87 protein-coding genes, 3 rRNA genes, 2 riboswitches and 1 other annotated feature (2 of these 93 running past the window's edge) are annotated in these 115343 nt (G+C 47.4%); of the genes, 19 read left to right on the top strand and 71 right to left on the bottom strand.

Annotated features, from left to right (window positions below; translation table 11 throughout):
• Both AC1VYS_RS03915 and AC1VYS_RS03910 read right to left on the bottom strand, forming a co-directional pair.
• On the bottom strand, positions 1-388 hold the beginning of the coding sequence (locus AC1VYS_RS03915; RefSeq protein ID WP_482913080.1) for an alpha/beta hydrolase. It extends 443 nt beyond the left edge of the window; only the first 388 of its 831 coding nucleotides appear in the window; its start codon is at positions 386-388; its stop codon lies beyond the left edge, outside the window.
• Positions 389-996: 608 nt separating this feature from the next.
• A complete protein-coding gene (locus AC1VYS_RS03910; RefSeq protein WP_482913079.1) occupies positions 997-1230 on the bottom strand; it encodes a hypothetical protein in 234 nt (77 codons plus the stop codon).
• 411 nt (positions 1231-1641) lie between these two features.
• Here AC1VYS_RS03910 and AC1VYS_RS03905 point away from each other — a divergent pair, with 411 nt between their 5' ends.
• Positions 1642-2388, top strand: a complete 747-nt coding sequence (locus AC1VYS_RS03905; protein ID WP_482913078.1) for a DUF1129 family protein — start codon at positions 1642-1644, stop codon at positions 2386-2388.
• 142 nt (positions 2389-2530) lie between these two features.
• Here the strand turns inward: AC1VYS_RS03905 and AC1VYS_RS03900 are convergent, their stop codons facing one another.
• Positions 2531-3496: an AraC family transcriptional regulator gene (locus AC1VYS_RS03900; RefSeq protein ID WP_482913077.1), complete on the bottom strand. Its 966-nt coding sequence runs from the start codon at positions 3494-3496 to the stop codon at positions 2531-2533.
• A 271-nt stretch (positions 3497-3767) separates the two neighbouring features.
• Complete coding sequence (locus tag AC1VYS_RS03895; protein WP_482913076.1) at positions 3768-6968, bottom strand: copper amine oxidase N-terminal domain-containing protein; 3201 nt, start codon at positions 6966-6968, stop codon at positions 3768-3770.
• A 377-nt stretch (positions 6969-7345) separates the two neighbouring features.
• On the opposite strand from AC1VYS_RS03895, the gene AC1VYS_RS03890 reads away from it, so the two are divergent.
• The gene (locus AC1VYS_RS03890; protein ID WP_482913075.1) at positions 7346-8314 is read left to right on the top strand and encodes a hypothetical protein; all 969 of its coding nucleotides are present in this window, start codon (positions 7346-7348) and stop codon (positions 8312-8314) included.
• A 1697-nt stretch (positions 8315-10011) separates the two neighbouring features.
• On the opposite strand, the gene AC1VYS_RS03885 is transcribed toward AC1VYS_RS03890, so the two are convergent.
• The 26 genes from AC1VYS_RS03885 to AC1VYS_RS03760 form a co-directional block, all read right to left on the bottom strand.
• Positions 10012-10614, bottom strand: coding sequence for a GNAT family N-acetyltransferase (locus tag AC1VYS_RS03885; protein ID WP_482913074.1), 603 nt, complete (start codon positions 10612-10614; stop codon positions 10012-10014).
• A 119-nt stretch (positions 10615-10733) separates the two neighbouring features.
• Positions 10734-11966 (bottom strand): threonine ammonia-lyase IlvA, encoded by a 1233-nt coding sequence (gene ilvA / locus AC1VYS_RS03880; RefSeq protein WP_482914901.1) that lies wholly within the window; start codon positions 11964-11966, stop codon positions 10734-10736.
• A gap of 126 nt (positions 11967-12092) precedes the next feature.
• Positions 12093-13001 carry an alpha/beta fold hydrolase gene (locus tag AC1VYS_RS03875; protein ID WP_482913073.1) on the bottom strand — a complete coding sequence of 303 codons (909 nt, stop codon included), beginning with the start codon at positions 12999-13001 and terminating at the stop codon, positions 12093-12095.
• A 315-nt stretch (positions 13002-13316) separates the two neighbouring features.
• Positions 13317-15617 carry a beta-glucosidase family protein gene (locus tag AC1VYS_RS03870; RefSeq protein ID WP_482913072.1) on the bottom strand — a complete coding sequence of 767 codons (2301 nt, stop codon included), beginning with the start codon at positions 15615-15617 and terminating at the stop codon, positions 13317-13319.
• Positions 15618-15950: 333 nt separating this feature from the next.
• Positions 15951-16556, bottom strand: a complete 606-nt coding sequence (locus AC1VYS_RS03865) for an alpha/beta hydrolase (protein WP_482914900.1) — start codon at positions 16554-16556, stop codon at positions 15951-15953.
• 11 nt (positions 16557-16567) lie between these two features.
• The gene (locus tag AC1VYS_RS03860; protein ID WP_482913071.1) at positions 16568-17518 is read right to left on the bottom strand and encodes a ring-cleaving dioxygenase; all 951 of its coding nucleotides are present in this window, start codon (positions 17516-17518) and stop codon (positions 16568-16570) included.
• Between the two features lie 421 nt (positions 17519-17939).
• Entirely contained in the window at positions 17940-19022 is a 1083-nt protein-coding gene (locus AC1VYS_RS03855) for a hemolysin family protein (protein WP_441930120.1), read from the bottom strand.
• A 48-nt stretch (positions 19023-19070) separates the two neighbouring features.
• Entirely contained in the window at positions 19071-20408 is a 1338-nt protein-coding gene (locus tag AC1VYS_RS03850; protein WP_482913070.1) for a hemolysin family protein, read from the bottom strand.
• 824 nt (positions 20409-21232) lie between these two features.
• Positions 21233-22498 carry a phosphoribosylamine--glycine ligase gene (purD, locus tag AC1VYS_RS03845; protein WP_482913069.1) on the bottom strand — a complete coding sequence of 422 codons (1266 nt, stop codon included), beginning with the start codon at positions 22496-22498 and terminating at the stop codon, positions 21233-21235.
• Positions 22499-22704: 206 nt separating this feature from the next.
• On the bottom strand, positions 22705-24252 hold the full coding sequence (purH, locus tag AC1VYS_RS03840; protein ID WP_434748065.1) for a bifunctional phosphoribosylaminoimidazolecarboxamide formyltransferase/IMP cyclohydrolase: 1548 nt from the start codon (positions 24250-24252) through the stop codon (positions 22705-22707).
• Between the two features lie 296 nt (positions 24253-24548).
• On the bottom strand, positions 24549-25166 hold the full coding sequence (gene purN / locus AC1VYS_RS03835) for a phosphoribosylglycinamide formyltransferase (RefSeq protein WP_482913068.1): 618 nt from the start codon (positions 25164-25166) through the stop codon (positions 24549-24551).
• On the bottom strand, positions 25166-26206 hold the full coding sequence (purM, locus tag AC1VYS_RS03830) for a phosphoribosylformylglycinamidine cyclo-ligase (protein ID WP_482913067.1): 1041 nt from the start codon (positions 26204-26206) through the stop codon (positions 25166-25168). Before purM ends, purN begins: the two co-directional genes overlap by 1 nt.
• Before the next feature lie 91 nt (positions 26207-26297).
• Positions 26298-26741, bottom strand: a complete 444-nt coding sequence (locus AC1VYS_RS03825) for an immunity 26/phosphotriesterase HocA family protein (protein WP_482913066.1) — start codon at positions 26739-26741, stop codon at positions 26298-26300.
• A 12-nt stretch (positions 26742-26753) separates the two neighbouring features.
• The gene (gene purF, locus AC1VYS_RS03820) at positions 26754-28232 is read right to left on the bottom strand and encodes an amidophosphoribosyltransferase (RefSeq protein WP_482913065.1); all 1479 of its coding nucleotides are present in this window, start codon (positions 28230-28232) and stop codon (positions 26754-26756) included.
• Complete coding sequence (gene purL, locus AC1VYS_RS03815) at positions 28217-30460, bottom strand: phosphoribosylformylglycinamidine synthase subunit PurL (RefSeq protein ID WP_090923360.1); 2244 nt, start codon at positions 30458-30460, stop codon at positions 28217-28219. Before purL ends, purF begins: the two co-directional genes overlap by 16 nt.
• Positions 30438-31127, bottom strand: a complete 690-nt coding sequence (gene purQ, locus AC1VYS_RS03810) for a phosphoribosylformylglycinamidine synthase subunit PurQ (RefSeq protein ID WP_342554181.1) — start codon at positions 31125-31127, stop codon at positions 30438-30440. Before purQ ends, purL begins: the two co-directional genes overlap by 23 nt.
• Before the next feature lie 4 nt (positions 31128-31131).
• Complete coding sequence (purS, locus tag AC1VYS_RS03805; protein ID WP_090923368.1) at positions 31132-31377, bottom strand: phosphoribosylformylglycinamidine synthase subunit PurS; 246 nt, start codon at positions 31375-31377, stop codon at positions 31132-31134.
• A gap of 451 nt (positions 31378-31828) precedes the next feature.
• Positions 31829-32182 carry a hypothetical protein gene (locus AC1VYS_RS03800; RefSeq protein ID WP_482913064.1) on the bottom strand — a complete coding sequence of 118 codons (354 nt, stop codon included), beginning with the start codon at positions 32180-32182 and terminating at the stop codon, positions 31829-31831.
• A 36-nt stretch (positions 32183-32218) separates the two neighbouring features.
• Entirely contained in the window at positions 32219-33091 is an 873-nt protein-coding gene (locus AC1VYS_RS03795) for a phosphoribosylaminoimidazolesuccinocarboxamide synthase (RefSeq protein WP_482913063.1), read from the bottom strand.
• A 302-nt stretch (positions 33092-33393) separates the two neighbouring features.
• Positions 33394-34692 carry an adenylosuccinate lyase gene (purB, locus tag AC1VYS_RS03790; RefSeq protein ID WP_154960735.1) on the bottom strand — a complete coding sequence of 433 codons (1299 nt, stop codon included), beginning with the start codon at positions 34690-34692 and terminating at the stop codon, positions 33394-33396.
• Complete coding sequence (gene purK, locus AC1VYS_RS03785) at positions 34689-35879, bottom strand: 5-(carboxyamino)imidazole ribonucleotide synthase (RefSeq protein WP_482914899.1); 1191 nt, start codon at positions 35877-35879, stop codon at positions 34689-34691. The genes purB and purK overlap by 4 nt, the downstream gene beginning before the upstream one ends.
• An 11-nt stretch (positions 35880-35890) precedes the next feature.
• Entirely contained in the window at positions 35891-36376 is a 486-nt protein-coding gene (purE, locus tag AC1VYS_RS03780; RefSeq protein WP_482913062.1) for a 5-(carboxyamino)imidazole ribonucleotide mutase, read from the bottom strand.
• A gap of 221 nt (positions 36377-36597) precedes the next feature.
• A riboswitch (purine riboswitch) is annotated at positions 36598-36699 on the bottom strand.
• 320 nt (positions 36700-37019) lie between these two features.
• Positions 37020-37454: a universal stress protein gene (locus AC1VYS_RS03775; RefSeq protein WP_482913061.1), complete on the bottom strand. Its 435-nt coding sequence runs from the start codon at positions 37452-37454 to the stop codon at positions 37020-37022.
• A 168-nt stretch (positions 37455-37622) separates the two neighbouring features.
• Positions 37623-37886, bottom strand: coding sequence for a DUF1294 domain-containing protein (locus AC1VYS_RS03770; protein ID WP_482913060.1), 264 nt, complete (start codon positions 37884-37886; stop codon positions 37623-37625).
• Positions 37887-38001: 115 nt separating this feature from the next.
• Entirely contained in the window at positions 38002-38139 is a 138-nt protein-coding gene (locus AC1VYS_RS03765) for a hypothetical protein (protein WP_441930133.1), read from the bottom strand.
• 88 nt (positions 38140-38227) lie between these two features.
• Positions 38228-39124 carry an ROK family protein gene (locus AC1VYS_RS03760; RefSeq protein ID WP_482913059.1) on the bottom strand — a complete coding sequence of 299 codons (897 nt, stop codon included), beginning with the start codon at positions 39122-39124 and terminating at the stop codon, positions 38228-38230.
• 139 nt (positions 39125-39263) lie between these two features.
• Here AC1VYS_RS03760 and AC1VYS_RS03755 point away from each other — a divergent pair, with 139 nt between their 5' ends.
• Positions 39264-40457: an AraC family transcriptional regulator gene (locus AC1VYS_RS03755; RefSeq protein WP_482913058.1), complete on the top strand. Its 1194-nt coding sequence runs from the start codon at positions 39264-39266 to the stop codon at positions 40455-40457.
• Between the two features lie 138 nt (positions 40458-40595).
• Here AC1VYS_RS03755 and AC1VYS_RS03750 read toward each other — a convergent pair whose 3' ends face one another.
• Entirely contained in the window at positions 40596-42725 is a 2130-nt protein-coding gene (locus tag AC1VYS_RS03750) for a DNA topoisomerase III (protein WP_482913057.1), read from the bottom strand.
• 425 nt (positions 42726-43150) lie between these two features.
• Between AC1VYS_RS03750 and AC1VYS_RS03745 the strand changes: the two genes are divergently transcribed.
• On the top strand, positions 43151-45088 hold the full coding sequence (locus AC1VYS_RS03745; protein WP_482913056.1) for an amidase family protein: 1938 nt from the start codon (positions 43151-43153) through the stop codon (positions 45086-45088).
• 348 nt (positions 45089-45436) lie between these two features.
• Here AC1VYS_RS03745 and AC1VYS_RS03740 read toward each other — a convergent pair whose 3' ends face one another.
• The 14 genes from AC1VYS_RS03740 to AC1VYS_RS03675 form a co-directional block, all read right to left on the bottom strand.
• Complete coding sequence (locus AC1VYS_RS03740; RefSeq protein ID WP_482913055.1) at positions 45437-46435, bottom strand: beta-ketoacyl-ACP synthase 3; 999 nt, start codon at positions 46433-46435, stop codon at positions 45437-45439.
• A 217-nt stretch (positions 46436-46652) separates the two neighbouring features.
• Positions 46653-46769: ribosomal RNA gene (rrf, locus tag AC1VYS_RS03735) — 5S ribosomal RNA — on the bottom strand.
• A gap of 150 nt (positions 46770-46919) precedes the next feature.
• A 23S ribosomal RNA gene (locus AC1VYS_RS03730) occupies positions 46920-49967 on the bottom strand.
• A gap of 337 nt (positions 49968-50304) precedes the next feature.
• Positions 50305-51860, bottom strand: a 16S ribosomal RNA gene (locus tag AC1VYS_RS03725).
• The 16S, 23S and 5S rRNA genes sit together here, the layout of an rRNA operon.
• Before the next feature lie 618 nt (positions 51861-52478).
• Positions 52479-52868, bottom strand: a complete 390-nt coding sequence (locus AC1VYS_RS03720; RefSeq protein ID WP_482913054.1) for a hypothetical protein — start codon at positions 52866-52868, stop codon at positions 52479-52481.
• Between the two features lie 224 nt (positions 52869-53092).
• Positions 53093-54469, bottom strand: coding sequence for an NCS2 family permease (locus AC1VYS_RS03715; RefSeq protein ID WP_482913053.1), 1377 nt, complete (start codon positions 54467-54469; stop codon positions 53093-53095).
• Positions 54470-54648: 179 nt separating this feature from the next.
• Positions 54649-54748, bottom strand: a riboswitch (purine riboswitch).
• 498 nt (positions 54749-55246) lie between these two features.
• Positions 55247-55765: a GNAT family N-acetyltransferase gene (locus AC1VYS_RS03710; RefSeq protein WP_482913052.1), complete on the bottom strand. Its 519-nt coding sequence runs from the start codon at positions 55763-55765 to the stop codon at positions 55247-55249.
• Positions 55766-55943: 178 nt separating this feature from the next.
• Positions 55944-57026 carry a nucleotidyltransferase domain-containing protein gene (locus AC1VYS_RS03705; RefSeq protein WP_482913051.1) on the bottom strand — a complete coding sequence of 361 codons (1083 nt, stop codon included), beginning with the start codon at positions 57024-57026 and terminating at the stop codon, positions 55944-55946.
• A gap of 318 nt (positions 57027-57344) precedes the next feature.
• Positions 57345-57611 (bottom strand): CD3324 family protein, encoded by a 267-nt coding sequence (locus AC1VYS_RS03700; protein WP_482913050.1) that lies wholly within the window; start codon positions 57609-57611, stop codon positions 57345-57347.
• A gap of 600 nt (positions 57612-58211) precedes the next feature.
• Positions 58212-59750 carry a glutamine-hydrolyzing GMP synthase gene (guaA, locus tag AC1VYS_RS03695; RefSeq protein WP_482913049.1) on the bottom strand — a complete coding sequence of 513 codons (1539 nt, stop codon included), beginning with the start codon at positions 59748-59750 and terminating at the stop codon, positions 58212-58214.
• A gap of 886 nt (positions 59751-60636) precedes the next feature.
• A complete protein-coding gene (locus AC1VYS_RS03690) occupies positions 60637-63243 on the bottom strand; it encodes a transglutaminase TgpA family protein (RefSeq protein WP_482913048.1) in 2607 nt (868 codons plus the stop codon).
• Position 63244: 1 nt separating this feature from the next.
• Positions 63245-64726, bottom strand: coding sequence for a DUF58 domain-containing protein (locus AC1VYS_RS03685; RefSeq protein ID WP_482913047.1), 1482 nt, complete (start codon positions 64724-64726; stop codon positions 63245-63247).
• The gene (locus AC1VYS_RS03680; RefSeq protein ID WP_482913046.1) at positions 64723-65715 is read right to left on the bottom strand and encodes an AAA family ATPase; all 993 of its coding nucleotides are present in this window, start codon (positions 65713-65715) and stop codon (positions 64723-64725) included. The genes AC1VYS_RS03685 and AC1VYS_RS03680 overlap by 4 nt, the downstream gene beginning before the upstream one ends.
• A gap of 103 nt (positions 65716-65818) precedes the next feature.
• Positions 65819-67123: a polysaccharide deacetylase family protein gene (locus AC1VYS_RS03675; RefSeq protein WP_482913045.1), complete on the bottom strand. Its 1305-nt coding sequence runs from the start codon at positions 67121-67123 to the stop codon at positions 65819-65821.
• A 251-nt stretch (positions 67124-67374) separates the two neighbouring features.
• On the opposite strand from AC1VYS_RS03675, the gene AC1VYS_RS03670 reads away from it, so the two are divergent.
• The 6 genes from AC1VYS_RS03670 (at position 67375) to AC1VYS_RS03645 (ending at position 73468) form a co-directional block, all read left to right on the top strand.
• Positions 67375-68031 (top strand): DedA family protein, encoded by a 657-nt coding sequence (locus AC1VYS_RS03670; RefSeq protein ID WP_482913044.1) that lies wholly within the window; start codon positions 67375-67377, stop codon positions 68029-68031.
• A 174-nt stretch (positions 68032-68205) separates the two neighbouring features.
• On the top strand, positions 68206-69726 hold the full coding sequence (locus AC1VYS_RS03665) for a spore germination protein (RefSeq protein WP_482913043.1): 1521 nt from the start codon (positions 68206-68208) through the stop codon (positions 69724-69726).
• 20 nt (positions 69727-69746) lie between these two features.
• The gene (locus tag AC1VYS_RS03660; protein ID WP_482913042.1) at positions 69747-70946 is read left to right on the top strand and encodes a Ger(x)C family spore germination protein; all 1200 of its coding nucleotides are present in this window, start codon (positions 69747-69749) and stop codon (positions 70944-70946) included.
• A 6-nt stretch (positions 70947-70952) separates the two neighbouring features.
• A complete protein-coding gene (locus tag AC1VYS_RS03655; protein WP_482913041.1) occupies positions 70953-71189 on the top strand; it encodes a hypothetical protein in 237 nt (78 codons plus the stop codon).
• Between the two features lie 19 nt (positions 71190-71208).
• Complete coding sequence (locus AC1VYS_RS03650; RefSeq protein WP_482913040.1) at positions 71209-72318, top strand: GerAB/ArcD/ProY family transporter; 1110 nt, start codon at positions 71209-71211, stop codon at positions 72316-72318.
• Between the two features lie 25 nt (positions 72319-72343).
• Complete coding sequence (locus AC1VYS_RS03645) at positions 72344-73468, top strand: GerAB/ArcD/ProY family transporter (RefSeq protein ID WP_482913039.1); 1125 nt, start codon at positions 72344-72346, stop codon at positions 73466-73468.
• 109 nt (positions 73469-73577) lie between these two features.
• On the opposite strand, the gene bcp is transcribed toward AC1VYS_RS03645, so the two are convergent.
• The 4 genes from bcp to AC1VYS_RS03625 all read right to left on the bottom strand — a co-directional run bounded on the left by bcp (position 73578) and on the right by AC1VYS_RS03625 (position 76796).
• Positions 73578-74048: a thioredoxin-dependent thiol peroxidase gene (gene bcp / locus AC1VYS_RS03640; RefSeq protein WP_482913038.1), complete on the bottom strand. Its 471-nt coding sequence runs from the start codon at positions 74046-74048 to the stop codon at positions 73578-73580.
• Between the two features lie 115 nt (positions 74049-74163).
• On the bottom strand, positions 74164-74949 hold the full coding sequence (locus AC1VYS_RS03635) for an ABC transporter permease (protein ID WP_482913037.1): 786 nt from the start codon (positions 74947-74949) through the stop codon (positions 74164-74166).
• A gap of 4 nt (positions 74950-74953) precedes the next feature.
• Positions 74954-75748 carry an ABC transporter permease gene (locus AC1VYS_RS03630; protein WP_090924537.1) on the bottom strand — a complete coding sequence of 265 codons (795 nt, stop codon included), beginning with the start codon at positions 75746-75748 and terminating at the stop codon, positions 74954-74956.
• 1 nt (position 75749) lies between these two features.
• Positions 75750-76796, bottom strand: a complete 1047-nt coding sequence (locus AC1VYS_RS03625; protein ID WP_482913036.1) for an ABC transporter ATP-binding protein — start codon at positions 76794-76796, stop codon at positions 75750-75752.
• A gap of 227 nt (positions 76797-77023) precedes the next feature.
• Between AC1VYS_RS03625 and AC1VYS_RS03620 the strand changes: the two genes are divergently transcribed.
• Positions 77024-78064: an LCP family protein gene (locus AC1VYS_RS03620; protein WP_482913035.1), complete on the top strand. Its 1041-nt coding sequence runs from the start codon at positions 77024-77026 to the stop codon at positions 78062-78064.
• A gap of 318 nt (positions 78065-78382) precedes the next feature.
• Positions 78383-79699 carry a glutamate-1-semialdehyde 2,1-aminomutase gene (locus tag AC1VYS_RS03615; RefSeq protein WP_482913034.1) on the top strand — a complete coding sequence of 439 codons (1317 nt, stop codon included), beginning with the start codon at positions 78383-78385 and terminating at the stop codon, positions 79697-79699.
• Positions 79700-80579: 880 nt separating this feature from the next.
• On the opposite strand, the gene AC1VYS_RS03610 is transcribed toward AC1VYS_RS03615, so the two are convergent.
• The gene (locus AC1VYS_RS03610; protein ID WP_482913033.1) at positions 80580-81971 is read right to left on the bottom strand and encodes an aminotransferase-like domain-containing protein; all 1392 of its coding nucleotides are present in this window, start codon (positions 81969-81971) and stop codon (positions 80580-80582) included.
• 233 nt (positions 81972-82204) lie between these two features.
• Between AC1VYS_RS03610 and AC1VYS_RS03605 the strand changes: the two genes are divergently transcribed.
• From AC1VYS_RS03605 to AC1VYS_RS03585, 5 genes are all read left to right on the top strand, one after another.
• Positions 82205-83140 (top strand): DMT family transporter, encoded by a 936-nt coding sequence (locus AC1VYS_RS03605; protein ID WP_482913032.1) that lies wholly within the window; start codon positions 82205-82207, stop codon positions 83138-83140.
• 27 nt (positions 83141-83167) lie between these two features.
• Positions 83168-83511 (top strand) — a binding site (T-box leader).
• 172 nt (positions 83512-83683) lie between these two features.
• Positions 83684-84679: a tryptophan--tRNA ligase gene (gene trpS / locus AC1VYS_RS03600; protein ID WP_482913031.1), complete on the top strand. Its 996-nt coding sequence runs from the start codon at positions 83684-83686 to the stop codon at positions 84677-84679.
• Positions 84680-84835: 156 nt separating this feature from the next.
• Positions 84836-85945, top strand: a complete 1110-nt coding sequence (locus AC1VYS_RS03595) for a GerAB/ArcD/ProY family transporter (RefSeq protein ID WP_482913030.1) — start codon at positions 84836-84838, stop codon at positions 85943-85945.
• Complete coding sequence (locus AC1VYS_RS03590; protein ID WP_482913029.1) at positions 85926-87395, top strand: spore germination protein; 1470 nt, start codon at positions 85926-85928, stop codon at positions 87393-87395. The genes AC1VYS_RS03595 and AC1VYS_RS03590 overlap by 20 nt, the downstream gene beginning before the upstream one ends.
• Positions 87395-88549 carry a Ger(x)C family spore germination protein gene (locus AC1VYS_RS03585; protein WP_482913028.1) on the top strand — a complete coding sequence of 385 codons (1155 nt, stop codon included), beginning with the start codon at positions 87395-87397 and terminating at the stop codon, positions 88547-88549. The genes AC1VYS_RS03590 and AC1VYS_RS03585 overlap by 1 nt, the downstream gene beginning before the upstream one ends.
• Positions 88550-88694: 145 nt before the next feature.
• Here AC1VYS_RS03585 and AC1VYS_RS03580 read toward each other — a convergent pair whose 3' ends face one another.
• The 14 genes from AC1VYS_RS03580 to AC1VYS_RS03515 all read right to left on the bottom strand — a co-directional run bounded on the left by AC1VYS_RS03580 (position 88695) and on the right by AC1VYS_RS03515 (position 105281).
• A complete protein-coding gene (locus AC1VYS_RS03580; RefSeq protein WP_482913027.1) occupies positions 88695-89090 on the bottom strand; it encodes a sensory rhodopsin transducer in 396 nt (131 codons plus the stop codon).
• Between the two features lie 416 nt (positions 89091-89506).
• A complete protein-coding gene (locus AC1VYS_RS03575; protein WP_482914898.1) occupies positions 89507-90784 on the bottom strand; it encodes a rhamnogalacturonan acetylesterase in 1278 nt (425 codons plus the stop codon).
• 138 nt (positions 90785-90922) lie between these two features.
• Complete coding sequence (locus AC1VYS_RS03570; protein WP_090924547.1) at positions 90923-91762, bottom strand: carbohydrate ABC transporter permease; 840 nt, start codon at positions 91760-91762, stop codon at positions 90923-90925.
• 2 nt (positions 91763-91764) lie between these two features.
• On the bottom strand, positions 91765-92667 hold the full coding sequence (locus tag AC1VYS_RS03565; protein WP_482914897.1) for a carbohydrate ABC transporter permease: 903 nt from the start codon (positions 92665-92667) through the stop codon (positions 91765-91767).
• A 139-nt stretch (positions 92668-92806) separates the two neighbouring features.
• Positions 92807-94096, bottom strand: a complete 1290-nt coding sequence (locus AC1VYS_RS03560; protein ID WP_482913026.1) for an ABC transporter substrate-binding protein — start codon at positions 94094-94096, stop codon at positions 92807-92809.
• A 256-nt stretch (positions 94097-94352) separates the two neighbouring features.
• Positions 94353-95906, bottom strand: coding sequence for a response regulator transcription factor (locus tag AC1VYS_RS03555; protein WP_482913025.1), 1554 nt, complete (start codon positions 95904-95906; stop codon positions 94353-94355).
• On the bottom strand, positions 95881-97668 hold the full coding sequence (locus tag AC1VYS_RS03550; protein ID WP_482913024.1) for a sensor histidine kinase: 1788 nt from the start codon (positions 97666-97668) through the stop codon (positions 95881-95883). Before AC1VYS_RS03550 ends, AC1VYS_RS03555 begins: the two co-directional genes overlap by 26 nt.
• 843 nt (positions 97669-98511) lie before the next feature.
• Positions 98512-99837: an SGNH/GDSL hydrolase family protein gene (locus tag AC1VYS_RS03545; protein WP_482913023.1), complete on the bottom strand. Its 1326-nt coding sequence runs from the start codon at positions 99835-99837 to the stop codon at positions 98512-98514.
• A 271-nt stretch (positions 99838-100108) separates the two neighbouring features.
• Positions 100109-100438, bottom strand: a complete 330-nt coding sequence (locus AC1VYS_RS03540) for a hypothetical protein (RefSeq protein WP_482913022.1) — start codon at positions 100436-100438, stop codon at positions 100109-100111.
• Positions 100439-100470: 32 nt separating this feature from the next.
• Positions 100471-101334, bottom strand: coding sequence for an inositol monophosphatase family protein (locus AC1VYS_RS03535; RefSeq protein WP_482913021.1), 864 nt, complete (start codon positions 101332-101334; stop codon positions 100471-100473).
• A gap of 109 nt (positions 101335-101443) precedes the next feature.
• A complete protein-coding gene (gene uvsE / locus AC1VYS_RS03530) occupies positions 101444-102445 on the bottom strand; it encodes a UV DNA damage repair endonuclease UvsE (RefSeq protein ID WP_482913020.1) in 1002 nt (333 codons plus the stop codon).
• Between the two features lie 194 nt (positions 102446-102639).
• Entirely contained in the window at positions 102640-102963 is a 324-nt protein-coding gene (locus AC1VYS_RS03525; RefSeq protein WP_110899160.1) for a hypothetical protein, read from the bottom strand.
• Positions 102964-103022: 59 nt separating this feature from the next.
• Positions 103023-104123, bottom strand: coding sequence for a D-alanine--D-alanine ligase (locus AC1VYS_RS03520; RefSeq protein WP_482913019.1), 1101 nt, complete (start codon positions 104121-104123; stop codon positions 103023-103025).
• Between the two features lie 138 nt (positions 104124-104261).
• On the bottom strand, positions 104262-105281 hold the full coding sequence (locus AC1VYS_RS03515) for an amidase domain-containing protein (RefSeq protein ID WP_482913018.1): 1020 nt from the start codon (positions 105279-105281) through the stop codon (positions 104262-104264).
• Between the two features lie 566 nt (positions 105282-105847).
• On the opposite strand from AC1VYS_RS03515, the gene acnA reads away from it, so the two are divergent.
• A complete protein-coding gene (acnA, locus tag AC1VYS_RS03510; protein WP_482913017.1) occupies positions 105848-108562 on the top strand; it encodes an aconitate hydratase AcnA in 2715 nt (904 codons plus the stop codon).
• Between the two features lie 192 nt (positions 108563-108754).
• On the opposite strand, the gene AC1VYS_RS03505 is transcribed toward acnA, so the two are convergent.
• The 7 genes from AC1VYS_RS03505 to AC1VYS_RS03475 all read right to left on the bottom strand — a co-directional run bounded on the left by AC1VYS_RS03505 (position 108755) and on the right by AC1VYS_RS03475 (position 114167).
• Positions 108755-109069: a hypothetical protein gene (locus AC1VYS_RS03505; RefSeq protein ID WP_482913016.1), complete on the bottom strand. Its 315-nt coding sequence runs from the start codon at positions 109067-109069 to the stop codon at positions 108755-108757.
• 89 nt (positions 109070-109158) lie between these two features.
• Positions 109159-109566, bottom strand: a complete 408-nt coding sequence (locus tag AC1VYS_RS03500; protein ID WP_482913015.1) for a hypothetical protein — start codon at positions 109564-109566, stop codon at positions 109159-109161.
• A gap of 703 nt (positions 109567-110269) precedes the next feature.
• Positions 110270-110476: a hypothetical protein gene (locus AC1VYS_RS03495; protein ID WP_482913014.1), complete on the bottom strand. Its 207-nt coding sequence runs from the start codon at positions 110474-110476 to the stop codon at positions 110270-110272.
• 132 nt (positions 110477-110608) lie between these two features.
• On the bottom strand, positions 110609-111262 hold the full coding sequence (locus AC1VYS_RS03490) for a VanZ family protein (RefSeq protein WP_482913013.1): 654 nt from the start codon (positions 111260-111262) through the stop codon (positions 110609-110611).
• A gap of 161 nt (positions 111263-111423) precedes the next feature.
• Positions 111424-112290 carry a M15 family metallopeptidase gene (locus AC1VYS_RS03485; RefSeq protein ID WP_482913012.1) on the bottom strand — a complete coding sequence of 289 codons (867 nt, stop codon included), beginning with the start codon at positions 112288-112290 and terminating at the stop codon, positions 111424-111426.
• A gap of 79 nt (positions 112291-112369) precedes the next feature.
• Positions 112370-113476 (bottom strand): sensor histidine kinase, encoded by a 1107-nt coding sequence (locus AC1VYS_RS03480; RefSeq protein ID WP_482913011.1) that lies wholly within the window; start codon positions 113474-113476, stop codon positions 112370-112372.
• Positions 113469-114167 carry a response regulator transcription factor gene (locus tag AC1VYS_RS03475; RefSeq protein ID WP_482913010.1) on the bottom strand — a complete coding sequence of 233 codons (699 nt, stop codon included), beginning with the start codon at positions 114165-114167 and terminating at the stop codon, positions 113469-113471. The genes AC1VYS_RS03480 and AC1VYS_RS03475 overlap by 8 nt, the downstream gene beginning before the upstream one ends.
• A 306-nt stretch (positions 114168-114473) precedes the next feature.
• Here AC1VYS_RS03475 and AC1VYS_RS03470 point away from each other — a divergent pair, with 306 nt between their 5' ends.
• On the top strand, positions 114474-115343 hold the 5' portion of the coding sequence (locus tag AC1VYS_RS03470; RefSeq protein WP_482913009.1) for a helix-turn-helix transcriptional regulator. Its footprint extends 81 nt past the window's final position; the window shows 870 of its 951 coding nt (coding positions 1-870); it begins with the start codon at positions 114474-114476; its stop codon lies off the right edge, out of view.

The following is a 115343-nucleotide window of genomic DNA, read 5'->3' as shown; positions in this document are numbered from 1 at the left end:
CCGTTAACAGCGCAACAGCTCCGCCCAAGCTATGTCCGATCAAAGTCACACGTGTAGGGTCGACATCGGTGCAGTTCACAGCATAATCAAGCACAGAACGGGTTTGCAGTACCATGGACTCCAGCCCTTCCGCTCCATATTCACCGCTACTCTCTCCGCAGCCGATGTAATCAAAACGCAGCACCAGATATCCGTCTTCCGCGAGTTCACGAGCTGTTTTCACAAACAATCGATCCACTCCGATTCGGCTTCCTACAAAGCCGTGACAGATGACAGCCAGAGGCACACGTTGCTGAAGTGTCTCCTCTTTGATATCTTTTACAACCGGATAGTGAATGGTCGCGGTTAACTCCTCTTCTCCGTGACGGATACTGATCTGACGTTCCATACCGATTTTCCCCTTTCATGGTGACCTTGCTATATAAGTTGAACTAAAGTTTTTACACAGCCACTCCGATGACAGAATAACCTTACAATCGCTGTTATCCCCAGATTTTTTGTTTCCCTTTTCCAAAGGGGAAAATCCGGTGATCAGCGTATGCTTCCGATGTAGCTTTCTTGCAGAAAGCTTTTAGGCGAACGCTTCGCTTTTTCAGGTTTTTTCTGTCCTCTCCGTTAGAGTGTAAAAGAAGAGTTCAAATTATATAGCAGTTCCTTGTTATATATTGAACGTATTTTGATTAATTATGTTTAATCCGATAAGTTTAGTAAGTATTAAGAAGATACTAGTATATTATCATCCCCACACCTGCAAGTCAACGCGAGAAATGATACAACTATTACAAGCACAACTGTTCTCTTTTGCACCCATTATCCCGCAAAAAAAAAGAGACCGAGCTATATTCAGCCAGGCCTCGCATTATTTCTGTTCAGTTCCAATACTCATACCATGTGTTTCTTTGATCCGTGTATTCATGTATTGTATCTAACCTATCGAAGGATCACCCGATCTGCCTTTCCTTATGATCGCCAATGGCTATGATGTTTCTTACGATCTTACTCATAGCTCCTGCGGAACATCGCATGAGTCTCGATTCGTCCATTCCACTCATGCTGCTGACCTGCACCCTCATTGTCCCAGAAGCTTCTACCTTGCCAATTTTCATCGTTCAGCTCTTCGCCAAACTCCGTATCCTCCACAGCCTCATCCATCGGCACCACCTCATCCGCCACACCGCGGGAATTGCTGTTGAGTAGCATCTTGCGTGTCAGATCTGATTGTTTATCCATGCTAACCACACTCCTATCCATCATTTCGGTTTGGAAATGCTACTATTGTGATGGATTAGACAGCTCTTTATTCATGGTTCACAGAATCGTTGCTTCTTCCAACCAAGCTATGTATATTCACATCTCCGCAGGGGAAAATAAAACCAAAACAACAGGCTCGCCAGTCCCGGAAGCCTGTACCCGAAAGGAATGAACTCATGGCACATCTACTCGGATGGATTCAGCATCATGGAAAACTCGTGCTCTTATGCACCTGTATTGTGCTAGCCTGTATCGGGCTATGGGTGAATCATAAGCAGTTATTTTATAAGGAATGACTTTGCGAAACGAGAGCCCTTCCCGTATACTAAAATATCGTCAGGGTCTTCATGGAATGGGAGATCAGAACGTGTGAGACAGGGGGAGCAATCAGTGGGAATTTCCTATAAAAAGCTGAAAGAAATACAAAATCGGCAAATCACAGAGATGAGCCGCATGACACCAGATAACGTACAACTCTATAACCAGATCAGCAGCATCGCAAGGCAAGCTCCGGCAGACCAGAGAACCCAGGAAGAATGGATTCTCGCTGCGGGAAGGGCCATCGTACAAGCACAGAAGGATAACAAATCAGCCCGTGATCTGTACGGCTCTGATCTGGAACAGGATATTTACGCTCAACTCGGAAAAGGTTCTACAGAAACAGATGGAGACAACACCAGTACAACACAGGCTGCTGACTCCACTGAAACAACGCCTGTGAAACGAACACCTAAATGGTACGTAATGATTGCCTGGGCGGCAATATCGGTTGTACTATTCATCCAAGGTTGCACAGGACTATTCTTCGGCTTCACAGACGGCGATACCGAAGCTTTCGAACATATCAGCCTATTCTCTCTCATCATTGCTGCTGTTGGCGGGATCGCACTCGTAGAGATGCTGCGCCGATTAGCAGAACGCCCGGACGACCAGGGAACAGACAAACATGTCATGCCCAAAGTTAACATTCGTGGCATCATCATTTACATCGTCATCGTCGTGCTTGTTCTCTTTGTTGGTTACCCACTTCGGGATAAACTTCCTGTCTTCTACATGGCTCCATGGGTTAGCGCCGTGATCGGTATAGCTGGACTTGCTTTAATCCGACCTCTCTTTGGGCAGAAAAAGCAGGCATAGCTGAAGCGGACATTTTCGAAAGTATTTGTTGCCTTCTATTTGGGAGTAGAACAACACATCCAGAAAGTAGTGCAATAGAAGCAGTTACTCATTAAATTTAAATTTTAAGGAATTCTACTTAAGAGACCGTAAGGTCTCTTTTTTATTGAGGCGTTCCAATTTCCTTGTTATACAGGTGGAGGTTCTGCTCCAGTTTGGGCTGATTGCGTAGTTTAAGACCTTTACCAGGTGTTTCTCCAAATTCACGCTTAAACATGCGAATGAAATAATTCACTTCCATGCCTACATTCTCTGCCGCTTCCTTCACACTGGCTTGAGGATGTTCGTTCATCCACTCCAGTCCCTTTTGCAAACGCCAAGACTGCATATACTGATGCCCGGTCACACCATAATGCTGATGAAATAATCGATTCAGATGCTGTACAGAGTAACCTACAGCTTCGGCCACATGTTTCAATAAGAGGTCATCTTGATAGTGAACCTGTATTAAGGTTATCGCCCGGTTGAGCCCTGCCGATCCAGCATATGAATTTCCTTGTAGCTGTGAACCTGTGACATCGCTCTCTTGCTTAGCACTTTTCGCCCTTATAGACGGTTGCCCCGTGTTCCACTCCCCTTCAGAAGAAAGAGGATCGACTGGTGCTAATGCCTGAGCCATGTCCAGAATAAGCTGGTAGAGCAAGGCAGACGTTTTCCACATCGACATCTCTCCCTGATCCAACGCCTTCCACAGTTCTATCATCTGTGACCAGATCAGATCAAACCTGGCTAATGTGCAAGGTTCTCCGCGGGCGATGCCAGTTGTGCGGAGCACTGATGCCGCTAGTTCACCACCGATGCCAATGAACCCTAGCTCTCCGTCCGTTTTTGAATGGGGAATGTACTCATGAGCAACACCGGGTTCCAATGCAAATAATTGCTCTGCACCCATAACAAATGTTCCCTTGCCAGAAATGTTGAACCGCCCTCCGCTACCTCGTGCCAAAAATAACTGATATACCGGAAAGCCCTCCGGGCGATGTAGCCCTTTTTCTTCCTGTGTACCTAAACCGTACAAATATAGTGGCATGCGGGCATCCGGTTGCCCCGTCAAACGAAACGCTAACATTCCATCCTTCCTTTCGGCTGATCTGCTCCCACGTTCTTTGACTTCTATTATCCATCCTTTGATCCAAACCCGGCAATGACCTTAGGAACCCTTTTGAGAATTTCATTTATTGGAAAAATAAGGTCATTGGTCGTAGCCCCAGCAGAATGCTGCCAATGTGCCGTTTACGGTGGGACAGAAAAACTCCCTTTCCGAAGGTGGAAAGGGAGTTGGACATAAAGTTCATGCGGTTTGGGACAGTGAACTTCATACAAAGAAATACCTATTAGACTTATGAACTTTGTGTACCAGAAGATGATGACTCACTGCCAGTAGAAGCCGGATTGTTACTTCGACCGGAAGCAGGTGCTCCGGTATCCCCACCAGACGTCCCACCACCTGAACTACCCGCTGCTGGTGCAGGAGTGGCTGCTGGAATCATCAGATCAACTGTAGCAGAAGAAACAGAATTATACTTCTTGGAATCATTTGACACGGAAAGCACAACAACTTGGTACTCTCCATCTCCAAAAACCAACCCATCTGAATCCTTGGTATCATTTCCAATCATTACTTTTTTACCTGTTTCGCCAAGACTTAAACTTGTTACGGGGCTTCCGCTAATACCTGATTTACTCGATTTTTTAACAATATAAACATCGTAATTTTTAATGCCTGCTTCACTAGTTGGCTTGGTAAAATCGATACTAATTTCACTAGATGTTGCCGTCGATTTAAGATCGGTTACCTTCCCAGCATCTATTGGTGTTGGTGCTTGTTTTTTTGCATTAATCGTAAAATTAGTAGATGTCGCTATATTTGATTCTCTTTTGCTATCAGACTCGGACAAGATGACTATTTTATATGAGACTCCATCTTTAATTTGGTTGCCATTGCTGTCTTTCAAAGTGGAGGGCAGCTCTGTAGGGCTTGAATCTACCTCAACGGCATTATTTTCTCTAACCGTCGCTTTAGCTGCATTAAGATCAAATGAAGTTGCAGCCGGTACAACCATTAACATGTAACGCTTGATACCTTGCGCCGGATTTGGTTTGCTAAAGTTTACAGTTATATCTGTTACATTACCTGCCGCTTGATCTGCATTTTTGACATCAATATTGCCAAACTTAACTGCTGACACAGCAGACGTTACAGATAAACTGATATCTGCGAAGGCTGAAGACAGTACATTCGGAGTGCTGTTACCGTTACTGAAGGCAAGAACAAATATACGATAACTCTGATCATTTGTAATATCTGCGCCATCTGTAGTTTTAACATTTTCCAGGTTAAATGTATAATCTCCACTGCCACCAGCTTTATTCACAACCTTGTAGTAAGGATTCCGATTGGCTTCCTCCAGGTTGAACCTTCCTGTATTGGCGGCTTTAACCGCAAAGACACGATAATGATTTATATTAGCCTCATTCGAAGGTCTATTAAATGTCACTTGCAGATCTCTACCATTGCCATTATCGGCAACATCGGAAGCAGTCACTCTGGTTGGTGCTGTAATCGCAAAATTCTGAGTCAGTGTAATTTGAGCCGAAGACGAGGACAATGCGTTTTGGCTCCAGTTCCCGTTGTTATTTACGGACAATACGAACACCCGGTAAGCAAGACCATTTACAATGAAATTCCCGTTGGTATCCCGGGTATCACGCTGTAGTGTCACTGTCAGGTTACCACCCGTTTTATTCACCTGTGTATAATAGTTCGAAGAATTTGCAGCATTCAGATTAAAGCTTCCTACGTTATTGGCAGGTACAACGAACACACGGTAGTGGGAAACATTGGATTCATTCGTTGCTTTGTTAAACGACACGCGCAGATCTGATCCATTCCCGTTGTCCGCAACATCTGTAACAGACAGATTCGTTGCCACACCTGCAATACTATTCGATGTCAGTCTCAAAACGCTTGAAGAAGAAGACAGAGCATGAGTGTAGTTGTTCTGCTGATTGCCTGCTGCCATGACATAGATGCGATAATCCTGCAGGTTCGTGATGTTATATCCACTGGTATCCCGCATATTGGATGGCAGTGTAACCGTAAGGTTGTTACCTGTTTTATTGACAGTATAGTACAAGCTGGAAGACAAATTGCTTGCTGTAGTTAGGTTAAAGCTGCTGGATACCGTGTTGCGAACAACAAACACACGATAGTTCGCTACCTTTGACTCATCCGATACACGGTTAAAGCTCACCTGAATATCCCGTCCATCTCCATAATCCGCAATGTCTCTCACTTGTGTAATAACCGGAGCTGGAGTTGTGTTCGCGGACAATGTCAGGGAAGATGAAGCCGCAGACAGCTTGCTATCTGTTGCTGTATTGGCACTTACAGACATGATGTAAACAACATACGCAGTCCCGTTTTTGATCAACTCGCCTGACGTATCTCGCGATGATGAGGACAATTGGCTTTTGATTGTACTCGAATTCCCTTTATTAATGAACGTGGAATTCGTGCTGGATACCTTGTTCGCAGCAGCCAGGTTAAATGTCGATGCATCCTTCGCCTTTACAACAAATGCACGGTAATTCGTAATATTCGAATTCGTGCTTGGCTGTGTGAAGTTGATCTCCATGTCTCTTCCATCGCCATAATCACTAATATCGGCAATCCGCAGCCCTGTCACAGCCTGAACAGAAGGTTTCACTTGGTTCAGCTTCAGAACTTGTGAGGACCAGCCTAAATAGTTTTTGTTGTTATTGTTGCTGTTACCTACAGTGAGTACATAAAGACGGTATGTTTCATTGCTATTCAGCAGATCACCGTTCACGTCACGTGTCTGCGCATTAAGTGTCAGCTTCGGATTGGTGCCGTTTGGTGTAATCAAAGTATAGTTTCCCGGAGATACAGCCGAAGCAACCGATTCTTTAAAGCTGTTGGTATCCCTGCTTTTCACCAACATCACCCGGTATGCCGATACGGTTCTTTCTGAAATAGCACGGGTGAAGCTTACAGTGAGGTCACGGCCATCTCCGTTACTGCCAGATACCGATCCGTAGATATTCCAAGCAGAAAATTGTGTATCATCAATTGGCGTTTCAGGTGTAGACGTTGTTGTTTTAATATCCACGCGTTGATTACGTGAGTTCCAGAATACTTTTTCCCCAAAAGCTTCACTCACAAAACGAATTGGCACCATGGTGCTGCCCTTAATCGTACTCGCAGGAACATCCATCACATTCAGTTGACCATTGATATATGCAGCCTTGGAACCAAGTGTCAATGAAACCTCCCGATCGTCACGGGTCGCTGTAATGGTTTTCGTTCTATTGTTGTACTTCACCTCCGCATCAATCCCTTCAAAGATCGACCGAAGCGGAACAAGGACACGTCCTGCCTTCATTACAGGGGCTTGAACTGATTGCACCTCTGTACCGTTAATATATATGCTGATCCTTGCTGCAGCGTCCATCACAGATGTTGGTAATGCAGATACAAGCATGGCTGATACAGCCAGTGCTGACATCACCTTTTTCACTTGATTGCCTCCCGCTTTCCTCATATACCTATCCCCATTCTCCCATGATTAGTTCACTCTTATAAATTAGCTATGCAATTCAATAATTCCTGTATTTTCCTATGCACAACTAAGACGTTCCAATTTGTAAAAAAGTTTCCGGTTTCCCAAAATTATTTTCGCAGAAACGTTGGTCTTGCATCTACCTTGTAAAGGTTAAAATTAACAGAATAATTTGTCACTATTCCGCAACCACTTTCTGTGCCAATTGCTTTAATCTATGGGTAAACGCTCACATAATGTATAATTAATGTTTCATAGGATGTAAATTCATTTTGAACAGGCCAACTTTAATTCGGCTTCAATTACTAAACCATAATTACAGGAGGTTTATATCCATGACATTATTTTCTTTTCAAAATAAAGGCGTGCGCACGCTGCTTACCGCAACGGCTATAGCGATGTTGCTACAAACAGCGGTTTCACCAGCTGCAGGCATTGCTTCCGCTGCCCCTGCTGCGAATACCAAAGTAACATCAGCCAATTCGACCGCAATCTACAAATCCTTTCAGAACATGCTCTACAAAAAAAATGGCCTGCCCGCGGCAGACCGTTATCTGGAGTCTAAGATCAGCCAAATCACTCCTTATCATGCAACCCTGATGGTGCTTCAACTCGAGAATGCCCGCTTCAAGGCACTCGACGCCATAACGGATCGCATGCTTGTGCCTAATGTTCAGGATCAGATGCAGAAAATATATAAGTGGAATGACAGCTTTACCCAGCTGATGTCCCGCACCAAGGACAAGAATCTTCGCTCGCTGCTGCAACAGGCCAGAGACAGTGGTTATCGTCTTACGATGATCGAAGGTTATCTCTATCCAATCATGAATTATGCCGCATTCGATAAATACACTTCTTATGTAAATCAAGATATCAAACAGTACATCCGAATCATGGCAGTGGAAACGAGTAATATCTCCTCTGAAGATGGGGGCCTCATGATCGGATATCAGGATATGCTGAACCGTGTGCTGAATCAGGAGCGGTTCCTGAATGATTTCCCTAAGTCTAACCGGAAAAACCAGGTACAGATGTTGATGAATCAATACACCTTGTACACCTTTTACGGGCTCGATAATACCCCTCTGTTCGATTACGATACCAACGTAATGGTGCCAAATGCTCAAAAAGGGTACAAAGCTGTCATACAGCGGAATACTTCCGAGGATAGTGATTTTGTAAAAAAACTGGATGCATTCATGAAAGTCGTCGCTGAATCCAAGTTTGAAAGAACAGAGGCTGTCGACAAATGGCTGGAGCAGAACGTACCTAGGGATGAATATCTGCCGGAGTATGGTATATAAAAGCTTTAGATCAATGAAGGAACATGTGGGTAAGTGGATAAGTATAGCTATTACTAGCAAACTAATTACCTAGATAAGCTTAATAGTGAGTAATGTAAGTTGGTTGCGATAGATATAGTAGCTTAACCAAGCGATCAGGCGTATGCATGTCGTGGAAAGTTGTTGATTAGGCAACATTTTTCCTACACAGCGCTTTGCGCTGGTCGCTTATAAGGTTGCACGGTTGCACGGTTGCACGGTTGCACGGTTGCAAAAATATTCTAACGATCTCCACGAACCTTATTTGGCCGATTTAGAGCTGTTCAGTAATCTAACGATCACCAGAGACGCTATTTCGTCTAAAATGAGCAAAAACCAATGATTTTTCGCCCTAAATGGCGAAATAACGCTTCTCCTGATCGTTAGAATTTATAAAGGACTGAAATCGACCAAATAGCGTTATCTGAGATCGTTAGCCGATCCGTGACTAGAAACATCAGTGTGATCGAGGTTACTTCAGGGCTCGGGGCGACACTTTGCTACATGACCGAGATTACTTCGAGGCTCGGGGTGGCGCTTTCTGCTGCATGAGTGAGGTTACTTGAGGTTCGGGACGACACTTTCTGCTACATGACCGAAGTTACTTCGGGGCTCAGGGCGACACTTTCTGCTGCGTGATCGAGGTTACTTCGGGACTCGGGGTGACACTTTCTGCCGTATGACCGAAGTTACTTCAGGGCTCGGGGCGACACTTTCTGCTGCGTGATCGAGGTTACTTCGGGGCTCGGGGCGACACTTCTGCTACATGACCGAGATTACTTCGAGGCTCGGGGTGGCGATTTCTGCTGCATGAGTGAGGTTACTTGAGGTTCGGGACGACACTTTCTGCTACATGACCGAAGTTACTTCGAGGCTCGGGGTGACACTTTCTGCCGTATGACCGAAGTTACTTCGGGGCTCGGGGCGACACTTTCTGCCGTATGACCGAAGTTACTCCGAGGCTCGGGGCGACACTTTGCTACATGACCGAGATTACTTCGAGGCTCGGGGTGACACTTTCTGCTGCATGATCAAGGTTACTCCGAGACTCGGGGTGACACTTTCTGCCGTATGACCGAAGTTACTTCAGGGCTCGGGGCGACACTTTGCTACATGACCGAGATTACTTCGAGGCTCGGGGTGACACTTTCTGCTGCATGATCAAGGTTACTCCGAGGCTCAGGGCGACACTTTCTGCTGCATGATCGAGATTACTTCGGGGCTCAGGGCGACACTTTCTGCTGCTGATCGAGGTTACTTTGGGGCTCCGAGCGACACTTTCCGCTGCATGATTGAGGTTACTTCAAGGCTCGGAGTGACACTTTCTGCTGCGTGATCGAGGTTACTTCAGGGCTCGGGGTGACACTTTCTGCTGCATGAGTAAGGTTACTTGAGGTTCGTTGTAAAACTTGATGCGGTGACTCGTTGCTCCTTATAACACCACAGGATGCTTGATTACGTTTAGTATGTACTTCATATAGATTCTTTTAATATATGAGCGGGGGCAGCCCAGAGGATATTGAGCTCCCTATAGGAATTTGCTGTTTCCTAGCACGGTGATCCACGACATAACACCAAAAAGACGAAGTCAGCTGCCCTCTTGGGCATTTACTTGGTCTTTTTCATGCTTCTGACACAGTATCCGTGGCTAACTACGCCCCTGCCCCTTCGAATCTCCACTACGATTCAATTCGTTTGACCATATGGTAATACTTATGTCCACCGATAAGAATCACTTCATCTTGAACATAGCCTTGCCGTTCATAGAGCTGCATGGCGCGGCCATTGTCCTGCTCTACGATCAGGGCAACCTGCGTGTGCCCGAGTTCTCTTCCCTGCTGCTCAAAAGCAGCCATCAGTGCACGGCCGATGCCCTGCCCCTGAAATTGCTCACTTACCGAAAGAGTATCGAGATAATACTCTCCTGGACGGGTTTCTTTTACCAGAGCATATTTCTCATCCCCATCACGTCCGGGACGATTCAGCAGCGGCTGATCCAAACGATCCACATCATCACCGGCATACGCTACCAACATGCCCGCAATCTGACCATCCTGCTCCATCACAGTGATATTCTGATAACTGATCCGGTTATTCTCCTGCGTAACAAACTCACGTAAGATTCCCATTGCCTGCTCGTGGTCTGCCTCTCCCGCAAGGGCATAGGCAATATCTCCAATCGCCTGCACCAGCAGCGGAATGATCTGATCCACATCTTCCTTCCGTGCAGGCCGGATCTGAGGCACTGACTTATGTTGCTCTGACCCTACAGTAGGTTTCACTTGTAAAAAGACACCTCTCTCTACATCTCTATCTTCGTTTCTATCTCTGTGTCATACCTGTACCTGTATATCTTTGGGACTCTTGATTTACTTTACTCGAATTAAATCCTTCACCCGATTTAGATTAGCATGTTGAACAGATTCAGGTTTTTGTTCAGCTCCGTATAGGTGATACCTTTGCGGTTCATGCGTTCGATGAGCGGCTGGTAGTCTTCTTTGTACATAAGCTCAATGCCAACCAGGGCGGGGCCGTTTTCCTTGTCATGTTTTTTCGTATATTCGAATCTGGCGATATCGTCATTCGGGCCGAGTACTTCCTCCAGGAATTCACGCAAAGCCCCAGCACGTTGCGGAAAATTCACCATGAAATAATATTTCAGACCTTCATAGATCAAGGAACGCTCTTTGATCTCCTGCATTCGGTCAATATCATTGTTACCACCGCTGATGACACAGACCACCGTCTTGCCCGCGATCTGTTCCCGGTATTGCTCCAGTGCAGCTACAGCCAGCGAGCCCGCAGGCTCAACAACAATGGCATTTTCGTTGTATAACTCCAAGATCGTTGTGCAGGCTTTGCCTTCCGGTACTTTCACGATATCATCCAGAATGTTGCTACAGATGTCATAAGTCAGATCACCAACCCGTTTTACGGCTGCGCCATCTACAAATTTATCGATATCATCTAACGTGACCACTTGTTTACGGAACATCGCTTCACTCATGGAAGCTGCCCCAAGCGGCTCAACACCAACAATGCGCGTCTCCGGGCTTACCGTTTTCATATACGTTCCTACCCCGGCTGCTAAACCGCCACCGCCAATGGTGACAAATACATAATCTGCATTCTCATCAAGGCTTTCCATGATCTCCATCGCAACTGTACCGTTGCCCGCAATAATCTTCGGCGAATCAAATGGATGGATGAAGGTCATACCCTGCTCGTCGCACGCCCGCATGGCTTCAGCATACGCATCATCATACGTATCGCCGATTAGTACAACTTCTACATTATCACCGCCAAAACGACGCACTTGCTTCACCTTTTGGTTCGGTGTTGTGCTTGGCATAAAGATTTTGCCGTGAATGCCAAGAGCATTACAGCTAAAAGCTACACCCTGGGCGTGGTTGCCTGCGCTGGCACAGACGATGCCTTTCTCCATTTCGGCAGGAGTCAGATTGCGTATCATGTTGTAGGCCCCGCGAATTTTAAATGAACGCACCACTTGAAGGTCTTCCCGTTTCAGATACACGTTACAGTTATATTTGGCCGACAATACAGCATCACGCTGTAACGGCGTTCTCACAATCACTTCACGCAGTACATGATGCGCGCGCACGATGTCTTCCATGCCCACACTGGCATGTCTGGAAACTTCATTTCCGGCTCCCGTTCCTGCTACTTCTTGATTCTCTGGTTTCATCTGTCTCCACACTCCGCTTATAAGGTCTAACAATGTCGTACATTGCTTTTCTTTTTATTGTATCACTTTTGCTCTATCCTTGCGCCTTGATGAAGGGTATGGTTCATCTCTTAGCATTCGCAAAATCTCACCTGTGATCACTTCAGGGTCTGTAAACATCACCATATGCCCCGAATGTGCTGCCTCCACCCACCTTGCATTGGACAGCTGGTTTACCGTCTGACGATGAGCCGCAACAACTGCAGGTCTGATCTTACGTTCTCCCTTACCCGGCAATGTGCCCGAAATAATGCTCACTTCCAGATCCTCCAGCTCGGGGGGCTGTTCTTGTAACAGCTTCATATCTTGCAAAAAATTCTTCCCCTCTGCAGCCACCGTACGAGCGGCTTGTACCGTAAAGTCCTCATGGCGGTGATCTGCTACAACGTCAGCAGGCTGACTAAGAAAATCCTTTATGCCAAGGAAACGATACAGCCCCACGCGAGCCAGTGCCGGAATAAGTGTGCCATTCAACGCAAAACCAACCTTTGCCATGCGAGAAAAATATAACTCACAATGCTCATCCGATGGATCAACGAGAATGATCCCCCGCAGACGTAACAGATTAGTAGCAGCTGTGGCCCGCACAATGGGCCCTCCCCAGCTATGCCCCACCAGAATAAACGGCCCTTCCCCGAGCGCCACCAGCAGCTCATTCAGGTCTTCCGCAATTCGGTTCAGGGTACGTGGAGCAGAATCGACATCACTTCGCCCTGCTCCTGCCCTGTCGTACACAACGGTACGCGTATGCTCTGCAATCGCCGGTACAACCAGCCCCCATGTAGATCTGGAGACACCCATGCCCGACTCAAAAACGACAGTCACTTCCCCCATGCCCTTTGACATGTAATGCAGCTTGCGGCCATCCCGGGTCTGAATATATGCACTTGAACCTAATGTATGTAATCCAGCGTCCTGACTCATGCTTCACCTTTCCTCTCCACCGATCCCGCTATCCGTCTGTCATCACTGATCCTAAATGAAAATGATTATCAATTACTAATTATACCTTTTTTCTTATAAAAAAAGAACACCCGATCCATCATCAGATCGGGTATCCTTCCCAGCCTTGCAGCGGCTGAACGTACAATAACAAACACTCTCGGCCTCGCCCCAAACTGGGGCATAGCCTAATCACTTCTTCACAGATCGCAGGTCACAGATCATGGAGCAGAATCGGGATGAAATTCCCTTACTCTTTAGGACAATTATGTCTTTCCAGCGCCGACTTCCGCCCTCTTATCCACGAATGCCGTGATCCTTATTATTCATCTGATCCAGCAACTGATTCATCGCTTCCTCGGTCATCGCACCACCGCTAAAGGCCACAAGAGCACGCAGCGGCATATATTTCATCATCGCGGTCATCATATCCGCATGATCATTGTCACCAGAATCATCTCCGCCGCCGAAACCGCTCGCTTCCTGGAATTGCTGCAAAGCCTGCTCAATCAGTTTTTTATTCTCCGGGTCGCGCTGAATATCGCCAAGCGTACTGTTACGTGTGTACGTAGGAATAAACGTGGCAGTAGACTCTACGCTTACCCGAGTCTGCAAACGAATATCACGCGAAGAACTGCCCACCTGAATCTCGAAGTCGCCAGTCTCAACGTGCCAGTCTTTCATATCCACGTTGTAATACGCGAACGAGCGCTTATTCAAGGTGAAATGGATCGTTTTTGACTCACCAGCTTCAAGTGCCACTTTCGCAAAACCTTTCAGCTCCCGATCCGGACGAATCACCGCACTCTCCACATCACTAACATACAGCTGCACGATCTCTTTCCCTGCACGCTCCCCGGTATTGGTGACACGTACTTGTACCTGCACCTCGTCTAGATCCGTTAGCGCCGTGCGATCTACTTGTAGATCGCTATACTCAAACGTGGTATAACTGAGGCCGTATCCAAACGGGAACAGCGGCTCCAGCTCTTTTTTATCATAATAGCGGTAACCGACGAAGATCCCCTCGCAGTAATCCACTCGATCCGCTTCTCCAGGGAAGTTCAGATAGGATGGATTATGACTAAGCTTAGCCGGGAAGGTCTCTGCCAGTTTACCGGACGGGTTCACCTCACCGTAGAGCAGATCGGCGATTGCGCCTCCCACAGCCTGTCCGCCAAGATAGGCTTCAAGCACAGCTTGAACCTGCGGTAACCAAGGCATCTCCACTGGAGAACCGTTGCTTAGCACAACCACGACACGAGACTGCACCTTGGCAACCTCTTCAATCAGACGAATGTGGTTGTCCGGCAGACGCAGATGGGCACGGTCATACCCTTCGGATTCATAACGATCCGGCAACCCCACAAATACGACCGCGGTATCTGCCGCTTTTGCAGCCTGAACAGCCTCCTGCAACAGTGTCTCATCCACATCGTCCTCTTCAATCCGGTACCCTGGTGCATAAGAGATCGTTACTCCATCGCCTGCCACCTGAGTCATCTCGTCCACAATATCATCGACCTTGGTCGGATTAATGTGGGAGCTTCCCCCTCCCTGAAAGCGAGGTTTACGCGCAAAAGCACCTATGATGGCTACGCTACCTTCGCGCTTTAGCGGAAGAAGCCCGGCTTCATTTTTCAACAAAACCATACTCTCGGATGCCACTTTACGTGCAAGCTGATGATGTTCGTCTTTATCGTACGAAGCGCCTTCTTTCTTATGATCCACCGCTTTGAAAATTAAGGTTAGCAAACGCTCCACCGCAAGATCCAGCTTGTCCATGGACAGCTTTCCGCTCTTTACCGCATCGATCACCTTGCGTTCTCCAATACCGCCGCTTGCCGGCATCTCCAGCTCCAGTCCAGCTGCTAGCGCATCTGCCCGCTCATTTACAGCGCCCCAGTCCGAGACAACCAGACCTTCATGGCCCCATTCATCCTTCAAAATGTCCGTTAATAGCCACTCATTTTCACCTGCATACGTGCCGTTCACTTTATTGTAAGAACACATCACCGTCCACGGCTGTGCATCCTTCACCGCACCTTCGAAGCTGGCCAGATAAATCTCGCGTAACGTCCGTTCGTCCACCACTGCATCAATCGACATACGGCGCTCTTCCTGATTATTCACCGCAAAGTGTTTGAGAGATGTTCCCACGCCCTGGCTCTGCACGCCCTTAATATGAGCGGTAGCCATCTGAGTCGATAACAGCGGATCTTCGGAAAAATATTCAAAGTTCCGTCCACCCAATGGGGAACGTTTAATATTCACCCCCGGCCCAAGCAGTACCGCCACATCTTCGGCCTGACATTCTTCACCCAAAGCCACGCCCACCTGACGCGCCAACTCCGTATCCCACGAACTCGCCAGCCCTGCCGCAGACGGAAAACAGGTTGCAGGCACACTTGCGGTTAGACCCAAGTGATCTGCACTGCTGTCCTGTTTGCGTAATCCGTGAGGACCATCTGTTACCATAATAGATGGAATGCCGAGACGCTCCACCCCTTTCAGATGCCAAAAGTCGAGCCCTGAGCACATTCCTGCTTTTTCTTCCAGTGTCATCTGCTGTACCAAATCTTTGATGTTACGTTCCACATTAACCCCTCCAGTTCATGATCTCAGTGTAGTGTCGAAGCAATATAACAAGCATACCGCGTGAACTCTCACTATTTCAAATCCTTACCCGGTTCGTCACGTTTACATAACAGATGCATTCTATTTTTCCTGCAATATAGTAAGTTGAATTTAAGATTTTACATGGTGTACTCCGATGACAGAATATTCTGGAGAGTAGCTGTTATCCTATATGGATATAAAAAACATAAAAAATAGCCCGATCTCAACGATCAGGCTGCCTGCGAACTTCTTATATGTGTCGATATGTGCTAGATCTTGTAATGTAATACATCCACAAGTACTGTACCTGTATTACACCTGTGATTTATACCACGCTGCCGCGGCTTCTGCCTCGGTACGTGTCAGTTGATGTCCCTGGCGTTCCCAATGCATATGCACATCGGCACCCGCCCCGCTCAGTAGCGAAGCCAGTTCCTCTGTTTCACGTCTTGGCACAATTGGATCATTCTCTCCAGCACCGATAAAGACGGGCAGTCCTTTCAGATCAGGCAATGTCAGTCCGCGTAGCGGCACCATCGGATGGTGCAGGATTGCTCCCTTGAATACATCTGCCTGATGGAACATCAGACTTGCGGCAATGTTGGCACCATTGGAATAGCCCAGCGCATACACGTTCGATCGATCGAATCCATATTCCACCGCAGCAGCATCGATAAAGTCTCCCAGCTCCGCCGTCCGTGCAATCAGATCCTCTTCGTCAAATACCCCTTCCGCAAGGCGGCGGAAGAAACGGGGCATCCCATTCTCGGACACGTTCCCCCGTACCCCAAGGATCGCTGAACCCGGTGCAATCATCTCTGCCAGTCCAATCAGATCATTCTCCGTGCCCCCAGTACCGTGGAGCAACAATAATGTCGGCGCATCTGGCTGCGCACCTGCTTTATAGATATGTTTCATTGTGGCTGTACTCATGATTTAGACTCCCCTTTCCATTCACGTACTTGAATTGGTGGCAGCAATTGTTCGATCTGCTCACGCTGTGGTTCATACCATTCAGGCAACATTAATTTCTCACCCATTGTCTCTTGTGGCTCATCCCGTGCAAAGCCCGGAGGATCTGTCGCAATCTCGAACAAAATACCGCCTGGTTCACGGAAATATACCGCGTTGAAGTATTGACGGTCGATGACCGGAGTTGGATGGTACCCCGTTTGATCCAGATCCTGTTGAATCTGTTCATGCTCGGTGTAATCTTTGGCACGCCATGCGATGTGGTGTACCGTTCCCGCACCACCGATACCGCGCTGAATTCCAGTCGATTGAATATCGATGATCTGTCCCAGATCACCGCTCGCACGCAGACGGATCAGGCCATTCTCTTCGCGAACCTGTTCCAGACCAAGTTTGCTGACAAGCACATCCATCGTTTTCTCAGGCACATGACTGTAGAGCACCGCACCGCCAAAACCTTTGATGGCATGCTCCGGTGTTACCCCGTTAAATGCCCACTGGCTTGGCTGACCGCCTTCGCGCTCAACCAGTTCAAGGAGCAGTCCCCCTTTGTCGAAGAAACGAATATAGTGTTCACCGAATCTGGTTTTATTTTCATATGGAATATCGAAGGATGCAAGACGTTCTTTCCAGAACGACAGGCTGCCCACCGGTACCGCATAGACGGTAACTCCAGTCTGACCTGAGCCGATCACACCTCTTCTTGAATTTTGCTGCGGGAAAAACGTAATGATTGTACCTGGCGCGCCTTGCTCATTGCCGTAGTACAAGTGATACACATCCGGTGCATCAAAGTTGATCGTTTTTTTCACCAGTCTAAGTCCTAGCACCCCTGCGTAGAAGTCTACATTTTTCTGTGCATCGTCAACAAAAGCGGTAATATGATGAATTCCTGAAGTTCTGAACATAATCTCCACTCCCTTAGTTTTCGTTTATTATTCATTATCTTGGTTGTTGTACGGTTCTTTTATTAATTGTACTTGAAGTCTAACTTGCCTTCGTGTTTTGTTATTTATCTTTAATTTAAGATTCTTTAAATTCATATTAATCCATCCGAAGGCATTATGCAAGCATTTATTTTAAAATTAAGATATTATTTCGGTGAACTTTACATACCTATTTGATGTTCAAGTTTAGAACTGCCCCGCTGAACGACTTGTCACATAAAAAACAGGTCTCCGCACCAAAGCACGGAAACCTGTCTTAATTTAAATACTAATGAACGATCATTTGAGCTAGACACATTAATCTATAGCCATTTTCAAGACCATAACGATACCAGAGCACTCGTGCGTCTATCTCACCTAAATGAGGTCTATGCTCTCATTATTACACTAATTTTAGTTTCTTTGGTGGATTGACCAGATCTTTATGCTCGTATTCATCCTTGATATCCCCGACAATCTCTTCGAGAATATCCTCCATGGTCACCATTCCGATCGTTGCGCCTGCTTCGTCTTTGACAGAAGCGATATGCACACGACTATGCTGCATCTGAACGAGTACATCCTTGATCGGTGAACGCTCCGAGAAGCTCGGCATGGGATGCACAAAGGTGTTCATGCTAAACGTTTTGCCCGCAGCCACACTCGTTAACGTTTGTTTGGTATTAATAAACCCGACAAAATGGTTCGTATCCCCGTTTGCAATGACAGGGTATCTCGTATACTCATGCTGGTTCAACACTTCAATAATCTGATCCAATGGCATTTCTTTATTCAGCGTAACGATTTTATTTCGGGGAATCATGATCTCCTGAAGCAAACGCTCATCAAAGGCAAAAATGTTTTTGAGATAGTCCAGCTCCGTCTGATTAATCTCGCCACTCTCATAACTTTGCGCCATGATCAGCTTTAATTCCTCTTCGGAGTGAACCGTATCATGCCCGGCCGGTTTGATACCGAAAATGCTAAGCAATAAACGTGCTGCACCATTCAGCGCATAAATGAACGGGTTCATGATTTTACCGAACCAGTAGAGCGGTGGTGCAAGCAACAACGTCATCTTTTCAGCAAACTGAATGGCAAGTGTCTTCGGTGCAAGCTCGCCGATTACGACATGAAGGAAGGTGATAAATGCCAATGCAATCGCGTATGAGAGTACGGTGGACAATGCAGCAGGCACTTCCAGACTCTGAAATAACGGATGCAACATCTTCTCGACGGTCGGTTCACCCAAAGCACCCAGTACGAGCGCTGTAATCGTAATACCCAGTTGACAGGCAGACAGATAATAATCCAGATTATGTGCCACTTTTTTGGCGACCACTGCTTTTTTGTTGCCTTCCGAGATCAATTGATCAATACGGGACATCCGCACTTTCAGAATAGCGAACTCGGCTCCTACGAAAAACGCGGTCAAACCGATAAATACAGCTACTAAAAATAAGTTTAAGGCTATTATTCCGTCCAATGATTTCCCTCAAAATGAGGGATTCACCTCCATTAAGTTTTGAAATGTTTAAGCCAGATCGCTTGCGGCTTCTTGGGCCTCAATACCGTTTACACGCTCAAGCAGCACCTGCTTGATGTGATAGTTCTCGGCATCCACAACCGTCCAGACATAGTCGCCGTGTTCAACCGTATCCCCTTTTTCCACGCCTACACCCTTCTGGTACTGAATCCATCCGGCAACGGTATCCATCTCTTCATTACCCTCGAATACAATCCCGAATTGACGCTCCAGTTCATCCAGAAGTACACGGCCGCTAATCAGATACTGGTTTTCCCCGGTTTCCTGAATGTCCGCTACTTCATCAGCATCGAACTCATCCCTGATCTCGCCGACCAGCTCTTCGAGGATGTCCTCCATCGTAATGATTCCCGAAGTACCGCCATACTCATCCACGACGACAGCCATATGCACACGTTCCTGCTGCATTTTGATCATCGCATCCTGAATGGAAGTCACTTCCGACACGAATGGGATCTCACGCACAAATTCACTTAATTGATGTGCACGGGTCGCAACCATGTCCGGCAAAATCTTCTTCACATTCACGACACCGATAATGCGGTCTTTGTCTCCATCCTCGATGACGGGATATCTGGAGTAGTTATGCTCATCCAATATAGGAATAATATCGTCATAGGTCATATCCTGATTTAGTGTAACCAGTTCTGTACGCGGAACCATGATATCTTTGGCATCACGTTCATCGAACACAAAAACATTTTCCAGATACGAAAGTTTGGTCTTGTTGCTCTCATCGCCTTCATAGCTCTGGTTCATGATAATCTTAATCTCATCCTCGGAATAAGCCTGATCATGTCCGGCAGGTTTCACACCGAATCCACGCAGGATTACACGCGATGCACCATTGAGTGCCCAGATGAATGGATACATAACTTTACCAAACCAGTACAGCGGCGGAGAGAGTAACAAAGTCAACTTTTCGGAAAATTGAATCGCCAACGTTTTGGGTGCCATCTCACCAACAACGACATGCAAAAACGTAACGAGTATAAAAGCTATCGCATAAGAAGCAATCGCCGAGGCCGAGGCAGGTACGTCAAAATAACTAAACACCGGATATAATAATCTCTCCACAGTCGGTTTTCCCAAGGCCCCGAGTCCGAGGGCTGTAACGGTGATACCTAGCTGACAGGCGGACAAATAATAATCCAGGTCCGAGACGACCTTTTTGGCAAGCACTGCCTGTTTATTGCCTTCGGCAACCAGTTGATCCACCCTTGATGTACGAATTTTCACAACAGCAAACTCCGACGCAACGAAAAATGCAGTCAGTACAATCAAGATGATAAGTAATGCGATATTTAATATGGTAATTATGTCCAAAGACTTCCCCGATAGTCAGGGATTCACCTCCAAGATCGTTACAGCGTGATACATTAACGTTCATGCCGTTAACTGTTCATACGCTGTTGAATGTGTGATGCCAAGAGCCCGTGACGAATAAAAAATATATAAAAATCAGTTCATGATCACTTCTGTATAAGTCGCATAATGACCTTGTAAATCTAAAACAGGAATCCAAGATGAAGTCAATAACGCCCATGACGTGTAGAAACGACTTCAATCAAAACGGGTTACCCCTCATGCTGTCCATTGTTCCTTGATCAACTTCACCTAGATTCGCCATTTGGACAATTTACAATATCGCCTACCCAATAGATATCCACCTCCCAACGTATCGATTCCTGTTTCCGAAAAGTATATCATGTTTTGATCCAAACCATCCAGTTGCACGTTATGGTTTGGCACAAGCTTACAGTCTATTGTTCACAGAATAGTCTATATGTATGTTATCCTCTGGCATTTTAGCCAGCGTGACCCTGCACTTACGAGATAGATTTCTTATCTTCTATGTTTCTTTTATGTTTCTTCAGTTTTCTATATTTCTCCGTTTTCACGTGAACGGTTCTTCCGACTTTCTACAGTCCTCTTGTTATAGAATAGTACAATTTATTGAAATACTACCCGTTCCCTTCAGGCATTAAACAGATTCAGAGGCTCACTGGCATAGTGGATAAGTGTTGTACTCAAAGCAGGTATGTAAAGGATTGTAACTGTCCTTTTTACACATGATATATATAATACGCGTTAAAAGCCCGCAGGATGCAAATACCTTTGGGTACCCCTCCTACGGGCTGGCTTAATTGTTACACCAAAGCTTTGGCTGCAATGTCGGTGCGCTGATGTTTGCCTTCAAATCGAATGAGCTCTGCTTGTGCATAGGCTTTGGTTCTTGCTTCTGCAATGTCAGCGCCCAGGCCTACAACACCGAGAATACGTCCGCCATTTGTCACCCAGTCTCCCGCTTCATTACGCGCGGTTCCTGCGTGGAACACAACAGCCTCTCGGGCTTGATCCAGTCCTTCAATGACAACCCCTTTGGCATAAGGGCCAGGATATCCGCCTGAAGCAAGCACGACACATACCGCGGCCTCATCGCTCCACTCAATCTCCAGATCAGCCAGCTTTCCGTGAACGGTTGCCCAGAAAATGTCGAGCAGGTCCGTTTTCAGGCGTGGCAGCACCACTTGAGTCTCCGGGTCTCCAAAGCGTGCATTAAACTCAATCGTTTTGGGCTTGCCATCCGGGGAGATCATTAAACCAGCGAACAATACCCCACGGAATGGACGGCCCTCCGATACCATTGCTTTCGCTGTTGGTTTGATGATGGTTTCAATCGCTTCTTCAATGATAGAAGTTGGAATATGTGGCAGCGGCGAGTATGTACCCATGCCGCCCGTATTAGGTCCCTGATCATTGTCGAACACAGGTTTATGATCCTGCGCAGCAGCCATTGGACGAACCGTCTCACCGTCAACAAAGGCCAGAATCGACATTTCCTGTCCAGCGAGGAATTCCTCAATGATCACTTTAGCTCCAGCTTCACCAAATACTTTATCAACCATAATGCTGCGAAGGGCCTGATTCGCCTCCTCACGGGAGTATGCCACCGTAACCCCTTTACCTGCAGCAAGTCCGTCCGCTTTAATGACAACAGGGATCGCTTGCTCGTCCAGATAGCTCTGAGCCTGCTCATAGTTGTCGAATTTCTCATATGCAGCGGTAGGGATGTTGTATTTGTGTAGCAGGTCTTTCATGAACGTTTTACTACCTTCGATCTCAGCTGCATTACGGCGTGGACCGAAGACCGGAAGACCTGTCGAGTCAAACGCATCTACAATACCGTCTGCCAGTGGATCATCCGGTCCAATAACGACGAGGTCTACTTTTAGCTCAACAGCCAGTGCTTTGAGTTTATCGAATTCATGCACCGCAATCGGGTGACACTCTGCCAGCTGTGCAATGCCCGCATTCCCGGGTGCACAATGGATCTTGCCTGCCTTTGGACTCTTCGCCAGTGCCCAGATAATTGCATGTTCGCGGCCGCCGCCGCCGACTACCAAAATATCCATTCTTCTGTCCCCTCCACACTTTACTAGATTGTAATGTTCCCACACTTCAAAAATATTAAGTGACCTATTTCCTGAAAAAAAGGAGTGCCCCATACGTCATCAGCATGACAGGTGACACTCCTTTATAACACTTGCCACTTTTTGATGAGAGCATATTTTAATGCTCTCGTTCAGACCTTAACTCTTCAACCTGCTTATTACTTGTCCTAGTGTTTAAAATGACGTACGCCTGTGAATACCATTGCGATGCCGTATTCATTGGCGACCTTGATGGATTCTTCGTCTTTGATCGAGCCGCCTGGCTGAATAACTGCTGTAATTCCAGCTTTTGCTGCCAGCTCAAGAGTATCGCCCATCGGGAAGAATGCATCCGAAGCGAGTACAGCACCTTTCGCCTGTTCGCCAGCTTGCTCAATTGCAATTTTGGCAGCACCGACACGGTTCATTTGCCCTGCACCTACACCTACCGTCATGTCGTTCGCAGCAAGTACAATCGCGTTGGACTTCACGTGCTTCACGACTTTCCAACCAAACAACAGCTGCTTCATCTCTTCTTCGGAAGGTGCACGATCTGTAACCACGTTAAGCTCGCTCGCTTCAATGGAATGTACGTCCGATTGTTGAACGATCATGCCGCCGTCAATCGATGTCACCACGAACTGGCTTTCACGGTTGCGAGCTGCGTTCAGCTCACCCGTTTTCAGCAAACGAATGTTTTTCTTTTTCGTCAGGATATCCAGTGCTTCTTGGGTAAAATCAGGAGCGAGTACAATTTCCAGGAAAATCTCGCTCAGCTTGTTCGCCGTATCGCTGTCGATAATGCGGTTTGCCGCCACGATACCACCGAAAATCGATGTTGGGTCAGCTGCATAGGCTTTGCTGTAGGCTTCATAGATGCTTTCGCCAATACCCACACCGCAAGGATTCATATGTTTCACGGCAACCACTGCTGGCTCTTCAAATTCTTTGACGATCTGCAGAGCTGCGTTGGCGTCATTGATGTTGTTGTAGGACAACTCTTTACCGTGCAGTTGCTCGGCAGTAGTCAATGTATCCTGCGCAGCCAGCGGTTTGCGGTAGAATGCCGCTTGTTGGTGCGGATTTTCGCCATATCGTAGATCTTGGAGCTTTTCGTAAGTAACGGTCAGACGCTCTGGTAGTGGATCGCCATTAACGTTGGACAGGTAATCGGAGATGAGTGCATCGTAAGCCGCCGTATGGCGGAACACTTTTGCCGCAAGCCGTTTGCGTGTTTCCAGCGTGGTATCCCCACCGCTGCGAACTTCCTCCAGCACTTGGCTGTAGTCGGCAGCATCCACAACAACGCTAACAAAAGCATGGTTTTTAGCCGCAGAACGAAGCATTGTTGGGCCACCGATATCGATGTTCTCAATCGCATCTTCATAGGCTACATCCGGTTTAGCGATGGTTTCCTGAAAAGGATACAGGTTTACAACGACCAGATCGATATAACCCAAACCAAGCTCTTGCATTTGGCGTGTATGCTCTTCGTTATCACGAACAGCGAGCAAACCGCTGTGAACTGCCGGATGCAATGTTTTGACACGTCCGTCCATAATTTCCGGGAATCCGGTTACGTCCGAAATTCCGATGACAGGTACGCCTTCCTTCGACAGCAGGCTGCTTGTACCTCCTGTCGAAATAATCTCCACACCCATTTGCGACAGCTCGCGGCAAAAGTCCACGATGCCTGTTTTATCCGATACGCTGACCAGCGCTCTTTTGATACTCACAATATGCTCCTCCTTTATTATCCCATAAGCTTCGCGTTTCCTGACGAAACACAGCTGATTTATTTCCCGAGAAATATCACAAAATGCGTACCAATTTTCGACTTCTGTTATATAAGTTGATAAACGATTCCCACACTGAGCCACTGCGAGAACAGAATAATCTTTTGATCGCTGTTATTCCTGGATTTTTTGAACAATTTTATAATGGTAAAAATCAAGTAATAAAGGCGAACGCTCCGCTTCTCCAGCTTATTTCTGTTCTCTCCGTTCATGTGCGGAAAAAATTTCAACTTATATCAAACCGGTTTGGTAACGGTGACGTGACGTCCGTTTAGTTGAACCAAACCTTGCGCGAACCAGGATACCACTTCAGGGTATAACTGCTGTTCGGCTGCATGAATGGCTTTGCTGATCGTTTCCGCCGTATCCCCTGGTTGGACAGGCACAGGATGCTGGGCTATAATCGGCCCCGTATCCATGCCGCCGTCCACAAAATGAACGGTTACCCCTGTCACTTTCACACCATAATCAAGTGCTTGTCCAATGGCGTCTTTACCAGCAAAAGCCGGCAGGAGCGATGGGTGAATGTTAATCAGTCGACCCGCGTAACGCTCCACCATAACGGAGGTCAGCAGTCTCATATAACCCGCCAGCACAACCAGATCAATCTGTTTCGCTTCCAGCACCTCAATAATCTCTGCCTCGTATGCTTCACGCGAATCATACGCTTTGGGCGTAAACAGATGGCAGTCTACCCCTGCATCCTGTGCTCGCTGCACAACACGTGCGGCAGGTTTATCACAGACGAGCAGTTCCACCGAGGCACCCAACGCGCCATTCCGTGCTGCATCCACCAGAGACTGAAAGTTGCTTCCTGTCCCTGAGGCAAATACAGCAATGCGGTAGTTCGTCATTAAACATCCGCTCCCGTGAAGGTCACTCGCGCATCTCCTTCAGTTACACGGCCAATGATGTACGCTTCTTCACCAGATGCTTTTAATTGCTCCAGTGCTTTTGCTGCATCCGCTTCGTTCACAACCAAGACAAGTCCGATACCCATGTTAAACGTCGTGAACATATCACGGTTGGATACATCGCCTTTTTGCTGTAAAAGATTAAAGATTGGCAGGATCGGCCATGAACCATAATTGATATCTACGTTCACGTTGCTTGGTAGCATACGTGGGATATTTTCAATAAATCCACCGCCCGTGATGTGCGCCATGCCTTTAACATTTACGTTTTCCAGCAGAGACAACAGCGGTTTTACATAGATTTTCGTCGGCTCCAGCAGGGAATCGCCCAGTTTGCCACCAAGCTCCGCCACCTCAGAGTGCAGATCCAAACCGGCTTCTTCAAGCAACAGTCTGCGAACTAGAGAGAATCCGTTACTATGCACACCGCTGGAAGCGAGGCCGATGACCGTATCTCCAGATGCGATGGTTGTGCCATTAATGATTTTTGCTTTGTCCACGATACCCACGGTGAAACCTGCGATATCATACTCACCTTCACTGTACATGCCTGGCATCTCAGCCGTTTCACCGCCGATGAGCGCACAGCCGGACTGATGACAGCCTTCCGCGATACCCGCAACGATCGCTTCAATCTTCTCCGGGATGACCTTGTCGCAAGCGAGGTAGTCCAAGAAAAAGAGTGGCTCTGCTCCTTGTACAACGATATCATTGACACACATCGCTACTGCATCGATGCCAATCGTGTCGTGACGATCCATGGCAAATGCTATTTTCAACTTGGTTCCAACACCATCTGTACCGGAAACCAGAACCGGCTCATCGTATTTGTCCTTGTTCAATCCGAATAAGGCACCGAATCCACCCAGGTCTGTCATCACTTCCGGACGGAAGGTACGCTTTACGTGTTTTTTCATCCGTTCAACCGCTTCGTTTCCTGCCGCGATATCGACGCCGGCCTTTTTATATGCTTCGGACACAACCCTCACACCCTTCGTATCTTGTATAAATCGAGCTCAACATATTTACACCGTACACTCCGATGACGGAATAACCTATGAAAAGTCTAACTCATTTATTGTTACTCATCTCCAAAAGATGAATCTGTACCAATTCAAATCCCGCTACACCCATTGTAATGTACTGACCGTACTCTTCTGGTGGAACCATTCGAATGTATTCGTCACCGTTGTATACCGCACCGGCGCACTGGAATACTTGCAGCTCTTTTTTCGCCGGAGTCAGCGGGATGTTACCAACAATGCTCCATGTGCCATTTTTCAGTAACTTGGGTGACGTGAAGATCACGCTGCTCTTACGTTTACCATAAGAATAGTCAAGGAATTCGCGGTCTTCCAAACTTACAGTTTCGTCACGCTGAATGCTCATCACGCCGAATGAAAATGCCTTTTTGAAGCGGTCTCTCAGTGCGCATATCACCTGACAAACGGCGAACCGCTCATCATGCATTGGAATCAGAAAAACATCGCCCTCATTATAGCTTTTTCTTCCCATAAGCCTCGCCTCCTAACAACTACAGCCAAATTTCTCCTCGCCGTCAAAGTCGAGGCGGGTCGGATAGTCATTATCGAAGCAAGCCAGACATAGTCCGCCCTTATAGTCTTCCTGATTATCTCCCTGAATGGATGCAATCAGTCCATCCGGGCTGAGGAACGCCAGAGAATCTGCATTGATCTCACGGCAAATCTCTTCAACAGACAGAGAGGATGCAATCAATTCACGGCTATCCGGTGTATCAATACCATAGAAGCACGGGTTCTTAAATGGCGGTGAAGTAATCCGCACATGCACTTCCGTTGCCCCTGCGTCACGCAGCATATTCACAATCCGGCGGGATGTTGTCCCACGTACGATCGAGTCATCGATCATCACTACACGTTTACCTTCCACGACACGGCGCACGGCGCTAAGCTTCATCTTCACGCCCTGCTCACGCAATTCTTGACTTGGCTGGATAAATGTACGTCCGGTGTATTTATTTTTGATCATGCCCATCTCATATGGAATACCTGTCTGTTCAGCGTATCCAATCGCCGCCGAGATGCTGGAATCTGGTACCCCCGTAACCAAGTCCGCATCCACAAACGCCTCAATGGCCATCCGACTACCCATGCGTTTACGAGCAGCATGCTGATTAGCACCGTTCATATCACTATCAGGTCGGGCAAAATAAATATATTCCATCGCACAGAGTGCCTTGCGGTGTTTATGATCATCGAAACGATCTTCATGTAATCCGTCTGCATCCAGCACGAGCAGTTCCCCTGGCTCTATGTCACGGATCAACTCTGCGCCGATCGTTTCAAGTGCACAAGTTTCAGACGCAAACAGATAAGCATCCCCAAGCTTACCCATCGTCAGTGGACGAAGTCCATGCGGGTCAGAAGCAACCAGTAACTTATCATTCGTCATGATCAGAAACGCATATCCGCCGACGATACGCTGGAATGCATCTTTTGCCGCCTCTACAAGACCTTTCGAAGAACGTGCGATCAAGTGAGCAATAACTTCAGTGTCGCTCGTCGTCTGAAAAATAGAACCGCTCTGCTCCAGCTCACGCCGGATCGTTGGTGCATTCACGATGTTGCCGTTCGTTGCAACGGCTAGGTCGCCATCGCGATACTTAAATACGAGCGGCTGTGCATTGGTCAGTTTGCTATCTCCACTTGTCGAATAACGTACATGACCAATCGAAATATCACCGGTGAGTGTCTGCATCAGATCTTTGGTGAACACTTCTTTCACGAGTCCCATACCGCGGTGATAGTTAAACTGTGTGCCGTCACTTACACACATACCTGCACTTTCTTCCCCGCGATGCTGCAACGCATGCAGACCGTAATAGGAAAGGGAAGCCGCATCAGGGTGCCGATACACCCCGAATACGCCGCATTCTTCCTTTAATTTGTCGAGGCCTTCCTTGCCGGACCCTTCGTTATAATAATCACCTGTCCACAACGGTTCCGTCATCAGTTCATGAGACATGGAATCGCATCCTCCCAGACCTTAGCCAAACCTCCTACAGGTTCGTTCACGGCTGATGTTCCGTTCAATTCAATCGTCAGGTTACTTCCTTCAACACGTCCGATCACAGCTGCTGGCACTCCGCGTTCACGTACGAAAGCTTCCAGCTTACTCGCTTGCTCCGGTGAAGCCGACAACAGAATACGGGATTGGCTCTCACTGAACAGCGCATGATCTGCACGGAGTGCAGTCTCTACATTCACTTGCGCGCCTACGTTACCGCTGATGCAGGACTCTGCAAGTGCAACGGCCAGACCCCCTTCGGACAAGTCATGCGCGGAGCGAACAAGTCCGGATTGGATGGCTTCCAGCACGGTGCTGAGCAACGCCTTCTCCGTGTTCAGGTCAAGCTCCGGCGGACGGCCTTCGGTCACGCCGTGTACGGCGTATTGCAACTCGCTGCCGCCGAGTTCTGCTTTGGTTTCACCGAGGAGGATGATGACATCTCCTTCGGATTTGAAAGCTTGTGTCGTGATATGATCCGTATCATGAACGAGACCTACCATACCGACCACTGGCGTTGGATAGATGGAGCCTTTGGCGTTTTCATTGTACAAACTCACGTTACCGCCGATAACCGGTGTATCCAGCACACGGCAAGCTTCCGCCATACCGTCCACGGCTTTTTCCATTTGCCAGAAAATATCCGGTTTCTCCGGGTTACCGAAGTTCAGGTTATCCGTAATTGCCAGCGGCTCCGCACCGGAACATACGATATTACGCGCTGCTTCACTCACGGCAATACGTCCACCTACCTCAGGATCAAGGTAAACGTAGCGACCGTTACAGTCCGTCGTCATCGCAAGACCTTTGCGCGTGCCACGAATCGTCACCACTGCTGCATCCGAACCTGGACGAACGGCTGTACTTGTACGCACCATGTAATCGTATTGATCATAAACCCATTTTTTACTCGCCACCGTTGGGGAAGCCAGCACTTGTTTCAATGCACCGCCGAGATCCGACACTTCGTCATAACGAAGCGTGTCGATGGAAGCACTCGCTTCATAATACGCAGGTACGGAAGATGGCTTGTCATATACCGGGCACTCGTCAACCAAAGCCGTTACAGGCATATCGCCAACCACTTCGCCGTGGTGGATCAGTTTCAGACGACCATCGTCTGTAACTTTACCAACTTTGGCACAGATGACACCCCAACGTTCAAAAATTTCCATCGCCTGCGCCTCATCCTTCGGCTCAACGACAAACAGCATCCGCTCCTGAGACTCCGAAAGCATCATCTCGTAAGGTGTCATACCTTCTTCACGCTGTGGCACCTGATCCAGATACAGCTCCAGACCATTACCTGCTTTACTTGCCATCTCCGCACTGGAGCATGTCAGACCTGCTGCACCCATATCTTGAATACCGAGCACGATACCCGTATCGATCAATTCCAGACAGGATTCCATAACCAGCTTCTCCATGAACGGGTCACCGACTTGAACAGCAGTACGCTGGGACTCGGATTCTTCGGTCAGCTCAACAGAAGCAAACGTTGCACCGTGGATACCGTCACGACCTGTTGGTGGGCCAACGTAATACACCGGGTTACCTACACCTTTGGCTACACCTCGCTGGATTTTGTCATGATCAATCAGACCCACACACATCGCATTCACGAGCGGATTGCCTTCATAACTCTCATCGAACATCACTTCACCTGCAACGGTCGGAATCCCAATACAGTTACCGTATCCCGCAATACCCGCTACCACATGCTCGAACAGATATTTTACGCGATCGCTCTCCAGCTTACCGAAACGAAGAGAGTTCAAAAGCGCTACCGGTCTTGCACCCATGGAGAAAATATCACGGATAATGCCGCCCACACCTGTTGCTGCCCCTTGATAAGGTTCTACCGCGGAAGGGTGGTTATGGCTTTCAATTTTGAAAACAACGGCCTGATTGTCACCGATATCTACGATCCCGGCACCTTCACCCGGTCCCATCAGGACACGTGGACCACTTGTCGGGAAACGACGCAAGAGTGGCTTGGAGTTTTTGTATGCGCAGTGCTCAGACCACATTACGCTGAATACACCAATTTCCGTGTAGTTTGGCTTGCGGCCCATGAACTCACAGATCAGCTCATACTCGCTGTCAGACACGCCCATCTGTGCGTATAGTTTATGTTCTGCGACCTGTTCTGCTGTTGGCTCCTTAGCGGATAGCTGCTGCGTCATGCCGATCCCTCCATGCTTTCAAAATTGATGTAAACATCCGTTTGCCGTCTTCCGAGCCAAACAGTGAATCCACTGCACGCTCTGGATGCGGCATCATGCCCACTACGTTGCCCGCCTCGTTGCAAACCCCTGCGATATCACCCAGGGAACCATTCGGGTTGCTGCCATATGTGAATACAATCTGATTGTTTGCTTGCAAACTTGCGAGTGTTTCTTCGTCACAGTAATAGTTGCCCTCACCGTGTGCAATCGGAATGACAATCTCTTCGCCTGGTGCGTAGTCGCGTGTGAAAGGTGTGTCTGCGTTAGCCACTTTCAGCACCGTGTCATGACAACGGAATTTCAGGGACGTGTTGCGGATCAATGCTCCCGGGAGCAGACCTGCTTCCGTCAGGATCTGGAATCCGTTACAGATGCCCAGTACATATTTGCCTTGCTCGGCAGCTTTAGCCACTTCGTTCATTACGGGTGCGAAACGGGAAATTGCTCCGCAACGCAGGTAGTCCCCGTATGAGAAACCACCAGGAACCAGGATACAATCATACGCGGACAGATCTGTCGCTGTATGCCATACATAATCAACTTCTTGTCCAATCGCATCTTCGACCGCTTTGTAACAGTCGATGTCGCAGTTGGAGCCAGGGAACACAAGAACTGCAAATTTCATGAGATTAACCCTCCAATTCGTAGCGGTAATCTTCAACAACGGTGTTGGCGAGCAACTTCTCACACATCACTTTCAATCGTTTTTCCGCTTCCACACGATCTGTTGTATCCAGATTCAGTTCCATGACTTTACCGATCCGTACACTTTCCACTTCGTTGAATCCCATGGAATGCAGGGCTCCTTGAACAGCTACACCTTGCGGGTCGAGTACGCTTTGTTTAATAGTGACATATACGGTTGCTTTGATCATGATCTGTATGTTCCTCCTCAGTAATGAACGGGATAAATGCTTTATGCTGTTAAAAAAGTTGCTGTAGCCTTGGGACGGGCGCTTCGGTGTGGATGGTTCCTCCGGCCGCTTGTTGTTCCCCGGTTTTTCTGAATCGTTTTGGCCCGCACTGCGGTCAAAACCCGGGAACAAAGGCGGACGCTTCGCTCCTTCGTGAACCATTCCACCCCTACGCTCGATCCTGCGGCGCTAATTTTTAAAGGCCTAAACCCTTTGCGTTGCTCGGCGGGTAGTAAAAACGGTGGCCTTGGGACGCTCGCTCCGGTGTGGATGGTTCCTCCGGCCGCTGGTTGTTCCCAGGTTTTTCTGATTCGTTTTGGCCCGCGCTGCGGTCAAAACCCGGTAACAAAGGCGGACGCTTCGCTCTTCGTGAACCATTCCACCCCTACGTCCCATCCTGCGGCGCTAATTTTTAAAGGCCTAAACCCTTTGCGTTGCTCAGTGGCAACTGTAAGAGCGGTAAACCTAAACCAATCCATAGCTTTCCGCATGCGTGGGACAGGTTTTCAAGTCTTTGAGTAACATTGATTTTAATTCTTGTAATCTTTCCAGGCTTCATACTTGGTGAAGCCTTCGCTTTAATTACCTCATCCACCAGTTTGAACACTGGCGGAGGGAAAGATTTGAGCTGGAGAAGCGGAGCGTTCGCCTTTGCAACCGGAATGTGTCCTTTTGAAAAAAGGATTAAAATCCAAACATTCCGGGGGCAACAGCGATGGAAAGCCAAACTTTCCCGCAGCCACACGCTCAAACGTCTCTTACTCAAACTTTCCCGGAGCACACGCTCAAACGTTACCTTTTATTATTTCGTTAAACGTTTATAAATATCGACGTATCTTGCCGTTGTCGCTTCTACAACCTCTTGTGGAAGTGGATCGGGCTTGCTGTTCTTGTCCCAATCGGTGCCTGCAAGATAGGTACGGACAGGTTCTTTATCCATGCTGTCGATCTCAATGTCGAGAGCATAGTTTTCTTTTGCCCAGAAGCGGGAAGCATCCGGGGTGAAGATTTCATCGATCAGGATCACCTTACCGTCCACGATGCCAAACTCGAATTTGCAGTCTGCGAGAATGATACCGCGCTGATCGCAGTAATCACGAGCAAACTCATAGAGTCGCAAGCTTTTCTCTTGAAGCTCGATAGCAAGTGCGTCTCCGACAAGCTCTTTCATACGCTCCATCGAGATGTCCTCGTCATGACCAACGTCATTTTTGGCAGCCGGTGTGAAGATAGGCACTTCAAGCTTGGCATTTTTGCGCAGGCCTTCCGGCAGTTTGATTCCATTCACTTCTCCGGTTGTCTCATACTGTCTCCAGCCACCACCAGTGATGTATCCGCGCACCACACATTCGATATCGATGCGCTCTGCTTTACGTGTAACCATGATGCGGTTTTTGAGCAATTCAGGTTCGGTGACCAGATCATCCAGCTGATTCACATCGGTATGAACCACATGGTTTTCCATCATGTTGCCCGTCAGTTCAAACCAGAAGCTACTGAGTTGATTCAGCACATTACCTTTCTCTGGAACCGCCGGGTCGAGCACGTAATCAAATGCCGAGATGCGATCCGTCACCACAATAAGAAAGTGCTCACCCAGATCGTATAGCTCGCGTACTTTTCCTTTGTATAACAGAGGTGCTTTAACAAGATCTGCCGCCGTGGACAGTGCCATGGGGTCACCTTCTTTCAGGAGATGTAAAATATACGTCCAATTCCCCTCATCACGCGGGGCCACTCCAAATGCAGAAGAACCTTCCGATCGCTGTTATCCCCGAATTTTTCTGATCCAATTGTATAAGGGGAAAATTCGGTGATAAAGGCGAACGCTTCGCTTCTACAGGTTTTTTCTGCATTCTTCGTTCCAGCGTGAACACATAATCAACCTATACTTTTAGTGGGGTATTTCTGTCTTCTGCGTTCCCTTGTAGCCCATCATTCGTTTCTCTAGCCTTATTAAGGGCATATATTAATCGATTAGTCGTTCAAGCCGAGTTTTTTGAAGATTGTGTCCACGTGTTTCAGGTGCCAGGACGGGTTAAATGCATCTGCAATTTCCTCATCGTTCAGCACGGCTGTAATTTCAGGTGTGGACTTCACGATGTCCTGGAATTGACGTTGTTCTTCCCACGCTTGCATGGCACGCGGCTGCACGGTATCGTACGCCTGCTCACGGCTGAAGCCTTTGTCGATCAGCTTCGTCATAACGCGGCCGGAGAATGGTACGCCAAAGGTACGTTCCATGTTGCGTTTCATGTTTTCCGGGAACACAGTCAGGTTCTTCACAATGTTACCGAAACGGTTCAACATGTAGTTCAGCAACATCGTTGCATCTGGCAGAATGACACGTTCTACGGAAGAGTGCGAGATGTCGCGCTCATGCCACAGCGTTACGTTCTCGTATGCAGATACCATGTGTCCGCGGATAACACGGGACAGACCAGAGATGTTTTCACTGCCGATCGGATTGCGCTTGTGCGGCATTGCGGAAGATCCTTTTTGACCTTTGGCAAACGCTTCTTCCACTTCACGGAACTCGCTCTTCTGCAGTGCACGTACTTCTGTAGCGAACTTGTCCAGTGAAGTTGCGATCAGTGCCAGCGTAGCCATGTACTCCGCATGACGGTCACGTTGCAACGTTTGCGTGGAGATTGGTGCAGGCTTGGTACCCAGCTTCTCACAGACAAACTCTTCAACAAATGGATCGATGTTCGCATATGTTCCTACCGCACCGGAGATTTTACCAAACTGTACGCCATCCGCTGCATGGCGAAAACGATCCAGGTTACGCTTCATCTCTTCATGCCACAATGCCATTTTCAACCCGAATGTCGTTGGCTCTGCATGTACACCATGTGTACGTCCCATCATTGGCGTGTGCTGGTAAGTCAGTGCTTTTTCGCGCAAAATTTCGATGAAATTAATGATGTCTTTTTCCAAAATTTCGTTCGCTTGACGCAGTACATAACCAAGTGCCGTATCCACCACGTCCGTGGAAGTCAGGCCGTAGTGTACCCACTTCCGCTCTGCACCCAGGCTCTCGGATACCGTACGTGTGAACGCGATAACGTCATGGCGTGTTTCCTTTTCAATCTCATAGATACGATCAATGTCAAAAGAAGCGTTCTGACGAAGCAAAGCTGCTTCTTCCTTCGGGATAACTCCAAGCTCAGCCCATGCCTCGCATGCGCAAATTTCAACTTCCAGCCACGATTGGAATTTGTTTTCTTCCGTCCAGATGGCTCTCATTTCGGGTCTGCTATAACGTTCAATCATGAATTTGTATGCCTCCATAGATTAGTTTGTTCGATCCATTGCAATCCTTCTTGGACATCCTGACAGAGCAGGTTCACATGCCCCATTTTCCGTCCTGTCTTCGCTTCGCTCTTGCCATATATATGAAGCTTAGGGATGACACCCAGTTCCATCGCCTCTTCATCAGGTTGCCCTGTTCTTGCGATGATTCCTTCCAGATGCTCACCAAGCACATTGACCATAACGACGGGACTTAACAGTGTTGTATCCCCCAGCGGTAATCCGCAGATGGCACGAATATGCTGCTCAAACTGTGATGTGGCGCAAGCCTCCATCGTGTAGTGTCCGGAATTATGCGGCCTTGGAGCCAGCTCGTTCACATACAGTCTACCGTCAGCGGCTACAAACAGTTCCACCGCCAGCAGTCCTACAGCTTCCATCGATTCAGCAACCGCCGCTGCCAGTTTCTGTGCTTCAAGCTGAATGTTCGTAGCCACTCGCGCAGGTACGATCGACGCATGCAAAATGTTGTTCACATGAATGTTCTCCGCAGGCGGGAACGTTTTGATCTCTCCATTCGTGCTACGGGCAACAATAACCGAAATCTCGCATTCAAACTTGATAAATTGCTCCAGCACCAGCTCTGCTCCTGTCGATGCAAGCTCTTGGTACGCCTCTTCTGCTTCCGCTGCGACCCGGATCACCCGCTGACCTTTGCCGTCATATCCACCAGTCACTGTTTTCAACACACATGGAACTCCTAATTCACTCACCGCAGCATTCATCGTATCCAAACTGGTAATTTCGCGGTATGGAGCAACCCTTACACCAGCGGCCTCAATCGCACGTTTCTCACGCAGGCGATGCTGTGTTGTATATAAAAGAGTGCTGCCTTGCGGTACAAAGGACTCGCGCTCAAGTAATGCGGCCACCTCTGCATCCACATTTTCGAACTCATACGTAATGACATCGCATTGCCGTGCGAGTTCTCTTGCTGCCTGTACATCATCGTATCCTGCCTGAATCTGCTTTGCAATTTGACCACAAGGTGAGTCTGGCGTTGGATCAAGGGTAACAAACCGATATCCCATTGCTGCTCCAGCGAGTGTCATCATCCGTCCAAGCTGGCCACCGCCGAGAATACCGATTGTAGTCCGTCCGGGCAACAGCGCAGACTGCCCTTCGCTTGCTCCACTAACCTGTTTCATTGCTTCGCTACTCATAGCTCATCACTGCTTTCCAGTACTTCTTGTTTAATCCGTTCTCTGCGAGCTTCGGAGCGGCGCTGCACTTCCGGGTCAAATGCGCCAATGATCTGTGCAGCGAGCAAGCCTGCATTGGTCGCACCCGCTTTGCCAATCGCAACCGTCGCTACCGGGATGCCGCCAGGCATCTGCACAATGGACAGCAAGGAATCGAGACCGTTCAATGCTTTGGATTGAACCGGAACACCGATGACTGGAAGCATCGTCTTGGATGCCACCATACCTGGAAGATGAGCCGCTCCGCCTGCACCAGCGATAATGACCTTAAATCCTCGGTCAATCGCCTGTTCTGCATATTCAAACATCAAATCCGGTGTACGATGTGCGGAGACGACTTTTTTTTCATAACCAATCTCAAGCTCGTCCAGCACCTCGCACGCATGTTTCATCGTTTCCCAATCGGACTTACTGCCCATAATTACAGCAACTCGCACTGACATGAATACATCCCACTCCCATCTGAGCATTTTAGAACCCATTTGTCGTATAAGCTGAACTAAAGGTAATTTACACGGTCACTTCAATGCCCTTTTGCAAATGAAAACAAAAAGTCCGCTACCCGCGAAAATATACATTTTCTCCGGACACCGGACTCCAAGAAATACGTATCCCTCATTTGGGCATGCCAAAAGGGGCTTGCTGTCCGCAATCAACCATGCGACTCTCAGCCGTATCTCCTCGTAGTCCGGAAATTTACGGTTTCCGGGTAGATACTTCCGGGCCCTATTCCCGGCGTTATACGAGCAAATATCTATTCGTTACATCTTTGTTTACCATGTTCCATAATCATACAACTTTCGTTCCTACTCGACCTTATTTTAACCTGATCGACACATCTAACATTCTAACAATCCCCTACAGCGTATGTCAACTTAAAGACGAACATTTAACATATTGACAAATCTAATGTTCGGGAATTAGTGCAGTGTTATACAATTAACTCCAAATTAGCTTGAAATACCCCATCCTGTTGCAGCAAAATAAAATAAAAAAAGAAAGCCGGCCCCTCTTCAATTTCTCGAAGACAGCCGGCTTGTTCACAAGGGACTGGAGTATAATTACACCCTCCCTCTTATTTCAAAATCATTTCACGATCAATACAGGAATTTGAGCATGCTGTACTACATTGTGGCTGACACTGCCGAGCACGAATTCACGGATTCCGCCTAATCCGCGGGAACCAATGATAATGATATCCGAACCGTTTTCTTTGGCATAGTCCAGCAGCACTTCAGCAGCAGCCCCTTGAATCAGATCCACGTTGGCTGTAACACCAGCAGCTTGAATCCGTTCTTTGGCTTCATCGGTCGTTTGCACGGCCAGATTGTAGTAATCATTGTTGAGTGAAGGCGGCAGCGGTGCCAGACCTTCCCCAATAAATACACGAGGGAAATCAAATGCATGAATGACATCGAGCACAGCCCCTTGCGATGCCTTGGCAAGCTCAATTGCACGATCTAGCGCTTTATTTGAAGCTTTTGACCCGTCATAAGCTACTAATATTTTGGAAAATAACATGTTAATCCCGTCCCTTCCTTATATATGTAGAACCCGAAGCAAGCCTCGGTCTGACATCTAAATCCCTTACAGAGCCTGGAACCATGTAACTTCTTAAACCTTCACAGGTTAAGATGAACCACTTGATAAGAAACATTTTACATAACGAATTCATTCATCCCTATACAATTACTGAAAAAAGTAACCATACATTACTGCATTCAGAAATACGAGCAATGGAATGCCAATCGTAAAGCTGGGATGTTTCGTTTTATGCCTTTTCCGATACATCGCAATCCAGACGCCTAGTGCACCACCGATAAAAGCTAGTAAAAATAACGTTCTCTCAGGCGTGCGGTCTCGCCGCTGCTGTGCACGTCTCTTGTCATCTGACATGACCAGATATGCGACAACATTAATAAAGATAAACCATACGATAAGTCCTGTCTGCATATGCGTTTAGCGGTCCCCCTGTCCCGGGACATCTCCCTGCCTCCATTATAATCCCAAGGCGGGCAGATGATCAACGCGGACAGAGAACCGCTCTATTTTTACATAAAGGCTGAATCTACGATTCCTGTTTTGGAATACCGTTTAGGCTTGGTACCCGTTTGGCTGCTTTCTCTGGGCTCACTGCAATATTCTCTTCCCGAATACTGTCCTTGTTCTGCTGATTATTGCGTTTCTCCGGTTTATTATGTGGCATCTCAGGCTCACCTCCTCCGCTTACGTTGCCTGAAAACGAAGCATCTTATACGAAGGAGTCACCTATACTTTAGGCTTTAGGGGCACGTCTAGTTGTTCCGGTGGCTGTTTAGAAAATGATATAACGCTCCGTACAGGTTGGCATCATTTCCAAACGTACAGGCTGTAATCTGTGGGCTCGCCTTATGCAATGGGTTAATTCGCTTCAGTTCATCTATTGCCCATTGGATTCGCTCCAGCACAACAGGCTGTGCACTGATGCCTCCTCCAATGGCAAACACTTCAGGGTCGAGAATGTATTGCAGATTCATGATCTGAACTGCAATCTGTGTGCAAAAGGTATCAAATACACCACACGCCTCCGCATCTCGCTGATTAATAAATTCAAACACGGCCTCACCATCGGCAGGGTCATCCAGCCCTTTTAACTCACCAATCTGTCTAACCATCTCTACAGCCGAGCTCTCCAGTCCAAAATAGGCCGCTTCCTTCGTTACCGGGTTAATCCGGCTCATCACATAACTAACCTCTCCGGCTGACAAGTTTTTGCCACGTTGCAGTTTACCGTCCATGATGATTCCTCCCGCGATGCCGCTGCCCAGCACCATCACGACGGAATCCTTGGTATCTTTGACACTGCCGAGCCACAGTTCAGCAAGCGCTGCACACTTCCCATCATTTTCAATGGATACATGGATCGCATATCTGTCTTCAAGAAGCTTGGCTAAATTGACCTCATGCAAAAATGGAAAAGAACCGCCGTGGTACACTATTCCTGTTTCTACATCGATTGTTCCTGGACAGCTTAGAGCAATGCCCTGAATTTGTGACATGTCTTGTGCGTCCACGATGGCAAAGAGTCCATCCTGCAGTTCCTGAAGGCCGCTTCGCCCAATACCGCGTTTCCCTTTGGATAAAAGTTCCCCACTTTCGCTCATTACACCGTACTTGATAAACGTTCCACCAATATCAATAACCAGATACATTCTGTCTGCCTCCTGCTCTATACATCAGTGATCAAATCAAACCTCTTTATTGAAATATAAAGCGTTCCCAATTATATTTATGGTACTTATTTGTGATTATTGGTATTTAATTATGATCATTAAGGAGATGGAATCCGCAATGTCAACGATAACTGGGGACAAGCTTCAATGGATCATACAAACGTTATATGATGCTACTCGTATTCCTGTGTTCTACCTTATTCGAGGTTCCAGCAGTCATAGTTCTTTAAGCCAAGAGCTGTTGAGTCAGCTTCTATCCATCCCTGTACAGCGGAAAGTTCAAATTGTCTATTACCATCACCATGAACAGAACCTTAAGCAAGCCGATAAAATGATCCTACTCCCCGTTTCCACTGGTGAGGAAACAGGTTTGCTCGTTCTCTGGCCCAACGCACATCAGTATCTGGAGAGCAGTCCGTTTGCTGTTTGGGATCAATCTCCCGACCAATCAACCTTCTCTGAACCAGATGATCTGCATCCGTTGCTAAGTGCGGCGATTATGGCTCATTATCTTTTACATCATGAAGTTCTGAATCGGGATGAAGTGCTGGAGGACAACCAAACAACAGCAAAAAGCTATACGGAAGGTATACTCGAACTGTCTCTTCTGGAACAGAGGGAACGAAGCTTGTTTCACAAATCCTATCTTTCAGAGAAACAGGTGTTTGATCAGGTCCGTCTAGGGAACAAACCTAAAATGCTGCTGTACCTGAAACAGCATATGGATCTGAAAGGTGTCTACGGTACCTTATCCGAACATGACAGTTTACGGAGCAAAAAAAATCTGATCATCGCAGCCATCACACTGGGAACTCGTGCTGCCATTGATGGTGGATTGTATTCGGAGTCGGCCCTTACGCTTAGCGACACTTATATCCAACAAATTGAAAAGCTGTCCAGAATTGATTCGATTCACCCGATTCTGCAGAATATACTTGGTGATTTTACCGAACGTGTAGTCAAAGTCCAGAGAGCTCATTTCTCCAAGGATATTCTGTTATGTCAGGAATATATATTCAATCACCTGTACGATGATTTAAGTCTATTGGTACTATCCTCACATCTGCAAATAAACCCCTCCTATCTTTCCCGCAAATTCAAGGAAGAGACTGGAGAGGCGCTTCGCATTTTTATCCAAAGGCAACGGATTGAAGAGGCCAAAAATCTTATCGTTTTCTCAGACTATCGACTGAGTGAGATTTATACACTGCTAAACTTTCACGATCAAAGCTATTTCATTAAGGTATTTCGAAAGCATACAGGCTTCACACCTAGGGAGTATCGTAATCGCTTTGTCGTCAAGCCGTCTTGAAAAACAAGCACGAGCACAGATTGCTAGAAAAAACAGCAATTTATACGTGACTGTAACTTTTCGCGCCCACTAACAGCTGACGCATGTATATACGAAAAAATTTGAAATTTCACAGTCTACGATATACATGCTGTAATCTTATTTCCCCTGCTTCTCCATGGCTGCCTTCAGCAAGTCTCCCAAGTTGGAACCGATGGATTCCTGCTTCGCATATTGCTTCACCAGCTTTTGTTGCTCGCGTTTGTTTACATGCTGCTTGTCCTTGTCCAGTGTTTCGGTAATTCCGCATGGCAGACACTGAACATACAGTCCAGCTTTGCCTTCCTTAATCTCCATCTTTTTATGGCACTGCGCGCAGCGGCGGTTCGACAAGCGCTTCTCATTGGAGCGGCGATAACCACAGTCCTCTGTAGGACATACAAGGAACTTGCCGCGTTTCCCCTTTTTCTCTAGCAACTTGGCATTACAGTCCGGACAGTGGCTGTTGGTTACATTATGCGGCTTGTACTCCGCTTTACTGCTTTTCACCGTGGATACAAGTTCCTTCGCCATAGAACGAATGCCATCCAGAAACGGACCAGGCTTCCCCTGTCCACGTGCAATCCGCTCCAGTTCAGCCTCCCAGCGAGCTGTCAGTTCCGGTGTACGCAGCTGCGGTGCAGCAAGCTCGATCAATTGTTTGCCTTTGCCGGTTGGATGCAGACTGTTGCCTTGTCGATCGATCGTATCCGAACTGACCAGTTTCTCAATAATATCCGCGCGTGTCGCGGGTGTGCCGAGTCCATGCTTTTCCATCTGGGAGAGTAGTGCAGCTTCCGTATACCGCTTCGGCGGCATTGTACGCCCACTCTTGATATGGCAGCGCTGGAGAGTTAAGGATTGCCCTTGCTGTATATCCGGCAGAAGTACACGATCTTGACCGCTTCCGTCATCCTCACGCTCATCTTCATCATCCGTGTAATCACCGCCGTAGACTTCACGCCAGCCACTATCTTTCACCGTCGTGCCCTTCACGTGGAAGGAATCCTTCCCTACCTGTACCGTAATAGCAACAGAATCGTACCTCGCCGCCGGATAGAACAGACTGATAAAACGGCGAACAATGAGATCGTATAACTTACGTTCCTCAGGGCTGAGTTGATTTAAGAGCACCGTCTGCTCGGTTGGAATGATGGCATGGTGATCCGTAACTTTGCTGTCATCCACGATTCGTTTGGTAATGTTCAGATTTTTACGGAGCAAAGGGCGTGCAAGAGACGCATAAGGGCCGACAGCTACACTCTCTAACCGCTCCTTCAATGTCCCTGTCATGTCGGAAGTCAGATAACGGCTATCTGTCCGCGGATAGGTAACAAGCTTATGCTGCTCGTATAGGCGCTGTAATACGTTAGAGGTCTGTTTGGCGGAAAAACCGTGTTTACGGTTCGCATCCCGTTGAAGTTCCGTAAGGTCATAGGCCAGTGGATGCGGCTCGACTTTTTCACTTTTTTTCACTTGGGCAATCGAGCCTTTACGTCCTTCCACCCGTGCTTTCAGTTGTTGCATATCCTGTTTATCGAACACTCTTGAATCCCCGCCACCTGCACGCCATACCGCCTGAAAATCTCCAAAGTCCGCGGTTAACGTCTCGTATTCCTGCGAACGGAAGCCGTTAATTTCATTTTCCCGATCCATGATCATGCCTAGAGTTGGGGTCTGTACACGCCCTGCGGATAATTGAGCATTAAACCGCACGGTTAGCGCACGTGTCACATTAAGGCCAATCATCCAGTCTGCTTCTGCACGGCAGCGTGCAGATTCATAGAGGCGATCAAACTGACTGCCCGGCTTCAGCGAAGCAAATCCATCCTTGATCGCTTTATCGGTCTGAGATGAAATCCACAATCGTTTGAACGGCTTTTTCCACTGTGCCATCTGCATAATCCATCTTGCCAGCAGTTCTCCTTCACGTGCTGCATCGGTTGCAACAATAAGCTCGCCTACATCTTGACGTTTCATTAGTTGCTGCACCGCTTTGTACTGGTGGTTAGTCTCCCGGAGCACTTTCAGCTTGGTCCGCTCTGGCAAAATCGGCAGATCCTCCAGATTCCAAGTAGCATATTTTTTGTCATAATCCTCTGGTTCAGCGAGCCCCACCAAATGCCCAAGGGCCCACGTTACAATATACTTCGGACCTTCCATGTAACTTTTATGTTTATCACGTGCTCCCATCACCCGGGCAATCTCCCGAGCTACAGAGGGCTTCTCTGCGAGTACTAATGTCTTCACTTCGTATCTCTTCCTTTCTTTCGAAACGCTAATAATCTGAGACAACGATTTGTCTGCCTATCTTTCCATCTTTCCATTATATCATCTCAACCGGGATCATGTTTTTCGCAAGTTTATATTCGAAGAGGGTTTCAACGGTCCCTTTTTTTTGCAAATACATTCAACTTATTCCCCAATTATATTGCGTTAGATTCATGTTAGGTAATATCGATATTTTAAAATCTACAATAAAAAATTTGCTCTACACTTCCATGACTCATAGAGGAAACATGAGATATGTTCACATAAAACCAATATGTATGCGTTTTTTTGAATAAATACTAAGTTTGTAAGATTACCTGACATAAATATAAGATGTGCAAAAGCATATACAACAGAATGCTAACAAACACATCATTTTAGACATCGGAAGGGAGCGTGGATGCATGACTTATCATGGATCTGTATTAAAAAAAGGCGGAGCCTTATTACTCGCGGGAACCGTAGTTGCCGCAACGTGGGGAGGAACTGCTGTACCTTCGGCTTTCGCCGCCGCAGCAACTCCTTCAAGCCAAACCTCGACCGCCGCCGCCCTTGCAGGGAAAGCGCCGGTCAGTGCCGCAACCTTCGTTCAGGCCATGGAAGAAGCCGCTACACTTGCAGGTGTACCCTTTACCATGGACAAGCTCTCCGGTGCGACAATGTCACGCAAAGATGCTGCACTTGCCTTGCAGCAATGGCTCAAGCTGGACGCCGCTCCGGCATCCTTCAAGGATGTGCCGGAGCAGTCCGAGTATGCTAGTGCCGTCGGTGCTTTGAATACCGCCGGACTGATGAAAGGCTATACAGACTCTCTTTTCCTGCCGAACGCTGTACTGACAGCAAGCGACGTCTCTATTTTGAAAGATCGCATTTATACCTACATAAAACCGTTTGTGCTCGAAGAAGCCACCATCATGGATATGCAAACCGCTATGGAGCAAGGTAAACTGACATCCAAAGAGCTGGTGCAGCAATATCTCGCTCGTATTGCCAAATACGATGACCAAGGTGTTAGCATCAATGCTGTCCTCAATTTGAACCCGGATGCGCTTAAAATTGCTGAACAACTCGATGAAGAGCGCGCAGCTCAGGGACCTCGTGGCCCACTTCATGGTATTCCGATTCTGGTGAAGGATAACTTTGATACCAAAGACATGCCCACCACGGCTGGCTGTATCTGCCTGAAGGACTCCATTCCGGCTCATGATGCAGAGCAAGTAAAGAAACTGAAAGCAGCGGGGGCCATTATTTTGGGAAAAACAAACCTGCATGAGTTTGCTTTTGGCATCACAACTTCCAGCTCACTGGGAGGACAAACGTTGAATCCGTATGCCCTTGATCATTATCCAGGTGGCTCTAGTGGCGGAACAGGTGCAGCCATCGCTGCAAACTTTGCAGCTGCAGGCATGGGCACCGATACAGGTGGTTCCATCCGTATACCGTCCAGCTTTAACAGCCTTGTAGGCATTCGCCCGACCATCGGACTGTCCAGTCGTGAAGGCATCATTCCTCTCGCACTTACGCAAGATGTTGGTGGACCGATGGCACGTACCGTAAGTGACGCGGCGATTATGCTGGATGCTACCGTTGGCTATGACAAAAAAGATGTTGCTACTGCTTACGCGGTAGGGAAAATCCCTTCCAGTTACACAGACTTCCTGGATGTAAATGGACTAAAGGGTGCTCGAATCGGTGTAGCTCCTGAACTCATCCCAAGCACCAAAGCAGAGGAACAAGCAGTTGCTGACGTCATCAACGCCGCCGTTGAAGAACTGAAATCCCTCGGCGCTACTGCGGTACCGATCTCCATTCCAAACTTTGCCGAGATCAATAAATATCCTAGCCTCAGCGGCTATGAATTCAAGTTTCAATTGAATAACTATCTGGATTTCCTGGGTGAAAAAGCACCCTATCATAGCTTATCCGAGATCATCGCATCAGGTCAGTTTGATAAAACCCAAGAACAAGCCATGAAAACACGGGATGCACGGGACACGTTGGAAACATCTGAGTACAAAGATATCGTTCTGAAGCGTACTCAAATTACTCGTGATTCCTTACTGAAAGTAATGGCGGATAACCATTTGGATGCAATCATCTATCCAACATCAACACAAGCTGCTGGCGTGATCGGCAAAGGGCAAACCTCTGGCGCCAACAATCGTCTAAGCCCATTCTCCGGTTTCCCATCTATTACCGTACCGGCCGGTTTCACAACAGATGGCTTGCCTGTCGGCATGGAATTCCTGGGCCGCGCCTTTGACGAAGGCACGCTGATCAAGCTGGCTTACAGCTACGAACAAGGTACACACCATCGCCAAGCACCAGAATTAACCCCTTAACGTTTTGAGTATATCGGCACAAGCACTCATGCTTCTGAACGTCATTGTAAATGTTGAAAGTATAGTCTACCCTTATGAAGGTTTAAAAGTACTCTATTTTCATTAGGATAATAGATTTTGCAATTGCAAATTATGCAGGGGATATACCGATTCTACGTAGGACAGTAGATCAGAGGGACGTTACAGGATCTGATTTTTTGAAAACTAGATTAAAATCCTATGTGTCAGGTACTGGGATTAATTTTATTATTGAAGATTAATAAAGGAGGTAGAGCTCAGATGACTTGACTCTACCTCCTTTATTAGTTATGTGCCTGAAGTGTATTTCACCCTAACAAATTTGAACATTTACTCCTTATCCGGTACACCCCATCGAACAATTAGACCTGAATAAGTTAGTCCACCTCCAAAACCAAATAGCGCAACGTTCTGCCCGTGTTTTAGCTTTCCTTCATCCACCGCAATCTGCAAAGCGAGAGGAATAGAGGCCGCAGAGGTATTCCCCCGATATTCCACACTTGTTAGCGTACGTTCCTGCGGAATAGGGCCTCGCTCACACATTGCTTCAATCATGCGCATGTTGGCACTATGCGGAACAAACCAATCGATCTGCTCAGGTGACATCTCAGCTTTTGTAATAAGCTCCGTTAATTGCTCCGGAACCATGCGGACAGCCCACTTGTAGACCTCTCTACCGTTCTGTACCAGATGTCCATCGGCGTTCAATGGCTGGCCATTCATTTCTGTAGAAAGTCCACTTTTGTATAAATGCATGCCACCTTCTCCTTGTGTCCCGGAAACGATAGACATAAAATCCCCCTGACCGGAAGCACCTTCTACTAAAAAAGCACCCGCTCCATCTCCAAACAACACACATGTTGTACGGTCCGTATAATCCGTTATTTTAGATAACGTCTCAGCTCCGATGACAAGCACCTTTCGATACATCCCACTGGTTACGAGACTATCTGCCAGTTGCATACCGTATGTGAATCCAGCACAAGCCGCGTTCAGATCAAGTACTCCAGTATGCGGAATACCCAAGTTTGACTGTACACGTGAAGCGGAACTTGGGAAAGTATACTCAGGCGTACTTGTTGCAAAAAGAATCATATCCACATCGGTGATATTCACCTCATAACGACGTATCATATCCTCCACTGCTTTTGTGGCCAGATCAGATACAAATTCATGCTCCGCAGCAATCCGGCGTTCTCTCATCCCTGTTCGTTGTACAATCCACTCATCGCTTGTGTCGACCAATTTTTCCAAATCTGCATTGCTTAGTATTCGATCCGGTACATACGTACCCATGGCTGTTATTGTTGATTTAGATTGATGATTCATAGCTGAGATCACCTCGTTTGATTTTTTACCTATTATAGCACTAAGTCTTAGTACTTGGTACTAATTTATTTGATAAGTTCGTACTATTTTTTAACAAGAGGAACTCTTCACGAAAAAACAGCCCAATTTCTTGGGCTGCTACATGATTTATATACGTTAAACTCGTAAATATAAAAAAATAAAAACCACCACCGAATTACATCGGCAGTGGTTCTTTGCTTGGCGGCGTCCTACTCTCCCAGGACCCTGCGGTCCAAGTACCATCGGCGCTAGAGGGCTTAACGGTCGTGTTCGGGATGGGTACGTGTGGAACCCCTCCGCCATCGCCACCAAACGCGATTGGATCGAAGCAATGCTTCTTCCATTCATTCAGAACTGAAAATCATACACACACTCGGTGATGTACCCATTTTCACTTCATTCAGAGTTGTTGTTCTCTGAAAACTAGATTCGAAACGAAACATACGCGATTTAAAACTTGCTATTGGATAAGCCCTCGACCGATTAGTACTGGTCAGCTCCATGCATTGCTGCACTTCCACCCCCAGCCTATCTACCTCGTCGTCTTCAAGGGGTCTTACATACTGGGAAATCTCATCTTGAGGGGGGCTTCACGCTTAGATGCTTTCAGCGCTTATCCCGTCCGTACATAGCTACCCAGCGGTGCTCCTGGCGGAACAACTGGTACACCAGCGGTACGTCCATCCCGGTCCTCTCGTACTAAGGACAGCTCCTCTCAAATTTCCTACGCCCACGACAGATAGGGACCGAACTGTCTCACGACGTTCTGAACCCAGCTCGCGTACCGCTTTAATGGGCGAACAGCCCAACCCTTGGGACCTACTTCAGCCCCAGGATGCGATGAGCCGACATCGAGGTGCCAAACCTCCCCGTCGATGTGGACTCTTGGGGGAGATAAGCCTGTTATCCCCAGGGTAGCTTTTATCCGTTGAGCGATGGCCCTTCCATGCGGTACCACCGGATCACTAAGCCCGACTTTCGTCCCTGCTCGACTTGTAGGTCTCGCAGTCAAGCTCCCTTATGCCTTTGCACTCTTCGAATGATTTCCAACCATTCTGAGGGAACCTTTGGGCGCCTCCGTTACTCTTTAGGAGGCGACCGCCCCAGTCAAACTGCCCACCTGACACTGTCCCCGCACCGGTTTACGGTACCAGGTTAGAACCTAGATACGATCAGGGTGGTATCCCAACGGTGCCTCCACGCAAGCTGGCGCTCACGCTTCAAAGGCTCCCACCTATCCTGTACAGATCGTACCCAAATTCAATATCAAGCTGCAGTAAAGCTCCATGGGGTCTTTCCGTCTTGTCGCGGGTAACCTGCATCTTCACAGGTATTAAAATTTCACCGGATCTCTCGTTGAGACAGCGCCCAAGTCGTTACGCCATTCGTGCGGGTCAGAATTTACCTGACAAGGAATTTCGCTACCTTAGGACCGTTATAGTTACGGCCGCCGTTTACTGGGGCTTCGGTTCACAGCTTCGGATTGCTCCTAACCACTCCCCTTAACCTTCCAGCACCGGGCAGGCGTCAGCCCGTATACTTCGCCTTACGGCTTCGCACAGACCTGTGTTTTTGCTAAACAGTCGCTTGGGCCTTTTCACTGCGGCCCCCTCGTGCTATTCACACTACCGGGGCACCCCTTCTCCCGAAGTTACGGGGTCATTTTGCCGAGTTCCTTAACGAGAGTTCTTCCGCGCGCCTTAGAATTCTCTTCTCGCCTACCTGTGTCGGTTTGCGGTACGGGCACCTTCATCTGGCTAGAGGCTTTTCTTGGCAGTGTGAGATCATGACCTTCGCTACTGTAATTTTCACTCCCCATCACAGCTCAGCCTTACGATGTGCGGATTTGCCTACACATCAGCCTTACTGCTTGGACAGGCATCCATCAGCCTGCGTCACTACCCTACTGCGTCCCCCCATCGCTCGTAACGATTTACGGTGGTACAGGAATTTCGACCTGTTGTCCTTCGACTACGCCTTTCGGCCTCGCCTTAGGTCCCGACTTACCCTGAGCGGACGAGCCTTCCTCAGGAACCCTTAGGCTTTCGGCGGATCAGATTCTCACTGATCTTTTCGTTACTCATACCGGCATTCTCACTTGTATGCTCTCCAGCGCTCCTTACGGTACACCTTCAACGTACATACAACGCTCCCCTACCCCTGGATCGACTTCACTCCAGCTTCGAAGCCCTGTGTTTATCCCCTGAGAAACATTTGGTCTTCCAAGATTTCACACCTTGTCAGACAAAAATGTCCTTGTGGTAAACACCGCCTCAAAGAAGCAGTGAAGTCGATCCAAGCCATAGCTTCGGTGGTGTGTTTAGCCCCGTTACATTTTCGGCGCAGAGTCACTCGACCAGTGAGCTATTACGCACTCTTTCAATGGTGGCTGCTTCTAAGCCAACATCCTGGTTGTCTGTGCAACTCCACATCCTTTCCCACTTAACACACACTTGGGGACCTTAGCTGATGGTCTGGGCTGTTTCCCTTTTGACAATGGATCTTAGCACTCACTGTCTGACTCCCGGAAGTAAGTCTATGGCATTCGGAGTTTGACTGAGCTTGGTAACCCTTGCGGGCCCCGCACCCAATCAGTGCTCTACCTCCACGACTCTGTTTTCCGAGGCTAGCCCTAAAGCTATTTCGGGGAGAACCAGCTATCTCCGAGTTCGATTGGAATTTCTCCGCTACCCCCACCTCATCCCCGCATTTTTCAACATGCGTGGGTTCGGGCCTCCAGTGCGTGTTACCGCACCTTCACCCTGGACAGGGGTAGATCACCCGGTTTCGGGTCTACGTCCACGTACTCACTCGCCCTATTCAGACTCGCTTTCGCTGCGGCTCCGGCTCTTCACCTTAACCTTGCACGGGAACGTAACTCGCCGGTTCATTCTACAAAAGGCACGCCATCACCCCTAAAACGGGCTCTGACTTTTTGTAAGCACACGGTTTCAGGTTCTATTTCACTCCCCTTCCGGGGTGCTTTTCACCTTTCCCTCACGGTACTGCTTCACTATCGGTCGCTAGGAAGTATTTAGCCTTGGCAGATGGTCCTGCCGGATTCATACGGGGTTTCACGTGCCCCGCACTACTCGGGATCCGTCTCGGAGGGAACAGACTTTCAATTACAGGGCTTTTACCTTCTTTGGCGGGCCTTTCCAGACCTCTTCGCTTAATCGGTTCCTTTGTAACTCCATGTGAGACGTCCCACAACCCCAAAGAGCAAGCTCTCTGGTTTGGGCTTCTCCGCGTTCGCTCGCCGCTACTGACGGAATCACTATTGTTTTCTCTTCCTCAGGGTACTTAGATGTTTCAGTTCCCCTGGTATGCCTCACACTAACCTATGTATTCAGTTAGGTGTAACTGGAAATTACCCCAGCTGGGTTTCCCCATTCGGACATCCCCGGATCAAAGCTTGCTTACAGCTCCCCGAGGCAGTTTCGTTGTTCGCCACGTCCTTCATCGGCTCCTAGCGCCTAGGCATCCTCCGTGTGCTCTTAGTAGCTTAACCAGGTCGCTCGTGTTCGAGCTGTCACTTCCCTTGTTTTGGACTACGTCCAAAGCCAAAAGTCGCTCCATTTCGATCACTCGCTCCAGCAATCTACCTTATAAAACACTTCACTTGTTTACACAAGATCAGCTTAAAGGAATGTTCTAATTCGCGTTTGTTTCGTTTCGATATCTAGTTTTCAAAGAACAAATCGTTTCATTCGGGCCGTTCACGGATGTGTCGGTCGAATAAACGAGAAGTTTTGAGAGTTTGAGCTCTCAAAACTGAGCAACGAGTGAGTCGTTTGCAGCTGAGCTGCATATTTGAATGTTTCCACTCGGGAAACGATTCTCCATAGAAAGGAGGTGATCCAGCCGCACCTTCCGATACGGCTACCTTGTTACGACTTCACCCCAATCATCTATCCCACCTTCGGCGGCTGGCTCCTTGCGGTTACCCCACCGACTTCGGGTGTTATAAACTCTCGTGGTGTGACGGGCGGTGTGTACAAGACCCGGGAACGTATTCACCGCGGCATGCTGATCCGCGATTACTAGCAATTCCGACTTCATGCAGGCGAGTTGCAGCCTGCAATCCGAACTGAGACCGGCTTTGCTGGGATTGGCTCCATCTCGCGATTTCGCTGCCCGTTGTACCGGCCATTGTAGTACGTGTGTAGCCCAGGTCATAAGGGGCATGATGATTTGACGTCATCCCCACCTTCCTCCGGTTTGTCACCGGCAGTCTATCTAGAGTGCCCACCCGAAGTGCTGGCAACTAAATATAAGGGTTGCGCTCGTTGCGGGACTTAACCCAACATCTCACGACACGAGCTGACGACAACCATGCACCACCTGTCTCAACTTTCCCCGAAGGGCACCTGATGCATCTCTGCTTCGTTAGTTGGATGTCAAGACCTGGTAAGGTTCTTCGCGTTGCTTCGAATTAAACCACATACTCCACTGCTTGTGCGGGTCCCCGTCAATTCCTTTGAGTTTCAGTCTTGCGACCGTACTCCCCAGGCGGAGTGCTTAATGTGTTAACTTCGGCACCAAGGGTATCGAAACCCCTAACACCTAGCACTCATCGTTTACGGCGTGGACTACCAGGGTATCTAATCCTGTTTGCTCCCCACGCTTTCGCGCCTCAGCGTCAGTTACAGCCCAGAGAGTCGCCTTCGCCACTGGTGTTCCTCCACATCTCTACGCATTTCACCGCTACACGTGGAATTCCACTCTCCTCTTCTGCACTCAAGTCACGCAGTTTCCAGTGCGATCCGGGGTTGAGCCCCGGGATTAAACACCAGACTTACATGACCGCCTGCGCGCGCTTTACGCCCAATAATTCCGGACAACGCTTGCCCCCTACGTATTACCGCGGCTGCTGGCACGTAGTTAGCCGGGGCTTTCTTCTCAGGTACCGTCACCTTGAGAGCAGTTACTCTCTCAAGCGTTCTTCCCTGGCAACAGAGCTTTACGATCCGAAAACCTTCATCACTCACGCGGCATTGCTCCGTCAGGCTTTCGCCCATTGCGGAAGATTCCCTACTGCTGCCTCCCGTAGGAGTCTGGGCCGTGTCTCAGTCCCAGTGTGGCCGATCACCCTCTCAGGTCGGCTACGCATCGTCGCCTTGGTGAGCCGTTACCTCACCAACTAGCTAATGCGCCGCAGGCCCATCCCCAAGTGACAGATTGCTCCGTCTTTCCAGTTCTCTTCAGGCGAAGAAAACAAGTATTCGGTATTAGCTACCGTTTCCGGTAGTTGTCCCAAGCTTGAGGGCAGGTTGCCTACGTGTTACTCACCCGTCCGCCGCTAAGTATCAGGAAAGCAAGCTTTCCATCAACTCCGCTCGACTTGCATGTATTAGGCATGCCGCCAGCGTTCGTCCTGAGCCAGGATCAAACTCTCCAATAAAGTTGAATTTCGCAGCGTCGTTAAACGCTGTGTAACTCATCGGGGTATTGAAAAGAGCGATAAGCTCATTTTGAATCTGACGAGATTAAAAATCTCATTGTTGTTCCAGTTTTCATACAGCCGAATGGCATGTATCAAAACCTTCACGTTCATTCTGCAAGCAGAATGTTTTACTCACTCGTTGTTCAGTTTTCAAAGATCAAACTTGTTCCCGTTACCGAAACCAGTTCGTTTCAGCAACTCTTATATAATACCATGTCCGAACCAATTTTGCAAGCTTTTTTTAAGTTTCTTTCGAAGCTTATTTCATTTACTTGCCGCACCGTGTAACCCGTGTTTTCTTGGCCGGAATTAGAATATACCATGTACAATTTCAGATTGCAAGCATTTTTTTATAACCTATTGTAACCTTATAACCTGCCTGTCCGCTACAAGAAAACAATGTACATTAAATGCATGGCCTCCATATTCTACGCACTATTCAGAAGTTATATACAATTAGCATTAAAAGCACGTATCCAAAACCCAGGCCCTTTTATCTTCATCTAATTTATTCACTTGAAATAAGTTGTTCATTTTATTTCTCTGTTCCTGACTGCTGATCATCCATATGAAGTATTAAGGCCAGATCACTTCTCCATCCGGATCACTCACATCAAAAAAGCCAACCTTGTGTCTCTTAGCCAACATACGCATTACGTTAAACGCCTCTTCAGCAACAGACCATGCAAAAGACGCATAGATTACTTCTTTTCCAATAGAATATTCGGTTATCCGGTTTTCTGTATCTGCTCCTTCAATAGCTTCGAAAATTGCATCTTCCAGGTCTATAGAAGGGAAAGTCAGCGCCAACTCTTTATAAAAACGTTGAATCGGCTCCGAACTCACTTGGATATCCGAATAGGAATAATCCTCAGTCCATTTGATTTGCTCACCATACCATTTCATAAACGACTCGTTATCTCTTGGAGCATGAAGCGGCTCAAACACCATTAAATCATAACTCATATCGCTTCCTCCATTATATGTTGGATGATAATCCATTTGCATAATCCATCTATACAAAGAAGCTTACACCTAAGAAGTTTTTGATACAGGTTCCCGAAGAATGAAATCTTCAAATCAGAATCAATAATTATTACCTTAATTTTAACCTCTATATATAGAAGAAACAAAAAAAGCGAAGCTCGATGTGATATCGTAGCTCCGCTTTCTTCATATACAAACCAGACTTATTCTCCGCCGATAAATACGTATCGACACACAACGATAATCGCGAGTACCCACATCAGCCAGTGTATTTTCACTTTACGCTCAGTAACCAAATTACTGAACACAGCTAAAATAACGTAGGATACGATACCTGCAGAAATCCCGTTTGCGATACCACCTGTAAATGGCATCAGCACAATCGTCAGGAATGCAGGGAAAGCTTGCAGGAAATCATCCCACTCAATGCTGCGAACTTGGCTCATCATAAGTACCCCTACGATAATCAAAGCTGGAGCCGTTGCAGCAGAAGGAACAACTAAAGCAAGTGGAGCGATAAACAAAGCAAGAATGAACAGCAAACCTGTCGTAACCGAGGTTAAGCCTGTACGTCCACCAGCTTCAACACCTGAAGCACTCTCAACGTATGCCGTGATCGTACTTGTACCCAGTGCCGCACCTGCGCTGACACCGACTGCATCGACGAGCATCGCTTTGCCAATCGTTTTCTCACCTTTAGCTTTATCCTTCATAATCCCCATACGTGTTGCCGTTCCAACCATCGTACCGAAGGTATCAAACAGCTCAACAAATGTGAAAATAAAGATGATTTCAAACAATCCAAGGCTAATGGCACCTTTCAGATCAAGCTGTCCGACAGCTAGGTCACTGAAGTTAGGAAGCCAGCTCGCGCTGGACAGACCACTCAAATTGGTTACCCCCATCGGAATACCAATCAGCGTTGTCACTACGATACCAATCAACAAAGCACCTTTAACACGCATTACCATAAGGATCGCAATCAACAGTAAACCAATTAACGCGAGCAGCGCATCATGGTGAGTTACAAAGTTCCCCAGAGACAAGTTAAAACTGCTGCCTGGAATCGGCTGGCTCAAATCTGCATCCGGTGCAACATTCACGGTCACTGCTACCAGATTGGCTAGTTTGAAACCGATGATTGTAATGAATAAACCGATACCTACGGTAATTGCCATTTTAATGGATTGCGGAACCGCAACGAGCAACATTTGCCGAACCCGAGTCACAGTCAGAATAATAAATACGATACCCGAGAGGAATACAGCACCGAGTGCCGCCTGCCAGCTAATCCCACCATTCGAACTCAGAACTACGGTCATAAAGTATGCATTCAATCCCATACCCGGAGCGAGTGCGATCGGAACGTTTACGAACAACCCCATAATAATTGTCATTAATCCAGCACCAACGGCTGTCGCAAAAAATACTGCATTATCGGACATTCCTGCCCCATTTTGACCCAAGAACAATGTGTTTACAAAAAGGATGTACGCCATTGTCATAAAGGTGGTGAGACCCGCAACAATCTCCGTTCTAACATTTGTTCCGTTTTCTTTGAGTTTAAAGAAACGATCCATAATTCACTAACTCCTCCTTAGAGATGTTGAAGCTATATTGAAAAACGACAAATTACCCTGAGAAGTAAATTCCCCAGAGTTCAGCTTGACCAGAAGCAGGCACACGGCCCGTTGACCAAGAACAAAAAAATTCTAATGTGCGCGGGTGATGTCCCACCGCAGTCATGTAGAATTCATGTGCTTAGCCTGCTCCTCTTCGTAGCCAGATCATTAGGGTGATCTCGTAGAGACTCCCGGGCCAATCCCCAGGATTATACGAATTAGTATGCGCTTTTTGTTTGTTTCCCATCACCCATTTTAGGAGGGGGCATCTATTTTGTCAACGATAAAAACGAATGTTATATCTATATCACCTAATTAACGTTCGTATTATTTAACAAATCAAACCAGTTCAGCGATTTACAACCCAGTTCCAAGCATATTTAATAGCAAAATACAACGAGAATATGTCCATATTTTCATCATTTTTATTGAACAAGTGGTTATGCAGCAAAAGTAATTGCTACACTGATTTAACACTAATTTAATACTAATTCATTACATTAAGCTTTCATGAATTCTGAATTCTGACAATATGAAAAATAAAATATAGATAGTTAATGCTTTAGAAAATTTAATTATTAAATTTATGTTGATTCCCAATGTTGATTTTCTGCCAAAAATATAACCGCCCTCTAGGGGCGGTTAATTAAGCTATCGTTTCCCATTAGTTGTAGGGTTTTAACGGTCGTTAAAAAACAATGCAACAGTCGGCTTCATCCAAAGACTCTTTTGAAATCAGTTGCATATAGATTCGCAGGATACCGTGAATTTCATACCGCAAGTCTGCAATACATTTCCTCCAATTTCAACGAAACCATCTTCTACGGAGACCGGAATTTCGAATGTTGATATCAGCTTTGTCCAGAACTTAACAGCTTTTAAATTCGATTTGAACATCCCCACCTCGTACCGACCCGAATACAGTTTGAAGATTTGCATGACAGCATCTTTGGCTATACTTGTGCCTCTATATTTGGGCAATACAAATAGCTCCTGCACCGAATAGTCCACTGCCTCTGCAACATAAGGAGGGGATGTAACCAGAATAAATCCAACGATTTTTTCATTAATCGTGATGAAGTAAGGATACAACCGTTCATCCCTATAATAGGGCGAGATATCTTCCATTTCGAATGTACCTTCTGTTCCAATATCCTCCTGTGAGTACGCAGAAAGCTCATAGAGATAATAATTAAATAAGTTTTCAAATTGTTCTTTGTTTGTATGTGTTATTTGTTGAATTGTTGCCTTCATATCATAATCCCCCATATATTAAACGCTTTTCAGTGCTCTCTTTTTGCCGCCTTTAAGATAAAACACAGGTTTTCTCTCTGGTAAAACTAAACTTCTACGAACGCGATAGACTCATTTCATAAAAGTTTTTGCTATTGCTGAAGGTATCGGATAGAATGTTTCACTCCAAGATGAAGGACTACTGATCCATGTAGTGGGTATATAATTGCTCGAAGGTTGAAAACCGTTTGACTTCTCTGTCGACCTTATCGTACTCATCTAAATATCCATCCATCACTTTAAGGAAATTATCATGCACAACTTGTAAATCACTTGCATCAAAGTACTGCATAAGATCAAATTTCTTGGTTCCCTTCTCCACAGCCATATAATCAAGGTACTCTTGTGCCCCAAAGGCCGAAAGAAAGGCGTAAGGTGCATCATTATTCGTAACACTGTTCAAGACTTTATTGCGATAGTTGCTCCACAACTCTTCATATGTGCCCTTCAGATTCTCAAAGGTCGGTGTAGGCTTAACAATGAAATGATCACACATTGTGCTATGTAACCTCGCAACACTTTTCAACATATTAAAAGATGCTATTCGGATCTCTTCAATGCTACGAGCTTCGATGATTGACATATATAAGGAATCGAGATCATCCGGTACATAGCGAAACGAACGTAACTCTTGCAAATATCGCTTGATCCCTCTTTTGATGCATGTATTATTCATACTGGCTAAAGCATTAACCAGATTGCAGAGAACGTCGGCAGATGCCTGTCGTACTGCACCAATATCCTCACCCAGCATCGCATCGCTATATGCTTGCTTAGCCAGATCGATCCATTTAATCGCCCTGTTAAGACACGCTTCTCCTATCGGATTCGCAAGTGCATCCAAAGCTTTTCGCCGGAAGTCATTGAATTTTTCCAAATCCTCAGGGGTTGCATAGTAGAGTATTTTGAGCTCGGTTAGACTGGATACGTGTGGACTCTCCAAAGAGGACTGCTCATGAATTTTTGTATTCCATGGCGTGCAATAGATATCATAACCAACGTCGTCCAGGATAAAGCAATCGGATATTCCCCAGCCCTTTTCAGTATTATTAATGATGACTAGATCAAGATCGCTCTTCTCGTGAAAGTCACCGGTATTAAATGAACCTGTAAGCCCGATAATTGCGATATCGTCAAGAAAGTCTCTTTTTACGCGTTCGATTACCATATTAATGAGCAGTTCATTTTTGTCCATTAACTTCCTCTTAATGATTTCGTTCATTCGTTACACCCCTTCCTTAAAACCGGACCGTCATTCATCATAACTGCCTTAACTTGAGTCTATCGATTTCGAACTGCAGTTACTATGTATAAGTTGATTTAACTCATCTTTGCACAAAATCCGCTGAACCGTCGAAACGACGATTTAGCGGATTTTCATTAGGCGTGTCTGAAAACGCTGAAGAAAGCAGATTTTGCTGAATTTCCGTTCCAAGCAAGGAAGTCTTCTGCAGGCGTTCCAGGGCAGTCAAGGGAAACTGACACAGCAAGGGACGAAAAGACGGTAAAGGGTACACTTCAGTAGATTTCAAGACACAGCCTAGTTCTTTTTATAGACGATTTTCTTTATGCTTTCGCAGGACAAGTAATATCGTTCCGCCAACTCATCTAAACTGACTCCATTGAGGAACAATGATTTAATCTCCGCGTTTCGAGCAGAAACTCTGCTCTTACTGTGTGTTTTCTCGCCCCATTTGAGATGTGCCTCTTTGGGTTTAGGGATATAAACCAATTCACCTTGAACGTATTCTTGAATGATACGTAGCAACTCTTCAGGAAAAATGGACTCGGCTTTTGAATATTTCATAGGCTCACTCCTTATTTAATCATTCAATAAGGGGCAAAGCCAGTAAGCAGAATATTACGATTCGTCGTTGGCAATGTGATTGTTTCTAAACTCTATGCAAAGCATTGCCATATCCTTCACTGGCTTTGCATAGAGCCATGCATGTAAGAAACCTACCCCGATTTTTTTCATAGTCTCACCTCCACAGAAAACAGGATAGCTAATTTATTCCATTATACCAGAGCTTATTATCCAAGTGTTTAGCATTGTTATTTAAGGATACAAAGCTAAAATTTGTAAACCACTTCCCCTCCTAACACCTATACAGTCAAAACAAGCACGAAATATTGTCGAGCTGAAGCCGAATCCGCAAACTTCGATGTATACGATCACCTTATGTCTTTACTCTCACAAAAATCTCTTGATCCATTTTAAAGCCCTCAATTAATTCTTCATTCTATACATAAGAGAAACTCCCTTCGCTTTGCGATAACGCAAAGAAAAGGGAGTTTCTTTTACATGTTATTGTTGCAGATGTGTCCGCACTGCCAACGCAGTTATTTCCACAAACCTTATTGTATCAAGGCTATAGATCGATTAACGATGTGAATAGTTAACGACCTATTCCCACTCGATCGTTGCAGGCGGTTTGGAAGTTACGTCATAGACAATACGGTTTACGTTGTCCACTTCGTTCACGATCCGTACGGAGATTTTCTCCAGCACATCCCAAGGGATACGTGCCCAGTCTGCTGTCATACCGTCAATGGATGTTACGGCACGGATACCTACCGTGTAGGAATACGTACGTGCGTCACCCATAACGCCAACACTCTTCATGTTAGGCAGGGCGGTGAAGTATTGCCAGATTTCACGGTCAAGACCGGCTTTGGCGATTTCTTCACGCAGGATGTAGTCGGAATCACGAACAATTTTCAGTTTCTCTTCCGTCACTTCACCAAGCACACGGATCGCAAGACCCGGACCAGGGAAAGGCTGACGATGTACGATTTCGTCTGGCAAGCCACACTCCGTACCTACTTTACGTACTTCATCCTTAAACAGGGTGTTCAGTGGTTCGATCAGTTTGAAGTTCATGTCTTCTGGCAGACCGCCCACGTTGTGGTGGGATTTGATGGTTTGAGCTGTAGCTGTACCACTTTCCACGATGTCCGTGTACAGTGTACCTTGTGCCAGGAATTCGAAGTCATCGAACTGCTTGGACTCTTCATCAAATACGTAAATAAACTCGTTACCGATAATTTTACGTTTTTGCTCCGGATCATCCACGCCAGCCAGCTTGGACATGAAGCGTTCTTGTGCATCGATTTTGACAACTTTCATATCGAACTTGCCAACAAACGTCTCCATAACACTCTCTGCTTCACCTTTACGCAGAAGACCGTGGTCGATAAACATACATGTCAGCTGATCTCCAATCGCTTTGTGCAGCAAGGCTGCAACAACGGAAGAATCCACCCCGCCGCTGAGTGCACACAACACTTTGCCGTCTCCCACTTTTTCACGAATATCTCTAATCGTATCATCGATGAATGTTTCCATCGTCCAGTTGCCATCACAACCACAGATTTCGAACAGGAAGTTACGAATCATGTCATTACCACGAACGGAGTGGCGTACTTCCGGGTGGAACTGAACTGCATACAATTTACGCTCGTCGTTGCTCATCGCAGCGATTGGCGCACTTTCCGTGCCTGCATCCAGTTTGAAGCCCGGAGGCAATGTAACAACATGGTCACCATGACTCATCCATACGGTATGTTCTCCCTCAATGCCTTGAGCCAGCGCTGAACCTGCAGCAAACTCAAGGTCTGCTTTACCGTACTCACGCTTCTCGGAACGTTCTACTTTACCGTCAAGCTGCTGAGCCATCAGCTGCATTCCATAACAAATACCGAAGATTGGCAAGCCTAGGTCATAGACACCCGGATCAACGTGTGGTGCATTTTCAGCATAAACGCTGGATGGGCCACCGGAGAATACAATTCCTTTTGGCGCAAGTTCCGCAATTTTCTCCGCTGGTGTGTTATACGGCAAAAGCTCGCTGTATACGCCAAGATCCCGGATTCTTCTGGCGATTAACTGGTTGTATTGGCCCCCGAAGTCAAGGACAACCACAATTTCATTCTGCTTATTCATTACCGTGCCTCCCTCAATTCAATGAAACTAATTATACGCAACGACAAAACCTACCGTCAAGGAAAGACGGAACTCCATTTTTCAGGCAAGTAACGGGAAGATGCGACATAAAGCGACAGTCGATGCCATTCCCTACAGGCGAGTCTACAGGATGAAATTTTGTTCAATATTGCATGCACATATGCTCCACCTCACGTGTACTCTTATAATTGGATAAAAGAACCGATCTCATCCGCCAGATGCGCAGAATAAAAGCTATCGCAAAATTATCCTTATCAATGGAAGTGTTGATTGGGTATCAAAGTTGCAAAGCAAATGTGCCAAGAGGCAGCGCTAAAAACATCTCTACACGCTAACGATCACAGCGGACCTTATTTCACATGTTAAGCGGTGTTTGAAAATCTAACGATCCTCAGGAGCGCTATTTGAACTAAAACTCCCAAAATCCAGCGAAAACCACGTCATTTCAAGCAAATAAGGTTTCTGGTGATCGTTAGAATTTTAAAATGGCAAAAAAGGAGTAAATAACGTCACTGGTGATCGTTAGAGATCGTGAGTTTAATCCGGGCCCCTCGAAGTTGGAAATTGAAATATCGTTTGCTCGTGAGAAAAATATAAGAAGCAGGAGTAGACCATCCTCATATGCTGACTGCAAACGAATTTAGCTGGAGGGTAATAGGCGAATTACTACTATAGAGTGAGTAGGGAGTGAGTAGGATCTGTTGTAGTTAATACACATTTCAAGCTACATACACCTTACAGAGGAGTTAGCTTAGATTGACAAACATCCTCTCCCTGAAAGTCGCTCCGTTGCATCTCGATAGAGCGTGGTGGTGTAAATTAAAAAGTCTCGTTCACCCTTGGGTAAACGAGACGAGTCAGGAACTTAGCGCTGGCGTCTTGGGGTACGCCTTGCAAGGCGAAGCGCCCGGCGCAAGAAATCGAGACTGTCCGCACGCAGCGGACGGTCTGGCCCGTACAGCAGCCGCTCCCAGTCGGCTGCAAAACGCGCGATGTCCGCGCCGTCCGTGCCCGCGGCCACGGCGAGTGACGCTGCGTATTCCCGCAGCGTCATGCCCGGCGGCCGCGGGCCGTACCGGCGCGCAAGCGCGTGCCAGACCGGATCGGCAGCCTGCAGCAGCCGCTCACGGTCCGGGAAGCTGCTGCGCGGCCACGCCAGCAGCAGCCCAAGCCGCAGCGCGGGGCGAAGCCGCCGCGCGCAGGCCCATGCGGCGGCGCACAGCAGCGCCGCTGCCGCAAGTGCTGTCGCGGCCGGCAACGGCGCCGCGACAAGGGCACGGGCGTGCGCGGTCAGCCACGCGCCCGCACGATCCAGCCCGCTGCCCGCATCCGGCAGCGGAGCTCCGTCGCCTGGCTGCGCCGCGGCGATCCCGGCGGCGCTGGCATCAACGGCCTGCGCCGAATCAAACCCCGGCGTAGCTTCAAATGGTATCCAGCCCACGCCGGGAAAATAGACCTCCACCCAGGAATGAGCATCGCCCTGGGTGACAACAACACGCCCTGGGACTTGCGAGTCCACCTGTCCCGGGGCGTAACCTTTCACCCAGCGTGCCGGTATACCCTCGGCACGCAGCAGCACAACCATGGCGGTAGAAAAATGATTACAGTACCCCGCCCGGGTCACAAATAGAAAATCATCCACAAAATCTGTACTGCGCGGTGGCATACGGGTATCCAGCGAGTACCGGGCATTGGCTTTCAGATAACTGCTTACAGCCTGTACAGCATCGTACCGCGTTGCACTGGGGCCGATGATCTCGTCAGCAAGATCTCTTACCCGCTGCGGGAGTGTATCTGGAAGCTGCAAATCCTTTCTACGAATAGAGGCCGGATCGGCTGGATTGTTTCCGCCAGCATGCTTCTGATCACCCACGCCAAAGTTCTTCCCGCTCCCCTCACTACTAACGTTCTTCCGATCCATACCCACACTCTGCCGAAGCTGCTCTGGTGTCACATCCGGCACCATCACATCGACAGTATAATGCTGGACAAAATCATTCTTGTCCCTTCCCCCCGCAAGCCATAATGTGCCTGTTTCTTCACTGGATAACAGTCGCTTCTCATGTTTTTGATTGAATGAGTTTCCGTCCTGAAAAGACAGGCTTACCGGCAAACCTCCGGTAAACAGTGGATTGGGCCCTCGCCACTCCCGTTCCATCGTAATGATCTGACGGACACGCTGCCAGTACGGATTCTCTCCCCATCCATCGGAACGCAGCAAATCGGATGGATTCGCATAACGGAAGCGCTGCTCCATATCACTCCAGGTACTGCCGTTGTAATAAGAACGGGTTTCCCCGCGCCAATACGTGGAGACAGGAGTATTTGCCACGAATACAGGTTCATTCCCCTGAACCAGAGGCGCTCCCATAGGCGCATCTACCGTACTGTATCCCGTCACACTCAGGGAAGCTGGCACACTGCCTGAAGGCGTATATCCTGCCCATTTAGCCAAACGTTCGACCGTATCCATGACAGAGAATTGTCCGGCAGGTGACACAGAACTTAACCGGGCAGGAAGTGTTGAAATTAACACCAAACCTACTGCTGTGCCTATGGATGCGACCATCCAAAGCCAATAAACCTTACTCCGTATCCGATGAAAACCACTCTTTTCGCGTCGTGTCGCCTTTTGGTTTCCCCCTGAACCTACTCCTTGGTTTGTTCCTTGATTTATACTTGGATTTGCACCTTCGTCTATGCCATGAATCTTACTTTGATCTACATTTTGGTTCTTCCCCTGAATTATACTTCGGTCTGGACCTTCGTAATGTGTCCTCCCTCGATCCTGCTCGTTGCTCTCATGACCTGTTCCTTCAGAAAGGCGAAGAAGGTGCAGCATGCCCTGAATGCACAGAAGCCAGCATACCGAACGCACCACCGAGCCATAGGCATCATATCCCACCAGACTCTCTAGCAAAATCAGATATACTAATGTTCCCGTACCAAACAGAGAGATACTGCGGCGAAGCAACACTAAATATTGCACCGAAGCCAGCAGCATGCTCCAGCCGCATAGCATGAACAAACCTCTCGTTTCCCTGCTCATCACGCGAAAGTGTCCTTTGTCGATCCATTCTCCCAGATCTACATTAAGCATGCCTGGGTAGGATATGCCCCATTCAACAGGATGACTGGCTCCGTACATCACACATAACGCAGCATAGATCATAGGGATACGTAGCATGATGCCTGTAACCAAGCTGGTACGCAATAAACCAGTGAACAGAAGCACGGCTGAATACCCCGTCATAACAGCAGCAAATCGCTCACTGCCAACTTGGCCATCCGAAGTCACTGGATAGATCCATTCCATGCACAATACCAGTAGCCCCGCCGTGATAAGCCATAGATACAGCGCAGGAGCAGGTAGATGACTGGACATAGACAATGACAGCTTCACTTCTGATCCGAATCCATGTGTTTCCGCCACCTGTCCAGCGGGGACTGCAGATTCGGGCTGCTGTTTCATTTTATGCCCCCACATCAACAACCCCCGCCTTTCCGCCAGGCATCTCTCCAACGCTTGCAATATAGTCCTGACGGACAACCTGTACACCCTTGGATACGAGACGCTCAGTCCACTCTTGCGAACGCTTGGCCTGCACCGCTGAAGAATGCGATCCAGCCGATGTTCCAGCACTTCCTTTTCTGCTCGTTGCACCCTTCAGCTGAACGTTCCTTTTGTCTGCCAGATGATCATCTTTCTTCCCACGAACCTGATCATCCTTCCACGATTGGGAGGACAAGTATCCTCCATTTCCGGCCTTTCCATTCGATGTTACAATAGTCTCCGTTAGATGTACGATGGCCTGGAAACCAAGTCCGGACGCGTATTCGAGCCATATAACTAAACGCTCATCCAGCTGCCCGGTGAAGACCAATATACTTGATCCATAAGGGAGATGCTCCAGTCTGCCAACATCCAGCGATTCTTCATCTGATATCCGCTCTTGATTTAACTGGGTATAGGCCAGCCGTTTTAATGCATAGGCCAAACCTTCATCAGGGTTACCCTGTATTCTCTGACTTTCACCAGCACCATCCCTGCGTTTCGTCCGCACTTCATTGCATAACACTCCATCGAAAGGCTTATCTGTTTTACTTGCCAGCCCATCTCCGCTCAACCAAAGCTGACAAGGCATTTGTGCGCCTGCTGCCTCACGAACCCAGTTAGCCGCACCATGCACTGCGCGTTCAAACGATCCCTGAGTCTGATTTTTAGTACCATTACTCGTATATCCTGAATGTTCTTCGTATACCATAATTGCCAGTGAGGAATGCTGTTGCATTTCAGGAATCAGGGTGTGTAGCTTCCCGGTTCGAGCTGTACTTTTCCAATGAATCCGGTTAATCGAATCCCCCTGCTGGTATTCACGGACTTCTATACCGGGCATTCCCTGCAACTGATACTGTGCCCCATGGCCTTCGCCATGGTTTGTCCAAGCTTCTGGCCGGATTGATATGTCCGCGTCGTCGGCAGCAGGCACCACTACAACGGGCTCCTCACCTTTGATCTGTGTGTAGGCTTTATTCCAGCCAAAAACATCTCCCCAGTATACTCGGCCATCCTCCCATGCATGTACTCCTCGCGCAAGACCTGTTATCTCATACTGATAAGACCATCGTCTTTTTAAGCCTGGAAAAAGCAATTTGCGATGTACACCGCCCGGAGTGTTGTCACATACCACAAGCCACAATAGCGGAAGCGGGCACCTGATCTGTAGTTCAATCCGAACACGCAACCTTTCTCCGGCCTCAATCTGACCTTGCCGTATATGCCTGTGTATATGAATTTGAGATGGACCAAGCACGCGCAGAAGTATTCCGTGTATTACGATTAGCACGGATACCACTGCCAGAAACAAAGCTGATTTTCCGCCATGCAAGACATAGAAGCAACCCAGAAGAACAGCCATCAACACTTGAGCTATGCTCCGGCCAAACCCTCTCATGCGCGTCGTCCCCTTCCCTGCCCACTCATCTGCACGGGTACAGGCACAGACGACAACACTTCACGGATGACTTGCTCTTGCACTGCGCTTCCGTCCGCTCTGTTCATTGATTTCAACTGAATTCGGTGAGAGAGCACGGGTACAGCTAGTGATTGCACATCATCCGGCACAACATAGCTACGCCCTTGTAAATAGGCATACGCTTGCACGGCTGTCATCCAAGCCAACGTTCCTCGGGGACTGATACCCAGTCTTACGGCTTCATGGGTTCTCGTTGCCACAGCGACAGCCACAAGATATTGCTTGATCACGGCATCCACATGCACCTGTCTTACTTCTCGCTGCATGGCGACAACTTCCTCAGCCAGAATGATAGGACGCATATCCTCCAGCATATCCTTGCTACGTTCCCGGGAAAGCAATTCTACTTCCTGTTCCGGCTCAGGATACCCGAGCGTAATACGCATCATAAAGCGATCCAACTGTGCTTCCGGCAAACGATAGGTTCCTTCAAATTGCAAAGGGTTCTGCGTTGCAAGCAGCAGAAACGGTTTGGGCAACTTGTGGGTTGTTCCATCCACAGTCACACTGCGTTCCTCCATCGCTTCTAATAACGAGGACTGTGTCCGGGGAGAAGCCCGGTTAATTTCGTCCGCAAGCACGATATGGTTCATCAGCGGCCCCGGTCTGAATCTGAACTCCCCTGTATCCGTGTGATAAATCGATACACCAGTCACATCGGCCGGCATCACATCCGGTGTACATTGAATGCGTCCCATCGTACAACTTAACGAGCAAGCTACCGTGCGGATCAGCATCGTCTTCCCCGTACCCGGTACATCCTCCAGCAGAATATGTCCTTCACTGAGCATTGCAGCAATAATATATTGAATTTCCTGTTTTTTGCCGATGATCACATCGGCAATTCGATGGCTAAGTCTTTTGAGCAGTTCGGTAGCATGATCATGCTCTATTCTCACGCTGGTCATTGGACTACACTCTCCTTCCTTACCTATGAATCCTGATTATCGTAATCTATGATTCATTGTTGCCCGGAAGTAGAGAGAATAGTCAGATGATCCGCCGTTTCTTTCAAATCATGCTATAAAAATGTCTATGCTCCATAGACGTCCAAGGCGGTTCTACGGTAAGTACCCACTCACTTTCTTTGGATTGAACCGTATATTTTTTCGCTCCGAGTTGCTGCATCAAATCGCCCACAGACACCCAAATTGTTCCCTCTCGGCTCTCTACAGTCGCTTGCACCGTTCTCCCCTCCTGATCATGTAATCGTTTGGACGTTAATGCACCTGTGGCCGGGTTGATCTGAACAATCCGATCCTTCCACCAGGTGGTTGCCGTTCCCGAGGATTGATCCCAGCTTATGCTGCCTCCTAACTTGTTCATATAACTACGTAGTGGAACGAGCAATGTCTGGTCTTTGAACCGATATTCGTCCGGGTTGAGCTCAAGTGTCATATATCCTAGCTCAATTTTGAGCGGTTTGGCCGCAACCCATTGCTCCGCGTTTTGGTTCACATGTTTAGCAACCCAGCTCGAGGCCGGGGACTGACGATTTTTATATTTCAACGCAGGTTTGACCTGGAATTGCACCGGTTTGTCTGTTGCCTGCATCACTTCAAACCGGTACCCTTCTTGTTTATAGTACCGAATGATATCAGGCAGTGCTTTGACTGTCTCCGCATGTGCACCTCCATCATGCATCAGCACGATGGCAGAAGACTTTCCGGCAGGCACATCAGTTGCATGGGCGACAATTTCGCTCGCGGGCACATTTCTTCGTTTGGAGTCACCGCTATCTACGTTCCAGTCCATGACGACGTATCCTGCCTTTTTTAACAAGTCAAAATAAGTATGGTCAAAATGTCCGTACGTTCCACCAGGCGCTCTGACAAGCGCAGGACGAATGCCTACAATGTTATGAATGATCTCTTCCGTGCGTTTAATCTGCTGCCAGAATGTTTCAAAATCCCGGTATAACTCTTTATAATCATGGTTATATGTATGATTGCCGATGGCATGTCCTTCACTAGCAATTCGTTTGATCAAGCCTGGCATACGTTCCGCATGTTCTCCCAGCACAAAAAAAGTAGCCGGAACCTTCGCATCACGTAAAATATCCAATACTTCGGGCGTATGTTTGCCTGGCCCATCGTCAAAGCTCAAGTAGACAACTTTGTCTGTTTTTTTGCTTTGCACTGCTGCTTCAGCAGACGGAGCACCTGCTCCAAGCACACCTGTAAGCAGTAGCACAGTAAGCAAAAACCATATCGACAGACGTTGCCAAAACCGTATTCTCCCACAGGAATGAGATAAAGTTTGCTGCGCCGCAAGCTGCCCATTTCGTTGCATCATTTCGTGTGATCCCTGCGTCATTTGTAAATCGACCTCCAGCACTCTATTGAATTTGCTGATAGACTTCAGCAGATTTGTTAGAATTATATGGAGGCAGATCACAAAAAAGACGTCATTTCACCTATTATTTTGCAACATTTATGGTTGGCTATAATATGGAGTCATTGATTCTTGAGCAGCAATTCGGTAGCATTAGAAAAATAATGAATATGAACGGGCATACCGCTGCCTTAAAGCCTGATTCATATGAAATCACCAGGAGTGTGAACCTATTGGAATTACTTCAGAAGGTCCAGGAGTTATTCGGGTCTTACGGATATAGTGTATTGTTCTTTGGCTTGCTGCTGGAGTTTATTGCACTTCCCTTCCCAGGCGAAACGACGATGGCTTATGCGGGTTACTTGTCCTACAGAGGACAGCTTGATTTCGGTACGCTCATCATTCTGGCGTTTCTTGGAACAACGATTGGCATGACCATTACTTATTTTATTGGGGCCAAAGCCGGGCTACCTTTTATTACGAAATACGGAAAGTGGTTTTTACTCAAACCGGACAAGCTGGATAAGACGCAAAAATGGTTTGCCAAATATGGCAATGGCCTTATATTTATCGGATACTTCATTCCAGGAGTTCGCCATTTCACAGGGTATTTCTCCGGTATTGCTGCGATTCCGTTTCGCAAGTTTGCTCTATATGCTTATTCTGGTGCTTTGTTCTGGGTAGTATTGTTCCTTGGGATCGGTAAGGTGTTCGGTCCTGGATGGAGCGCAGTATTTAAACTTGCCCATCAATATACGGCATACATTCTTGCACTAGTTGCATTGCTTGTGATCGCTGGCATCGTCTATCGCTACCGTAAAGCCTTGTTCACTCGTTCCCGTCGCAAGCGCACACCTGTGCGTCAGCGTCAAAAACAAAATGCGGACTAATGATGAGTCCATATAACCTTTAAAAATACAGAAGCCGTCATATGCGGCTTCTTTTTGTTTGCTTTTCCTGGGATATGAAGACCGAATATCCTTTCATTCATATTTTTTTCATAATCTAAAACACTCCCGGTCATACTACTTGCAAATAAAGGATGTGTGAGGGAGGGAAACGGGATGGCTACAGATACGCAGACACAGATCACACATGAAACGCATCCTATTCATCCAAATCTGGCTGAAAATATTGCCTATTGCAAAAAGATCATGGGAAATAGTAACGACTTGATGATTCGTCCATTGCAAAGTTTGCACAAATGGCCTTCCATGCTGCTATACATTGATGGACTCGTCGATAATCAAGTGGTAAACCAGGCCGTCCTTCACCCCTTGATGCAAGTGCGAAACTTGCCCGATTTCTCAGCGGATGATGAGCACCTAAGCTATCTTCAGAATGATGTGCTCACCGCTAGTGAAGTACTGTTCATCGATGATATGGATGCTGCGTTGAAATCGATGCTGGCTGGCGAAGCCATTCTGCTGCTGGATGGATCTACTCGGGGACTCAAAATCGGCGCTGCCGGTTGGGAAGACCGTCCTGTAGGTGAACCCGTCTCCCAGACCGTTGTGCGAGGTCCAATGGAAGGTTTTACGGAAAACTTGCGTACGAATACCGCACTGATTCGCAAGCGAATTCGTGATCCGCAGCTTTGGATTGAGGAGAGGGAGATTGGACGTGTCACCAAAACCCGAGTGGCTATCGTATATCTGGAGCAAACCGTAAACGAAGATGTCGTTAATGAGCTTCGCAGACGGCTGGGTGAGATTGATATCGATAGTATTCTGGAGAGCGGGTACATCGAAGAACTGATTCAGGACAAGACCACGACAATCTTTCCGACAGTTTACAATAGCGAACGTCCAGATACGGTTTCTGCAGCACTGCTCGAAGGACGTGTTGCCATCATTATAGACGGTACACCGTTTGTACTGCTTGTGCCCGCATTATTCATGCACTTTTTCCAATCACCTGAAGATTATTACCAACGTTCTGATATCAGTTCCCTTGTTCGCTTGTTGCGATATTTATCGTTTTTGATCGCCATGCTGGCTCCATCCTTTTATATCGCTATTTCGACATTTCATCAGGAGATGCTACCAACCACCTTGTTGATCAGCTTGGCTGCACAGCGTGAAGGTGTGCCTTTTCCAGCCTTCATTGAAGCCGTTCTGATGGAATTGACTTATGAAATATTACGAGAAGCGGGGATTCGAATTCCGAGAACGGTCGGACAGGCCGTATCCATCGTAGGCACACTTGTTATCGGGCAGGCTGCGGTTGAAGCAGGGGTTGTCTCAGCAGCGATGGTTATCATCGTCTCCATCACGGCCATTTCCAGCTATGTCATTCCGGAGAACGGATTATCTATTTCGGTTCGTATTTTGCGTTTTATTCTGATGATGGCAGCGGCAGCGTTTGGTTTCTATGGCATTCTGATTCTGCTGCTCATTACGCTGACTCACCTTTGCAGCTTGCGCTCTTTTGGGATCTCTTACATGTCTCCTTTTGCGCCCTTCATTCAGAATGATCTGAAAGATACGCTGTTCCGTGTTCCCTGGTCGCATATGAGAACTCGCCCATTATCCAACGGCACTTCAAACGTAACGAGGCAGAAACGTAAAAAAAACAAGCGTTAGTGAAGGTAGGAGAAAAGGTTATGATGAAATGTTTACGTATCATGCTATCCCTCATCGTTATACTGCCGTTACTAAGCGGGTGTTGGGATCGCCAGGAGCTGAATCAGCTCGGGATTATGCTGGGTCTGGGTGTAGATCGAGACGGTGACCAGATCAGGGTTAGTGCACAGGTTGTTGTGCCTCGTGAAGTCGCCAAAGGTCAAGGCGGCAATGGAACACCCGTTACCCAATATCAAGCCAGCGCTCGTACACTGCTGGAGGCTATTCAGAAGCTTACCCATACAAGCCCTCGTGCCATTTTTATGGCTCATATCCGGGTATTGGTTTTCGGAGAAGAATTTGCACGTAAAAACGGTATATATGATGTGATCGAAGCTCTTTTGAGAGAGCCTGACGTGCGTCCGGATTATTATGTAATGATAGCTCGTAAAACAACGGCCTCTAACATTTTGAACGTACTCACACCACTAGAAAATCTTCCGTCAGAAAAGCTGTTCAATGCACTCGATATTTCTGCTAAAAGCTGGGCTCCAACCACAACCGTGACCAGTGACAAGCTGATGCAGTATATTCTCACACCCAGTATGTCCCCTGTTATTACTGGTATTGAGCTTGTTGGAGATCAAGATAAAAGTGGTGAGACCAAAAATGTCCAGAGTATCGAACCCCCGGCTACTCTTCAATTTGCTGGTCTCAGCGTGTTTCAAAAAGACAAACTGATCGGTTGGCTGAATCAGGATGACTCCAAAGGCTACAACTATATTCGTGACAACGTGAAATCAACGATTGGTCCTACCCAATGTCCAAGAGGGGGTTATGTCACGCTAAAAACGTTGCGTACCTCCACGGATCACAAAGTCAAAATGGTGCGGGGTGAACCCCAAATCAGTCTGAAAGTCAACACCGTCTCCGTTATTGGTTCCGTAGATTGTGATATGGAGATCGGTTCCATGGAAGCCATCAAACAATTGGAAGAACTGGCGCAAGATCGGATCGTTGAACTGATGAAAGGTACGGTAAGTCTCGTGCGCAGCAAATATAAAGTGGATATCTTCGGTTTTGGACAAGACATCTATCATAAGTACCCGAAAATCTATAAAAGGGAAGAAAAGGACTGGGACAAGTACTTTCAAAACTTAGACGTCACCTATGAAGCTAATGTTCAGATCCGTCGTATCGGCACATTGGACAATTCATTTAATAAAAAAGCCAAGGAGTGAGCACGCTTGCTGCTATCGATTGCAGTTGTCGTTGTCGGGTGCCTGATGGGAGTAATCAATCTACCCAAATTATGGAAGAAGAAGGAATGGAGAGAGCTCACCGTCTATTCCTGTTTACTGCTAACAGGTATTGTTTTTGGTGTCATCGCGGTGAATTTGTGGGAGTTTCCAAGCCCGCTCTACATTATCATCTGGATTTATAAACCCGTGAATCAATTACTGGCTTATATTACGGGGAGCTAGCCTAAGAGGAGTTGACAACATGCTGGAGCAAGGTCGGCTTGGCATCAGACAATTATGTATCTTGACCATTTTGATTATTGCCGGTGACATGATGATGATCTACCCTTCTGTTATCGCAACCTTTTCGGGGCAAAATGCTTGGCTTTATGCCTTAATCGGTGTTCCTCTTGGCATGGGGCTGATGTATCTTTTCGTCAAACTGGCAGACACGTATCCCAATGAAAATTTAATTGGAGTTTTTCGCAAAATCCTTGGATTTTGGCCAGGTACGGTGTTAGCCCTGTTCTACCTGATGTATTTTATTTTTAGCTCTGCAGCACAATCACGGGTCGTTGGTGATTTCATGACCAGTCAGATTTTTTTGTATACCCCCATTCGGGCTGTACTTCTGATTTTTCTCATTCCCATAGGTTGGGCACTGTATAACGGACTAGAAAGCATTGGGCGAAGCAGTGAAATTCTTGTGCCCATCATTACTATTTTTATGTTTGTTTTAGTGGTCTTTTTGTTGCCCGAGGTACAATTAAACCAGCTTGTACCCTTTACGGACACCACCTTCAGTCAGTTTACGCATGGGATTGTGATCGGTTTTATCTATCCGGTTGGTGAGGCCCTTCCCATTCTGATGATCCTCCCCTATGCAAATCAACAAGCCCATCGTACTCGTGATCTTATGATATCTGCCGGATTTGGCAATCTGCTCATGGCTATTCTGGTGACAATCTCCATGCTGGTTATGGGACTTTTTCTTACACAGCACACGATCTTTGGTTCATTTGTATTATCCCAAAAAATCAATATAGCCAACTTCTTTCAACGAATTGAAGTGCTCATGGCTTCGTCCTGGCTGATATCCACCTATTTTAAATCCACCGTTTATCTGTATGCCTTTGTTCTTGGTATCGCTGAACTTTTTCGCCTCAAGAGCTACCATTTTCTCATTCTGCCGTGCGTACTGATTGTATATGCGCTATCTAACCTTGTGACACCCAATATCGTTTTTTTTAACACAACGGTCATTCCCTATTGGCTGGAGTGGGATTTAACGGTGAGTCTGATATTACCTGTCCTGCTGTTAATCATTCATCAAATCAAGTCCAAATTATCATTTAATAAAGGCAGAACTTAAAGATAATCAAAGGAGGGTACAGATCATGCTCATCAAAGAGAGACTTACCGTGCGGCAATTTGCAGTCCTTGCCTTTATGGGCATGATTGGAGATATGATGCTAATCTACCCGACATTACTTACTTACTCTGGAAGACAGGATGCCTGGATTTGCTCGATCGTCTCCCAAGGTATCGGCATGTCGATCTTATGGCTTTCCTATAAGCTGCATCAAGCTTACCCCGGACTTACACTCATCGAGATCTGTTCCAAAGCACTTGGTAAATGGATAGGTGCAATTTTGGCTGCCGCATATCTGTTTTATTTTCTGATGGGTTCAGCTATATGTATCCGTGAAGTTGGAGACTTTATGACAACTCAGGTTTATCTCCATACCCCCATTCGGGCTATCATTCTTCTTTTTGTTATAGCCCTAGGTTGGTCCGCACTGAAAGGATTGGGCACGTTCGGTAAAATGGCAGAGATTCTGGCCCCCTTCGTTATGATCAGCTTGATGATCCTAATGCTTTGTTTGCTTCCCAAAATGGAAGTTTCGAACATCCAGCCTTTCTTGGATACTCCCCTGTTTTCATTTATAAGCGGGAGCGTTCGAGGGGCTACAGCTTCATATGGAGAACTCATTATCATCACCATGATTTATCCCTATATTACTCACGGCGTGCATAAGCGGCGAGACCTGTTATTAGCCGCATTACTTGCAGGAATCATGCTAACCCTCATTCTCCTTACCTCGCTACTTGTACTTGGAGCTGAACTGACAGAGCATAATATTTATGTATCGTATATTCTTGCGCAAAAGATTAACATTGGCGGCTTCGTACAACGAATTGAAGCCATCTCTTCAACAGCTTGGCTCGTGTCTACCTACTTTAAAACTTCGCTATACACGTTTGGATTCATTCTTGGACTTGCACAACTGTGTCGTCTCAAATCTTACCAGCCGTTAATTTTGCCAACGATGCTCTTATTATTCGGTATGGCTATTGTCATTTCGCCTGATGTCCTCTTCTACACCCTCGGCATCATGTACGCCTGGTTCGATTGGGATTTTACGGTCAGTATTGTCATTCCAGCTTTCCTACTACTGATTCACCTTATTAAAGGCCGATTCAAACAACGCAATAACGCAAATGCTGTTTCGCAAAAATAAACAGGCTACATCTCAATGGAAAGGTGTCCATGGATGCAGCCTGTTTATTTTTAACCATGCAAGCCGTATGCATGGCTCGTTTTATTTTCATAGGATCGGAACCGATGAATTACAGCCCTTTTACCGTCTCCAATGCCTCTTCGATATGTCCCTTCACACGTACCTTCGTCCATTGTTTGATCAGCTTGCCCTCTTCATCCAGCAGGAAAGTGGAGCGCACAATACCCATGTACTCCTTGCCGTACATCTTCTTCAGCTGCCATGCGCCAAACTGCTCGGCAACCGTGTGCTCCTCATCCGATAACAGGATGAAAGGCAATCCGTATTTGGCAATAAACTTGTCATGTTGCTTCATCGGATCAGTGCTGATGCCCAGAATGACCGTATTCAGCCCCTGAAACTCCTCATGTCGATCCCGAAAATCACAGGCTTGCTGGGTGCAAGACGAGGTCATATCTTTCGGATAGAAATAAATCAGAACTCGCTTGCCACGAAAATCAGACAGCTTCACAGACTCACCCGTGCTCGATGGCAGTTCAAAATCGGGAACTTGTACACCTTCTGTTAAAGTCATTTTCATGTCCTCCTTGGAATTCAAGTTATATGATCCTTCAGATTTGCGTGAAGTAATCCTTCAGCTCACTCTCTGAGAACTCTGGAATTTACGTTACGTGATGAAATAATCTCTTAGCAGGTCATGACCCCGCTCCCCGATAGCGCTTCACGCCGAAGTTCCACAGGGTAAGGCCAATCGTTGCAAAGACCAGCCCCATGACCGGAGTGAGCAAAGCCATACGATGCATCTCTGCTCGCTCAAGGAACAGTGCTGCCGGATAGATGCCAACAAAGGCAAACGGGATAATCCAGGTGAGCAGCACCTGAATGGCTCTGTTGTAGATCGTTACCGGGTAACGTCCATATCCTTGAATATTGTACATCAGCGGCAAAATTCCTGTCGGTGCATCGGAGTAAAAGGATAGTGACGTCAAAGTGGTATAGATACCCGCGTAGATTAGCACCGAACTTAGTGCCAGTATAATCAATGCAGGGATGTGCCACCATTCCAGTACGAGCCCCATCTCTGCTCCACTGATGGTCATAATGATTAACCCGATGAACGAACCTACGAGAGAGGGCGGGTCTACATTTTCCAGCAGAATCTGAAACAGGTTGTGTGCCGGTCTTGTCAGAATGCGATCCATCTCACCTTTGACAATGTAACGCTCGCTGAACCCCCACAGGTTGATGAAACAGCTAAAGATGCCGTATGGCACCATAAAGTATCCGTAAACAAATAATACTTCCGCCTCACTCCAACCGCCAAGGTTATCGGTATGCCGGAAAACGACAAAGATAAAGATCAGATTGGTCGCCTGAAACAGCAGATCCGAGATAATCTCTACCCAGAAGTCGGCGCGGTACGTCAGACGTGTCTTCATGTAATTTTTCAGATATTCCCAGATTAGACCCATATAGTACATTCGCTTATCCCCCTTGCACGAACAGACGCTTGCGCGCCTGCCGCCAGATCAGCACCATAGGTATGAGCAGCAGGACAAACCAGAGCACCTGAATCCCGAGTACATTCCAGATGCCTGTGCCTTCCACTCTGCCAGTGAAGACCGAGCCGGGCAGATACGTGATTGCCTGAAACGGCAATACCTTCATGATCGTGGACAACCAGTCCGGGTACAAACTGATTGGAATGATCAGGCCCGAAAAAAGATCGACGACCACACGTTTCATGCGCATCATACCTTCGTTATTTTCCACAAAAAATGCGGCCAGTCCCGTAATGACATTTATCTGGGAATTAATGATGAAACTGAAGAACAACATAACGAGAAAACCGATCCATGCCGAGGGCGCCGTTGGAAGTTCCACCGGGAACAGCAGGATGGCAATGATCATGCCCGGAATCATGAGCAGCAAGAAACGGAAGATACCTTCGCCAAGCCCCTGCATCATTTTGACCATCACATAGTTAATTGGCCGGATAAACTGAATCGCAATGGAGCCATCCCGAATATCAGCAGCGATCTCCCGATCCAGATTGTTAAAATAAAAAGCACGCGCCATCCAAGAGACGGCAACATAGGTTGTCATCTGTGCTGCCGTAAATCCGCCAATCTCTCCGCTGCTTCCATAAATAGCTTGCCACGTAAAGTAATACACGCCAATATTCAGCGTATATATCAAAATGCCGGAATAATAATTCACTCGATACGCGAGCATCGTCAGAAAACGAATACGCATGAAATCGATAAATGCACTGTTCATCTTAGGTAGCACCTACCGCTTCTTTATCTGCCGACACAATCTCCGGGCGCTCAGCCGAACCGGACTGGTAGATACTACGCACAATCTCATCCGTGTTGGTCTCAATGATCTGAATATCCGTAATATCTGCCTGACCTACCACACGTGCCAGTACATCCGAAACGTTCAGTTCCAGCGGAATCCACACGGAGGCCGACAATTCGTTCTCCACGGTCCACCGCACAGGCATCGCCGCCGTCCATTCATTCATCTGTGCCAGATTATGTCCTGTGCCAAATTTAAAGCGCACCTCCCGCTCCGTGCCCCACTGAGACTTGAGGTGATCCAAGCCACCATCGTAGATGATGCTTCCTGCATCCAGCATGATGACACGTGAACATAAAGCTTCGATGTCTTGTAAGTCATGAGTTGTAAGCAATATGGTTGTGCCATGCTGCTGGTTCATGTCTTTTAGAAATTCGCGGATCTCTGACTTCACCACAATATCCAAACCAATGGTCGGCTCATCCAGAAACACAATGCCTGGATTGTGCAGTAAGGCCGCCACCAGTTCACAACGCATCCGCTGACCAAGACTAAGCTTGCGCACCGGACGACTTAACAGTTCCTGTAATTGCAGACGTTCAACCAGCTCGTCCAGCCGTTTACGGAAGTCCTGCTCCCCTACTCGGTATACTTTGCGTAGCAGATGAAAGGATTCAATCACACCGATGTCCCACCATAGCTGACTACGTTGTCCAAACACCACACCAATATTTTTGACAAACTTCTCCCGTTCCTGATACGGAACATACCCACCTACCGATATATGCCCGGATGTAGGCACCAAAATGCCGGTCAACATCTTGATCGTTGTTGATTTGCCGGCACCGTTCTCTCCAATATATCCGCATATTTCGCCTTGCGGTATCTGAAATGAAATATCATTCACAGCCAATACTTCCTGGTATTGACGTTTGAACAGATCTTGAAACGCGCCCTTCAGCCCACCGCGGCTTTTCTGGACGTTAAACGACTTTCGCAAATCTTTGACATCAATCGCCAGCATGTTTATACCTCACTTGGATTTTGTTGAAATTGCTTGTAGCCCAAAAAGAAATTATAATAGTAACAGTCAAAATTCAGCAAGCTTTAAAAATAGTCCGAAGTGGCCTCCTCTGCCTTGAGGTTCGGAGGGGAAGCGAACGGAAAGCTTCGACTTATACGCAAATTTAACGCAACTTTACATGTACTGAAATCGTTTATTTTTTATCTCAAATACAAAGGAGCGCTAGCATGACCAGAAAGACGAAGAGGACCCTATGGATCTCTCTTGCCGCCTTCGTGTTAATTGTTGGAGGGGCAACGGCCTACTATTTTGGTTCTATTCTTAATCAGTTGGATGGATTGCAGAAGAAAGGCGAGGATTCGCCATTTGCCAATATTGAGAACGTAGAGAAAGTAAACACACCTGACCCTCCCAAATGGGAAGGTACCGAAACCGTGAACATATTGGTTATGGGTGTTGATGCCCGTGGTCTGAAGAAAGGTGAAGTCCCCCGTTCCGACAGCATGATGGTGGTATCCCTTGACCCGCTGACCAAAAAAATCAATCTCTTCTCCATTCTGCGTGACACTTACATTAATATCGACGGATATGGTAAAGATCGCATTAACACAGCGATTACCCACGGTCCGAACGTAGCCATGGAAGCCGCAAGTGACTTGCTCGGTATCCCTGTTCAATATTATGTGTATACCGATTTCCAAGGATTCATCAAACTGGTCGATGCGGTTGGCGGTGTGGACTTTGATGTAGAGAAGGACATGCATTATACAAGTAAAGCCGACAACAATGAGTATGATATTGATCTGAAAAAAGGCTACCAGCATCTCGACGGCAAAACAGCCTTGATGTATGTTCGTTTCCGTCATGACGCCATGTCTGACTTCGCCCGTTCGGAACGTCAGCGGGAGTTGCTCAAAGCCGTGACCGCAAAAATGCAATCCACGACAACCATTGCCAAACTGCCTTCCATCCTGGAAGAAGTCAGCCCATTTGTGGATACCAATCTTACCCTTTCCGACATGTGGAAACTGGGGGGACTTGGTTACCAAAGCAGTATGAATGGCAGTGAGCAGGTTCCACCAATGAACCTGTTGAAAGAGGAACGCACACCAGGTGGTGCACAAGTTTTGTCCGTAACCAGTGAAGAAAAACTGAAACAACATGTTCAGGACATCATTCATCCACCGGCTCAGACAGAAGACCAAAAAGCCAAGGAAGACAAAACGGCTAGCGGTGATAGTAAAAACACACAGCAACCGGCAGAGTAATTGAGCCGATCTACAGCCGTATTTGTGCTTTTAGACCGAGATCTAGGTTTGAGCTAACTTGGTAAATCGCTGGATGGCTAAAACATCAATTCGCGCAACAGTAAAAGTCACCCTACACGGTTACTCAATAGTAGTACTCACAGCCTGTGACTATGAAATATACCGTGTATACCATAGCTATGATGCGATTCATTCTCAGAAGGGCAGCCGACATGCTGCCCTTTCGCTATGCCTGTACGTCAAAGTATGCGAAAATAATCATAGCATGTCATTGTTTTGCCGGTTTAAACTAATGGAATGACGAAAGGAAGTTATCTCATGAATACACGTACGAACTCGGAGTTGTTATATACAGAAGCCCTGGAGCATATTGTAGGCGGCGTAAACAGCCCTTCTCGCTCATTCAAAGCGGTGGGCGGCGGGGCACCCGTTTTTATGAAAAAAGCGCAAGGTGCTCACTTCTGGGATGTTGACGACAATAAGTATATCGATTATCTCGCGGCATACGGTCCAATTGTAACTGGACATGCCCACCCTCATATTACGAAAGCCATTACGGAAGCTGCTGCGAATGGTGTTCTGTACGGTACGCCGACGGAGCTTGAGATCAAGCTTGCGAAAATGCTCAAAGAAGCGATCCCGTCCATGGACAAGGTTCGCTTTGTAAACTCCGGTACGGAAGCCGTGATGACAACGATTCGGGTCGCACGCGCGTATACGAAACGGAATAAAATCGTAAAATTTGCCGGATGTTATCACGGACACTCCGACCTCGTGCTGGTTGCTGCGGGCTCAGGCCCGTCTACGCTTGGCATTCCCGACAGTGCAGGTATCCCGACCAGCATTGCTCATGAAGTCATTACCGTTCCATATAACGACCTGAAAGGTCTGAAGGAAGCGCTCGAACGTTGGGGCGACGATGTAGCGGCGGTTATGGTGGAGCCGATTGTTGGTAACTTCGGTATGGTTATGCCAGAGCCAGGATTCCTGGAAGGCCTCTGTGCGATGACACGCGCGAACGGTTCACTCGTCATTTATGACGAGGTTATTACCGCCTTCCGCTTCCATTACGGTTCCACACAGACGTACACCGGATTAAGCAATCACGCAGAGATCGAGCCAGACCTCACCGCACTTGGAAAAATCATTGGTGGCGGCTTGCCGATCGGTGCCTACGGCGGACGTAAACATGTCATGGAGCAGGTTGCTCCACTCGGACCTGCGTATCAGGCCGGAACAATGGCGGGCAATCCAGCTTCCATCTCGGCGGGCATCGCTTGTCTTGAAGTCCTGCAAAGTGCTGGTGTATATGAAGAAATGGAACGTCTAGCTATCGATCTGACCGCTGGCTTGCAGGCTTCCGCGGACCGTCATGGCATTGATCTGACGATCAACCGGATTCGTGGTGCATTCTCTACGCATTTCTGCAATCATCCGGTGACGAACTACGACCACGCACAAGACACGGACGGCGAACGCTTCGCGTCCTTCTTCCGCCACATGCTGAATCGCGGCATTAATCTCGCTCCATCCAAATATGAAGCCTGGTTCCTGACCACCGCTCATACGGATGAAGACATTGCTGCTACGCTGGAAGCAGCAGAAGCTTCCTTTAAAACGATGGCACTGGAGTAAGAGCTGGAGCCATCAGGCAGCCTACAGAGTAAGCGTTGAACTCTGGAAATAGTACATTGGGTAAAGCGCAGAGTGATGGAGTAGTACATTGGGAAGCGTAAAAGTACATGGTGTAGTACTGTAGGTTTGAGTACAGCGTATGCGTATAATACTGGGTAGTTCATGGCATTAATGCTGAGCCTTCGATTAGCGGATAGAGTATCGGTAGGACTAAGAAATGGCGAAAAGAATAGCGACAAAGAAACGAAGCCTAGCCCTTTGGGCTGGGCTTTTTTATGCTGGCAACTGGAAAAGGTGTCAATCTGGATACACATCTCGCCACTGATCAACCAAACATAACCGCTTTAACTCGCACTTGGGGTCGCAGTCGGCTAACACTCTCACTTTGACTCGCACGTTGAATTGCTAATTGGTCAACACTCTCGCTATTCAACCTGATGAGCATACTTTTCATCATATCATGCCCCCCAATACTGCCGAGATTCTAACGATCACAGGAGGGCTTATTTCCCACTTTTTGATCAGTTTTGAAATCTAACGATCACAGGAGACGTTATTTTGCAAAATGGAGCCCAATTTCCCCCTCAAAGGGCCATTTTGGACGAAATAGCGTCGCTGGTGATCGTTAGAATATGGATTGGATCAAAACAGACCAAATAAGGCTTCTCAGGATCGTTAGAATTTTCCTGCCTTTAATACGAGATAATGCAAGGCCGCAATCCCATTCAATCAGGCAAAACTTCGCCTTGCTATATCATCCTAATTATGTTTTGGAGATAACTTTATCTCAGGTGCGATGATAACTCTCACCTAAATACTCACCTCTCGCAACATAATTTAAAATTCAAGATAGACCAGCCCATTAAAGGATGGTCTATCTTCACGTTGTCGATCTGAGCTGCAACTTCAATATCTCCTCCCGAACGATCTGCATCCCCTCTGCAATGCGCTGTTTCGGAACATTAGAGATGTTCAGTCGCAACATCATATCGATATCGGTACGGTACGTCCCTTCGGGATAATATCGTTCTGTTGTATCCGCTATAATTCCGCGATTTTGTAAACCAGATAGTAAGGCTCGGATAGACAAATCCCCTGGCAAAGGAAGAGCCGTATGTTCCCCACCGGTTCGTGGTGCAGCGCGAAATGGTTCAAAATCAGAATAAGCCTCCAACTGTTCATGCACAACTTCCATTCGCGCGGCATAGCGGCTACGAATGATTTTGCGATGGTGGGCAAACATTCCGCTATGAATATACACTTCCAGCGCAGCTTGAGACAGCAGTGAGGTGTCGATATCCAGCATTCTTTTCATTGAACCGAAAGAGGTAATTAAAGCCACAGGCAATATGGCCACACCCATACGAAGCCCGGGGAACAGAATCTTGGAATAACTTTTCAGATAAATAACCCGGTCATGCGTATCATAAGCCCACAAAGGATCTTGTCTGGCACTGTCCTCCAAATCGGCCAAATAGTCATCTTCGACCAGATAAACATCATATCGCTCGGCAAGCCGAAGAAGTCTCTTCTTTTCCGCCGCCTTCATGGAGGTCCCGATGGGATTGTGGAAGCGTGGAATAACATAGCAAAATTTGATATCTCCCTCCGCGAACTGACGTTCAAGAGAGTCCCAGTCCAATCCTTCCCCCAGCGTTCTTCGTACACCTGCAATGGGTACATTCAGGCTCTCCAGTAGAGTAGGCATATTGTGGTATGTAGGTAGCTCAACCATGACTTTGGTTTTTCCACCGGGAAAAGGCATTAAGGCAAGTGCCGCTAGCGCCTGTTGTACACCCGATGTGATGAAAAACTGTTCTGCTCGCGCAAATACCTGATAATCCGCAAACTGTTTCTGTAAAAGCTCAATCAGTGAGGGTAATCCTTGCTGTGTGCCATACAAAAAAAGCTCATCCTGCTTCTGTTTCATCGCCAGCTCCACACAATGCCGAAAATCTGCATAGGGAAACACTCTTGGATCAGGAGCAGCCGACGCAAAATCCAGCGGATCCTGCCAGTCCATATCCTGTACACCTAAACCGTTCTGAACAGCATAATAACCGGATTGAGGCACTGCGTACACCAAATGGCGCTGTTCCAACCATTCATACGCACGAATCGCTGTACTCACACTGCATTGATACTGCTCCGCCACACGCCGAACCGCTGGCAGTCTGATTCCTTTATCATCCCAGTGGCGGCTTCCCTGCTGTACTACCTGCTCCTGTATCCACTCTTGCAAAGCATGGGCAATCACCTCATATTTTTTCATCCTATCTGCTCCCTTTTATTTTTGTACCGGTACAATTGTCCTTTTTCTCTATTGTAGCACGCGGCACGCAGAAGTATATTTAATAAGGCTCATATGTTCCATCGTTTGACAGGTAATCAGTTATATAGTTCATCGGAATTTACGTTGAGTTACTTAACTCAACTTTGTTTTGACCTGAGTAGGCAGCGTCGCATACGTTCCAAAACTAAATCGCATTACTGGAGGGAAAAGGAATGAATACTACTCGCAACCGAACCTATGCTTATATCGCCGCTGTTGTTTACGCCGCGATTATCGGGTTATCTTTTTTATTTGTGAAAATGACCGTCACCATTGCCCATCCCCTGGATGTGCTTGCACACCGATTTGCCCTGTCCCTGATTGTGGTCAGCATTCCCGTGATGTTCGGCTGGATCAAGATCAATCTTCGTCTGGCTGACCTGTGGCGAATCATACCGCTCGGATTGCTCTCGCCGGTCCTGTTCTTTGCCTTTCAGGCCTTTGGATTGGTGACATCCAATTCTTCGGAGGCAGGAATCATTCAAGCGATGGTGCCTGTGTTTACCCTTGTCTTAGCTTCGGTCTTTCTGAAGGAACGTACATCTATTATGCAAAAAATGTCTCTGCTCCTTTCTGTCGCTGGCGTCATCTTTATTTTTGCCATGAAAGGCAGTGGCATGTCGATGAGTAATATGCAAGGCATTGTACTACTGGTTCTTTCGGCCATCAGTTTTGCAGGTTACGGGGTACTCGCAAGACCTCTTACTCGGCAATATAAACCGCTAGAGTTGACCTGGGTGACCTTAATGGTAGGATGTGTTGTGTTTAATGCGATTGCACTAATACGTCATGCATTCACAGGCTCGATAGCTGATTATGTTCAGCCGCTTGGAGATCTATCCTACTTGGGCGCACTCGCTTATCTGGCTATCTTATCTACCATGGTATCCACCCTGCTGTCCAGCTACGCCCTGACTCATCTGGAGGCTTCACGCGTCAGTGTGTTCAGTAATCTGTCTACACTCATCTCCATCGCGGGTGGTGCACTGATTCTACATGAGCCTGTCCGGAGTTATCACTACATCGGTGCGGTCCTGATCATTATCGGTGTACTTGGCACCAACATAAGCGTTCGCAAACATGGGCTGGTCAGTCATTCAAAAGCATGATACAATGTGAAAAATTGTAAACGGACGTTATCAACGATGATGAAGAGAAGTACGCATGTCACGATTCTCCAGAGAGCCGGCGGATGGTGCGAGCCGGTGTGTCGGACATGCGGAAATGGGCTTCGGAGTTCCGAGTTGAACCAAGTTCTGACCCGTTTTGGGCGGGGAAAACTTGCAGTAGGCAAGGCGGCATGTCCTGCCGTTACCCATGGACAGGATATCGATCTAGATCATGGACGATCTGAGTCAGGTTAGCCTGATTTTTTATGCACATGACTGCAATGACTCCATTGCTGCATCCGTATCCCGTAAGTGAGCCGCATACCAGCGGCTAATGAAGGTGGCACCGCGAGCATTGCCTCGTCCTTCTGTTCTATTTCCTTAGGAAATTGGAACGGAGGACGAGGCTTTTTTATTTTCAGATCATGATATTGGCAGAAATCGCAGGCTGAAAGGAGGTGATGGTCGTGGAAGAAGGCTGGTGGCGACAGCTCGACATCAACAACATAAACAACCAAAAACCAATTCAAAGGAGAATGAACCATGAATACAAACCAAGAACTGATTTTGACCGGAGATCGAACTACTGGACAGCTTCATCTCGGCCATTACGTCGGCAGCCTGCGCAGCCGGGTGGAATTACAGGAGACCTACAAGACGTATATTTTACTCGCAGATGTTCAGGCCCTGACAACTCACTTTGACCAGCCTAAATTGATTGCAAACAGTGTGCATCAAGTAACTTTGGACTATTTAGCCGTTGGCATCGACCCAAACAAAACTACTCTTTTTATCCAATCTATGATTCCCGAAATTGCGGAACTGACGGTTATTTTCTCCATGTTTGTCACGGTAAACACGCTTCGGCACAATCCAACGATAAAAACGGAAGCACGAGATCGGGGATACACCGATTTGTATTATGGTTTTTTGGGATATCCCGTCAGCCAGGCTGCGGATATTGCCTTTTGTAAAGCGACGCTCATCCCGGCAGGTGAAGATCAGATCCCTCATGTGGAGACTGCACGAAAGCTGGTTCGACGGTTTAACGAGCTGTATGCACCTGTTTTTCCGGAGCCTCGAATATTGACGGGAGAACGTTTAGGAGGTTTGGACGGCGTTGGAAAAATGAGCAAAAGCATGGGTAATGCCATCTCCTTAAATGCAACACCGAATGATGTCCAAATAAAACTGACTAAGGCCAAAACCGATCCGGCACGCATTCATCGTTCCGACCCAGGCCACCCAGATATCTGTCCTGTGTATGCGTATCACGAGTTGTTTCGGCAAAACGATGCAAATGACATCCATGCTGCCTGCAGTCAGGGAAAGATAGGCTGTACGGATTGCAAGCAGTTGGCTGCCGGGGCCATTAACGAGTTGCTTGCTCCTTTTCGAGAACGGCGTAATTACTATGAACAACAGGAAAGTCAAGTCAAGGAAATTCTAATAGAAGGCACACGTCAGGCAAGAAAAACGGCAAAAGAAACGATGCTTGAAGTACGTGAAGCGATGGGCATCCGATATTTCGATCTTTGATCACATGCAGGGCTCAGAAATAGTCTTATACATTTAAGAGAACACAACTTAAGAAGAGCATATGAAGTAAGCTACGCATCACTCTTTCCTGTATGAAGCTTCCCAAACAGGTTAACACTGCTGAGGACAGTCTATCCGAAAAAGGAGTTCCTCAGCATGAAACGTACACAGCCTTCTTTTTTGCAAGCCCTGATGTTAATTATGTTGTCTGTTGGTCTGATCAGCCATGTATTAATCATGCCCGCTCTTCTAAGTGCGGCCAAAAGGGATGCTTGGATTTCCGTTTTGTTATCTGCTGGGCCGCTCGTTATTTTTGTGCTGATGCTGGCCTACGTTTCGCGTTACTTGCATCATCAGACTCTACATGATTGGCTGTCTTCCTATCTCGGCAAGCCTATAGGCTTGATCCTGCGGGTGGGAAACAGTCTCTTTTTTCTATGCGTCATCTACTTTACGCTACGTGACACCACGACCTGGGCCAAAACCAACTATCTAACCGAGACGCCTGTGATCGCCACAACAATTGCTCTTATGGCCTTATGTGGATATGCCGCATATAAAGGGATGCGGTCGCTTGCCTTCACAGCCGGACTGATCCTTCCACTTGTTGTGCTACTCGGTTTCTACGTAGCCATTGTCAATTCGCAGTATAAAGATTACAGTCGTCTTCTGCCTGTGCTCGAGCATGGATGGTCACCTGTCTTTCATGGCATGGTTTACAGTCTCGCAGGCATGTTTGAACTACTCTTTCTCTGGTACATTCAACCTCACCTCTCCAAACGTATAAAACTTTGGCAGTATCTAATGCTTGCCTTCATCATGATTGGTTTAACAGCAGGTCCTCTCATTGGTGCTATTGTCGAATTCGATCCTTACGAAGCCGCAAAAATGAGATACCCTGCTTTTGAGGAATGGCGCATTGCCTCTTTGGGCAAATATATTGCGCAAACCGATTTCTTTTCCATCTACCAGTGGCTCGCAGGTTCCTTCACCCGGATTAGTCTGGCCATGTATATTGTGGTAGAGATTTGGAATATTAAAAGCAACTCCAGAAGGATGATCACTTGTGCGTCTTTGGCTGTTTTTTTTGTTCTATCCATGCTGTATCCTCTGGATGACATCACCTTCTCGCAGATTTTGGTTCATTACATATTCCCATTTAATCTCGTGTATCTGAGCGGATTTGCGGTTCTGGCGACGATTGTTGCCTTCATCCATTCACGCCAGCAGAGGAGGAAACAACAACATGGAGAAACAACAGATTGACACGACATCCTATGAGACCCTGCTTGCCTCCCTGAGAAACAGCTTCGAATCCTGTGCGGATGTGGTCATCCAGACGTTTTCTGCTCAAGACGAGACCGGACGTTCTGTCATTCTGCTCTATTGCGACGGGCTGGTGGACAGTAAACAAATCAATCAGTTCATCATTCCACGGTTAGAAAAACATACATTAATTATGGAAGAGGCTGTACCCAAAGAGCTTGGACTAACCCTGAAACCCATAGAGAATATTTCTGATCTGCAAAACTTAAACATGCTCCTGTTCAGTGGACAACTCCTGCTTATTTTTGAAAATGGTGTGCAAGCTTGTAGTCTGGATATTGCCAGTATTCCGGGACGCACACCAGAAGAGTCCGCCATCGAAACGTCCGTAAAAGGACCACGTGATGGATTCACCGAAGAGCTATCCACAAACATCGCTTTAGTTCGCAAACGTTTAAAAACGTCATCCATGTGTTATGAGAAAATAGTAAAAGGGGACCGCACACAGACAACCATTGGCCTCTTATATGTCAAAGATATTATTAATCCCAAAATTCTAGAGACTGCTCGTGACAATCTGAATCAGATTAACGTCGACGGAATCATGGGCACGTCTATCATGGAACGCGCGGTCATGGGAGGCGTGCGAAGCATCTTTCCGCTCACGGATAATTCCGAACGTCCGGACTATGTCGCGGACTCCTTAATCAACGGGCGTTTCGCTGTCCTCACGGATGGATCACCTGTAGCCGTCATTGCACCGACTACCCTATTCAACCAGTTGAAATCACCTGAAGACGAGAGCACTCCCTTTTTCATCGTGACCTTTGAACGGATACTACGAATTGCCGGACTGCTCATTGCCTGTTTTTTTCCGGCCTTCTACATCGGTCTGACCAGCTTTAATCTGGAACAGATTCCACTGCCCCTGCTCGCAACAATTGCAGGAACGCGGATGGGGTTGCCCATGCCGGTTACACTCGAAGCGTTTCTGATGATCTTTATGTTTGAATTGTTCAATGAAGCTGGGCGTAGGCTACCACGTGCATTGGGACAAACCGTCAGCGTAGTCGGTGGCTTAATCATAGGGGATGCAGCCATTCGTGCCGGAATTACATCTCCCACCATTATTGTGACCGTAGCCATCTCCGTCATCTCCAGCTACATTCTCGTGAATACAGTTCTTGGGGGAGCCACATCCCAAGTCCGTATCGGGATGTTAATTGCTTCTTCGATCTTGGGGTTATTCGGATTTATGGTTGCCCTGTTTGCCTTGTTAGTTCATCTCGTATCTCTGGAGTGTTATGGTGTATCCTACCTCTCCCCTGTATCACCGTACATTCCAGGAGATTTCACACAGGCCGTATCCATGCCACCTTCCATGACACGCACCAACCGTCCCGCTGTATTGCGTACGCAGGACTCTACGCGTCATAAGGACAAACCTTAATGAGATGGGCTTGCGTAAGTAGCATCGTTGCGGTTTGTGTCATGCTGCTAACAGGATGCTGGGATTCCAAGGAAGTGCAGAGCATTAACTTTATTACAGCCATTGGCATCGATTATGCGGATAATCAATATACGACGTACGCCCAGTTAATCGATTTTTCCAGTATAGCTAAACAAGAAGGACCAACGCCCAGAGAGGGCAGTCAAATATGGATCGGAAAAGGCACTGGTACAACATTAAGTATGGCAATCAACAATCTGTACGAGACGTCACAGCAGCAAACGTTGTGGACTCATGTGAAAGCAATCGTATTGTCCCAAAATGCATTGGAAGGGCGACTCGAGGATATTTTTAACACGTTACTTCACTCCGGGCAACTGAGATACACGCCATGGATCTATGCGACGGATCAGGACATGTCCACCCTGCTCTCTCCCTCCGCGATTCTGAACCAGTCGGCTCAAACGATTGAGTTATTTGAACCCATGAGACTGTATAGGCAATATTCTGGGTATGAGCCTATTCGTCTGCATCAATTGTTGGATTCTCTGAGAGAACCTGCATCGGTAGTGCTGCTACCTTCCGTTTCCACTAAAAATCAAACCTGGCATAACGGTGAAGAGACCCCTCCGCTGATTCGAATGGATGGATTTTACGTCGTGAGCAATGGCAAAAGTCAGGGGAAAGTGTCTGGAGCAGAAGCAGACGGCACGCGTTATGTGAACTACGACCATGTATACCAATATCCATTGTATGTCTATGGGAAGGGGAGCAGCTCTCCTGAGCTTACATTGACTCTTCACAAACCCAAAACGCGTATAATCGCGAAAAAGAGTGCTAGCGGTATCACCTTCGATCTGTTCACGTCAGTGAAAGGTACGATTACTGAGGATCATGCCTCTCCCCGCTCTCCCCGTGTTATGGAGAAAGAAGCAAGCAAGCAGATTGAGGCCCATATCCGTAACACGTTTGCCACAACCAAAACACGTAAAGTGGATTCATTTGGTCTTGTGGAACATCTGTATCGTCACCATCTGGATTGGTGGAAAGAAGAAGTTGCGCAACGAGCCAACCCACTCTCACGTTTCCAACTCGGCAAAGTTGAAGTGCAAGTACACATTTTGAATGCCAGTACGTATAAATACGGTGAGTGAATAAGCGAGCAAAGACCTGTAATCCAGCATCAGATCAGATGCAGATTACAGGTCTTTCTTTGGTTGGTCAGTGCTTGTTAGCGTGGCAAGATGATTAAGGCCCGTACAATATCTATTTATTTTTTGTTGGCTCACTTCGTTTATTTTATGCCAGAGGGTACGCCATTACACTCATTAAGGCCAGTTCCGGCTGGGTTGTATCCAGGCGGCTGTACTGAATGATAACTGGTACGTTACTTGATACTGTGATGGCATACGGTACGCCAGAAGGAATAGCTTCCCCTCCAGAACGCAGCGATGCAGTACGGATGTGCTTGGTTCTTCTGGCCGGGACCTCAGCTTGAATATGCTCCAGCGGATCGCGGTCTTCAAAATAAATCGTGATGTCCAGCGTTGCATCTTCACCTCCCGTGTTTAACACACAGATGCTCTCGTGACTCTCCAGCGAGCCTGAGCTATCCGGTGGGATGTACCCATCTGGAATAACCCAATATGTATGACCGTGACGAGTGGATTTAGGGATGCTTGTGTGCTCTTGCATGGGACACTCTCCTTTATCTTATGCTTGGCGATACGCCCTGAAAATTAAAACCTTCGGTGGTTCGCGGGCGGACGCTCGGTGGGCGGATCGGACTTCGGGCCGCTCATTGGTCCGGGATTTCTTCTATTCCCCTCTAAGGGGGAAATCCCGTGCCAAACGCGGGCGCTTCGCTCCCTTTTCCCGATTCCGCCCCCCTCGCTGCCTCGCTCACCCTCTACTGCTTTTAAAAAGCATGGCCTTCGCTTCCGCTGGGCCACTTTTTGCGCTCGTTGCTTCGCTCAACTCGCGTTCCATATTTTAGAAATTGCTGCTTCAAGTTAACTCTCAGACGCACAGGACTTAAAATCCTACGGTATCTGATCTCAGCAACTTAAAAATCAGATCCTAACCCTAAACAAATACCGCTACATTTGCTCTTATCTAAGATACATCTGTAGCGGCTGTAAACGCATCTCGCGGATGGCTTCGGCCACCTGCTCTGCCAAGCGGCGTGCGCCCCGCTCCTGAAAATGTGTATTATCTTCCATCCCGGTTGGGAAGTTGATATATTCGCCGGGAAGCACCCACATAAAATCATCTTTGGTGCCTTCTTCACCCGCCTGCTCAAAGATTAGGCGGCTGCGTTCAGCCAGATCGATTAGCGGCACCTCTTCATCTGCCGCAAGTTCACGTACGGCAGTGATATAATCGCCATGTGTATCGGTCAATGTGCCATCATCCGCAAAGTATCTGCGATGCACAGGCGTGATCAGCACCGGGCGGGCTTTGGCCTCGCGTGCGGCATCGATGTACTTTTTCAAATACTGCTTATAGGTGGTGAAAGGCTCTGTCCCCCGTTCGGGGTCAGGCTTCTCATCGTTATGTCCAAACTGAATAAACAGAAAGTCATCGGGCTTTATTCGCTGCTTGATTGCATCTAGGCGCCCTTCGTGAATAAAGCTGCGGGAGCTGCGGCCCGACTGCGCATGGTTATCCACCGCCACGTCATGTTTGAACTGTGCAGGCAGCAGTTGTCCCCAGCCGCAATACGGGTATCCGCTCTCTGGCTGATCTGTTACTGTTGAATCGCCGGCGAGAAAAACGGTCATCGTTTGATTGGCCAGCGTAATCTCCAGTACATTGATACGAGGGGCTGGCCCCGAAAAGCTCAGGCGCAGCCGGCCTCCTCGCACAACAACGGCAAACCGCATTTCTGCGAATTGCCCAGCCACTGTGCGAATCGTGGGCAACATCAGCCGGCCTTCCCCTGCTTTGACACGTGTGGTTGTATCCGCCAGCGGATCTCCGGCAATCAGTAGCACCTGATATGTCCCGTCAGGTACATCCACGATAAACGATGCCTTGAGCGGGATGCAAAAGCTCGAACGCAAGCGGGCAGACATTGTTGCCTGCCCCTGCAAAGAATAACCTCTTTTTGAAGAATCCGATTCCTGCTCCTCATATCGCTGCTTCTCATATACCAACGAACTTGGCTCGAATCCGTATCCTCTGTGCTTATCATATATCGTGGCGGAGGAAACCACCTTATAACCTTCTGCTTTCTCCAGACTCGCATAACTTCCGCCTTTGCCCGTTTCCTTCTCTACTTTACCCGTTCCTGAGGTCGAATTGGGTTCTGTATTTGAACTTGGGCCAAAGTTAAACTTCCAGGAGGTCACACTCTGTTCATCCGTTTCTTCGTCCGCAAAGTCCACCGCATGATTTCTCCTGCGTAATCCTTCGTTACCCTGTACTTCGTGCAATTGGTGTCCCCCTTGCGATGTATGTGTTGCAGAACAGGCAACCTTACAAATTCAAGCGAGCCTTCACCCACCCAATGCCTGCTTGCTTCGTTACCCCTTCAAACCACTCGTGCTCATGCCTTGCACAATCTGCTTCTGGAAGATGAAGAACACGGCCACAACCGGGACCAGACTGACAATCGACATCGCGAACATCGCACCCCAGTTGGAGGCAGATTCACTATCGAGGAACATTTTGAGCGCCATGGATACGGTGTACTTGTCAGGCGAATTCAGATACAGCACCGGCCCGAGCAAGTCTTCCCATCTCCAGTAAAAGGAGAAGATTGCCGCTGTCGCCAGCGAAGATTTGATCAGGGGCATGATGATCTGAATATACAGCCTGAATTTGTTACAGCCATCAATCGTTGCGGCCTCATCCAGCTCTTTCGGAATCGTGCGAATAAACTGAACCATCAGGAAGATGAAAAACGGCATTCCGAAGAATGTAGGTACAACAATCGGCAGAATCGTGTTCAGCCAGCCCAGCTTGGTAAAAATGATATACTGCGGAACCAGTACGACGTCATGCGGCAACATCAGCGTGAGCATCATCAGAGAGAACCAGAAGGTACGACCTTTGAAATTCAATCTCGCAAAACCAAACGCGATCAGTGACGATGACAGTACTGCCCCAATGGTTGAGATCACCACAATGATCAGTGAATTGGTGATGTAGTCCATAAACGGCCGTCCAGCTGTTCCTTTCCAGCCGTCCACATAGTTCGACCAGATCCATTCGGTCGGAAACAGGCTCTCTGCCGTTACAAAAATCGTGCGGCTCTCCTTGAAAGAACTGAATAACATCCACAGCACCGGGTAGAGCATCAGAAGGGCAAGTGCGGCAACGAATAGATGATAGATTGGCCATTTTACATTTCTCCACACCATGATTACTTCCCTCCTTCAGATTCGTAAAACACCCAGAACTTAGATGTCAGGAACACAGCCGCTGTAAGCACACCAATCATAATCAACATGATCCAAGCCATTGCGGAAGCATAACCCATGTTGTTAAACATAAATGCCTGACGGAACAGATATAACGAGTACAGCATCGTTCCATCCATCGGTCCACCCTCTCCTTTGGAGATGATATAGGCAGGCACAAAGGTCATAAATGCACCGATCGTCTGCATGATCAGATTGAACAGCACGATTGGACTGAGCAATGGCAGCGTAATGCTAAAAAACTTTCGTACCGGATTCGCGCCATCCACCCCTGCGGCTTCATACATCTCGGGAGAGATGTTTTTGAGCCCTGCCAGAAAGATTAGCATTGAGGAACCAAATTGCCATACAGATAGGGAAATCAGCATAACAAGCGCCGCATCCGGATCACCAAACCAACTGACCGGACCAATGCCGATGGCAGTCATCGCACTGTTAATGACACCTTCGTTACTGAACAGGTTACGCCACATAATGGATACGGCCACGCTACCGCCGATGATGGAAGGTAGATAGTACAATGTACGATACGTTCCCACCATACGAGAGCCCGTATTCAGAATCATTGCGACAAAGAGGGCAAAGATCAGCCTTAACGGCACCCCGATGAATACATATAAAAACGTAACCTTAACCGAATTCCAGTATTTCGGGTCATCAAAAAACATCTTGGTATAGTTGTCCATCCCGATCCATTTGGGAGAGGTGAACAAGTTATAACTCGTAAACGACATGTAGAGCGAAACGAACATCGGGATGAGCGTAAATCCAAGAAAACCAATAATAAATGGGCTGATAAAAGCATATCCCGTCAAGTTTCTGCGCAATGAAGAATACTGCCTCAAGTGGAACGTACCTCCTTCATGGATCAGCTTGCCACCGTCTTCATGTTGCAGACAGGACGGGGAAAGGCCCTCGCCGTCAGCGAGCAGCCCGGTTCCCGTCCATCCCTGCAAGCGGGACGAGCAAGCCATCATTCAATTGTTATTTATTGTTGGCAAGCACGGATTCTGCATTTTTGCGGAAGGTCTGTGCTGCCTGTTCGGCTGTAATTTTGCCAAAGTTCAGCTCTTCCACTACATCCGCCAAGGAGGAGATTACCTCAGGTGATCCAACCGGTGGTGGTGGGCTCATTGGAGAAGCTTTTGGCTCCATCGATGCCACGAATTCAAATACCTGTTTCGTTGCATCGCTCAGTTCAGGAGCAATAGCCTCTTTGATTTTTCCGGAGATCGGCACACCGCGCTCCCCTTTGATCAGTTTGTTCGCTTCTTCGTCATTCACCCAGAAGTCAATGAACTTCGCTGCTTCTTCCTTCACCTTGGAGTTGGACGTTACACCCCAGTACATACTTGGTTGCATATAAAGTCCTTTTTCCATATCCGGTCCCGGCATTGGTGCAAAGGCAAGCGGACGGTTAGCTACCTGTTGCAGAGCGACAAACTGGTTCGACCATTGCCATACACCGATGCCTTTTTCTTTCACCAGATCCGACTCTTCAATGATGCCTTTCGTCTGGTTAGCCACATCCGGTGATGGCGCTGCCTTCTGCTCGATCATGCGTTGCATTAATCCGAAGAACTCTACGAACAGAGCATCGTCATCATATCCAAGCCCGGTTCCTTCCGGGTTGTAGAGCGATTTGCCTTTGGTACGCAGGAAATAGTGGAAGAAGATATCCGGAGCTACGCCGCCATCCAGATACAGTCCCTTCTCTGCTGCTTGTTTACCAAGCGCTTCGTAAGATTCCCATGTCAGATTTTCAGGCATGGCACCTACGCCAGCTTTCTTGAGCAACGCAGGATCATATTGGAACCCTAGTACGTTAACCCCGGCAGGTACACCATATTGCTTGCCGTTAATTACACCTGTGCTGATGACATTCTCAGCCACATCATCCACCTTGATCTGATTGCCCAGATACGGTGCGAGATCTTCAAGCTGACCGTTCTGTGCATATTGGCTGATATAGGAAATATCCATCTGAATAATGTCTGGCAGCTGGTTGGCTGCGGCTTGCGGGGCGAGCTTTTTCCAGTAGTCGTCAAAAGAAGCATATTCCACATCAATTTTGACGTTTGGATTTTTCGTTTTATACAGGTCGATGACCTTCTGTGTATATTCATGCCGTGTATCCGAGCCCCACCATGCGATACGCAGATTTACCGAATCACCCTTGCTCCCGGACCCCTGTTCGCTGCCTCCACCTGAGCTACACGCTGCTGTAAACACAAGTAACGCAGCCATCATCAGGAATATTGCCTTTTTCACCATGCCAATCTCCCCTTTTTATGCTGATATGGTATTGTGAACGGGTTATCTCCATCTTGTTAACGATATACTGATAACGCTTTCACAAACTTGATATTGTCATTTTCGCAAAAGTACGATCCAAGTTGAATACACAAAACCGTCTTGTTGGTTCAAAAAACAGAGGAGGACATCCCTGACGCTCCAAGCGCCGGTTATCCTCCTCTTTAGATATGGAATTACATCGCATTTATACAGATTTGTTATGGACAATTCATTGTTAGATGCCACTTCTGCGAAATTCGGTAGGTGTCATCCCGGTCCATTTTTTGAACACCTGACTGAAATATTGCGAGTTACCTCCAAAACCGAATAATTCAGCCAACTCAAACACCTTTACATCCCCACCTCTGCGAATATGTTCACACGCCCGTTCAATGCGCAGACGATTGACGTAATTAGAGAAGTTTTCGCCGGTGACTCTTTTGAAAATTTTGCCGAGGTAGTCCGGATTCATATACAACATCTGGTGTGCCACTCCACTCAAGGAAAGGTCAGCCTCACCATAGTGACGGTCCACGATGTCCATCATTTTCTCCACCGCCGATGATTGGCGGCTGATGTAATTCTTATAATAACCGGCGGTTAACCTTGCAGCACTATCTGCCACAAATGTATTCAAATCAGGCAACGTATCAATATCTGTCAGTTCCGCCATCCGCTGCGTGAAATCGGTTGCCTCCTCTGGCGGACAGACTTGAATCATGGCAGAGTATAACTGCACCACATAAGCGCGTGTCACCTCGATATCCAGCTTCTGGTCTGCCAGTTGCTCAAACAGACGATGTACGTCTGCGGCAACTTCCTCCGTATTGCCCGATTTAATTAACTGGCACAGCTGCTCGGCATCCTGCTCCACATTCACACCGTCACACTCCCCTGCCAGCATCACATCATTCTTGGTAATGAGTTTGCCCTCCCCAATGAAAAAACGATGATTCAAATACTGCATCACTTCACGGAACAATCGCCGGGACTCAGTCATATGATCCGCTTCGCTGAGGGCAGCTGTGAGTTGTAATTTGTACAGACGGGTAAACGTCTCGCGAACCGCATCAATCCGTTCCTCCAGCACATCTACATCCACGGTATCTGCCAGCACAATTAAGAGCTTGCCTTCAATCGTTGTGCTCAACAAAACATCGGGAAGAAGGTCGGCAGCTATATTTTTAATCGCAAATAAATGGCTATAATCATGTTCATCCACAATACGAAGCAACAGCAACCGGACGCTGTTCTGTTGGAGCTCCAGATTGAATAAATCCTGATAATACGCCAAATCCACGGGTCCATACGTACGATTGGTCATGAACTCGAGCAAAAATTGTTCCTTCACATGGGGAAGCACTCGTTGCAGACGCTGCTTGATCTCTCCTGCCACATGTTCTTTCACCTGTGCATCCTGGCGCTCCTGTAACAACTCAACCAGGGCATCATGAATCTGACTCTCATTACAGGGTTTCAGCAGATAATGTTTCACCCCGTATTGCATCGCCTTGCGAGCATACTCAAACTCCTTGTAGCCGGATAACATGATAAAACGTACTGCCGGATAAGCCTCCGAAGCCTTCTCGATCAGACCCAAACCATCCAGACCCGGCATGGAAATATCGGTAATAATGATATCCGGTCTAGCGATTTCGATTTTCCCCAGAGCTTCCACTCCATTTCTGGCTGTACCCACAAGCTCTGTTCCTGCAGCCGCCCAGTCAACTACCTGAGAAATTCCCTCCAGGATGACACGTTCATCATCTACGAGCATCACTTTGTACATCGTCATCGTCCTCTCTGATCCAAGGTATGCTGATCGATACTACAGTTCCTGATCCAGGCTTGCTACTTATGCTCATGGTGCCTTCATCACCAAAGGTCAGCCTGAGACGTTCCTGAATATTGGTTAACCCTATGCCCTGCCCTCTGGTCTGAATCTGCCCCTCCTGCAAACGTTCCATAAATTCGGAGGTCATACCCGGCCCGTTATCCTCGACTTCGATTCGAATATGCTCCCCTTCTGCTCTGGCACGGATTCGAATCTGACAAGGTTCAATGCTTGGTTCCAGCGCATAATGAATGGCATTTTCCACAAGCGGCTGTAATGTTAACTTGGGAATTCGTGCAGTTCCAACCTCAGGGGCTATATGCATGTCAAAATCAAGTCTTTCCTCAAACCGGGTACGCTGAATGGTCACGTAGCTGCGCACGATGTCCAGCTCCCGTTCCAGCGTAATCCATTTCTCGGACATATTGACCGAACTGCGCAGAAGGAAGCCAAGTGCTTCAACCATCTCGGAGATTTGATGCTGTTTCTGCATTTTGGCCATCCAGTTAATGGATTCAAGCGTGTTATATAAAAAGTGTGGATTGATCTGCGCTTGAAGCGCTTTCAATTCTGTCTCGCGAATGACGAGCTGTTTCGCATAGTTCTCATCAATCAGCTCTCGAATACGCTGTAACATCATCTTGAACGTTCGATGCAACAGTCCGACTTCATTTTGTGGAGATACGGAAATGTTGCCAAGGGCTGCTTCCTCCAGTTTATCCAGATCCCCTTTTTCAATATTACGCATTTTCTTGATTAATTGCGCAATCGGATGGGTGATGCTGCGAGAGAATTTGGCTCCAATCACAAGGGCTACCAGGAAGATCATAATAAAAATGACCATGACCAGCTGTTTGATAAATTGAATCTGCTTGAACATCTGATCAAATGGGGTCGTGTACAAATAGTTCCAGTCGGTATAGGACGAGTGTGTACGGGCAACAAAATACTTGCCCTGCTCCAATGTCGCAATTCCGTAAGGTTGAGTCCGCTTCAGCTCACCTGCGATTTCGGACTTGCTAACAGTGGATTCGGTCGGATAGATGACTTCCGTCCCATCAACGATGAGCAGCTGGGAGTCCTCCGCTGGTTCCTGCATCTGATCCTGTACGATCCGATCCAGCCGAACACGGATAATCAGGGTGCCCAATTTTTCCAGCGTAAATGCTCCGCCCGTAAAGGACTTCACCTGTCTGACCGACAGCAGCCTCGCCTGTTGATCTCCACTTGCCAGCCATACGTTGGAACCAGCATACTGCTCACCGAGCGAAATCAGTTCCTGTTGCTTCGCCTCTGAGATACCTTCCCGATTACCTGCCGCCATGACATTGTTATCGTTGTCGATAAAGATCATGGAGTACACATATTTCTCGGAGCCAGCGTAGGCAACGAGTCGGTTTGTAATCTTTTTACGAAGACTATTCCGCTCATATCCGGTCTCCGCCTTCTCCAGTTGCAATAGATACTGTTGCAGCGGCTCATCCGACATCACTTTGAAGGACAGATTGGATAACTCGCGTAGCTTGTTCTCGATGCCAACCGAAGACATATTCAGCACCTGTGAAGACTTCTCATAGATCTGGCGGTCATAAATATTCAACACGTACTGCATGACAGATACGTAGAAAGCAAAGCTGATCAGCATTAAAAATCCAATCAGCAACATCGTTTTGTGGTGAATGGGTAGTGTGATGAAAGCGTTTTTAAATTTACTCACTCGGGAGCGCTCCTTTGCTTGGCGAAGGGTTGCTATTTTGGGGATGCTGGACTAATTAAAGGGCTGAACAAGAGCTTCATTGGTTCGAAAATGCAGCAAGTTTTGAATTTGTCCGTTATTCTTCTGAACGCAAAATTCAGCTTACTTGTAAGTTATTTTCATATTTACACATCCATGGTCGGATGACAAGTCATATTTATACAACATTTTGGGTCATCTGAGCAGGTATACAATCATCATGGCAGGTGAGTATGTTACTCAAAAAACGAAGAGATTTAGGAGGAAATTGATATATTCATCACTTTACTTTGTTGCGATACACGATTTCAGAGAAATGCTATGGATGTATTGCTTTTGCTGTTGTTATCTTGAACGCCCTTGCTGTGATCTTGAATCGCTCTTGCAGTGCTCCTATTGCTCTTTTGCATCGCTAACGATCACCACAGAGCTTATTTGGCCATTTTGACGTGGTTTCAAAATCTAACGATCACCAGTGACGCTATTGGGTTTATTTTCATGCAAAACTGGGTTAAATCATACAGATTTTCCTAAATAGCGTCTCTACGGATCGTTAGAATTTCAAAAGGCTTATTTCAAGTCAAATAAGGCTTCTCCTGATCGTTAGAATAACACTGTCCCCTGAGTTACTGAAGACAAACACTCTTTCTTGATCGCAAAAAAAATGACGAGTCAGGAACAAGTCCTGCCCCGCCACGAATGATATCTTTGGGTTAAGGTCATTTATTGCACATTCAATAATCTTACATGTTCAATCTTGCACATTCATTCTTACATGTTCAATCTCTACATGTGCGGTCATAGGTGCGCACTCTGATAAAAACCTTACGGATTAACAAATACCGTTTTGAGCTTGGCGATATATTGCACATCAAAACCAAGACCTTCGGCTACCATAGCTACCGGTACATAGGTTTTAGCTTCTTTACCTACTTTATTCAGGAAGGCAGGCGTATCCACTGCAACGGATGCACCGTTCACTTTCACGGCATTCGCTCCGATTTTCACAGCTACTGTGCGGTCACCGTAGGTAATGGTTGCCGTGGACGTTTTGTTATCCCAAACGGTTTTGGCACCCACTGCATTCACGATATCCTGGATCGCAACGAAGTTTTTGCCGTTACGAATAACTGGCTTATACGGTGTGTTCAGCGTCTTGCCACTTACGATGATGTTCATCGGTTGGCCCACATCGGGTGCAGTCAGTTTCGTGTAGTCACCCCAAATGGTTTTTGCAAATTCTTCAGCAATAGCCGCATATCCAAGCTGATTCGGGTGGAAATCCCGATTTTTGATCATATGTGTCATCGTGCCTTCACCGCCAACAAAATCTTTGGCTACATGAGCGACTTTTACATCTGCACCCTGAGCTGTGAACTGTGCAGCAATGCCATCAATCGTTTGTGTGAATCCTTGGGAAGCCTGCATCAGCTTGGCATATAGCTCTTTGCCCGCTACTTCTGGCATCGGCTGATACTGGTCAGCAATAACAATTCGAGCAGATGGATTAATCTCATGAATATCATTAATGATAGCAGTAACATTGGTTGTATACGTTGATAGCAGTTCTTTCACTTTCTCTTGCAACTCTTGGTCGCTCATCGTAGTCGCTGTACCAAGGAGCTCCGAAACATCATTGCCGCCAATCGTCATCGCAACGAGATTAGCCTGTGCAATGCTTTCACGGATCGCAGCCGTATTAGCTCCGATCTGTCCTGCTCTTGGATCAGGCAAACTCGGCTGAATGGCTTCGGAAGTCAGCGTCTTACCTTCTTTGATCGCATCGGTAAAGTTCTTCAAACCACTTGTTTTAAGTCCAGCGATGCCGAAGTTATCCACCTGCGTACGTCCATGGAGCAAGCCCTGTTCCTGTAAACGCTCAACGTAACCGTAAGGCAACGTAGTCATTTTTGGCTCATATCCTACGGTAATAGAATCACCTAATGTGACGATTCGGAACTCTTTGGTTACCGCAGTAGCATCTTTCTTGGTTGCCGTAAACGATGAATCGTTTGAGGCGACAGGTAATACGCCCGTTTTGGCATCGGCAGCATGTGCCGGCAATGCGGACGATGTGAATAGCAACATACCTGCCAGCATGCTGGCACTCAGGCCTGCGGCGGTGTTTTTCCAAATACGTTTACGCTTCATTCTTGTGAACACTCCTTTAGTTAAATCCAGCTTTTACACGATTATATAGTACACCAATCATTCCGATGACATATGCTTGTGTACCCCTATTCTATCACTTCAGTCACAGCTTTGTCCTCTTGCCTAAATGTGCGCGCAAAATAATAGACTTCCCTATGCCGGGAAGTCTATTATTCATAAAACCTGTCTCTATTCATGAGAGTAATTCTGTGGATGATAGGTAGTCTACGAATGGTGGCTCGTCTCTTGATGATCGTAAGTTCCGTACATGTTACGTTTCGCTGTCTGTACCTTGATTCGTCACTCGATCTTGATCTGCATGATGAGTTGCACGCTGACCTGGCTTCGGTTCGCCATCTGCCTTCGATTTCTGTCCGGCAGCACGATCCAGATACCGGTCATATCGATCATCCAGTTCACGAGCCATCGTACGAAACTTTAACGTTTCCTCCACGATCGGATCTCGTTCTGTCTGAATACGCACCTCGTACTTCGGAGGAATGAGCTGACGTTTCCGCTCTTCAGCATCACCGGACGCTTCCATGTCTCCTTCCGTCAGCATGTCGCTAAGCCGTTGTTCCAGTTCTTTGGATTCATCCATGTTATTCACTCCTATAATAAAGTGGTATGTGTTTACTCCAGTCCGGTAGCCTTAGCTTCTTTAAGTACATCCGTCAACGCCTCATGAATCTTGCCATTGCTGGCAACGATGTGGTTCACGGCTAGCGTATATGGTGTTCCAATCGTATCGGTCACCTTACCACCGGATTCCGCAACGAGTAGCGCACCTGCGGCAATGTCCCACGGCTTGAGGCCCACTTCCGTGTAAGCACTCAGGCGACCAGCTGCAACATAAGCCAGATGAATGGCAGCTGACCCACCTGCACGCAGATTACGTACCTGTGGAGCAAGAGCTTGGACAGCGGCCATGTTCAGTGGCAACGCAAACGTTGTATCCGCCGGGAAGCCTACTGCCACGAGGCTCTGCGTTAGTGTTTCCTCACCCGATACTGTCATCCGGTTTCCGTGCACATAGGCTCCTTTTCCTTTTTCCGCAACAAATAATTCGTCACGGGAAGGATCGTAGATGACACCCACAATCACTTCGCCCTTATGTGCAAGCGCAATGGACACCGAATAGAATGGGAATCCGTGCACAAAGTTCGTCGTTCCATCCACCGGATCAACAATCCAAAGGTACTCTTCCTCTGCTGCTTCTTTCAGCGCTCTTGCTGAAGCTTCCGGCCCCGGTTCAACTCCCTCTTCCCCCAGAATGGCGTGGTGTGGAAAATGGGTCAGAATCAGGCGGCGAATCATCTGCTCTGCACCTTTATCCACTTCGGTCACCAGATCTTGAGGAGAATACTTCGTTCCGAGTTCACTTACCGTACCCAGACGGCTCTTGATCCACTCGCCCGCCTTGGACGCAGCATTAATGGCAACGGCAGTATAGCTTTTGCTTGTCACGACATAAGGTACCTTTTCCTTTTCACTCAAAGCGTTCACTCTACTTTCTATATCAATCTACGAAAAAGTTAAAAATACTTGTTAGAAGTATACGTCTGAGCATTCGTAAAGTTTCTTGCTGCCCAAGCCTCTTTTGGCTTCACGGATGAATTCGTACTGTGGACTCATCCACCCATTCAACACCCTCATCCTGATAAAAGGCCAGTTTCTGCATCAGCTGCACCAGGGCTTCATCCTTGCGCTTGGCCTCAATCATGACATCAAGGGCCAGTGTATCTGCTGCAACATGACGCAGAAAATCAAGTATGGGCTCGACCTCCACTCCATCCGCATGACCACGAAGGTCCTTTTCACTTTTAGGGCTGGATACATGAATTTTGGGGACTAAAGGTCGATCCGGCGATGCATCGGCCTGTGCGAGTGGTGATTGCCAGGTCTTTAAAATATCCGGCCATAGCTCCCATGGCTGCTCGCCTTCGTTGTTCACCCACTGGTGATGGATATCCAGTACCATCGGTAACCCAAGATTCTGACATACCGCGAGTGTCTCAGGTGAATTGAACGTTTTATCATCATTTTCAAGCGTCAGTCGCTCCTGAATATCCCGGTCCAGCTTCAAAAAATTTTCCTCAAAACGCCGTGCAGCCGAAGGCTTGTCTCCGTATGCACCACCGATATGAATATTGTTCTTGGCTGTCGCATTCAGACCCATCGCATCCAGCATTCGAACATGATGACGCAGATCCTTCATCGAGTTACGCAGCACCTCTTCGCGAGGGGTACTTAGGACCGTAAAATGATCCGGATGAAAGGATACACGCATCTGATTTTCCTTCACAAAGTCGCCAATCGCTTCAAATTCCGGCTTCAGCGCCGGAAACGGATCCCAGTCACTCAGATCCTGATGGGTTGCCAGTGGAATTAATTTCGAAGAAAAGCGATATACATGAATATGGCTACCTTTATTATGCCGAAGTAAACGTAAGGTATTGTGCAGGTTCTCGGCTGCAATGCGTTCCAGCTTGCGAATGGCCGCTTCCCTGTCACCAATTTTATTAAAACTGGCCATCGTCATCGTCTTGGAGGGCGAAGCATTCTCCACCAGCACCGACATTGCCACGTAACCGAAACGTACAAGCATGAATTTCTTCCTCTCTGTTTAGGACGGACAGATTGCACGGCTGTGAGCAGCCGCGGAGATCAGCCGACATGATATATAACCAAGTTTTACCCTAAACAAGGGAGCATAATCGCATGTTTGCAAATCCTCCAGTCACTCTGTGAAAGAAGTTATCCCTTGAAGCTAAACTCCAGTGATAGCCCTATCCCTAGGTTCTATTCCTGTGCCTGCTCCCCAAAGAACATCTCATCGGCAAGTGCCGTCTGGATGCGTGATTCTTCCTCGGTCAGCTTGCGAATAAGCTGCATCTCTACTTCCGTTACTTCTTGATTCTGAAAATTGATTTCCGCAATGGAAGCCACAATCTTCACGATCGCCACCGCGACATTGTCCGGCGTGTAAGCAATGACCTTTTGCCCGGTTGGAAACACCCGGAAGCCTTGTTTAACCATTTTGCCGCGACCGTATTCTAGCAGTTCGAAGAGCTCCTGCTCGCTTTTGAATTTACATACGGAATTAAACTCTGTCTGAAATCCCATGCACATTCCTCCCAATCTCCTGATAGTGGAAATCTAGCTTGGATAACGGATCGTCCAGGCTATGCCTGAACGCCGTTTTCGTAATTCAGTGCCTGCTTGCGGTTATACCGTTCCAGTCCCAGTTCGATCATGCGATCCAGCAATTCGGCATACGACACACCTGTCTCGCGCCACAAAAGCGGGTACATGCTGTACGGGGTGAAGCCAGGCATCGTGTTCACTTCGTTAATCAGCAGCGCTCCATCCGACTTGCGTATGAAGAAATCTGCGCGAGAGATGCCGTTACCCTCAATGGCACGGAACGCCTGCAAAGCCGCTTCACGAATGCGATCTGCTGCCTCAGGGTCGAGCGGTGCAGGAATCAGCATCTGGGACTGACCGTCGATGTATTTGGCTGCATAATCGTAATACTCACCAGAGGATACAATCTCGCCCGGAACCGATGCCATCGGTTCATCATTGCCGAGAACACTAACCTCGACCTCGCGTGCTTCCACAAATTCCTCAATGACGACTTTGGTATCATACCGGAGTGCAAACTCAATCGCTGTCTTCAGTTCATCGCGGTTACGCGCTTTGGAAATGCCTACGCTGGAGCCAAGGTTAGCCGGTTTGATGAAACATGGATAACCAAGCTGGTCTTCTACCTGTACGATCATTTCGTGTTCGGTCTGTTTCCATTGTGTCGCGTTAAAATACGTAAAGGCACACTGCTCAATCCCAGCTTGGGCGAACAGCTTTTTCATCACGACTTTGTCCATACCGCCTGCCGATGCCAGCACGCCTGCACCCACATACGGCATATCGGCCATCTCGAACATGCCCTGGATCGTGCCATCTTCACCGAACGTACCGTGCAGTAACGGAAACATGATGTCGAGCGCTTCCGCCCCGCCGTACAAACGCGCAAACAATGCGTTTAGCGCTTCCTGTGTGCCGCCCGCCGAGCTTTCCAGCTTCAAATCTTCAATGCGTGCAAAAGGTGCATGCATCACGGCTCCTTTTTTCCACGTCCCCTGTTTGGAGATATAAAAAGGAACCAGTTCATATTTCTCGTAATCAAATGCATTTGTTACAGCAAACGCCGTTTGCAGCGATACCTCGTGCTCGCCCGATTTTCCGCCGTATACGACGCCTACTTTTAATTTATCCATACTCATGCGTAACCTCCGATTATATCTGTACGTGATGCTATCTGCGCAGCCGTTACAGGCGATTGCCCTGCTGCTTCCGGTCTCTGTTCTTATTTTACACGGAACGGGCTGTCTGCGTCACCGAATCTCGCAAATCTTTCCCTGTTAAAATTCGTCCGCGATATGAAAAAGTCGGTATATCGTCCGCTCCGTCCAGGCATACGAATCCCGGTAATCCCAGTAACGATGTCGACTGCTCACCGTATGTGCGTTCACCAGCGGCATGCCCCCCGCGTCAAAAGCGGTGACAACCGTGCTGTGCTGGAACCTTCCGTCGCCGTCCCAATCATAGAAAATGACATCTCCGAGCATAAGCTGCTCAGGACGATCTACCTCGGTGGCCGTCAGCCCCCAGCTACTTCCCGACAGATATCTTGCCAAACTGTTGGATACAGCCCAGCTGTAACTCCACATTTCCGCGCCGTTCACATACCCTTTATACCACCAGCCCGCTTCTCTTCTACCAGTATAGTGGATGGGTGCTTCCCCTGCAAAGAGACACTGGGACACATAATTCGTGCAGTCCACATCGAATTCTTCGAATGCTGGATTACCTGCATTCCACCATCGGTCTGCGTAGGCCACGGCCAGATCCCGACGATAAATATGCCTTTTGGCACTTCTGCCTTGACCCAATACTTCCCGATTCAGAAGCGGCCGATTCACCGCCTGTACAAAATCAGCTTGTTGATACGGCCGTCCTTCCCCCGCTGGACGGCGCTCCGGCACTTCTCTTTCCACACGCGCTATACTCCAGTGCCCATTTTCGCGCAAAAAGGTTAATCGCTCCCGTTCGATCCGATCTTCCCGGTGAGTGATGCCACTCTTCTCATAGAACAACCTGCTGTATAGTTGCACTTCCACTACCGCTTCATCAGATCCATCAATGAGTGTACGCACAAGCTTGGCGCTAGTCTCGCTGCGAAGAGGTACGGCACGCCGTTTGCGGTACCATTCATCCAGCCTTGCCATGCGTTCTCCCCGTTCCACCACAAATTCGGGATCGGTTACGATCCGTTCACTCGTCTGTGGACGGTAATCGATCTCACAGCGATTGTACTGGTTGACGTACGTATATAAGGCACTCTTCCATTCGCGTTCCAAGCTTGTGTCCCCCTTTGGCATGAGTTCAGTCTGGATCACCTGTGGATGCACTTCATTTATATAAATTGAACTGAAGCATGTTTACACGGAGCACTCCGATGACAGAATAACCTTACACTCGCTGTTATCCCCGGATGTTTTTAGATTCCCTTTTTCAAGGTGAAAATCCGATGATAAAGGCGACCGCTTCGCTTTTCCAGGTTTTTTCTGTCCTCTCCGTTACTGTGTAATTGAAGCCAACTCAATCGATACAGTAAACTCCTATTATTCATATGAAGGGAATATCGGTTGTATGTGCACAGCTCAGATGACGTACCTAAATCTATGACCTGAAAAGATCAAAATCATCCACGTTCATACCATAATGTAGAAAACGCCTTCATCCTTTCAAACGCTTGCTTGCACAGGCAAAAAGCCCTTTACGTACGGATGTGAAAACGGTATACTTAGAACTAAAGTTATGATTATGAAATTATGTTTCATCTGATGAAACCACTGAACAAGAACACGGAACGGTGAAGGCCTGTTCTTCATTTAGAAATGAACGTTTTCTTCATCTCACCGACACATTTTAAGGAGGTACATGTATGTCAGCCAAGAACCATTTCTCCGCCGCTCGTTCGCTTGAGGTTGGAGGCAAGTCTTACCGCTACTACAGTCTCGATGCTCTTCAGGAAGGCGGCCACGGCGACCTTTCCAAGCTTCCCTTCTCGATTAAAGTTCTGCTTGAAGCAGCGATTCGTCAATACGACGGACGTGCTATCACCGAAGAACACGTTAAACAACTGACTGGCTGGGCTGAAGGCCGTGATAATAATAAGGAAATTCCGTTTATCCCTGCGCGGATCGTATTGCAGGATTTCACGGGTGTACCGGTTGTTGTTGACCTTGCAGCAATGCGTGACACTGTGAAAAAAGCAGGCGGAGATCCGAAGCAGATCAACCCGCTCGTTCCCGTTGATCTCGTTATTGACCACTCCGTTATGGTTGATGCTTTCGGAACCAGTGATGCACTGGATTACAACATCAAAGTGGAGTTCGAACGTAACGAAGAACGTTACCGTTTCTTGCGCTGGGCACAAACAGCGTTCAACAATTTCCGTGCTGTTCCACCATCCACAGGGATCGTTCACCAGGTTAACCTGGAGTACCTTGCTTCCGTGGCTGCAACCAAAACAGTTGATGGCGAAACCGTTGTATTCCCGGATTCCCTCGTAGGTACAGACTCCCACACCACGATGATCAACGGTCTCGGCGTTGTTGGCTGGGGTGTAGGTGGTATTGAGGCCGAAGCAGGTATGCTGGGCCAACCGCTTTATTTTGTAACACCGGACGTTATCGGTTTCAAATTGACAGGTAGCCTGAGCGAAGGCGCAACAGCAACTGACCTCGCGCTCACCGTTACTCAAATGCTTCGTAAAAAAGGCGTTGTAGGTAAATTCGTTGAGTTCTACGGACCAGGCCTTGCCAACATCGGCCTTGCTGACCGTGCAACAGTTGCCAACATGGCACCGGAATACGGCGCAACGATCGGTTTCTTCCCGGTAGACAGCGAAACGCTGAACTACCTGCGCAGCACTGGACGTTCCGATGAGCAAGTAGAACTGGTTGAAGCTTATTACAAAGCTCAAGGCATGTTCCGTACTTCCAGCACCGTTGATCCGGAATTCACGGATGTAATCGAACTGGATCTCGGCTCCGTTGTACCGAGTCTTGCAGGACCTAAACGTCCACAAGACCGCATTGAGCTGACACAAATGAAAGAAAGCTTCAACAGCATCATCCGTACCCCTGTCGACAAAGGTGGATATGGACTGAGTGATGAGAAGATTGAACAAAAAGTGCCTGTGAAGCACCCTGACGGTTCCACTACGGAGATGAAAGCTGGAGCTGTAGTCATCGCGGCAATCACAAGCTGTACGAATACATCCAACCCTAGCGTTATGGTCGGTGCAGGTTTGCTGGCGAAAAAAGCAGTTGAACTGGGTCTGACTAAACCAGGATATGTGAAAAGCAGCTTGACTCCAGGTTCCCTCGTCGTTACCGAGTATCTGGAAAAAGCAGGTCTGATCCCGTATCTCGACCAACTCGGATTCAACGTAGCCGGTTATGGCTGTGCAACTTGTATCGGTAACTCCGGCCCACTTCCGGATGAAGTGAGCGAAGCGATCTCTGCCAACGATATGACTGTTGCGGCTGTGTTGTCCGGTAACCGTAACTTCGAAGGCCGTGTACACGCACAAGTAAAAGCGAACTACTTGGCTTCTCCACCACTCGTTGTTGCATACGCACTCGCAGGTACAGTTGATATCGACTTCGAAACCGATCCAATCGGTCACGACCAAAATAATCAGCCTGTATTCCTGAAAGACATCTGGCCTAGCTCCGAAGAGATCAAGGATGCGATTGCAAGCTCCCTGAATGCGCAGATGTTCCGCAACAAATACGAGAACGTATTTACTGCCAATGAGCGTTGGAACCAAATTGCTGTACCGGAAGGTGAACTGTATGAGTGGGATCCGAACTCCACATACATCCAGAACCCGCCATTCTTCCAGGAGCTTGGCGATAAGCTGAACGATATTGCTGACATCCGCTCTGCACGCGTAATGGCATTGCTGGGTGATTCCGTAACAACGGATCACATCTCACCAGCAGGTAACATTGCTCCGTCCAGTCCAGCCGGATTGTACCTGAAAGAGCATGGCGTAGAGCGTAAAGACTTCAACTCCTACGGTTCACGCCGTGGTAACCATGAAGTCATGATGCGTGGTACATTCGCCAACATCCGTATTCGTAACCAGGTAGCTCCAGGCACAGAGGGTGGTATTACGAAATACTTGCCTACGGACGAAGAGATGTCCATCTACGATGCTTCCATGAAGTATCAGGATGAAGGACAGAACCTGATCGTTATCGCAGGTAAAGAATATGGTACAGGAAGCTCCCGTGACTGGGCAGCCAAAGGTACGTTCTTGCTCGGCGTCAAAGCCGTTATCGCAGAAAGCTTCGAGCGTATCCACCGCAGTAACTTGGTAGGTATGGGCGTTATGCCATTGCAATTCCAGGAAGGTCATGGTTGGTCCAGCCTTGGTCTGAACGGACGTGAGACGTTTGACATCACAGGTCTGAGCAACGATGTGAAACCAGGCCAAGAATTGAAAGTAACCGTAACTCGTGAAGACGGTACACAGTTCGACTTCCCTGTTATTGCTCGTCTGGACAGTATGGTTGATGTGGATTACTACCACAACGGCGGTATCCTGCAAACGGTATTGCGTCAAATGATGAAAAAAGCTTAAACCACTTTATCTTTTATGGGATAAAATGAAATAGCGAAGCCCCGCTTCATGTGCATACTGCACGATGAAGCGGGGCTTTTGATTTTTGAGTATTGAGGCGAGACTCGGGTTTAATGTTGCTTTGCGTTAGTCATTTTTGCTTTGTTTTAGTCATTTTTACTTTGTTGTTGATACTTTTCTGTTGCAATCTGATTAAAAATCAATCCTGATTCCCACCTCTGAATCATCCGGCGGTTCAGGTATGCGATAGATTCCCCTGCATTTTAACTTTTCCACGTTGATCCAATCCATAAAGTCATCCCCGCCGTAACTGCGAATAAACACCCCATATTCCAGTTCATCATCGAAATTAACCGATTCCATATATTGAGTGAACGGATGTTTACCTTCAATGCTTTGCAGAAAATCAGTAAATTCATTTCTCCACACTTCGATCTGCTCTGCATGCTGGTCAGGGACATAATAATAGAACCCGTCAGGGGTGTAATAAGAAATTTTCATAATCATCCGATCTACCTCCTAAAGCCTGATCGTGAATTAGTTGCAAACTCATTCTTCAAAAGAATCTAAGAGCATCTCCGAGAGTGAATAAGAGATTAGAGTTTTAGAATAGCCATACCTTCTTTCAGTTGTTCAGAAACAGCCGTATAATACTCGATTCTATCTGCAAGCTCATGTTCTGTTTTATGTACCAGATAATATGAATACTTCTGCATCAACTCATGCGCGTTCAACTCAATGGGCAGGTGAATGATCTCATAATAATCTGTGTTCTCTGAGTTGGCATAATAACGATAACCTCTTTCGCATCGGCCAATATTCATAACCGTTTTGATGACCAATAATTCATCACGTGTGAAGCTACGAATCTGTGTAGATCTCTCCTTTTCCAACGCTAGTATGGACTGTTCCTCTTCTTGTCTATGTGTTGCGTCTGCGATCTCACTTTCGATAGCGATCAGCGCTCTCATTCTTTCGGCAAGCTGTTTTGCTAACAAAATCAATTCAAGCCCTTCCTCCTAGTGTAGTGAACATATAGGTATTGGCGAACATCGTCTTTTCTTTAAGATACGGAATTAGCATCTCAACGTTGTCTCTTAATTAAACTATTAAACAGTATCGCAAAAGTGTCCGCTTAAAACAACTCAAGCAAACGCTCTAAAGTATAACCCATATAAGATTTCCGTTGGCAAACGAGGTAAATTTGTATCCGTAGCAAGGGAAAAACTTAAATCCGAGAATCGATGAAAAAGGCGCCCTAGTGACTAGCCAAAATTCTAACGATCATGAGAAGCCTTATTTCGCCCCAAAGTAGCCTTTTTAAATTCTAACGATCCGTAGGGACGCTATTGAAGTAAATCCTCCCCGATTTATCCCGATTTCAGCTAAATTTGAGAAAATAGCGTTTCTGGTGATCGTTAGAATTTATAACCCGGCTAAATCAGCCAAATAAGCTCTGTCATGATCGTTAGCGCTACGAGCGGGACCCAAACCAAGGTGACTAATGGTTTGGGGTTGGGGTTGGGGTTGGGGTTGGGGTTGGGTTGGGTTGGGTTGGGTTGGGTTGGGTTGGGTTGGGTTAGGTTTTCGATTATCCGATTTTTCGAGTTTCCAGGGTTTTCAAAAATCCCCGCCACCGTCGTGTCTTTATAAAAAAAACTCCCTCTCACGCATCGCTACAAGCTGTGCGTTCATAGGGAGGTTCGCTTAATGCCCAATATAATGTGAGGATTGATCGAGCAACTGCACTGTGCCCATGGCCAAAAAGAAACATGACATGACGATCAAAGTTGCTCCGATCCACCTTGCTGCAAATCGACGATCCTTGATTTGCTGGTCTGTAGCACCTGTTGTACTCTGCGGATATACCAGAAACATAAACCCTGTACTAATCAATAGTACAGCCATAAACATCAATGTAACTCCTCCTTAGGCAGGGCACGACACATGGGCCTCTTCCCCACAGTTATCCCCTTCACTATTTCATCTAGTTACTTTCCTAGGGATTCTTATACTCTCCCCGTCTTTATTCCGAGTGCTTCTCGCCTAATTATTCGCCGCCACTCGTAATTTCCCTCCTGTAAACAGCCTGTTCATCACCAGTAACACCATATACAACAGATATCCGATCATTCCACCAAGTGTATTCAACATAAGATCATCCACATCGAAGATACCTATCCCCGTGAGCAGCTGTGTCCCTTCGTATCCCAGACTAAGCAGGAACGATAGAACAAACACATGAATCCCGGTAAAAAGAGTATGGCGTAACAGCCCTGTAATCAATACACCGAGCGGCACAAATGCAAGGATATTACCCACCAAATGAATGGCTGGTCCGGATCGGTGATGAACGGAGAGACTATACCAGTCTCGCTTAATCTCCTGAAATGGCGTCAGATTTATGGTTCGTGTATGAATCAGATCGGGTTGACGTAGCAGCTCCAGTAATCTGTCCCATACCAGTCCTACATCCACGGGACCTCCTTTGAATAGAATCAGTTTGGTGAGTAAATAAAGATAAATCAGGAATATAGAAATCCATACAACTCGAAGCGGATTAGACTTCTTCTCACGATTCTTCTCATGATGGTTGGTCAAATGGCTGGTCTGCTTTTTGTTCTGCATATGGCGTTCACTCCGATCACGGTGCTCATGCCCACGTTGCTTAAGCTGCTCGCTCGGCTTATTCTGTCTCATGCTGTCTTTACCTCCCCGATCAGGCCGTGAAGCCGTATACCAGCCGTATTTTGACCTATTTTGTTAATCCCAGCCGATGGCGTCCTGTTTTAAACCGATTCGTATGATATATCAAGCCTTCGGCTGTTAGATCTACAAATCATTCTAGCAACAGTTGGTCACTAGCTTTTCTTAACCGTAACAATAACTCCTTGCATATTATCACCGGAGATATCATAGGCATCATTCTCTGGCAGATAAATCTTCGTATCCTTCGAAACCTGATAATGATGGATGTCATATGTAGCACCATCGAGATCAACCGTCACGTCTTTCTTTTCTTTTAACATCTCCAGATATTCTTCCAAAACCATATGGTTCTTGTACATCACTGCACTATGCGGCATGCCAACATATCTGAAATGCCAGGGTTCATATTGAATGCCTGTCACGTTCACTTTATCTTTGGGATATCGCAAAATAAAGCCATATTTCCATGCGTTTTTTTCCAGCCACGCTCCCTCAGGAGCCTCACTCATTGCGGCCAGACTTGAACCTATATCCAGGGATAACCCCAGATTGTGCTCGCTGTAACCCGCAGGCAACGCGTAGTCCGAACCCTTTTGCAGATACAGCTCGTCCTGCTTCTCAAAATCTCTGTACCCGCTGCTCATCAGGAAATAGCGCACTCCCTCTTTACCAGCAGCCTCAACCATCTTCTGAAATTTTGCTGTGACCTCACGGGACAACATCAACGTCTGATCCATGATGCCATAACCCTGAAGCAAATCTTCTTCATCCGCTACATATACAATATCGGAACGAATACCCTCCGGGTGAATTGGATGTTCTGAATTGACCAATACGAGATTGCCTTTATGTATTTGCTGTTTCATATCTTGAGTTGCAGCTTCTCGGTACCCGGTGTATTTTTCATCGGTGTCCAAAATGACAATCGGCATCTCTTCTTTCTGCTGCAAAGCAGCCGTCGATTGCGTCACAATGTACCCGAGCAAAATGATGCATAGTAGAAAGCCCCACTTTTTCATGATTGTTCCTCCTTCCTCTCATGATTCAAGGATAGACAGAACAATTTAAAGAAAACGCAGGGCAATGTTTAAATTTTTCTTAAGTTTCATGAGAAACCTGCTGTAAAACAGGCAGACGAACCTCAAACATCGTGTGTACCACATCACTTACAGCCGATATTACACCTTCATGCTGCTCCACGATATTACGTGCGATAAACAGCCCCAGACCCGTGCCTCCCTCTTGCACGGTCCGTGCTCGATCTCCGGTGTAATACATATCGAAGATGTGCGGCAGATCATCGGGATGAATATGTCCTCCGTAATTCGTCACCTGAATGACAACGTGACCTCCATCGTGAAATCCTTTGATGTCTACGTACATCCCATCCTTGCCATGCCGCGCAGCGTTAATTAGCAGATTCTCGAACACACGGGCGAGTAGCTCCCCATCTCCGGATACGGTAAGATCGTTATCGATATGTAAACGGGTGACCAGATTATTTTTTTCAAAAACAGGATAAAGTTCCTCATTCATCTGCTTCAACAGCTCGCTTAGGTCCAGCCGCGTTTTGCGTACAGGTAACATGCCGTAGTTCATTCGTGTTATCTCAAACAGATCATCAATTAACTTCTCAAGCCGCTGGGACTTGGTGAACGCAATCGCGATGAAATGCCTTGCCTGTTCCTCAGTCAACTGCTCATCCTTCATGAGCAAATCCAGATAACCCAGTACAGAGGTCAGCGGTGTGCGCAGATCATGCGCGAGATTTACGATGAGCTGGTCTTTGCTGTTTTCGGCAAAGTCCCCTCGTTTCACCGCTTCTCGCAGCTTCTGGCTCGCCATATTAACACTTTCCGCGATCGTACCCAATTCGTCTTTGGCTACAATCTGTACCTGATGGTGAAAATCCCCATTAGCCAAGTGATTAATGCCTGCGGAAATCTCTTTGAAATACGTGACATAGCGCCTGGTAAACAAGTAAAAAAATAGAATCGCAAGCGGGATAAAGAGCAGCATAAAGACATATAAATCGCCAATACTTCTCATCATATTACGAAATTCCGCAAGCGAATCTTCCCGTCTCACCCCTGCGTAGTACATCTGTAACAGCTTATACACGATAAATGTTACGACGCCAGAAGAAAGCATACTTAGACCCAGCATCATAATCATCGTTGTGCGAAAACTTCTCCGTTTAGTCATTGAACGTGTACCCCACACCCCAGATGGTTTTGATTAACTTGTTCTTGTTCACATCTTCTCCGAGCTTCTTGCGCAACGTCCGAATATGTACCATTACGGTATTTCCGCTCTCAAAATACGCCTCGCCCCAAACTTTTTCAAAAATGCTTTCTGCACTGAAGACCTGTTTAGGGTTACTGGCAAGCAACACTAAAATGTCAAATTCCTTCGGTGTTAAATCCAGCGGTTTACCGTACAGTGTTACGCTGTGCTGATCGGGGACAATAACAAGTCCGCCTTTTTCCAAAACCGAGCGCTGCGCCGTAGCTGTGGACTGGCTAAATTGCAAAGAACGCCGTAGTTGAGAGTTGACGCGAGCCACAAGCTCCATTGGATTAAACGGTTTGGTCATATAGTCATCGGCACCCATCACGAGTCCTGTAATTTTATCCATATCCGACGTTTTCGCACTCAGGAATATGATCGGAAAATGATGCTGCTCCCGGATTTTGCGGGTCACCTCATACCCGTCCATACCCGGCATCATAATGTCCAGTACAGCCAGATCGATGGCTTGTGTCTGAACGGCCTGTAGTGCCGACTGTCCGTCAGATGCCTTGACGGTATGATAGCCTTCTTTTTGTAAATGCAGAGCAACCAGATCCGCGATCTCTATTTCATCGTCCGCAATCAGAATCGTAATTCGCTTCATTGCTTATTTCACTCCTATATGGGATGCTGGGCATATAATACCTATGAATCTAACAGATAACTCCCAGATAAACAATTGAAAGCAATGTTATATAAGCAGAACAAGTTTTACACAATCCACTCCGATGACAGAATAACCCTCCGATCGCTGTTATCCCCAGATTTTTTTGATTCCCTTCTCTATAGGGAAAATCCGGTGATAAAGGCGACCGCTTTGCTTCTCCAGGTTTTTTCTGTCCTCTCCGTTCAAGTGTAAAAAAAATATTCCATTTATATAGACACTAATAAAGAGAAGGAAGATATAGCTATGAAACTGGAGCGTTTGTTAGCCATTGTGGTACTGCTCATTAATCGCAGGCGATTACAGGCCAAAGACTTGGCCGAGATGTTTGAAGTATCCATCCGTACGATTTATCGGGACATCGACACATTAGGCCAAGCTGGAATTCCGGTGGTGACCTATCAGGGCGCAAGTGGTGGAATCGGGCTGGCAGAAGGTTACCGGCTGGATCGCAACCTCTTAACTGACAAGGATCTTGCTTCCATCGTTACCGCACTGCGCAGCATATCAACCACTCATACGAATACTGCGCGCGAGTTATTGGTAGAGAAGCTGAGCAGTATCGTGCCGGAAGCCAAAAATGAAGATTTTCAGGCCAGTACGCATCGATTCATCGTGGATCATTCAACGTGGACACACCCTGAAGCACTGCAACAGAAATTAAAAGTCATCGACCAGGGAATCGATCAACTTCAATGCATCCATTTTGCCTATTGCAGCGCCGAAGGTGAACAGACGCATCGTACGGTTGATCCACACACCCTTGTGCTGAAAAGACACGCGTGGTATCTGTACGCCTTCTGCCATGAACGGAATGAATTCCGCATGTTCAAGCTGGTGCGCATGAAAGAGGTTGTGCTTGCCGAACAACATTTTGAACGCCAATCCATCAACCTTCAGGACAGACCGTGGCAGCAGGAATGGAGCCATCCGAACAAGCACATTGGACTCACGCTGAAATTCCATGCCCGCGCCCGTCATCTCGCGGAAGAATGGTTCGGTATTGAAAATGTATTGCCTGACGGCAATGGGTATTATATCAGCCAGATCGCTTTCCCTGAGGATAACTGGTTATATGGATTTATTCTAGGTTTTGGCGCGGACGTAGAGGTACTG

This window comes from Paenibacillus sp. G34, from assembly GCF_056856875.1.
This window is presented reverse-complemented; position numbering and strand designations above follow the sequence as displayed.

Coding starts and splice junctions, on each gene's coding strand:
- AC1VYS_RS03910 (WP_482913079.1), bottom strand. CDS start 1,230: ATGGATAAACAATCAGATCTGACACGCAAGATGCTACTCAACAGCAAT.
- AC1VYS_RS03900 (WP_482913077.1), bottom strand. CDS start 3,496: ATGTTAGCGTTTCGTTTGACGGGGCAACCGGATGCCCGCATGCCACTA.
- AC1VYS_RS03890 (WP_482913075.1), top strand. CDS start 7,346: ATGACATTATTTTCTTTTCAAAATAAAGGCGTGCGCACGCTGCTTACC.
- ilvA (WP_482914901.1), bottom strand. CDS start 11,966: ATGGAAGACATCGTGCGCGCGCATCATGTACTGCGTGAAGTGATTGTG.
- AC1VYS_RS03875 (WP_482913073.1), bottom strand. CDS start 13,001: ATGAGTCAGGACGCTGGATTACATACATTAGGTTCAAGTGCATATATT.
- AC1VYS_RS03865 (WP_482914900.1), bottom strand. CDS start 16,556: ATGAAACATATCTATAAAGCAGGTGCGCAGCCAGATGCGCCGACATTA.
- AC1VYS_RS03860 (WP_482913071.1), bottom strand. CDS start 17,518: ATGTTCAGAACTTCAGGAATTCATCATATTACCGCTTTTGTTGACGAT.
- purD (WP_482913069.1), bottom strand. CDS start 22,498: ATGGATATTTTGGTAGTCGGCGGCGGCGGCCGCGAACATGCAATTATC.
- purN (WP_482913068.1), bottom strand. CDS start 25,166: ATGACGAACTACCGCATTGCTGTATTTGCCTCAGGGACAGGAAGCAAC.
- AC1VYS_RS03825 (WP_482913066.1), bottom strand. CDS start 26,741: ATGGGAAGAAAAAGCTATAATGAGGGCGATGTTTTTCTGATTCCAATG.
- purF (WP_482913065.1), bottom strand. CDS start 28,232: ATGTCTCATGAACTGATGACGGAACCGTTGTGGACAGGTGATTATTAT.
- purL (WP_090923360.1), bottom strand. CDS start 30,460: ATGACGCAGCAGCTATCCGCTAAGGAGCCAACAGCAGAACAGGTCGCA.
- purQ (WP_342554181.1), bottom strand. CDS start 31,127: ATGAAATTTGCAGTTCTTGTGTTCCCTGGCTCCAACTGCGACATCGAC.
- purS (WP_090923368.1), bottom strand. CDS start 31,377: ATGATCAAAGCAACCGTATATGTCACTATTAAACAAAGCGTACTCGAC.
- AC1VYS_RS03795 (WP_482913063.1), bottom strand. CDS start 33,091: ATGGCACTGTCCACGGCGGCAGATCTTGTTAAAGCACCTCTGTTATAC.
- purB (WP_154960735.1), bottom strand. CDS start 34,692: ATGATTGAACGTTATAGCAGACCCGAAATGAGAGCCATCTGGACGGAA.
- purK (WP_482914899.1), bottom strand. CDS start 35,879: ATGAAACAGGTTAGTGGAGCAAGCGAAGGGCAGTCTGCGCTGTTGCCC.
- purE (WP_482913062.1), bottom strand. CDS start 36,376: ATGTCAGTGCGAGTTGCTGTAATTATGGGCAGTAAGTCCGATTGGGAA.
- AC1VYS_RS03775 (WP_482913061.1), bottom strand. CDS start 37,454: ATGTTATTTTCCAAAATATTAGTAGCTTATGACGGGTCAAAAGCTTCA.
- AC1VYS_RS03770 (WP_482913060.1), bottom strand. CDS start 37,886: ATGCAGACAGGACTTATCGTATGGTTTATCTTTATTAATGTTGTCGCA.
- AC1VYS_RS03765 (WP_441930133.1), bottom strand. CDS start 38,139: ATGCCACATAATAAACCGGAGAAACGCAATAATCAGCAGAACAAGGAC.
- AC1VYS_RS03760 (WP_482913059.1), bottom strand. CDS start 39,124: ATGTATCTGGTTATTGATATTGGTGGAACGTTTATCAAGTACGGTGTA.
- AC1VYS_RS03755 (WP_482913058.1), top strand. CDS start 39,264: ATGTCAACGATAACTGGGGACAAGCTTCAATGGATCATACAAACGTTA.
- AC1VYS_RS03745 (WP_482913056.1), top strand. CDS start 43,151: ATGACTTATCATGGATCTGTATTAAAAAAAGGCGGAGCCTTATTACTC.
- AC1VYS_RS03740 (WP_482913055.1), bottom strand. CDS start 46,435: ATGAATCATCAATCTAAATCAACAATAACAGCCATGGGTACGTATGTA.
- AC1VYS_RS03720 (WP_482913054.1), bottom strand. CDS start 52,868: ATGAGTTATGATTTAATGGTGTTTGAGCCGCTTCATGCTCCAAGAGAT.
- AC1VYS_RS03715 (WP_482913053.1), bottom strand. CDS start 54,469: ATGGATCGTTTCTTTAAACTCAAAGAAAACGGAACAAATGTTAGAACG.
- AC1VYS_RS03710 (WP_482913052.1), bottom strand. CDS start 55,765: ATGAAGGCAACAATTCAACAAATAACACATACAAACAAAGAACAATTT.
- AC1VYS_RS03705 (WP_482913051.1), bottom strand. CDS start 57,026: ATGAACGAAATCATTAAGAGGAAGTTAATGGACAAAAATGAACTGCTC.
- AC1VYS_RS03700 (WP_482913050.1), bottom strand. CDS start 57,611: ATGAAATATTCAAAAGCCGAGTCCATTTTTCCTGAAGAGTTGCTACGT.
- guaA (WP_482913049.1), bottom strand. CDS start 59,750: ATGAATAAGCAGAATGAAATTGTGGTTGTCCTTGACTTCGGGGGCCAA.
- AC1VYS_RS03690 (WP_482913048.1), bottom strand. CDS start 63,243: ATGAAACAGCAGCCCGAATCTGCAGTCCCCGCTGGACAGGTGGCGGAA.
- AC1VYS_RS03685 (WP_482913047.1), bottom strand. CDS start 64,726: ATGAGAGGGTTTGGCCGGAGCATAGCTCAAGTGTTGATGGCTGTTCTT.
- AC1VYS_RS03680 (WP_482913046.1), bottom strand. CDS start 65,715: ATGACCAGCGTGAGAATAGAGCATGATCATGCTACCGAACTGCTCAAA.
- AC1VYS_RS03675 (WP_482913045.1), bottom strand. CDS start 67,123: ATGACGCAGGGATCACACGAAATGATGCAACGAAATGGGCAGCTTGCG.
- AC1VYS_RS03665 (WP_482913043.1), top strand. CDS start 68,206: ATGGCTACAGATACGCAGACACAGATCACACATGAAACGCATCCTATT.
- AC1VYS_RS03660 (WP_482913042.1), top strand. CDS start 69,747: ATGATGAAATGTTTACGTATCATGCTATCCCTCATCGTTATACTGCCG.
- AC1VYS_RS03650 (WP_482913040.1), top strand. CDS start 71,209: ATGCTGGAGCAAGGTCGGCTTGGCATCAGACAATTATGTATCTTGACC.
- AC1VYS_RS03645 (WP_482913039.1), top strand. CDS start 72,344: ATGCTCATCAAAGAGAGACTTACCGTGCGGCAATTTGCAGTCCTTGCC.
- bcp (WP_482913038.1), bottom strand. CDS start 74,048: ATGAAAATGACTTTAACAGAAGGTGTACAAGTTCCCGATTTTGAACTG.
- AC1VYS_RS03635 (WP_482913037.1), bottom strand. CDS start 74,949: ATGTACTATATGGGTCTAATCTGGGAATATCTGAAAAATTACATGAAG.
- AC1VYS_RS03630 (WP_090924537.1), bottom strand. CDS start 75,748: ATGAACAGTGCATTTATCGATTTCATGCGTATTCGTTTTCTGACGATG.
- AC1VYS_RS03625 (WP_482913036.1), bottom strand. CDS start 76,796: ATGCTGGCGATTGATGTCAAAGATTTGCGAAAGTCGTTTAACGTCCAG.
- AC1VYS_RS03620 (WP_482913035.1), top strand. CDS start 77,024: ATGACCAGAAAGACGAAGAGGACCCTATGGATCTCTCTTGCCGCCTTC.
- AC1VYS_RS03615 (WP_482913034.1), top strand. CDS start 78,383: ATGAATACACGTACGAACTCGGAGTTGTTATATACAGAAGCCCTGGAG.
- AC1VYS_RS03610 (WP_482913033.1), bottom strand. CDS start 81,971: ATGAAAAAATATGAGGTGATTGCCCATGCTTTGCAAGAGTGGATACAG.
- AC1VYS_RS03605 (WP_482913032.1), top strand. CDS start 82,205: ATGAATACTACTCGCAACCGAACCTATGCTTATATCGCCGCTGTTGTT.
- trpS (WP_482913031.1), top strand. CDS start 83,684: ATGAATACAAACCAAGAACTGATTTTGACCGGAGATCGAACTACTGGA.
- AC1VYS_RS03595 (WP_482913030.1), top strand. CDS start 84,836: ATGAAACGTACACAGCCTTCTTTTTTGCAAGCCCTGATGTTAATTATG.
- AC1VYS_RS03590 (WP_482913029.1), top strand. CDS start 85,926: ATGGAGAAACAACAGATTGACACGACATCCTATGAGACCCTGCTTGCC.
- AC1VYS_RS03585 (WP_482913028.1), top strand. CDS start 87,395: ATGAGATGGGCTTGCGTAAGTAGCATCGTTGCGGTTTGTGTCATGCTG.
- AC1VYS_RS03580 (WP_482913027.1), bottom strand. CDS start 89,090: ATGCAAGAGCACACAAGCATCCCTAAATCCACTCGTCACGGTCATACA.
- AC1VYS_RS03570 (WP_090924547.1), bottom strand. CDS start 91,762: ATGGTGTGGAGAAATGTAAAATGGCCAATCTATCATCTATTCGTTGCC.
- AC1VYS_RS03560 (WP_482913026.1), bottom strand. CDS start 94,096: ATGGTGAAAAAGGCAATATTCCTGATGATGGCTGCGTTACTTGTGTTT.
- AC1VYS_RS03555 (WP_482913025.1), bottom strand. CDS start 95,906: ATGTACAAAGTGATGCTCGTAGATGATGAACGTGTCATCCTGGAGGGA.
- AC1VYS_RS03545 (WP_482913023.1), bottom strand. CDS start 99,837: ATGAAGCGTAAACGTATTTGGAAAAACACCGCCGCAGGCCTGAGTGCC.
- AC1VYS_RS03540 (WP_482913022.1), bottom strand. CDS start 100,438: ATGGATGAATCCAAAGAACTGGAACAACGGCTTAGCGACATGCTGACG.
- uvsE (WP_482913020.1), bottom strand. CDS start 102,445: ATGCTTGTACGTTTCGGTTACGTGGCAATGTCGGTGCTGGTGGAGAAT.
- AC1VYS_RS03525 (WP_110899160.1), bottom strand. CDS start 102,963: ATGGGATTTCAGACAGAGTTTAATTCCGTATGTAAATTCAAAAGCGAG.
- AC1VYS_RS03520 (WP_482913019.1), bottom strand. CDS start 104,123: ATGAGTATGGATAAATTAAAAGTAGGCGTCGTATACGGCGGAAAATCG.
- AC1VYS_RS03515 (WP_482913018.1), bottom strand. CDS start 105,281: ATGCCAAAGGGGGACACAAGCTTGGAACGCGAATGGAAGAGTGCCTTA.
- acnA (WP_482913017.1), top strand. CDS start 105,848: ATGTCAGCCAAGAACCATTTCTCCGCCGCTCGTTCGCTTGAGGTTGGA.
- AC1VYS_RS03505 (WP_482913016.1), bottom strand. CDS start 109,069: ATGATTATGAAAATTTCTTATTACACCCCTGACGGGTTCTATTATTAT.
- AC1VYS_RS03495 (WP_482913014.1), bottom strand. CDS start 110,476: ATGTTTATGGCTGTACTATTGATTAGTACAGGGTTTATGTTTCTGGTA.
- AC1VYS_RS03490 (WP_482913013.1), bottom strand. CDS start 111,262: ATGAGACAGAATAAGCCGAGCGAGCAGCTTAAGCAACGTGGGCATGAG.
- AC1VYS_RS03485 (WP_482913012.1), bottom strand. CDS start 112,290: ATGAAAAAGTGGGGCTTTCTACTATGCATCATTTTGCTCGGGTACATT.
- AC1VYS_RS03480 (WP_482913011.1), bottom strand. CDS start 113,476: ATGACTAAACGGAGAAGTTTTCGCACAACGATGATTATGATGCTGGGT.
- AC1VYS_RS03475 (WP_482913010.1), bottom strand. CDS start 114,167: ATGAAGCGAATTACGATTCTGATTGCGGACGATGAAATAGAGATCGCG.